The 114,099-nt window shown below is 59.2% G+C and carries 104 protein-coding genes, 1 tRNA gene, 5 pseudogenes and 2 riboswitches (2 of these 112 only partly in view); of the genes and pseudogenes, 57 read left to right on the top strand and 53 right to left on the bottom strand.

The features are described from left to right. A protein-coding gene (locus tag NL116_RS17950; RefSeq protein ID WP_494373353.1) for an FdhF/YdeP family oxidoreductase crosses the window boundary here: on the bottom strand, positions 1–1,391 show its 5' portion. 913 nt of this gene lie to the left of the window's left edge; 1,391 of the gene's 2,304 nt are visible here — the first part of the coding sequence; its start codon is at positions 1,389–1,391; its stop codon lies beyond the left edge, outside the window. 487 nt (positions 1,392–1,878) lie between these two features. Here NL116_RS17950 and NL116_RS17945 point away from each other — a divergent pair, with 487 nt between their 5' ends. Next, complete coding sequence (locus NL116_RS17945; RefSeq protein ID WP_494373352.1) at positions 1,879–2,085, top strand: hypothetical protein; 207 nt, start codon at positions 1,879–1,881, stop codon at positions 2,083–2,085. 134 nt (positions 2,086–2,219) lie between these two features. Here the strand turns inward: NL116_RS17945 and NL116_RS17940 are convergent, their stop codons facing one another. Then, entirely contained in the window at positions 2,220–2,585 is a 366-nt protein-coding gene (locus tag NL116_RS17940) for a response regulator (protein ID WP_494373351.1), read from the bottom strand. Positions 2,586–2,636: 51 nt separating this feature from the next. Next, on the bottom strand, positions 2,637–4,055 hold the full coding sequence (locus NL116_RS17935; protein WP_494378089.1) for an ATPase domain-containing protein: 1,419 nt from the start codon (positions 4,053–4,055) through the stop codon (positions 2,637–2,639). Between the two features lie 626 nt (positions 4,056–4,681). Between NL116_RS17935 and NL116_RS17930 the strand changes: the two genes are divergently transcribed. From NL116_RS17930 to benD, 8 genes and pseudogenes are all read left to right on the top strand, one after another. Further along, complete coding sequence (locus tag NL116_RS17930) at positions 4,682–5,116, top strand: LexA family protein (protein WP_494373350.1); 435 nt, start codon at positions 4,682–4,684, stop codon at positions 5,114–5,116. Further along, complete coding sequence (gene umuC, locus NL116_RS17925) at positions 5,103–6,383, top strand: translesion error-prone DNA polymerase V subunit UmuC (RefSeq protein ID WP_494378088.1); 1,281 nt, start codon at positions 5,103–5,105, stop codon at positions 6,381–6,383. Before NL116_RS17930 ends, umuC begins: the two co-directional genes overlap by 14 nt. Before the next feature lie 102 nt (positions 6,384–6,485). Next, positions 6,486–6,878, top strand: a complete 393-nt coding sequence (locus tag NL116_RS17920) for a VOC family protein (RefSeq protein ID WP_494373349.1) — start codon at positions 6,486–6,488, stop codon at positions 6,876–6,878. A 239-nt stretch (positions 6,879–7,117) separates the two neighbouring features. Continuing rightward, complete coding sequence (locus NL116_RS17915; RefSeq protein ID WP_494373348.1) at positions 7,118–7,939, top strand: ABC transporter substrate-binding protein; 822 nt, start codon at positions 7,118–7,120, stop codon at positions 7,937–7,939. Continuing rightward, positions 7,936–8,781 (top strand): amino acid ABC transporter permease, encoded by an 846-nt coding sequence (locus tag NL116_RS17910; protein WP_494373347.1) that lies wholly within the window; start codon positions 7,936–7,938, stop codon positions 8,779–8,781. Before NL116_RS17915 ends, NL116_RS17910 begins: the two co-directional genes overlap by 4 nt. Positions 8,782–8,815: 34 nt before the next feature. Continuing rightward, the gene (locus NL116_RS17905) at positions 8,816–10,198 is read left to right on the top strand and encodes an LLM class flavin-dependent oxidoreductase (protein ID WP_494373346.1); all 1,383 of its coding nucleotides are present in this window, start codon (positions 8,816–8,818) and stop codon (positions 10,196–10,198) included. A gap of 19 nt (positions 10,199–10,217) precedes the next feature. After that, positions 10,218–10,304 (top strand): annotated as a pseudogene (locus NL116_RS17900) (hypothetical protein); the annotation flags it as partial. A gap of 2 nt (positions 10,305–10,306) precedes the next feature. Continuing rightward, a pseudogene (gene benD / locus NL116_RS17895) lies at positions 10,307–10,446 on the top strand (1,6-dihydroxycyclohexa-2,4-diene-1-carboxylate dehydrogenase); the annotation flags it as partial. Positions 10,447–10,452: 6 nt separating this feature from the next. Here benD and NL116_RS17890 read toward each other — a convergent pair. Next, positions 10,453–10,815: an NUDIX hydrolase gene (locus NL116_RS17890; RefSeq protein ID WP_494373345.1), complete on the bottom strand. Its 363-nt coding sequence runs from the start codon at positions 10,813–10,815 to the stop codon at positions 10,453–10,455. Positions 10,816–11,025: 210 nt separating this feature from the next. On the opposite strand from NL116_RS17890, the gene NL116_RS17885 reads away from it, so the two are divergent. Both NL116_RS17885 and NL116_RS17880 read left to right on the top strand, forming a co-directional pair. Further along, on the top strand, positions 11,026–11,223 hold the full coding sequence (locus tag NL116_RS17885) for an SPOR domain-containing protein (RefSeq protein WP_494373344.1): 198 nt from the start codon (positions 11,026–11,028) through the stop codon (positions 11,221–11,223). 117 nt (positions 11,224–11,340) lie between these two features. Then, on the top strand, positions 11,341–11,688 hold the full coding sequence (locus NL116_RS17880) for a hypothetical protein (protein ID WP_494373343.1): 348 nt from the start codon (positions 11,341–11,343) through the stop codon (positions 11,686–11,688). Positions 11,689–11,693: 5 nt separating this feature from the next. Here the strand turns inward: NL116_RS17880 and NL116_RS17875 are convergent. Continuing rightward, positions 11,694–11,935 (bottom strand): annotated as a pseudogene (locus tag NL116_RS17875) (osmotically-inducible lipoprotein OsmE); the annotation flags it as partial. 67 nt (positions 11,936–12,002) lie between these two features. After that, positions 12,003–12,242: a hypothetical protein gene (locus NL116_RS17870; RefSeq protein WP_494373342.1), complete on the bottom strand. Its 240-nt coding sequence runs from the start codon at positions 12,240–12,242 to the stop codon at positions 12,003–12,005. A gap of 179 nt (positions 12,243–12,421) precedes the next feature. Between NL116_RS17870 and NL116_RS17865 the strand changes: the two genes are divergently transcribed. Further along, positions 12,422–12,640 (top strand): hypothetical protein, encoded by a 219-nt coding sequence (locus NL116_RS17865; RefSeq protein ID WP_494373341.1) that lies wholly within the window; start codon positions 12,422–12,424, stop codon positions 12,638–12,640. 72 nt (positions 12,641–12,712) lie between these two features. Then, a complete protein-coding gene (locus NL116_RS17860) occupies positions 12,713–13,048 on the top strand; it encodes a hypothetical protein (RefSeq protein ID WP_123431916.1) in 336 nt (111 codons plus the stop codon). An 18-nt stretch (positions 13,049–13,066) separates the two neighbouring features. Here the strand turns inward: NL116_RS17860 and NL116_RS17855 are convergent, their stop codons facing one another. The 3 genes from NL116_RS17855 to NL116_RS17845 all read right to left on the bottom strand — a co-directional run bounded on the left by NL116_RS17855 (position 13,067) and on the right by NL116_RS17845 (position 14,009). Continuing rightward, on the bottom strand, positions 13,067–13,300 hold the full coding sequence (locus NL116_RS17855) for a DUF6555 family protein (protein WP_494373340.1): 234 nt from the start codon (positions 13,298–13,300) through the stop codon (positions 13,067–13,069). 117 nt (positions 13,301–13,417) lie between these two features. Further along, the gene (locus tag NL116_RS17850) at positions 13,418–13,618 is read right to left on the bottom strand and encodes a hypothetical protein (protein ID WP_494373339.1); all 201 of its coding nucleotides are present in this window, start codon (positions 13,616–13,618) and stop codon (positions 13,418–13,420) included. Between the two features lie 124 nt (positions 13,619–13,742). Next, positions 13,743–14,009, bottom strand: a complete 267-nt coding sequence (locus tag NL116_RS17845) for a FecR/PupR family sigma factor regulator (protein WP_494373338.1) — start codon at positions 14,007–14,009, stop codon at positions 13,743–13,745. 187 nt (positions 14,010–14,196) lie between these two features. On the opposite strand from NL116_RS17845, the gene NL116_RS17840 reads away from it, so the two are divergent. Next, positions 14,197–15,387 (top strand): MFS transporter, encoded by a 1,191-nt coding sequence (locus NL116_RS17840; RefSeq protein ID WP_494373337.1) that lies wholly within the window; start codon positions 14,197–14,199, stop codon positions 15,385–15,387. 35 nt (positions 15,388–15,422) lie between these two features. Here NL116_RS17840 and NL116_RS17835 read toward each other — a convergent pair whose 3' ends face one another. Genes NL116_RS17835 through NL116_RS17825 form a run of 3 tightly spaced genes read right to left on the bottom strand, consistent with a single transcriptional unit; the run spans position 15,423 to position 16,799 of the window. Next, a complete protein-coding gene (locus NL116_RS17835) occupies positions 15,423–15,878 on the bottom strand; it encodes a DUF6691 family protein (protein WP_494373336.1) in 456 nt (151 codons plus the stop codon). A gap of 2 nt (positions 15,879–15,880) precedes the next feature. Next, positions 15,881–16,321: a YeeE/YedE family protein gene (locus NL116_RS17830; protein ID WP_494373335.1), complete on the bottom strand. Its 441-nt coding sequence runs from the start codon at positions 16,319–16,321 to the stop codon at positions 15,881–15,883. A gap of 40 nt (positions 16,322–16,361) precedes the next feature. After that, entirely contained in the window at positions 16,362–16,799 is a 438-nt protein-coding gene (locus NL116_RS17825) for a hypothetical protein (protein WP_494373334.1), read from the bottom strand. A 977-nt stretch (positions 16,800–17,776) separates the two neighbouring features. Here NL116_RS17825 and NL116_RS17820 point away from each other — a divergent pair. Further along, a pseudogene (locus tag NL116_RS17820) lies at positions 17,777–18,249 on the top strand (LysR substrate-binding domain-containing protein); the annotation flags it as partial. Between the two features lie 195 nt (positions 18,250–18,444). Here NL116_RS17820 and NL116_RS17815 read toward each other — a convergent pair. Further along, positions 18,445–18,765 (bottom strand): annotated as a pseudogene (locus NL116_RS17815) (phage infection protein); the annotation flags it as partial. Positions 18,766–19,107: 342 nt separating this feature from the next. Here NL116_RS17815 and NL116_RS17810 point away from each other — a divergent pair. After that, entirely contained in the window at positions 19,108–19,602 is a 495-nt protein-coding gene (locus tag NL116_RS17810) for a cupin domain-containing protein (protein WP_494373333.1), read from the top strand. A gap of 410 nt (positions 19,603–20,012) precedes the next feature. On the opposite strand, the gene NL116_RS17805 is transcribed toward NL116_RS17810, so the two are convergent. Next, positions 20,013–20,100 (bottom strand) — tRNA-Ser (locus NL116_RS17805). A 123-nt stretch (positions 20,101–20,223) separates the two neighbouring features. On the opposite strand from NL116_RS17805, the gene NL116_RS17800 reads away from it, so the two are divergent. Then, positions 20,224–20,895, top strand: coding sequence for a Bax inhibitor-1/YccA family protein (locus NL116_RS17800; RefSeq protein WP_494373332.1), 672 nt, complete (start codon positions 20,224–20,226; stop codon positions 20,893–20,895). Positions 20,896–20,954: 59 nt separating this feature from the next. Here NL116_RS17800 and NL116_RS17795 read toward each other — a convergent pair whose 3' ends face one another. Together NL116_RS17795 and NL116_RS17790 are read right to left on the bottom strand one after the other, a co-directional pair. After that, the gene (locus NL116_RS17795) at positions 20,955–21,284 is read right to left on the bottom strand and encodes a YceK/YidQ family lipoprotein (RefSeq protein ID WP_494373331.1); all 330 of its coding nucleotides are present in this window, start codon (positions 21,282–21,284) and stop codon (positions 20,955–20,957) included. 57 nt (positions 21,285–21,341) lie between these two features. Beyond that, a complete protein-coding gene (locus NL116_RS17790) occupies positions 21,342–21,779 on the bottom strand; it encodes an Lrp/AsnC family transcriptional regulator (RefSeq protein WP_494373330.1) in 438 nt (145 codons plus the stop codon). 135 nt (positions 21,780–21,914) lie between these two features. Between NL116_RS17790 and NL116_RS17785 the strand changes: the two genes are divergently transcribed. Next, positions 21,915–22,808: a DMT family transporter gene (locus NL116_RS17785; protein ID WP_494373329.1), complete on the top strand. Its 894-nt coding sequence runs from the start codon at positions 21,915–21,917 to the stop codon at positions 22,806–22,808. A 3-nt stretch (positions 22,809–22,811) separates the two neighbouring features. On the opposite strand, the gene NL116_RS17780 is transcribed toward NL116_RS17785, so the two are convergent. Beyond that, complete coding sequence (locus NL116_RS17780) at positions 22,812–23,855, bottom strand: FUSC family protein (RefSeq protein ID WP_494373328.1); 1,044 nt, start codon at positions 23,853–23,855, stop codon at positions 22,812–22,814. A 41-nt stretch (positions 23,856–23,896) separates the two neighbouring features. Continuing rightward, the gene (locus tag NL116_RS17775; protein ID WP_494373327.1) at positions 23,897–25,522 is read right to left on the bottom strand and encodes an NADP-dependent glyceraldehyde-3-phosphate dehydrogenase; all 1,626 of its coding nucleotides are present in this window, start codon (positions 25,520–25,522) and stop codon (positions 23,897–23,899) included. Between the two features lie 267 nt (positions 25,523–25,789). On the opposite strand from NL116_RS17775, the gene NL116_RS17770 reads away from it, so the two are divergent. From NL116_RS17770 to NL116_RS17760, 3 genes are all read left to right on the top strand, one after another. Further along, on the top strand, positions 25,790–26,173 hold the full coding sequence (locus NL116_RS17770; protein ID WP_494373326.1) for a c-type cytochrome: 384 nt from the start codon (positions 25,790–25,792) through the stop codon (positions 26,171–26,173). Between the two features lie 19 nt (positions 26,174–26,192). Continuing rightward, complete coding sequence (locus NL116_RS17765; protein WP_494373325.1) at positions 26,193–27,587, top strand: D-arabinono-1,4-lactone oxidase; 1,395 nt, start codon at positions 26,193–26,195, stop codon at positions 27,585–27,587. 74 nt (positions 27,588–27,661) lie between these two features. After that, the gene (locus tag NL116_RS17760) at positions 27,662–28,870 is read left to right on the top strand and encodes a DSD1 family PLP-dependent enzyme (protein WP_494378087.1); all 1,209 of its coding nucleotides are present in this window, start codon (positions 27,662–27,664) and stop codon (positions 28,868–28,870) included. Between the two features lie 115 nt (positions 28,871–28,985). On the opposite strand, the gene NL116_RS17755 is transcribed toward NL116_RS17760, so the two are convergent. Beyond that, complete coding sequence (locus NL116_RS17755; RefSeq protein ID WP_494373324.1) at positions 28,986–29,930, bottom strand: SphA family protein; 945 nt, start codon at positions 29,928–29,930, stop codon at positions 28,986–28,988. Positions 29,931–30,138: 208 nt separating this feature from the next. On the opposite strand from NL116_RS17755, the gene NL116_RS17750 reads away from it, so the two are divergent. From NL116_RS17750 to NL116_RS17700, 11 genes are all read left to right on the top strand, one after another. Further along, the gene (locus NL116_RS17750) at positions 30,139–31,200 is read left to right on the top strand and encodes an AraC family transcriptional regulator (protein WP_494373323.1); all 1,062 of its coding nucleotides are present in this window, start codon (positions 30,139–30,141) and stop codon (positions 31,198–31,200) included. 84 nt (positions 31,201–31,284) lie between these two features. Beyond that, entirely contained in the window at positions 31,285–32,172 is an 888-nt protein-coding gene (locus NL116_RS17745) for a Dyp-type peroxidase (protein ID WP_494373322.1), read from the top strand. Between the two features lie 16 nt (positions 32,173–32,188). After that, positions 32,189–33,157 carry a Gfo/Idh/MocA family protein gene (locus tag NL116_RS17740; RefSeq protein ID WP_494373321.1) on the top strand — a complete coding sequence of 323 codons (969 nt, stop codon included), beginning with the start codon at positions 32,189–32,191 and terminating at the stop codon, positions 33,155–33,157. Positions 33,158–33,300: 143 nt separating this feature from the next. Next, complete coding sequence (locus tag NL116_RS17735) at positions 33,301–34,053, top strand: GntR family transcriptional regulator (protein ID WP_494373320.1); 753 nt, start codon at positions 33,301–33,303, stop codon at positions 34,051–34,053. After that, positions 34,050–35,795 carry a fumarate reductase/succinate dehydrogenase flavoprotein subunit gene (locus tag NL116_RS17730; protein WP_494373319.1) on the top strand — a complete coding sequence of 582 codons (1,746 nt, stop codon included), beginning with the start codon at positions 34,050–34,052 and terminating at the stop codon, positions 35,793–35,795. Before NL116_RS17735 ends, NL116_RS17730 begins: the two co-directional genes overlap by 4 nt. A 25-nt stretch (positions 35,796–35,820) precedes the next feature. Then, positions 35,821–36,066, top strand: a complete 246-nt coding sequence (locus tag NL116_RS17725; RefSeq protein WP_007946457.1) for a 4Fe-4S dicluster domain-containing protein — start codon at positions 35,821–35,823, stop codon at positions 36,064–36,066. Between the two features lie 233 nt (positions 36,067–36,299). After that, positions 36,300–37,703, top strand: a complete 1,404-nt coding sequence (locus tag NL116_RS17720; RefSeq protein WP_494373318.1) for an ABC transporter substrate-binding protein — start codon at positions 36,300–36,302, stop codon at positions 37,701–37,703. A 137-nt stretch (positions 37,704–37,840) separates the two neighbouring features. After that, positions 37,841–38,623: an ABC transporter permease gene (locus NL116_RS17715; RefSeq protein WP_494373317.1), complete on the top strand. Its 783-nt coding sequence runs from the start codon at positions 37,841–37,843 to the stop codon at positions 38,621–38,623. Continuing rightward, complete coding sequence (locus NL116_RS17710; RefSeq protein ID WP_494373316.1) at positions 38,623–39,471, top strand: ABC transporter ATP-binding protein; 849 nt, start codon at positions 38,623–38,625, stop codon at positions 39,469–39,471. The genes NL116_RS17715 and NL116_RS17710 overlap by 1 nt, the downstream gene beginning before the upstream one ends. Then, positions 39,468–40,430 carry a HEAT repeat domain-containing protein gene (locus tag NL116_RS17705; RefSeq protein ID WP_494373315.1) on the top strand — a complete coding sequence of 321 codons (963 nt, stop codon included), beginning with the start codon at positions 39,468–39,470 and terminating at the stop codon, positions 40,428–40,430. The genes NL116_RS17710 and NL116_RS17705 overlap by 4 nt, the downstream gene beginning before the upstream one ends. Continuing rightward, positions 40,427–40,720: a DUF971 domain-containing protein gene (locus NL116_RS17700; protein ID WP_494373314.1), complete on the top strand. Its 294-nt coding sequence runs from the start codon at positions 40,427–40,429 to the stop codon at positions 40,718–40,720. The genes NL116_RS17705 and NL116_RS17700 overlap by 4 nt, the downstream gene beginning before the upstream one ends. Before the next feature lie 200 nt (positions 40,721–40,920). On the opposite strand, the gene NL116_RS17695 is transcribed toward NL116_RS17700, so the two are convergent. Then, positions 40,921–41,658, bottom strand: coding sequence for a TorF family putative porin (locus NL116_RS17695; protein ID WP_494373313.1), 738 nt, complete (start codon positions 41,656–41,658; stop codon positions 40,921–40,923). Between the two features lie 109 nt (positions 41,659–41,767). Continuing rightward, on the bottom strand, positions 41,768–43,510 hold the full coding sequence (locus tag NL116_RS17690; RefSeq protein ID WP_494373312.1) for an amidohydrolase: 1,743 nt from the start codon (positions 43,508–43,510) through the stop codon (positions 41,768–41,770). A gap of 103 nt (positions 43,511–43,613) precedes the next feature. On the opposite strand from NL116_RS17690, the gene NL116_RS17685 reads away from it, so the two are divergent. Genes NL116_RS17685 through NL116_RS17665 form a run of 5 tightly spaced genes read left to right on the top strand, consistent with a single transcriptional unit; the run spans position 43,614 to position 50,301 of the window. Continuing rightward, on the top strand, positions 43,614–44,531 hold the full coding sequence (locus NL116_RS17685) for a LysR family transcriptional regulator (RefSeq protein ID WP_494373311.1): 918 nt from the start codon (positions 43,614–43,616) through the stop codon (positions 44,529–44,531). Between the two features lie 38 nt (positions 44,532–44,569). Beyond that, positions 44,570–45,187 (top strand): transcriptional repressor LexA, encoded by a 618-nt coding sequence (lexA, locus tag NL116_RS17680; protein WP_494373310.1) that lies wholly within the window; start codon positions 44,570–44,572, stop codon positions 45,185–45,187. Beyond that, positions 45,187–45,804, top strand: a complete 618-nt coding sequence (gene imuA / locus NL116_RS17675) for a translesion DNA synthesis-associated protein ImuA (protein WP_494373309.1) — start codon at positions 45,187–45,189, stop codon at positions 45,802–45,804. Before lexA ends, imuA begins: the two co-directional genes overlap by 1 nt. A 7-nt stretch (positions 45,805–45,811) precedes the next feature. Further along, on the top strand, positions 45,812–47,227 hold the full coding sequence (locus NL116_RS17670; protein ID WP_494373308.1) for a Y-family DNA polymerase: 1,416 nt from the start codon (positions 45,812–45,814) through the stop codon (positions 47,225–47,227). Beyond that, on the top strand, positions 47,203–50,301 hold the full coding sequence (locus NL116_RS17665) for an error-prone DNA polymerase (RefSeq protein WP_494373307.1): 3,099 nt from the start codon (positions 47,203–47,205) through the stop codon (positions 50,299–50,301). The genes NL116_RS17670 and NL116_RS17665 overlap by 25 nt, the downstream gene beginning before the upstream one ends. Before the next feature lie 68 nt (positions 50,302–50,369). Here the strand turns inward: NL116_RS17665 and NL116_RS17660 are convergent, their stop codons facing one another. From NL116_RS17660 to NL116_RS17630, 7 genes are all read right to left on the bottom strand, one after another. Continuing rightward, the gene (locus tag NL116_RS17660; RefSeq protein WP_494373306.1) at positions 50,370–51,032 is read right to left on the bottom strand and encodes a flavin reductase family protein; all 663 of its coding nucleotides are present in this window, start codon (positions 51,030–51,032) and stop codon (positions 50,370–50,372) included. 11 nt (positions 51,033–51,043) lie between these two features. Next, on the bottom strand, positions 51,044–52,531 hold the full coding sequence (locus tag NL116_RS17655; protein ID WP_494373305.1) for an amidohydrolase family protein: 1,488 nt from the start codon (positions 52,529–52,531) through the stop codon (positions 51,044–51,046). Then, a complete protein-coding gene (locus NL116_RS17650) occupies positions 52,528–53,724 on the bottom strand; it encodes an amidohydrolase family protein (RefSeq protein WP_494373304.1) in 1,197 nt (398 codons plus the stop codon). The genes NL116_RS17655 and NL116_RS17650 overlap by 4 nt, the downstream gene beginning before the upstream one ends. 159 nt (positions 53,725–53,883) lie before the next feature. Then, the gene (locus NL116_RS17645) at positions 53,884–54,936 is read right to left on the bottom strand and encodes an extracellular solute-binding protein (RefSeq protein WP_494373303.1); all 1,053 of its coding nucleotides are present in this window, start codon (positions 54,934–54,936) and stop codon (positions 53,884–53,886) included. Between the two features lie 17 nt (positions 54,937–54,953). Beyond that, positions 54,954–55,742 carry an ABC transporter permease gene (locus tag NL116_RS17640; RefSeq protein WP_461958577.1) on the bottom strand — a complete coding sequence of 263 codons (789 nt, stop codon included), beginning with the start codon at positions 55,740–55,742 and terminating at the stop codon, positions 54,954–54,956. After that, positions 55,739–56,656, bottom strand: a complete 918-nt coding sequence (locus NL116_RS17635) for an ABC transporter permease (RefSeq protein WP_494373302.1) — start codon at positions 56,654–56,656, stop codon at positions 55,739–55,741. The genes NL116_RS17640 and NL116_RS17635 overlap by 4 nt, the downstream gene beginning before the upstream one ends. 1 nt (position 56,657) lies before the next feature. Beyond that, positions 56,658–57,743, bottom strand: a complete 1,086-nt coding sequence (locus tag NL116_RS17630) for an ABC transporter ATP-binding protein (protein WP_494373301.1) — start codon at positions 57,741–57,743, stop codon at positions 56,658–56,660. Positions 57,744–57,884: 141 nt separating this feature from the next. On the opposite strand from NL116_RS17630, the gene NL116_RS17625 reads away from it, so the two are divergent. The 3 genes from NL116_RS17625 (at position 57,885) to NL116_RS17615 (ending at position 63,580) form a co-directional block, all read left to right on the top strand. Beyond that, positions 57,885–58,574, top strand: coding sequence for a GntR family transcriptional regulator (locus NL116_RS17625; protein ID WP_494373300.1), 690 nt, complete (start codon positions 57,885–57,887; stop codon positions 58,572–58,574). Positions 58,575–58,777: 203 nt separating this feature from the next. Continuing rightward, on the top strand, positions 58,778–60,889 hold the full coding sequence (locus NL116_RS17620; protein WP_494373299.1) for a hybrid sensor histidine kinase/response regulator: 2,112 nt from the start codon (positions 58,778–58,780) through the stop codon (positions 60,887–60,889). 54 nt (positions 60,890–60,943) lie between these two features. Next, a complete protein-coding gene (locus tag NL116_RS17615; protein ID WP_494373298.1) occupies positions 60,944–63,580 on the top strand; it encodes an excinuclease ABC subunit UvrA in 2,637 nt (878 codons plus the stop codon). An 86-nt stretch (positions 63,581–63,666) separates the two neighbouring features. On the opposite strand, the gene NL116_RS17610 is transcribed toward NL116_RS17615, so the two are convergent. The 7 genes from NL116_RS17610 to NL116_RS17580 all read right to left on the bottom strand — a co-directional run bounded on the left by NL116_RS17610 (position 63,667) and on the right by NL116_RS17580 (position 69,848). Next, on the bottom strand, positions 63,667–65,610 hold the full coding sequence (locus tag NL116_RS17610) for a response regulator (protein ID WP_494373297.1): 1,944 nt from the start codon (positions 65,608–65,610) through the stop codon (positions 63,667–63,669). Beyond that, positions 65,600–66,475 carry a sensor histidine kinase gene (locus tag NL116_RS17605; protein WP_494373296.1) on the bottom strand — a complete coding sequence of 292 codons (876 nt, stop codon included), beginning with the start codon at positions 66,473–66,475 and terminating at the stop codon, positions 65,600–65,602. Before NL116_RS17605 ends, NL116_RS17610 begins: the two co-directional genes overlap by 11 nt. Next, entirely contained in the window at positions 66,468–67,478 is a 1,011-nt protein-coding gene (locus tag NL116_RS17600; RefSeq protein ID WP_494378086.1) for an ATP-binding protein, read from the bottom strand. Before NL116_RS17600 ends, NL116_RS17605 begins: the two co-directional genes overlap by 8 nt. Beyond that, entirely contained in the window at positions 67,475–67,879 is a 405-nt protein-coding gene (locus tag NL116_RS17595) for an anti-sigma regulatory factor (protein WP_494373295.1), read from the bottom strand. The genes NL116_RS17600 and NL116_RS17595 overlap by 4 nt, the downstream gene beginning before the upstream one ends. Then, on the bottom strand, positions 67,876–68,238 hold the full coding sequence (locus NL116_RS17590) for an STAS domain-containing protein (RefSeq protein WP_494373294.1): 363 nt from the start codon (positions 68,236–68,238) through the stop codon (positions 67,876–67,878). The genes NL116_RS17595 and NL116_RS17590 overlap by 4 nt, the downstream gene beginning before the upstream one ends. Positions 68,239–68,242: 4 nt before the next feature. Continuing rightward, positions 68,243–69,094, bottom strand: a complete 852-nt coding sequence (locus tag NL116_RS17585; protein ID WP_494373293.1) for an STAS domain-containing protein — start codon at positions 69,092–69,094, stop codon at positions 68,243–68,245. Positions 69,095–69,326: 232 nt separating this feature from the next. Beyond that, positions 69,327–69,848 carry a DUF4142 domain-containing protein gene (locus NL116_RS17580; protein ID WP_494373292.1) on the bottom strand — a complete coding sequence of 174 codons (522 nt, stop codon included), beginning with the start codon at positions 69,846–69,848 and terminating at the stop codon, positions 69,327–69,329. 218 nt (positions 69,849–70,066) lie between these two features. Here NL116_RS17580 and NL116_RS17575 point away from each other — a divergent pair, with 218 nt between their 5' ends. Both NL116_RS17575 and NL116_RS17570 read left to right on the top strand, forming a co-directional pair. After that, the gene (locus NL116_RS17575) at positions 70,067–70,309 is read left to right on the top strand and encodes a DUF465 domain-containing protein (protein ID WP_494373291.1); all 243 of its coding nucleotides are present in this window, start codon (positions 70,067–70,069) and stop codon (positions 70,307–70,309) included. 108 nt (positions 70,310–70,417) lie between these two features. Next, positions 70,418–70,582, top strand: a complete 165-nt coding sequence (locus NL116_RS17570; RefSeq protein ID WP_494373290.1) for a hypothetical protein — start codon at positions 70,418–70,420, stop codon at positions 70,580–70,582. 54 nt (positions 70,583–70,636) lie between these two features. On the opposite strand, the gene NL116_RS17565 is transcribed toward NL116_RS17570, so the two are convergent. The 3 genes from NL116_RS17565 to NL116_RS17555 all read right to left on the bottom strand — a co-directional run bounded on the left by NL116_RS17565 (position 70,637) and on the right by NL116_RS17555 (position 73,833). After that, entirely contained in the window at positions 70,637–71,719 is a 1,083-nt protein-coding gene (locus tag NL116_RS17565) for an SMP-30/gluconolactonase/LRE family protein (RefSeq protein WP_494378085.1), read from the bottom strand. A gap of 5 nt (positions 71,720–71,724) precedes the next feature. Next, positions 71,725–72,870: a sterol desaturase/SRPBCC family protein gene (locus NL116_RS17560; protein WP_494373289.1), complete on the bottom strand. Its 1,146-nt coding sequence runs from the start codon at positions 72,868–72,870 to the stop codon at positions 71,725–71,727. Positions 72,871–72,969: 99 nt separating this feature from the next. After that, a complete protein-coding gene (locus NL116_RS17555; protein WP_494373288.1) occupies positions 72,970–73,833 on the bottom strand; it encodes a LysR family transcriptional regulator in 864 nt (287 codons plus the stop codon). A gap of 131 nt (positions 73,834–73,964) precedes the next feature. Between NL116_RS17555 and NL116_RS17550 the strand changes: the two genes are divergently transcribed. Next, complete coding sequence (locus tag NL116_RS17550; protein WP_494373287.1) at positions 73,965–76,595, top strand: MGH1-like glycoside hydrolase domain-containing protein; 2,631 nt, start codon at positions 73,965–73,967, stop codon at positions 76,593–76,595. Positions 76,596–76,676: 81 nt separating this feature from the next. Here NL116_RS17550 and NL116_RS17545 read toward each other — a convergent pair whose 3' ends face one another. The 3 genes from NL116_RS17545 to NL116_RS17535 form a co-directional block, all read right to left on the bottom strand. Continuing rightward, a complete protein-coding gene (locus tag NL116_RS17545) occupies positions 76,677–78,524 on the bottom strand; it encodes an amidohydrolase (RefSeq protein WP_494378084.1) in 1,848 nt (615 codons plus the stop codon). 290 nt (positions 78,525–78,814) lie between these two features. Then, entirely contained in the window at positions 78,815–79,129 is a 315-nt protein-coding gene (locus NL116_RS17540; RefSeq protein WP_494373286.1) for an SCP2 sterol-binding domain-containing protein, read from the bottom strand. Between the two features lie 64 nt (positions 79,130–79,193). Further along, positions 79,194–79,904 (bottom strand): histidine phosphatase family protein, encoded by a 711-nt coding sequence (locus NL116_RS17535; protein WP_494373285.1) that lies wholly within the window; start codon positions 79,902–79,904, stop codon positions 79,194–79,196. 204 nt (positions 79,905–80,108) lie between these two features. Between NL116_RS17535 and sohB the strand changes: the two genes are divergently transcribed. Together sohB and NL116_RS17525 are read left to right on the top strand one after the other, a co-directional pair. Further along, positions 80,109–81,131, top strand: coding sequence for a protease SohB (gene sohB, locus NL116_RS17530; protein WP_494373284.1), 1,023 nt, complete (start codon positions 80,109–80,111; stop codon positions 81,129–81,131). A gap of 184 nt (positions 81,132–81,315) precedes the next feature. Next, entirely contained in the window at positions 81,316–85,035 is a 3,720-nt protein-coding gene (locus tag NL116_RS17525; protein WP_494373283.1) for a dermonecrotic toxin domain-containing protein, read from the top strand. A gap of 53 nt (positions 85,036–85,088) precedes the next feature. On the opposite strand, the gene NL116_RS17520 is transcribed toward NL116_RS17525, so the two are convergent. Then, on the bottom strand, positions 85,089–85,583 hold the full coding sequence (locus NL116_RS17520) for a DUF934 domain-containing protein (protein ID WP_494373282.1): 495 nt from the start codon (positions 85,581–85,583) through the stop codon (positions 85,089–85,091). Beyond that, positions 85,567–87,225 (bottom strand): nitrite/sulfite reductase, encoded by a 1,659-nt coding sequence (locus NL116_RS17515; protein WP_494373281.1) that lies wholly within the window; start codon positions 87,223–87,225, stop codon positions 85,567–85,569. The genes NL116_RS17520 and NL116_RS17515 overlap by 17 nt, the downstream gene beginning before the upstream one ends. 519 nt (positions 87,226–87,744) lie before the next feature. Here NL116_RS17515 and NL116_RS17510 point away from each other — a divergent pair. Beyond that, a complete protein-coding gene (locus NL116_RS17510) occupies positions 87,745–88,818 on the top strand; it encodes an ABC transporter substrate-binding protein (protein ID WP_494373280.1) in 1,074 nt (357 codons plus the stop codon). On the opposite strand, the gene NL116_RS17505 is transcribed toward NL116_RS17510, so the two are convergent. Together NL116_RS17505 and metH are read right to left on the bottom strand one after the other, a co-directional pair. Then, complete coding sequence (locus NL116_RS17505; protein ID WP_483842412.1) at positions 88,815–89,033, bottom strand: DUF2970 domain-containing protein; 219 nt, start codon at positions 89,031–89,033, stop codon at positions 88,815–88,817. The two genes, NL116_RS17510 and NL116_RS17505, sit on opposite strands and share 4 nt — an antisense overlap. Before the next feature lie 95 nt (positions 89,034–89,128). After that, positions 89,129–92,839 carry a methionine synthase gene (gene metH, locus NL116_RS17500; protein ID WP_494373279.1) on the bottom strand — a complete coding sequence of 1,237 codons (3,711 nt, stop codon included), beginning with the start codon at positions 92,837–92,839 and terminating at the stop codon, positions 89,129–89,131. Between the two features lie 155 nt (positions 92,840–92,994). Here metH and NL116_RS17495 point away from each other — a divergent pair, with 155 nt between their 5' ends. Together NL116_RS17495 and nfuA are read left to right on the top strand one after the other, a co-directional pair. After that, positions 92,995–95,292: a fatty acid cis/trans isomerase gene (locus NL116_RS17495; protein ID WP_494373278.1), complete on the top strand. Its 2,298-nt coding sequence runs from the start codon at positions 92,995–92,997 to the stop codon at positions 95,290–95,292. 98 nt (positions 95,293–95,390) lie between these two features. Beyond that, positions 95,391–95,975: a Fe-S biogenesis protein NfuA gene (gene nfuA / locus NL116_RS17490; protein ID WP_007946504.1), complete on the top strand. Its 585-nt coding sequence runs from the start codon at positions 95,391–95,393 to the stop codon at positions 95,973–95,975. 75 nt (positions 95,976–96,050) lie between these two features. Here the strand turns inward: nfuA and cobM are convergent, their stop codons facing one another. From cobM to NL116_RS17470, 4 genes are all read right to left on the bottom strand, one after another. Then, on the bottom strand, positions 96,051–96,797 hold the full coding sequence (gene cobM / locus NL116_RS17485) for a precorrin-4 C(11)-methyltransferase (RefSeq protein WP_494373277.1): 747 nt from the start codon (positions 96,795–96,797) through the stop codon (positions 96,051–96,053). 80 nt (positions 96,798–96,877) lie between these two features. Beyond that, positions 96,878–97,291 carry a cobalamin biosynthesis protein gene (locus NL116_RS17480; protein WP_494373276.1) on the bottom strand — a complete coding sequence of 138 codons (414 nt, stop codon included), beginning with the start codon at positions 97,289–97,291 and terminating at the stop codon, positions 96,878–96,880. Beyond that, on the bottom strand, positions 97,288–97,995 hold the full coding sequence (locus tag NL116_RS17475; protein ID WP_494373275.1) for a CbtA family protein: 708 nt from the start codon (positions 97,993–97,995) through the stop codon (positions 97,288–97,290). Before NL116_RS17475 ends, NL116_RS17480 begins: the two co-directional genes overlap by 4 nt. Positions 97,996–98,006: 11 nt before the next feature. Beyond that, a complete protein-coding gene (locus NL116_RS17470) occupies positions 98,007–98,198 on the bottom strand; it encodes a CbtB domain-containing protein (RefSeq protein ID WP_494373274.1) in 192 nt (63 codons plus the stop codon). Positions 98,199–98,317: 119 nt separating this feature from the next. After that, a riboswitch (cobalamin riboswitch) is annotated at positions 98,318–98,545 on the bottom strand. Between the two features lie 193 nt (positions 98,546–98,738). Beyond that, positions 98,739–98,950, top strand: a riboswitch (cobalamin riboswitch). Positions 98,951–99,050: 100 nt separating this feature from the next. On the opposite strand from NL116_RS17470, the gene cobW reads away from it, so the two are divergent. From cobW to NL116_RS17450, 4 genes are all read left to right on the top strand, one after another. Then, the gene (gene cobW, locus NL116_RS17465) at positions 99,051–100,112 is read left to right on the top strand and encodes a cobalamin biosynthesis protein CobW (protein WP_494373273.1); all 1,062 of its coding nucleotides are present in this window, start codon (positions 99,051–99,053) and stop codon (positions 100,110–100,112) included. 3 nt (positions 100,113–100,115) lie between these two features. After that, positions 100,116–103,973 (top strand): cobaltochelatase subunit CobN, encoded by a 3,858-nt coding sequence (gene cobN / locus NL116_RS17460; RefSeq protein WP_494373272.1) that lies wholly within the window; start codon positions 100,116–100,118, stop codon positions 103,971–103,973. Positions 103,974–104,034: 61 nt separating this feature from the next. After that, positions 104,035–105,033, top strand: a complete 999-nt coding sequence (locus tag NL116_RS17455) for a magnesium chelatase ATPase subunit I (RefSeq protein ID WP_494373271.1) — start codon at positions 104,035–104,037, stop codon at positions 105,031–105,033. A gap of 119 nt (positions 105,034–105,152) precedes the next feature. Then, the gene (locus NL116_RS17450; RefSeq protein ID WP_494378083.1) at positions 105,153–105,698 is read left to right on the top strand and encodes a vWA domain-containing protein; all 546 of its coding nucleotides are present in this window, start codon (positions 105,153–105,155) and stop codon (positions 105,696–105,698) included. Positions 105,699–105,748: 50 nt separating this feature from the next. On the opposite strand, the gene NL116_RS17445 is transcribed toward NL116_RS17450, so the two are convergent. Continuing rightward, complete coding sequence (locus NL116_RS17445) at positions 105,749–106,972, bottom strand: NADH:flavin oxidoreductase/NADH oxidase family protein (protein ID WP_494373270.1); 1,224 nt, start codon at positions 106,970–106,972, stop codon at positions 105,749–105,751. Between the two features lie 77 nt (positions 106,973–107,049). Between NL116_RS17445 and NL116_RS17440 the strand changes: the two genes are divergently transcribed. Next, positions 107,050–107,460, top strand: coding sequence for a MerR family transcriptional regulator (locus NL116_RS17440; RefSeq protein ID WP_494373269.1), 411 nt, complete (start codon positions 107,050–107,052; stop codon positions 107,458–107,460). Here the strand turns inward: NL116_RS17440 and NL116_RS17435 are convergent. Beyond that, the gene (locus NL116_RS17435; RefSeq protein WP_494373268.1) at positions 107,451–107,708 is read right to left on the bottom strand and encodes a DUF2790 domain-containing protein; all 258 of its coding nucleotides are present in this window, start codon (positions 107,706–107,708) and stop codon (positions 107,451–107,453) included. The two genes, NL116_RS17440 and NL116_RS17435, sit on opposite strands and share 10 nt — an antisense overlap. 63 nt (positions 107,709–107,771) lie before the next feature. Further along, complete coding sequence (locus tag NL116_RS17430) at positions 107,772–109,310, bottom strand: MFS transporter (RefSeq protein ID WP_494378082.1); 1,539 nt, start codon at positions 109,308–109,310, stop codon at positions 107,772–107,774. Between the two features lie 110 nt (positions 109,311–109,420). Here NL116_RS17430 and NL116_RS17425 point away from each other — a divergent pair, with 110 nt between their 5' ends. Both NL116_RS17425 and NL116_RS17420 read left to right on the top strand, forming a co-directional pair. Beyond that, on the top strand, positions 109,421–110,287 hold the full coding sequence (locus tag NL116_RS17425; RefSeq protein WP_494373267.1) for a LysR family transcriptional regulator: 867 nt from the start codon (positions 109,421–109,423) through the stop codon (positions 110,285–110,287). A gap of 257 nt (positions 110,288–110,544) precedes the next feature. Then, a complete protein-coding gene (locus tag NL116_RS17420) occupies positions 110,545–112,104 on the top strand; it encodes a TerC family protein (RefSeq protein ID WP_494373266.1) in 1,560 nt (519 codons plus the stop codon). A gap of 131 nt (positions 112,105–112,235) precedes the next feature. Here the strand turns inward: NL116_RS17420 and NL116_RS17415 are convergent, their stop codons facing one another. After that, positions 112,236–112,679 carry a thioredoxin family protein gene (locus NL116_RS17415; protein ID WP_494373265.1) on the bottom strand — a complete coding sequence of 148 codons (444 nt, stop codon included), beginning with the start codon at positions 112,677–112,679 and terminating at the stop codon, positions 112,236–112,238. A 344-nt stretch (positions 112,680–113,023) separates the two neighbouring features. On the opposite strand from NL116_RS17415, the gene NL116_RS17410 reads away from it, so the two are divergent. Together NL116_RS17410 and NL116_RS17405 are read left to right on the top strand one after the other, a co-directional pair. Continuing rightward, entirely contained in the window at positions 113,024–113,872 is an 849-nt protein-coding gene (locus NL116_RS17410) for a transporter substrate-binding protein (protein ID WP_494373264.1), read from the top strand. 51 nt (positions 113,873–113,923) lie between these two features. Continuing rightward, positions 113,924–114,099 carry the start of an amino acid ABC transporter permease gene (locus tag NL116_RS17405; RefSeq protein WP_008015908.1) on the top strand. Its footprint extends 487 nt past the window's final position, so the window shows 176 of its 663 coding nt (coding positions 1–176); its start codon is at positions 113,924–113,926; its stop codon lies off the right edge, out of view.

Raw genomic sequence — 114,099 nt, 5'->3', positions numbered from 1 at the left:
CCAATGAAACCGCGTACCCGACCGGCCAGAATGCCTTCACAGGCGTCGACAGTGCACAGCCCCTTTTGCGACGGCACCTTGAAGCCGAACTGCTGCTCGATCAGCTCGACCGGGACTTTCTTCGGGTCTTCGGTAATCCCCACGGTGCGCTGGCCCTGGACGTTGGAATGGCCACGAACCGGGCAAATCCCGGCGCCCGGTTTGCCAAAATTACCGCGCATCAGCAACAGGTTCACCAGCATCTGGACGTTCTGCACGCCGTGCCGATGCTGGGTCAGGCCCATGCCGTAAATAATCATCACCCGTTGGCTCCGGGCGTACACCGACGCGGCCGCTTCGAGTGCGCCACGGGTCAACCCGGATTGGCGCTCGATGTGTTGCCAATGACATCCGCGCACCATCGTGGCGAAGGGGTCGAAACCCTCGGTGTGCTGCGCAATAAAGTCATAGTCGAGGATGGCGGCACGACCTTCACGTCGCGCTTGATCGTCCATTTCCAGCAAGACTTTGGCGAGGCCGAGCAGGGCGGCCGAATCACCGCCGATGGCGACCTGATGGTATTGGGTGCTGATGACCGTCGATTCCGGCGTGAGCATCTCGGTCGGCGACTGCGGATTGACGAACCGCTCCAACCCTCGCTCGCGTAAAGGGTTGAAGGTGATGATCGGCACGTTGCGTTTGCGCACGTCCTGCAACTGATGAAGCATTCGCGGCGCATTGCTGCCGACGTTCTGGCCAAAGAAAAACAGGCAATCGGTGTGGTCGAAATCCTCTAGCGTGACCGTCCCGACCGGCACGCCGATGCTTTCCTGTAAGCCCACGGAGGTGCTTTCGTGGCACATGTTCGAACTGTCCGGCAGGTTATTGGTGCCATAGGCCCGGGCGAATAATTGGTACATGAACGAGGTTTCCAGCGAAGCACGCCCCGAGGCATAAAACACCACGCTGTCCGGCTCCAGCGCCTGCAATTGCTCGCCAATTGCGCGGTACGCCGCGACCCAGGTCGTTTCCAGATAGCGATCACTGGCCGGGTCGTAACGCAAGGGATGGGTCAGGCGACCGTGCTGTTCCAGCTCATAATCCGGCCATTGGCGCAATTCACTGAGGGTGTGCTCGGCGAAGAAGGCCGGGCTGGTCTTCCTCGACGTCAATTCCCAGGCCGTGGCCTTAGCGCCGTTTTCGCAAAACTCCAGCGCATGGGGATGGCCGGGCTTGGCCCAGGCACAGCTGACACAGGCAAAACCATCCGGCTTATTTTGTTTCAACAGTGCACCCGGAGCCTTGGCAAATGCCTGCTCGCGCCACAGGATTTTCATCACTGACTTGGCGGAACCCCAGCCGCCGCTGGCATGGGTATATGGGTGAAAATGGGTTTTCGGATGAATCAGCATCGACGGCTCCGACAGGCTTATCGTGAAGTTATAAAGCTGAGACGAATGGGCGGGATGAAAGGTTCGAGTGGATGGTTGGATGGTGGATGCTCATCTGGCCGCTACCGCTCAACCATTATTCAGGCAGTGATCAGTTCTTTTGGCGTGCCCGCGAAGAGGGCTCACTTGAGTTGGGATGATTACTTGTTAAGACAGTCAACTGATGAGAGTTATCGCCGCTACCATTGATGAGCGGTTGTGAAGTTACGCGGGCAAAGGCGTTGGCCGCGTTGCATGACAGCACCGCGAATGTTGCCGTAGCGACGACGTTCGTAGCTACATATCGAGGTAACATGAAAACCTGCCATTATTTCAAAAAGGGTATCTGGGCTGCGGCAGACAAGCAGTGATGGTTTGATCAGGCACTAAGCGCATGGAGTGGTTTGCCCAGAACGTACTTTGGCGAACAGAACGAACAATCGACACCACTTACGTGTAGGTACAAGTGATGGGAAACGATTACAAAGATGAGCTCGTCAAGGCGACAGAAACCGTGCGGACTGCTATGGATGAGATATTGCGATTGGTTCGCAAGGGTAAAGCGTTTGGCCCTGAATGGGATGCGGCCTCGGACAAACATGACGAGGCTGTACGTAACTGGCGTGCGTTAATCAATAAGCCGCCATTGATAAACCAGAGCAAACAGCTGGATTGATTCTGAGCCTTGCTTCTATGCGAGCGAATCCATCCGCACGCTGTAGCATCGATATAAATAAAGCGGATTGGCCAGCGCTCGATGCATTGAGCCGTATTGCACGTAGTTGTTAGTTGTTGGTTATTGGTTATTGGTTATTGGTTATCAGCCAAGAGGCTCCTGACTCGTGCAATGATTAAATCAATGTTGAACGGTTTCTCCATCACCGCATTGAATAATTCAGGCCTTTGCTTGCCAATGTGTGCTTGCGCGCCGCTCATCAAGATAATCGGTAAGTGATTTATTGAGGATGAGGCGCGAATGGCCGTGGCGAACTCTAGCCCGTCCATGACCGGCATCATGAAATCGGTGATGATAAGGGCAGGTCGTTCTCTCTCCAGCACTTCAAGTCCTTTCTGGCCATTGCTGGCTTTAACGACCATGAACCCCTCGTCCTCAAGCGCAAAGGCGAGAATGTCAGCGATCAGATACTCGTCGTCGACGACCAGAATTGTGGTCATGGCAATTTAATCCAAATCAAGGACGCATCGTGTTGAGCCTGACAAAGCTGCCTAATTAGCGGCTGGCGGTTCATTTCTCGAAGCCTTTTTCAGATCAACAACTTGATCACGAATAACGACCTCATATCGTGAAGGATCGTAATGGCTATCTCGTACTTTGAGGATAGAAAGTGTCCTGCTTAATTCACCGCGATTCTCAAAAAAGCGCATGAGTATCAGGTTGTCGACGATGCTGGACAGGTCAGAATTTGGCGAACTAACCTCGGAGCCGAAAAGATCACGCATCTCCCAAGATGCAAATACTGTAACCCCTCGTGATCTCAACTCGTTCATGAGGGCGCTGTAAAAGTCGGTTATACGTGCAGGATTCGTCGATATTCGCGTCATGCCGCTCAGGCTGTCGATAAATAAGCGCTTGATGCCCTTTTCTTCGACGATACTGAGCAGTCTCGCGCCAAGTCCATCCAGTAAACCCTCAGTGGTCGGTTGCCAGACAATGCTCAACGCGCCGCTTTCTTCCATGCCCTTGATATCGATCCCTAGCGAGAGACCTTTCAGGCGCAATCGCTGTGGGCTTTCGTAAAAACCAAAATGCAGGCCTGGAGCCTCAACCGACGACTCGGATAAAAATTTTAGGCCTAACGTCGTTTTACCTATTCCGGATGGGCCAATAACTAAGGACACGCTGGAACTGTACAACCCGCCACCTAATATGCCGTCCAATGAAGTAATGCCGCTGGCGATGCGCGTCATGTTGGCGCTGTCCGGAGAAGACGGATGGCTGTAGAGACTTTCCAAACGAGGGTAAACCAACAAACCGTGGTCGGTAATTTCGCATTCATGAACCCCCGTCAGCGCTCCACTGCCACGGGTTTTACGCAAATGAATACGACGTACTGAGCGAGAGCCATAAAGCTCCTCACCCATTTCAATGACCCCATCAACCATCGTGTGTTCGGGGCTGCCATCGTCGAGCCTGGAACTGGTGAGAAAAAGAACCGTGCAACCAGCGAAAGCCGCATGTCCTTGCAACTCAGAAATGAATTTCTTGGTGTCGATACTCGAGTCGGCCTTGGAGCGTGCGTTGAGCAAGCCATCTACGACCATCACTGTGGCTTTTTGACGGCTGATCTCACGTCTAAGTAGCTTAACCACCTCATCCAGGCCTTCATTTTCCAACGTGTCGAATGCGCTGACAAATTGAATTTCGGCCCCGACTCGTGAGGAATCGAAAAAGCTCATTGTTGAAAGAAACTGAAAAAGACGGTCGTGAGATTCGGCCAGAAGCGTTGCGACAAGAACCCGTCCCCCATTGCTCGCATGGTGGAACCCAAGCTGGTTGGCGAGGATCGTTTTGCCAGACCCGGGACGGCCTTGGATGATGTACGACGCACCTGCGACCAGCCCGCCCTTGAGTAGAGCATCCAGTCCCTCGATTCCGCTTTGGAGGCGTTTTAGCTTTTCCACAATGCGTTCCTGATCTGATACAGGCTGTTCAAGCCGAATACATGAATGCTAAAACCATTTCTGAAATAGAGCTATCCACACCAGAACCTGATTGAGCGAGATAAAGGCATTTTCGTCAGCGAACGGTTCGTTCCGAAATCACCGCGAACCTTAATCATCGACTTCAGACCATTCGTTTGAACCGAAAGTTTTCACTCCAAGGGGCTCCGGTTTTCTGGTGGCTGAGCGATCCTGGATGCATGTTGAATCTCATCCAGCGCAGACCATGGATTAACGCTTAAACGGAGTCGCCAGCAATCGCTCGCATGACAACCATACCTTTACAATAGTTGTACAATTATAAGATTATTGTATCGGTATTTTCATTCCTCGAAAGCCCCCTTCAAGCCAAATTTTTTGCTGGATCTCAAGAGCAAAAATGGGTGAGGGCCACCCCCTCTGAGCCTTTAGGCGTGCTGAAAAAATGGCCTCGATCTGGGCATGCATTCTGGGCATGCATTGCCATTTGCGCACCATCCTGATTTTTCTTCCAGAAAATCCTTTGGTCGCAATTTTCTTTCCCCAAGATTGACCGCAAGCGTGCTTCAACGTTAACTGTATGTATATACAGTTTGGTTAAGGCATTGCTCATGAGCGTCACCATCATCGGCCCGTTGGCAGCGGGGGGAGTCCAGCTCCCGTTTTACTCGTTCAAAGTCCCTGCGGGCTTCCCCTCACCGGCGGCTGATCATCTTGAGCAACACATCTCCATTGATGAGCTGCTGGACATCCGAGCACCTCATATTTACCTGGTGCGCATCGAAGGCCACAGCATGGAAGGGGCCGGAATCTTCGATGGTGATATGGCTGTAGTTGATCGATCAATCACCGCTGAACACGGTCACATCGTGATTGCGGCAGTGAACTGCGAGCCGGTGTGCAAGCGCCTGAACAAGCGAGGCTCCGACATCATCCTGTTGTCCGAGAATGCAGGTTATCCCCCGCGATATATCCTTGAAGGTGACGAACTGATCATCTGGGGTGTGGTGACATTCAGTGTGCGTGCTCATGATCCGAAAGCCTGATCCAGTCTTCGCCCTGATCGATTGCAACTCGTTCTATGCGAGCTGTGAGCGAGTCTTCCGTCCTGACCTGGCGAAGACCCCCATCGTTGTGCTCTCGAATAATGATGGTTGCGTGATCGCCCGCAGTGCGGACAGTAAGCCGTACGTAAAAATGGGCGAGCCGTACTTCCAGATCAAGCACAAACTGAAGCAGTACGGGATCGTCGCGTTCTCATCGAACTATGCGCTCTATGGTGACATGAGCGAGCGGGTGATGAGCGTGATCGAATCCATGGTTCCAGCCGTTGAGGTCTACAGCATCGATGAAGCCTTCGCAGATTTGGCGGGTGTACCAGGAGATCTCGAAGCGCTCGGGCGACGGATTCGAGCACAGGTTTATCGCAGCACAGGCATCCCGGTTGGTGTAGGTATTGCGGGCACCAAAACCCTGAGCAAACTCGCCAACCATGCTGCGAAGAAATGGCAGGCACAAAGTGGTGGCGTGGTTGATCTTCGCGATCAAACCAAATGCGATTGGGTGCTGAAAAAATGCTCGGTCTCCGATGTTTGGGGAGTAGGGAGGAAGATGACCTTGCATCTGGAGGGGATGGGCATTAGAACAGCCTGGGAACTCTCCAAAACCGACCCCTGGATGTTGCGCAAAAAGTTCAGCGTGGTGATTGAGAAAACTGCCCGTGAGCTGGCAGGCACACCATGCCTTGAGCTCGATGAACCTGATCCGCCGAAACAGGAGATTTGCTGTTCCCGAATGTTTGGCAAGCGCCTCACCGATAGCGCACCAATCAAAGAAGCTGTGGCCAGCTACATGCAGCGTGCGACTGAAAAGCTGCGAGCCCAACAGTCACTGTGTAAAAAGATTCGAGTCAGCATCCGCACCGGCATGTTCAATCCCGAAGAAGCAAAATACGCCAACGGTGTGCTGGTCGAATTGCCGTATCCAACTGACGACGTGCGATTGATGACTAAGGCTGCTGTAGACGCGGTTGATCAAGTGTTTCGACTTGGTTTCAAGTACAGCAAAGCGGAGGTCCTGCTACTCAGCCTTTGCCAGAAAGGTGAATACACCGATGACCTGTTCTCAACTTCCCAGCCGGTCGCCACTGAGAAAGTCATGAGCGTGCTGGATTCCATCAATGAGCGATGGGGTAGGGGAACACTGCGTTTGGCGAGTGTGCCGACCAATCCCGATTGGGGTATGCGCCGGGAGATGATGAGCCAGAGCTTCACCACGCGGGTTGATCAACTTTGGACTGTTTACTGCAGGTGAGGCAGGTTCGACGTTATTACCGGATTGGATTTAGCTTTGCTTCCGGTGTCGAACAGGGCATAGGGGGACGCTAAAAGTGATGCCCCTTTCGAGGACGAAATCATGCTCAGCTATTTGTTCATAGGGGCCAATGATGTCGAGGCTTCTGCACGATTCTACGGCGCTATCCTGTCGCCGCTAGGTTATGGAAAAGATCGATCGGAAGGCCAACACTGTTTCTCGCTTCCTGAGATCGCGGACAAGTCCAATGGGCCTGGCAGCATTCATATCGCCAAGCCTTTCAACGGTGAACTCGCTACGGCGGGTAACGGCATGATGCCGGCGCTACGGGCAAACTCAAGGGCGAAGGTAGATGAAGTTCACGCAGCCGGCCTTGCCAATGGCGGTACAGATGAAGGCAAGCCGGGTATCCGAGAGGCTTACACCGACGACTTCTATGTCGCCTATCTTCGCGATCCCGTGGGGAACAAAATCGCCGTTTTCTTTAAGGGGTGACGCGTGCCCTGATCAGGGCGACGAAGATGATACGTAGGTAACGATAGCGCGAGTTCGAAGGTTCACGTTATCGAATACGCAGACGCTATCGTCTCTAATGCTGGAGCCTTGAAAGGTGTGTTCGCCAGCCCTTGCCATATAGCCTGAAGCTAGCCTTTTATTCCATAAAACAAGTACAAACGTATTTTATAGTGCGTTTTAATCTATTCAGCATTTTGAATTGATTGGAGTATTTGTCTTTGAAAACTACGGCTCTTCTACCTTTTGGCTTGGCTTTGCTCGCAACCTGCTCAACGGCTTTCGCAGGCCCCATCCTGGATCGTGTGACGAAAAAAGGAGAGTTGACCGGTGTGCTGATGGAAAACTATCCCCCGTTCTCGTTCCTCAACGAGCAGAACCAACTGGACGGGTTTGACGTGGATGTCGCTAAGGCTGTTGCGCAGCGGCTTGGCGTGAAGCTCAAGTTGGAAACACCGTCTTGGGATGTGATCGCCGCTGGCCGCTGGAGTGGGCGTTATGACATCTGTGTCTGCTCGATGACTCCGAGCAAAGCCCGCGCCGAAGTGTTCGATTTCCCTGTCGAGTATTACCAGTCACCAGCGGTCATAGTGGTGAATGCCAAGGACAAAGAAATCACAGCGAGCAAGGACTTGTCTGGCAAAAAAGTGGGTGTGATCAGTGCGTCGACTTACGAAGCTTACTTGAACAAAAATCTTGTGATCGAGGGCGCCGAGGACAAGCCTTTGATTTATCCATTCGATAACGTTCAAGTCGCACCTTACGACAACGAAACGGTGGCCTTTCAGGATTTGGCACTGGGTACTGGCGTGCGTCTTGATGCCATGGTGACCAACTTCATCACTGCCCGCGACCGTATCGCTCAGGATCCTCGCTTCAAAATTGCCGGCGACGCGTTGTATGCCGAACCGAACGTGGTGGCGATTGAAAAGGGCGATCCACAATGGAATGCCAAAGTCACCGAAGTGGTCACTCAACTTAAAGCAGACGGTACGCTGAGCAAGATTTCGCGGAAGTGGATCGGCTCTGATATCAGCCAATGACAGCCCTCATCCCACCCCCAGCCAAGGTGACTGTCCCACCCGAAGCCGAATCGCGTCGATTGAGCCAGCTCTTTGGTTTTCGCACTCGATTGTATTTGACGTGGTCAGGGCTACTCGGGTTGTGCGTCATGTTTTTCATGAGCTTCGATCTGAAGTTCTCCATTATTCTGGAGAAGTGGCCAAATCTGGTCGGCCTGCATTTGGGGCCAAACGGCTTTCTGCAAGGCGCCGCGTTGACGTTGTTTCTATGCTTCTGTTCGATCTGGCTTTCATTGCTCCTGGGCTTTTTGACGGCGCTCGCGCGTCTGTCACGCAGCGCGGTAGCTTTCGGTATTGCCAGTTTCTACGCCTCTTTTTTTCGCGGAACTCCGCTACTGATTCAAATTTTGTTGATCTACCTTGGTTTACCGCAGTTGGGTGTCGTTCCTGGCGCCATTAGCGCCGGGATCATTGCGCTGTCGCTTAATTATGGTGCCTACCTCAGCGAGATTTTTCGCGCCGGCATCCTGGCGGTAGCACCTGGGCAGCGAGAAGCGGCGATGGCATTGGGTCTAAGGCCGAAGGCGACGTTTCTGCACATCGTCCTCCCGCAAGCCATGCGCACGATCATTCCCCCGGCTACCAGTCAGTTCATTTCAATGCTCAAGGACTCATCGCTGATTTCGGTCATGGGAGTATGGGAGGTCATGTTCCTGGCGCAATCCTATGGGCGGTCTTCCTATCGCTACATCGAAATGCTCACCACTGCAGCAGTCATCTATTGGTTGTTGTCCATCGGGCTTGAACTGATCCAGCACCGCCTTGAGCGCCACTACGGCAAAGGTTTCAAGAGACAGCGCTGATTCGTCCCGGTTACTCACTTTTTTAGGAACCACAATGTCCGATCCAAAACCTCTGTTGTTTGCGTTATACGAGCAAGCCAGTGTTGGCTGTGGCGGCGCACCAAGCCTCTGGACGCACCCGGCTGACGAGCGACTGACCATCAACTCGCTGGGCTACTGGTCGAACCTGGCACGCATCGCCGACCAGGCTCATCTCGACATGCTGTTTTTTGGTGATGTGCTGGGCTTCTACGATGTGTTTGGTGGCAATGCCGATGCGGCCGTGAAGTGGGCGGTGGAAGCACCGGCCAACGATCCGTTGATGATCATCCCGGCATTGGCGGCCGTGACGGAAAACCTGGCCTTTGGCGTCACCGTGACCACCAGTTACGAACATCCTTTCACCCATGCCCGGCGTTTCAGTACGCTGGATCACCTGACCAATGGCCGGGTCGGGTGGAACATCGTCACCTCCTATTTAACCAGTGCCGCTCGCAACTTCGGCCTGGAGCAGATGATCAAGCACGATGATCGCTATGAACGCGCAGATGAATTTCTCGATGTCGTTTACAAACTCTGGGAAGGCAGCTGGGCGAACGATGCTGTGGTGGCCGACAAGTCCAGCCAGGTCTATGCCAAGGGTGATCGCGTGCGACCGATCAATCATGTGGGTGAGCACTACCGGGTGGCCGGGCCGCACTTGACTTCTCCATCACCGCAACGCACACCGCTGCTGATCCAAGCCGGTTGGTCAGGTCGTGGTCGGGAGTTTGCGGCCAAGCACGCCGAACTGATTTTCATCGCCAAGTCCAATCCGCTGGAGATTCGCCAGGGATTGGAAGATATATGGACACAGGCCAAGGCTCGGGGTCGTCACGCTGAGGATGTAAAATCACTGACAGTGCTTCGGATAGTAACGGCCAAGACGGAGATCGAAGCCCAACTCAAATATGACGAACTGCAAAGCAACTATCACTTACAGGCGCAACTGGTGAGTTATGCCGGTGATACCGGTATCGACATCAGCCGCTACGCGGACGGCGACGCGTTGTCCACTCACACCGAAGGCATGACCTCCTATGTGATGCGTCCCGATGGCAGTGGCAAGCCCTTGACCGCCGGTGATGTTAAACAGCGCTTTGCCAACGTCACTCGGGGCAGTGATCTGATTTTGGTGGGAACGCCGCAGCAGGTGGCCGATCGTATCGAAGAGCATGCACGGATATCCGGCACAAGCGGCTATATGCTCAACCCGCTGATCAGCCCAGGTAGCCTTGAGGACTTCGTTGAGCTGGTGATCCCCGAATTGCAAAAGCGTGGCTTATATCGTACCCAACCCCAGAGCGGTACTTTCCGCTCGCGGTTACGGGCCGACGGTTCAAGCCATTTGCCAGCGTCGGCATATGGCGCCTCGTTTCGTTTCGATAACGATTTGTAGGGCTGATTACACTCGGTAGTCGATGTTCATCCTGCGCAACAAGGACGGTGTGCTCAACGCCTTCATCAACGCTTGCAGCCATCGCGGCGCCACGATGTGCCGGCACCTGAAGAAAAAATGTGGTATCAGCAGGTCGTCGCTAAGGAACACTGGATGAGCAGGCAGGCGTTATTCTGTACCTGGCCAGCGACGAAGCGTCGTACATCGCCTGCAGGATCATGCCGGTTGGTGGCGGCGAGCAGGGCTGAACACGCCTACAGGCGACGCCGAAACGCCTTGATGATCTGGCGCGTGGCGTCGCTGGTGCTCAGGTTGTCGACCGTTTCCAGTGGATGCCAAACGCAGTCGATGATTTCGTTTTGTGGCCGGGCCTGCTCAAGGTTGGGCGCCCATGCTTCGTAGACATGGTGGCGAGTGTCACCGGATTCCAGTTCCATGAGGTACAGCAGGCTGTCGGCGCCCAGACCGGTTTCTTCTTGAAGCTCACGCAAAGCGGCGCCCGCCGTGGTTTCACCAGGCTCGACTTTTCCGCCGGGCAAGTTCCAGCGACACCTGGGTTTGCGCACCAGGAGAACATGTCGGTCCAGTTCGCAAATGACCGTTGCACGTACTTTCATTGGTTACCTAACAATCGCTTGTCATAAAAACGAAATAAAAATGCAACATTCGGGCCGTGCACTCTATTTCAGGGTTTAGAGCGATGCTCTTGGTGAAAAGTGCAATTGAACGCTGGATTACTGACGCGACGTCTGGTCGGCACTTGGGTGAAGGTCGGGTGTAAGGTATTAAAGTCAATCGTCGGTACCACTACCTAACAGGAGGTGACCATGAGTGTTCCGATGCTGAATAAAATGCACATGAACGGTTATGACGTACTAAGCGTAAACAATGGCCCTTGGCGGGTTTGCACCCAAGGTGACCGGTTGGGGTCATTTAGCAGTAGGGAGGAAGCACTCGCCTATGCCGCAACGCTTCCCGCCTATAGGGCTAGGGCGGTTCGCCCGTCAGCGCAGAAGTCAGAATGACAGTACGCTTGGAGCCCCGGAATGCCGGGGCTTTTTTGTTGCAGCAGCGAACTGCCGAAGATGTTAAACGCAGCATTGGAGTGATAGGGTGGCCGTTTTCAACTCAAGGAAGACCCCATGTTGAAAGCGCGCTGGAGGTCTCTGGCCGTGTTGGCTGCAATTGTCTGGGCTTGCACGAGCCCGGGTTTGGCCTTGGCATTGGGCGACATTAAAACCAACCCGCAGGTCTGCGAATCGTTCCGTGTATTGGCCGGATCGATCATGCAGTCTCGTCAAAATGGCGAATCGAAAGCCAGTTTGCTTGCCATAAAGTCGGGCAATCCCGACCACGACAAGTTGGGGGCAATGCTGATCAACGAGGCATACACCCAACCCGTTCGCAATTCCCAGGAGCGGAAAAGCCAGGCGATCAATACCTTTGCTGATAAATGGCGGGATATCTGCAACAAGCCGGTTTCTGGTTAACCCACTCAGTCGCCATCACCACCACTGCTCGTACGTGAAGGTCCCCGGGCTTTCTCTTGAACATGGCTCCAAATTGGCGCAGGTCATGAAGCTTTCATGGTCGACCTTGCCGTTACCATCGAAACTGCTGTTGCAGGACTGATGCTGGCCCGCCAATTTGTAGTCCAAACAAGTGCCCGGTTGTACTGTGCGGTCGGTGATCGACAGATGGACCACCGATCCGCTCCACTTGATCCTTGTTCATCCCTCTCTAACTTGGCGACCACGGCTGGGTGCCGTAAAAGCGGTCCTCGTGAATATCGGAAGCGCTCCGGTTAGTGAGCTTTCGTCCGTCTGATCATCTTGGCTTTCACTTCCTCGGAATAACCCGCCAGGCGCGCTTCATCGCCCTGAAACAACTCGCATAACCTGCGCACGGCTTGCGCATCCGCCTCATTACCCGCTTGGCGTAATTGCTGCTCAATGCGCAGCAGTTCGACCGCCGACCATCTCAAATCTGATGCAACGCTTTGCAGGTCACGGCGAAGTTCGTTTTCATTTTCGTTAAGCCACATGACGACCTCCAACAATGTCTCGGTAGGAAAGAGTAGTTCCATTTAGAACGGCACAACGTTTGTTCGTCAGATTCGCGTGGGATAAGAGGTGCTTCCATCCGTCGGGAAGCTGGGGGCGAGTGACCTTCGCGGATGTCGTACGAAGGTCAATGAATTTCGTCAGGGCGAGGCCACCTCCTATGATCAATACCGATGACTTCAGATTTCATGCCCATGAGTTGATTGTTGACCTGGATGCCGCCACCACAGAGATGATGAAGCTGATTTCAGCGCACCAACTGAGCGGCCCAGAATGGGAGCGTGTCACGCAATGGCAGCATGAAGCCTATGAACGGTGGATGGCATATCTCAACGAAAGTACCTACCCAGAGCTTCCTGGAGACATTGCCCCACATTGAGTTGTATTCGATAGATGGATGTCTGGACGGCGAAGCGTTACATTTCGCGTTTTTACGAGATAAGGATGCGTCATGCGGATGTGGATTGGGGGAGTAACGCTGGCGATGCTGGCGGGTTGTTCGTTGCCGGCGTCGGTGGTGCCGGGCGAGCCAAACGTCAGCAAATACAGCAACAAGCCACCGAAAGAACTGGCGGCGTGCATTTTGCCAGCGTGGCAGAAAGAAATTCCGAAAACGACTCAGGTCGGCATTTCCAATGGCTATCGGCTGAATGCGCCGAGCATCATCACGGCGGATGAAATTCTCGATATCGTCAAATACAAGGACGGCAGTCGGGTTTCGCTGTATCAGGGGCCACCGTGGGCCAAGTCCGGCGCCATGCGCAAAGCTGTAAAGGATTGTCTTTAAAGAAGCGGACCGGCCTGTTCAACTGGGTAATTCTTCCCAACTGACGTCGATCAGGCCGCCCGCTTTCGCGTGGCTTTGAAGTGCCTCGTCGTTTTGTTGATCGAAATCGTGCCCATATAAAAGTCCCAGCCCTGAATGCAGGCAGGCGTAATACCATGCGTCTGCGTGACTCATGTGCGTGTCTGGCTGTACGAAAATGTGCCGGTCATCGTTGAAACGGTAGGTGATTTGAAAATAGCGAGTGCGAGTCATCCGATTCTCCAGGTGCTACCGCTACGACATTAATGGCGTAGTGCCAGTTCCTTTGGATTTCGGACTTCTTTATGCATGAGTAAAAGGCAGAATGTGAACTTGGTTATCGGACGCGGGTTACTGATGGTTGTTCCCGCCCGCGTTGCGTCGCTCACTGCCTGAAGGATTGCCGAGGTTGATTAATCGTCTTTCTACCAGAATGTTTTCGAGCGCCTGGCGCGAGATGGGGTCCAGTTGGTGTTCGCGCTCCTTGAGCTCCAGCAGGATCGGGCTCGACCAGGCTCGATAGGTTTTTTCGACAGCGTGAATGGACGGCATTTATCTCTCCTTGATCAGGGCCCCCCACCTGTGAGCGGTGGCGTTTGATTGCGTAGAGACCCTAGTTGAGGAAGGCGGTTTTTGCCAACGGATTGCACTGCAATGGTGCGACTGTTTCAGCCCATCACATTTTGCGCGCGTCGTTTGGCTGCGTCGATATATCAGTCAGCCGCTTTTTCGAAGTGTTTTGATGGTTTGGCAACTGGGCACTGAGGTTCCAGATTTCCAGCATTTTTGCGTATTCAAAGGCGTGGCGAGGATCCATCTGAATCCACTCTTTAAAGGCGGACAATTCTTTTTGCGTGCAGGTATTTTCCTGTAATCGCATACACCAATGAGCGGCTTGGCTGAGGATTGCTTCGTCCATGTCGCAAGAGCTGGATGGATTCATTGACTGCTACCTGTACGTCCTGAGTGCTCTCGAGGCCAATATCGAGGCGCTCGCGCTCGGCCACGTCACGAAGTGGAATGGGGGGATTTTCAAAAAAACTTTTTAATCGATGCGTATGCGCTATTAATTTAATGGACCTTTGATTTTCGAAGTCGCTCTTTAGTGCAGATGAGCAAAGGACGAAACGATGAGTAGCGAAAGACCAGGTACTAAAGCTGAGCCTATTCGTATCCCGCGCACTATCTGGACACTGGGCTTTGTCAGCCTGTTCATGGATCTATCCTCTGAGCTGGTACACAGCTTGCTCCCTGTATTTTTGGTGACGACATTGGGGGCGAGTGCATTGACTGTCGGCGTGATTGAGGGGATTGCAGAGTCGACTGCGATGCTGGTCAAGATATTCTCTGGCGCTATCAGCGACTTTATTGGGCGGCGCAAAGGGTTGCTGCTGCTTGGGTATGGTTTGGCCGCTTTGAGCAAACCTCTTTTTCCTCTTGCGCACTCGGTTGAAGTCGTCTTTATCGCACGTTTTCTGGATCGAATCGGCAAAGGCATTCGTGGTGCACCACGAGATGCCTTGGTTGCAGATGTGTCGCCAGCAGAAATCCGGGGCGCCTGTTTTGGGCTGCGACAGTCGATGGATACCGTGGGGGCTGTTCTTGGCCCCGCTCTGGCCATCCTGCTTATGTTATGGCTTGCAGATATCGAACTTGTGCTGTGGTTTGCAGTGATCCCCGCAACAATAGCGGTGGTGCTCATTGTCGCTGGAGTAAAAGAATCTACCCCTGCCTCCAGCACACATAAGTTCCGTTCCCCAATTCATTGGAGAATCCTTCACGACTTCTCCTCCGGGTATTGGTGGGTCGTCATTATTGGAGGGGTTTTTACACTTGCCCGTTTCAGCGAGGCGTTTCTGGTATTGCGGGCGCAGCAGACAGGGCTGTCGGTCACCTGGGTACCGCTGGTGATGGTGATCATGGCACTTTTTTATGCGTTGTCCGCTTACCCGGCCGGTTGGCTATCAGATCGTATCAGTCGCACGAAGTTGCTCTGTGTGGGCATGGGGTTGCTCGTTCTGGCGGATTTGGTACTTGCTCAGTCCAGTTCAGTGCTCACGATGATGTTGGGGGTCGCGTTGTGGGGGCTCCATATGGGATTTAGCCAAGGCATTCTTGCCTCACTGGTAGCTGATAAATCGCCGCGAGAACTCAAGGGAACCGCTTTCGGCATTTTTAATCTGGTCAGCGGTGTCTGTATGTTGATGGCCAGTGTTCTAGCAGGCGCGTTATGGCAAAGCATTGGATCGAACAGCACATTCCTCATGGGGGCCGCGATTGCCTTCACAGCGCTACTCTTGCTGTTACTCAAGAAACAATAACGCCTCAGGCGAACCGGGTCGGCGTCCCGCGAAAATCAGCTGGTTTTATTCTCAGGAATTGCAACCGGTGACGCTGGGCGTCTTTGTCGCTCAAGCCCTTCGAACAGCCCCATGCCAGCCAGCATGGCCATGACAAACACCACGCCCTTCAGAATGCCTGAGCCCATCAGTACCAACGCGGGGCCAGGACAAATCCCCGCCAATCCCCAACCGATTCCAAACAGCATGCTCCCGGTGACCAGACGCTTATCGATGTGTCGACCTGTGGGCAGATTAATCGGCAGGCCAAGCAGTGATCGCTTTCGCGTTCTTGACACCTGGAAGCTAACGGCTGCCACGGCAATGGCGCCCACCATGACGAAGGCTAGAGAGGGATCCCAAGCCCCGGCCACGTCCAGGAAACCGAGCACTTTGGCGGGGTTGGTCATGCCCGAAACCAGCAAGCCCAGACCGAATATGAGCCCCGCTATCCAGGCGAAGAAAAGAGCCATGGTCAGTTCACTCCCAAAAGGTGGCGAATGACAAAAACGGTGATAAACCCAACACTCATGAACACCCCTGTCGCCACCGCCGAGCGAGGTGACAAACGCGACAGCCCGCAGACACCATGTCCGCTGGTGCAGCCAGATCCATAGCGTGTGCCGATGCCGACTAATATCCCGGCGCCAATCAACAGCGGATAACCCGCATCGATCTGCAGCTCGGGCAGTGGCGCGATCAGTCGGTAAAGCAGCGGAGCCATGACCAGCCCCAGCCCCAGCACAAATGCCACTCGCCAGGTGACATCACCGGCCACCGGGCGCAACAGTCCGCCGATGATGCCGCTGATACCGGCGATGCGTCCGTTGAACAGTATCAACAGCGCCGCGCCTGTGCCGATCAAGAGACCGCCGAGCAATGCGCTCAGTGGTGTGAAATGACTCATATCGAGCATGACGATCTCCTCCTAGCCCTTGGTTCAGTCCTGGCAATCGTCACTGCTTCATCGGCATGCCCATCATTGACGACTGCTGATCCATCATTTTCATCATCATGCCCATCATTCCATGACCCATGCCGTCCTCGGAGCCAGACATCCCCTTTTTGGAGCCCATGTTCATGCACCCCCCAACATCATGCTGCTGACTCATCATGGCCATGCTTTCCTTCATCGTCTTCATGCTCTCCTGCATGGCTGCGTGTCGCTCGTCGGGGGTTTTAGCAGCGGCAGCTTTGTCGTGAGCCGCCTGCATTTTTTGCATTTGATCACTCATCGCTTTGGACATTGAGGGCTCGGACGGTGTGCTGGCAGTCGCTGCGCCGGCAGGTGCATTGGCAGATGCATCGGCAGGGTGATGCTCATCTTCTGCGTTTGCCATGAAGAGGCTGCTGGCCAAAAGAGCGGCGAGAAACCATTTCGATTGTGTTTGCATGATGGACTCCAAGTACTCAGAGATAAGCAGGAAGTACTGCACCGCGCCAAAACGACGCCATAAAACACAATGGCCACGGTGTGATCGCCTAGAGCGGCGCCTCCGTGGGAGGGGAGGTGATTGTCCGGGCGGGGTCAGGCAGCCACCCGAAAGTGAGTTGCAGGAGATCGCGGCAGTGATGACGGAACCCGTACATGACTTGCTCCTCGGACCTGTAAGCCCTCAGTTGTTCAAGCGTAAACATCTGGTCAAGCGCAGAGTTGACTTTAATCAAGCAAGCCGGCTTTAGGGCGCTTGTGCAGGCTGAGACTCGCTCCCTGAGCGGTAGTCGCAGAATTGTGGCTCGGGCGCGGGCGTCTCAGAGATAGCTTCGTGGCAACTGCACCTGCCACAGGCAGCAGCTTATCGAGGTTGCGGCAGCGCCGTTGTGTACTTGATCTGCTCCATGGCGGCGCTTCAGAGCACCTTATGCGTGGCACTCTTTTTTCACGTCACCAGACGCGTATTCATTTGTAATGGGCAACCTCAACAAAGAGCTAACGATCTAGCTCTTTTACAACATTGCCGAGTCTGTAGCGCTGCATCAGTGCAGTCATCCTGGCAGCGCGGCATCACCCTGTGCGGGCGGGCTATGAATTCGTACTTGAATCGTTGAGTCAACCCGTAGCGCCTGCATCGTGCAGTAATCCCTGTCATCCATGAAGAACCAAAGAAAAGCGTCTCGACTAACCGATGCGGTCTACCAGGTCGCAAGTGGCGCATGTTCAATTCCGGTCGGGTGCGTCATGTCGACGCGGCAATGGGCAAGCTGACAACGTTCTACGCACGAACCCTTTGATGGGCTGTTCGGGGATCGCGTGTCCATGCGGAACCTGCTTGCATGAAATAATTACGCGATCCCCATGAGAGGCTCGAAGCAATGTCACGCGCCATTCTCAACGATCTGCAAGCCTGAGCCGCGAAGGCAGCTAGACCCGCGCTATGACGCAGGGGTACGGCTTGGGGACAGTGGCCAAGGACATGATTGCCGTTCCTATCGGGCCGTCCTTGCGCATCGCGGTCGTGGGCTCACCCGAATATTTTAAACAGCGCCCAGTGCCGAAGATGCCGGGTGATCTGGGAGCACACAATTGCATCAATCTGCGCCTGTCCACCCATGGAAGCCTGACGCAATGGGATTTTGAAAAGGATGGTCACGAACTCAAAGCGCGCGTTGAAGGACAATGGACGTTCAACAGCAGCGTGCCCATTCTGCGTGCCGTGGTTGTGGGAGGTGAGTTGGCTTTCCTTCCGGAAGATATGGTTGCCAAGAAAATTACCGTGGGAAGCCTTCTGCGAGTGTTGGAAGAGTGGTGCGACCCTTTGCCGGCTACCCTCTCTATTACCCCAATCGCCGTGAACATTCATCAGCGTTTGCGTTGTAGTTGAAGCGTCGCTCTACAAGCGCTGAATTATGGACTATCAAGCCGTCTCAATTTTTACCCCTGTCTCACAAACCCGCGATTGAGCAGATGCTTTGGATCGATTGCAGTCGTGGACGAACGGCAGCGATGGGTCAAACGGGGGAAAGTCAGTGCAGTTACCCAGAAAAAGCCCGGCTGATCAGACCGGGCTTCTTGGGTATTGCGGTGACACGATTTGTTTATGCGGCGCGGCTTTCGATCAGCCGATCCGAGCCACCTTCAGCAACGCGTTTTTCGATCAGCCGATCCGAGCCGCCTTCAGCAACGCGTTTTTCGATCAGACGATCCGAGCCACCTTCGGCAACGCGTTTTTCGATCAGCCGATCCGAGCCACCTTCAGCAACGCGCTTTTCGATCAGGCGATCCGAGCCACCTTCAGCAACACGACTTTCAATCAGACGATCCGAGCCGCCTTCAGCGACAACCGGGTGAGTCGAGGTAGCGGCGAAAGCGTTAACTGCAAAAACCGAGAAAGCGATGCTGAGGATGGTTTGGCGTTTCATGATCGTGTGCTCCGGGGTGTTGTTGGGTTGGTATGGAGCAGATGTTACGCCGCGGATTTTTTAAGAGAACTTCATTGACGTGATGGTGACCATCGACGGCATTGATAGGGCGAGCGGCCTACCTCTGGTGAGCGTGATAACAGGGGCAGCCTTCGCAACCGGCATGTGACCGCGCATTGATTACATTGCGTATCAACTGTAATGCGCGACGACGCCATTCTCATTGCCTCCAGTGACAAATACAGTAAGCCGCACGCGACTCGCCACGGTTTTACCCACCGCATGTACTGGCGGCATAGGCGACGATCTCAATGTGTTTACTGCGTAAATAAGGTGCCTTTCATGATTCGGAACATTATGAACACTGCGGGTCTGGCTGCATTTCTTGTCGCCAGCGCAGCAATGCCGTTCGCCCAGGCACAACCATTGCCACTCGATAATGTCGGTGCCTTGCACAATGAAGACGTGGAGTGGCGCAGCTTTCCAGCGTTCCCGAAGGAAGTGAAGCTGGCTGTGTTGGCCGGCGACCCGAGTAAGCCAGCACCCTATGTGGTGAGAGTCAAAGTGCCGAATGGCACAAAATTAATGCCCCATACCCATCCTGAGGATCGTATCTACACCGTCATGTCTGGTGTTTTCTACATTGGCTTCGGTACCGTTTTCGATACGGCCAAGCTGGTGGCTTATGGGCCAGGCAGCGTAGTGATACTTCCGGCCAATACGCCACACTTTCACTGGGCTAAATCAGGCGAGTACATTTCACAGGTTTACGGAACGGGTCCGCTAGGCCTTGAGTATGTTGATAGCCATGATGATCCTCGTAAGGCTTCGAAGTAACTTCACCTTTAATAGCGTCTATGCATATCGTTCGGGTTAGGGTCTTTGGCGCCCTGGTGAAGTGTTCTTGCTGACAACCGCTTTGGCCGTTCTCTGTTGAAAAAGTAGCTCCCCTGTCTGGGCTGTGAACGGTCTGGGGTAACAACTCCGTGGGCGTAAGAAAATCCGGGTGATAATTGTGATCGTGTCTACTTATAAACGCGGACACCCCTGGCGCCTGAAGCTGGCGTTCGGAAGGTGTGTTCACCACCCCTTTTACAATTGACGTGGTCGGCGTGCGTTTGGGTCAGGAGGGTAGGGTTGCGGAATCAATAGGATAGATGCGGAAACGATCCAGAAAGGGAGGCGCGAAATTCGCAAACCCCAGAAACGACAAAGCCCTGAATAATCAGGGCTTTGTCGTATAAAGATGGCGGAGGCGATGGGATTCGAACTCATGGACCTGTTACAGTCGACGGTTTTCAAGACCGTTGCCTTAAACCACTCGGCCACACCTCCGTTTGCGTTGCGGGCGCCATAATACCTGAATGAAACACACTGTCAAACTCTCTGCGTAGCTTGTTACAGAGCGTCTGTTATGATCTTTGCGACTGAACGTTTCAAACCAACAGGAGTGTCGCCATGCGCGAACAGGATTACGCAGTTAATAACAGCGTGCAGGCTGAGCAGCTAGAGGTTAGCCGCGTCCTGCGCAACACTTACGGCTTACTCGCTCTCACCCTCGCATTCAGCGGCGTGATGGCGTTTGTCGCTCAGCAGATGCGGGTCGGTTATCCGAACGTGTTCGTGGTGCTGATCGGCTTCTATGGCCTTTTCTTCCTCACCAATAAACTCCGCGATTCGGCCTGGGGCCTGGTTTCCGCTTTTGCCTTGACCGGTTTCATGGGGTTCCTGCTCGGCCCGATCCTCAACCGTTACCTGGGGATGCAGGGCGGCGCTGAAGTGGTCAGTTCGGCGTTCGCGATGACGGCACTGGTGTTTGGTGGTCTGTCGGCTTACGTGCTGATTACCCGCAAAGACATGAGCTTCCTGGGTGGCTTCATCACCGCAGGCTTCTTCGTCCTGCTGGGTGCGACGCTGGCGAGCTTCTTCTTCCAGATCAGCGGCTTGCAACTGGCGATCAGCGCAGGTTTCGTGCTGTTCTCCTCGGGCTGCATTCTGTTCCAGACCAGCGCCATCATTCATGGCGGCGAGCGCAACTACATCATGGCGACCATTAGCCTGTATGTATCGATCTACAACCTGTTCATCAGCTTGTTGCAGCTGTTTGGCATCATGAGCCGCGACGACTAATCGCAGGCTTTGAGTAAAAAACCCGTTTAGGCGGGTTTTTTATTGCTTGAGATTCAGGGTTACTCAGAGATGACAATGTTGCCATCGGCCTGCTGACGGTAAATGGTGTAGGGCAGCAACAAAGTGTCGAGCGCGCCGGACATGACCACGTCAATCAGCACAATGGCTGGAGCGTCGGTGTGGGTTTGTGCATCCAGCCCTTTTTGCAGCGGTGCATTCAAACTGCAAAAATCATAAGTCACACCGCTGTAGATTCGCGGAATGGCGCCGCAATAGGATTTCTGATCCTTAAGACTTTTAGACGCCACTTCGTCACCACGCACGGCCGTTTGTATCGTGCCGCAGCCCGCCAGCATCAGCGCCGCCAGTAGCATCGCCTGAGTTTTCATGCCGCCAATCCTTCGCCGGAAAAACCTCAATCTACGCCATTGGCGAACAAACATCACTCACGCCATCGGCGGCAACCGGCGTTTGACCGGGGTCCTCTTCACGATCGCCGTGTTGGTTTCTGCGTGGGTATTGAGACGGTCGAGCAGGGTGTCCAGTTGTTCCATCGAACGCACGTGAAGGCGCGCGATGAAGCAGTCGTCACCCGTGACCTTGTCGCACTCGGTGAATTCGGGAATCGCCTGAATTTGCCGCTCCACTTCCTGCAACTGACCCGGCAATGGACGAATTCGCACAATGGCCTGGAGTTGATAGCCAAAGCATTTTGGGTCGATTTCCACCGTGTAGCCCTTGAGTACACCGCGCTCTTCAAGGCGACGCAGGCGCTCGGCGACACTGGGCGAAGACAAGCCGCTGAGGTGCGCCAGCGCCTTGAGCGAGCGCCGTGAGTCTTCCATCAAGGCGCTGATCAGCACTTGGTCGATATTGTCGGTCATGGCAAACCTCCTGTAAGGCGACTTATTGAAACGGCCTTGATAAAAAAGGCAGAAACCGAGTTTAGCCTGCTTTTTGCTCTGGAGAAGCCCTCGCGCGGATTGGCATACTTTGCGCTCAAACACAGGAGTCTGAAGATGGACACATCAATACGTCGCGGCTCATTCGAGATGAGCGCCGCCATGCTGATCTCCGGGACCATCGGCTGGTTTGTGCTGGTGTCGGGGCAACCGGTGCTGGACGTGGTGTTCTGGCGCTGCCTGTTCGGGGCCGGCACCTTGCTGCTGATTTGCGCGGCGTTCGGCTTCCTGCGCCCCGGCATTCTGACCCGTACCACCTTCCTGCTGGCGGTGCTCAGCGGGATGGCGATCGTCGGCAACTGGGTGCTGTTGTTCGCATCGTATTCGCGCGCCTCGATTGCCATTGGCACGGCGGTCTATAACGTGCAGCCGTTTATGCTGGTGGGCCTGGCCGCGTTGTTCCTCAACGAAAAGATCACCCTGCAGAAACTGTTCTGGCTGGGCCTTTCTTTTCTCGGGATGCTGGCGATTGTCAGCGCGCATGGAGGGCAGGGCGAGAGCGGCAGTGATTACCTGATGGGGATCGGGCTGGCGCTGGGTGCGGCCTTCCTTTACGCAATTGCCGCGCTGATCATCAAGCGCCTGACCGGTACGCCACCGCATTTGATTGCCCTGATCCAAGTCTGCACCGGGGTGCTGTTGCTCGCACCATTTGCACACTTTTCGGCGCTGCCGCAGGCACCGAGTGCGTGGGCCAGCCTGGTGACGCTTGGCATCGTCCATACGGGCGTGATGTACGTGCTGTTGTACGGCGCGATTCAGAAACTGCCGACGGCACTGACCGGAGCGTTGTCGTTCATCTACCCGATTGCAGCGATATTGGTGGACTGGTTTGCCTTTGGTCATCGCCTGGAACCACTGCAATGGCTAGGCGTCGCGGCGATTTTGCTGGCCGCCGCCGGTATGCAACAGGGGTGGGGGTTCAAATCGCGCAAACTGGCGGCACAGTAAGTGTCAGATGTTCCAGCGCGGCGCGGTCTTGGCCAATCGCTGGCGCATCTCACCTATATTGGCGGCAAACTGTCGGGTCAGCAGCCGATAACCGTCGAGCGGGCTGTAGACCGGTGCTTCGAGGCTTGAAGCGGGCGGCAGTTCTATGGGCCGGCTCAGCCGTTGCGACGTACCGGTTTTCAGCGCCCGCGCCATCCCGATCAATTGCACGCGGATTTGTCGATGCTCGGCAGTCATCGCCGATTGCAATTGCGCCATGGCGTTCGAGTCGCTGGGGTCCGGGCGAGTGTTGGCGAGGATTTCCAGGGTGCTGACGCACATGCGTAAATTGCGCTGAATGGCATCCAGTTCGGTCATGGAGATTTTCACTTCCTTGGACACCGATGGCATTAGCGAGCGCAATTGCACCATCACCGAATTCAGGCGCCCCATGAGTTTGAGGTGATCGTCATCGCTGACAGGCTGGCCATTGATGATGCGCCCGTAGATCGTCGCGCAATCGCGCAACGCATCGGCCAGGTTGTAGCGCCAGGAAAATACCGCGTAGAGCGGCAGCGCGAAAGAAAACGCCAGTGCCAGGGCGATGCCGATCAGGATGTCTACCCCGCGCCACAAGCCGTCCGTGACCGGGTTGTCACCGTGCCCTGCGACAATAAACACGGTGATCGCCGCCAGCAGCGCCGTGTAGCCACCCTTGCCGATGGCGTGATACGAGAAAAAACCGCACACCACCGACATGGCGAAATAAGTCAGCCACGGCATCCCGAGCCAGGCTTGTTGCACGACCAGCAGCAGACCGACGCCGGCCCCGATCAACGTGCCAATGGCCCGCTCGGCAGCTTTTTTGCCAATGTTGCCGTGGTGCTGCAAGCCGCCGATCACCACCAGCATCGTCACCGACGCCCATTCACCATGCGGTAAATGGATGCCGGTGGTCAGCAGGATCGTCGCCAGCAATCCCAGCGAAACCCGCACCGCATGAATCAGTCTGGCGTGGCGATAGCGCCGGTACGGGTCCAGCAACGGACGCAGCAGTCGGCGCAGCAACGGTGGCAGTCGATGGCTGAAGGTACTCAGGCTCGGTGTCCTCAGAAAATGTAATCGGTGGTCAGGAAACTCGAACTGCGTCCACTGATGATCTCGCTGATGAGGTCCTTGTTGGTTTCCTGGAACTTGGTGGCGACCAACGTACGGATCGAAAACACCCGCAACGCATCATGCACCGACAGCGTGCCTTCGGCCGAGTTCTTGCGGCCGTTGAACGGGAAGGTGTCCGGACCGCGCTGGCATTGGGCGTTGAGGTTGATGCGCCCGACCTGATTGGCGAATGTGTCCACCAGCCGGCCGACCGCCACCGGGTTGGTACCGAAAATACTCAACTGCTGGCCGAAGTCCGATTCCAGGACGTAATCGATCACCGTGTCCAGATGGCGGTACGGCACGATCGGGATGACCGGGCCGAACTGTTCTTCCTGATAAACGCGCATCTGCGTGGTCACCGGGTACAGCACCGCTGGGTAGAAGAACGAGGCGCGGGCCACGCCGCCGTTGGGGTTGACCACTTTGGCGCCCTTGCTTTCGGCATCGGCCACCAGCGAATGCAGGTAATCGACCTTGCCCGACTCTGGCAGTGGTGTCAGTGCCACGCCGCTGTCCCACGGCATGCCGGGTTTGAGGCTGGCGAGTTTGGCGTTGAATTTTTCGATGAACGCTTCGACCACGTCTTCGTGCACAAAGAGGATTTTCAGCGCGGTGCAGCGCTGGCCGTTGAACGACAGCGAGCCGGTCACCGCTTCGCTGACCGCGTTGTCCAGATCAACCTCCGGCAGGACGATGCCGGGGTTCTTCGCATCAAGGCCCAGCGCCGCACGCAAACGGTGAGGTTTTGGGTGGAGTTTCTTCAGGTCGCTGGCGGCTTTGTTGGTGCCGATAAACGCGAAGATGTCGATCTTGCCGCTGGCCATCAGCGCGCTGACAGTCTCGCGGCCGCTGCCGTAGATCACGTTGATCACCCCGGCCGGGAAGCTGTCGCGGAACGCTTCGAGCAGCGGGCGAATCAACAGCACGCCGAGTTTGGCCGGTTTGAACACCACGGTGTTGCCCATGATCAGCGCCGGAATCAACGTGGTGAAGGTTTCGTTCAACGGGTAGTTGTAAGGGCCCATGCACAGGGCCACGCCGAGCGGGACGCGACGAATCTGGCCGAGGGTGTCCTGTTCCAGTTCGAAGCGGCTGGAGCGGCGGTCGAGTTCCTTCAACGCATTGATGGTGTCGACGATGTAGTCGCAGGTGCGGTCGAACTCTTTTTCCGAGTCCTTGAGGTTCTTGCCGATCTCCCACATCAGCAACTTGACCACGGCCTCACGCTGTTGGCGCATGCGGCCGAGAAAGGCTTCGACGTGTTGAATGCGTTCGGCCACGCGCAGGGTCGGCCACAAGCCCTGGCCACGGTCATAGGCTCGGACGGCGGCGTCCAGCGCGGTCAAAGCCGTCTCGGCATCGAGCAGCGGTGTGCTGCCGAGGATCACTTGTTCGTCGCCATTCGCACCGGCCAGGTACACCGGGCTGCGGACCTGGGCGAGCGGCCCGTGCCAGGTTTTCAGTTCGCCATCGACCAGATAGTCGCGCTGCTCGGTCTGGCCGTCGAGGCGGTACTTTTCCGGGATGTCGGCGAGGCTTGGAAACAGGTTGTCGAGAATGTTGGCTGTGGTCATGTCGCTACCCCCTCTGGATTGGGTCATGCACTGATGAATCGTTTTAGCAGACCTCTGCCTCGCTTGTCATGACTCATCTCAGCGTTTTGTGCCGGTGGGTAATGGCGCGTGGATTTCACGGCGCATCGGTCATGGCCTCAGAAGCCCCCCTTGTTGGCCCCCAATGCCCTCAACCCGCCCACGCCGGGTGCCTTAGTGTGGAGTTCTCCTTGATCACAACAGTAAACGGTGCACCCGGCTGACCGGGCGCCCCATGAGAGGAACACCATGCGGGCACGCCGTTCCAGTGAAAAGCCTAGCCTTTGTTTTGCCTTGGTGGGGGTCGCGATGTTGCTCGCAGGGTGTGGCGAAGACCCGAAAAGCCCGGCGACGCACATTGACGCGGCCACCGCCAGGCCCGCCGACACCGAGCTGGCGCAGGTCTATGACAACAGTTGCAAGCTCTGCCACGCCAACCCGGCCGCCGGCGCGCCGCTGACCGGCGACAGCAAAGCCTGGGAGCCTCGGGTCCTGCAAGGCGCCGACACGCTGCTCGATCACGCGATCAACGGCTACAACGGCATGCCGCCGATGGGCCAGTGCGTGCAGTGTTCAGAGGAACAGTTCCTGGCGCTGATCAGCTTCATGTCCGGCCAGCACATCCCACAATAAGAACGACAGGGTGCGATTCATGACGATGGACTTAACACGGCGTCAGTTGTTGCAACGGGCGAGTGTCATTGGCGCCTTTACCGCGCTCGGCTCAACACCGGCGCTGGCCGAACTGCTGCGCGCGCCACGGCTGATCCCCTGGCGTAACTGGTCGGGGGGCCAGAGTTGCCTGCCGACGGCGCGGCTGGCACCGAAGAACCTCGATGAATTGACCGAGGTTGTGCGCCAGGCCACGGGCAAGATTCGCCCGGTGGGTTCGGCGCATTCCTTCAGCGCGCTGGTGCCCACCGACGGCACGTTGCTGTCCCTGAGTTATTTCACCGGGTTGCTCGATCACGACGCGAAAACCCTGCAAGCCGAGTTCGCTGCCGGCACACCGATGTCGCGCATGGGCCCACCGCTCAAGGACATTGGCCAGGCCCTGCAAAACATGGCTGACATTGATTACCAGACCCTCGCCGGCGCGATCTCCACCTCGACCCACGGCACCGGCAAGCACTTCCAGTCCTATTCCGCCCACGTCTGCGGCCTGCAATGGGTGACGGCCACGGGCGAGGTGCTGGACTGCGATAGCACACGTCATCCAGAGGTGTTCAGCGCGGCGCGGGTGTCCCTCGGTGCGCTTGGGGTGGCGACGAAAATCCGTCTGCAAAACCGCCCGGCGTATCGCTTGAGGGAGCGGCAGTGGATCGCCAAAACTGAAGAACTGCTGGAAGACCTCGACAAAAACACCCGGGAAAACCAGCACTGGGAAATGCTCGTGGTGACCCATTCCGACTACGCCTTGTCGATTGCCCTCAACGAAACCACCGACCCGGCGACACCACCGATTCCGGCGGATGAGGAGGGCGGCAATGAGTTCGTCACGCTGATCGAGAAGATCGACAAGTACGGCAGCGACTTCCCGGACCTGCGCCGCACGATGCTCAACAGCCTGCGCCACCTCGCCAGTTTTGATGACCGGGTGGGCGACTCGTTCGACATCTACGCCAACGTGCGCACGGTGCGTTTCAACGAAATGGAATATTCAGTGCCGGCCGAACACGGCCCGGCGTGCCTGCGCGAAATCCTCAAGCTGATTCAGGACAAAGACCTGCGCACCTGGTTTCCGATTGAATACCGCTACGTCAAAGCCGACGACATTCCCCTGAGCATGTTCGAAGGCCGCGACAGTTGCTCGATCTCTGTTCACCAGCATTATCAGATGGACCATCACAACTTTTTCGCGGCTATCGAGCCGATTTTCTGGAAGTACAACGGCCGGCCGCACTGGGGCAAATTGCACACGCTCAACGCAAAAAACCTGCAGCCGCTGTACCCGCGCTGGCAGGAATTTATCGAAGTCCGGGAGGCACTGGACCCCAGCGGCAAATTCCTCAATGCGCACTTGTCATCGATTCTGGGGGTGAGCTGATGGCGGTCAATCGACGCAATTTTCTGATGGGCGCTGCCGGCATGGGCGTGTTGCTGGCGGGTGTGGGGGCGTGGTTGCGGCCGGGTGACCGAGGCGCGCCGTACAGCGAATATTTTCATACGCTGAACAGCGAACTCAAGGAACACGGGCCGATGCGGCCGGTGATGCTGATCGATCTTGATCGGCTGGATCACAACATCGATGAGGTGATGTTGTCGGTAAAGCGGGGCGGCAAGCACCTGCGCCTGGTGGAGAAATCACTGCCGGCGCCGGGGCTGCTGGCCTACATCGCCAAGCGCGCGGGCACGCAACGGTTGATGTCGTTTCATCAGCCGTTTCTCAATCATGATGCGCTGCAGTTTCCCGAGTCCGACATTCTGTTGGGCAAGCCGCTGCCGGTGCGTTCGGCCGAGTTGTTTTATCAGTCGCACAAAGGGCCTTTCGATCCGTCGCAGCAATTGCAATGGTTGCTTGATACGCCTGAACGACTTCAACAATACCTCACGCTGGCGCAGGGGTTGGGCACGCGATTGCGGGTGAATATCGAACTGGATGTGGGGCTGCACCGCGGTGGTGTGAGTGATGCGGCTATGCTCGGGCCGATGTTGGCGCTGATCAGCAAAAATCCTCAGCACCTGGAGTTCGCCGGGTTCATGGGCTACGACCCGTTTGTGGGCATGGGCGTGCCAGGGATATTGGGCTCGCCCGAAGAACTGTTCGCCAACGTGATGGTGATTTACAACCGCTGCGTCGACTTCACCCGTCAGCAATATCCCGGACTGTGGCATGAAGGGCTGACCCTCAACACTGCTGGCAGCCCGAGTTATCGCATGCATGAGCATGAACGGCTCAGCAGTGAGGTTTCGGTGGGGACGGCGATGCTCAAGCCGACACATTACGATTTGCCGTCGCTGGTAGAGCATGTGCCTGCGGCTTTTATCGCCACGCCGGTGTTGAAAAGCACCGGGGCGGTGAACATTCCGGCGCTGGATGACAAGTCCCGGCTGTTCTCGTGGTGGGACACCAATCAGCGCGAAACGTTTTTCATTTATGGCGGTAACTGGATGGCGGAGTTTGAATCGCCATCGGGGTTGCAGAGTAACGGGGTGTATGGCCGCAGCTCGAATCAGGAAATGGTCAATGGTTCGGCGGCGGTGGGGCTTGGGGTTGAGGACCAGGTGTTTTTGCGGCCGACCCAGACGGAGTCAGTGTTGTTGCAGTTTGGGGATGTGCTGGCGGTTCGGGGTGGGCGGATCGTCGACTCTTGGCCGGTGTATTACTGAAGGTTTTCTGGTGTCTGGCCTATCGCCTTCGCGAGCAGGCTCCCACAGGGAATGCATTCCAAATGTGGGAGCGGCTGTGCGACGGTTCGACTTGCTCGCGAAGGCGGTCGTTCAGTCAAAACGCATAAGGAATACTGACCTTGGCCCAAAGCATTTCCCCTTCCGGCCGGTTCTCCACATCAAACTCCTTGGCCCAGCGAATTTCCGCACTGGCGTATTCAAGAAAGGTCCAGTGCAAAGCCGGACCGATCGCAAACACCTGGCCGCGTACGCCGTCATTCACATTCTCACCATTGAACTGCACGGTGTGGCCGAACTGTTTGTCGTCGGTGGTTTGCTTGAGGTAGTAGCCATTCAACCCGAGCATCAGGTTGTCGGTGATTTTGTAGCTGGCCGAATAATCGAAGTGGAAAATCTGCCCTGACTCGTAATCGGTGTCTTTGTTTTTGCCATTGAAGCTGTACGTCGTCTTCATCGACATCTCAGTATTTTCCGTTGGCAGCCAAGTGAAGGAGAACAACGGTTTGTAGGTGTAGAAGTTGTTGCTGGTGTTGGCCAGGCGATCGACGCTGTATTCGCCGGTCGGCACGGTGATTTCCAGGGCGGCACCGAGGGTCAGGTTAGGCCCCATGTCCCACAGAATGATCGGTGCGACGGTGGTGTCGCCCATGCCTTCGCGGGTGTCGTGCAAGCCGAACACCGCGACTTCCTGCTTGAGCCAGGGCTGCGCGATGTAGCCCGCCAACCGGCCGCCGAACACCCGCACCGGGCTGAGGTAATCCAGGCGCGGAATGACGGCCGTGGATTCGATATCGACGTCCGGCACCTTGCCGCCGAGCGAGCTGATGTTCAGCTTCGTCGACGTGTAGTGGTTGTAGTAGAGGTTGAACGCAACCATGTTGTCCGGAAGGCTGTCGGGCGACAGCGGCAACATGAAAAAACCGTCGGTGCCGGTGCCGATGTTGTCCACGCCAGCCTCGGTGGCCAGCGCCGAATGAGCGGCGCAGACGCCCGCCAGGCTGATGACCAGTAGGGGAAATCTCGTGCGGGTCGGGATCATGGGTGTACTCATTATTATTGTTAGCGGGCTGTCCTGCGTCCATACGAGGGCCGCAACATAGAAATAAGCTGTCCTTGCCGTGCAAGGCAGGGTATTGGCGGCCATTTAGGGGGACTTCTGCGGACAGCCTTTAAACCCTGTGCTAATTTCCTTCGACATAACCGGTAACAAAAATAAGAATGCAGTTCGCCCCGGAATGCACAGCCCCATGCAAATGAAAGTGACTGATCCCACCTTTGAACTGGCGCTGGTGTCGCCGTTTCTCCTGCAAACCCTCGCCGAAGTCGCCGAGCAAAATGGCATCAACCCTGACAGCCTGTGCCGAGGGCTGGGTTTTACCTTTGAAGATCTCCAGGACCCGGCGCAACGGATTTCCTATCGGCAGGCCGTGGCGATGATTCAGCGCGCACTCAAAGCCTTGCCCAATCAGGGCCTGGGCTTGTGGGTCGGGGCGCAGAATGTGCTCGGCACGCTGGGGTTGCTGGGTCATGTGTTGTCGCTGTGCAAGACCCTGCGTGATGCTTTTGAACTGGGCATTCGGCATCAGCACACCTCCGGCGGGATTGTCGTGTCGAGCGTGGAAGAGGCGGGGGGGCGGGTGTTTGTCGACGTTGAATGCCGCTTGCCGTTCGCCGATGTGCAACTGTTTGCGGTCGAGGAGTTTTTCGCCAGTCTGCTGGTGTATGGCCGGGCGTTGGTCGGGGCGGATTTCAAGCCGATGGCGGTGGAGTTCATGCACGCGGCGCCGGATTATCTCGGCGAATATTCGCGGGTGATGGGGCCGGACGTGCGCTTCGGATGCTTGCAGAATCGCATGGTGATCGCGGGGCATTGGCTCGATGTTCGCTTGCCCAATCACCATTCCCTGGCCTTGCGTCAGGCAGTCAAATTACTGGAGCTGGAAGCCGCGCAAGTGCACCAGAAAATGGACTTGATCCAGGCTGTGGAACGGGCGATTGCCCGGGACCTGGCCGAGGGCAGTCACATCGAGAAAATCGCCGGCGACTTGAACATGAGCAGCCGCACCTTGCGCCGCCGCCTCACCGAACACGCGCTGACCTTCGAAACCTTGCTGGAACAAGTGCGCCAGGCCCGCACCATGAGCCTGCTGGCCAACCCGGACATGTCTATCGAACGCATCACCGAAGAAGTTGGCTACAGCGACGTACGCAGCTTCCGCCGCGCCTTCAAACGCTGGACTGGCATGAGCCCTAGCGCATTCCGCAACGAAACCCCACACCTCGACCCCCTGACCCCCTGGAGCAACTGACGAGCAACGCGAGGCTGCTAAGGGACGGTGCACACAAATGGTCTTTCCCCGGTTAAACTCCGTGCTCTTTTTCAAGGAGTTCATATGAGCTATTACCAGCCGGGCATTCTCGCCACCCCCGTTCCGCCTCAAGCCCGTCATATGTTCTTCGCCCTTGAATCCGTCGAAGCCTTGCCTGTCGCGCTCGACAACTTGATGCAACTGGTGGACGGAAAATCGGCTGTCGTCGGTTTCGGGGAATCGCTGGTCAAGGCGTTACACGCAAAGGTCGATGGCCTGCGTGCCTTTCCGGCACTGACCGGTGTGGGCGTCGACAACCCGTCGACGCAACACGCACTCTGGTGCTGGTTGCATGGCGTCGACCGGGGTGAGTTGCTCAACCGCAGCCAAGCCATCGAAGCCGCGCTGGCACCGGCCCTGCGCCTGGTGCAGATGAACGAAACCTTCCGCCACATGACGGGCCACGATCTGACCGGCTACGAAGACGGCACCGAAAACCCGCACGACGACGCCGCTGTCGCCGCGGCCCTGTTGGGCGAAGGCGCTGACGGCTTGGTCGGTGGCAGCTTTGCCGCGATCCAGCAGTGGCAGCATGACCTCAAGGGCTTCCACGCGCTGCCGTCCCATGAAAAAGACAACATCATGGGCCGTCGATTGAGTGACAACGAAGAACTCGATGACGCCCCAGTCTCGGCCCACGTCAAGCGCACCGCCCAGGAAAGCTTCGCCCCCGAGGCGTTCGTGGTGCGCCGCTCGATGCCTTGGATCGAAGGGGATCGCGCCGGCCTGATGTTCCTCGCGTTCGGCTTTTCCCTCGACGCTTTCGAAGCGCAACTGCGGCGCATGAGTGGTCTGGAAGACGGCATCACTGACGGTCTGTACCGTATCAGCCGCCCGATCACCGGCGGCTACTACTGGTGCCCGCCGCTCAAGGACGGTCATCTGGACTTGCGCGCCTTGCGTATCGGCTAACCAACAGGACGTGAACATGGACGTGGTGCGGTGGGGCATGATTGGTTGTGGCAGCGTCGCTGAGCGCAAGAGCGGGCCGGCCTTTTACAAGGCGCCCGGTTCGGCATTGGTAGCGGTGATGGGGCGGCGTCTGGAGGCGGTGACGGATTACGCCACGCGCCATGGCATCGACCGGGTGTACACCGACGCGCAAGCGCTGATCAATGACCCCGAGGTGGACGCGGTGTACATCGCCACGCCACCCGACAGTCACCACGCCTACAGCCTGATGGTGGCCGCCGCCGGCAAACATTGCTGCGTCGAAAAACCGATGTCGCTGAATGCCGGGCAAAGCCGCGAAATGCACCAGGTCTTTGCTGACGCCGGATTGCACCTGTTCGTTTCCTACTACCGACGCTCGCTGCCGCGCTTCCAGCACGTGCGGCAGTGGCTGGAAGCGGGGCGGATCGGCGAGGTCCGGCACCTGACCTGGACCCTCACCAAAGCCCCGTCACCCGTCGATCTGGGCGGCGCGCACAACTGGCGCACGGACCCCGGCGTTGCCGGTGGCGGCTACTTCGTGGACCTCGCCAGCCACGGGTTTGATCTGTTCCAGTACCTGCTTGGCGACATCACTGAAGTGGCCGGTTTCACGGCGCGACAGGCCGGGTTGTATGCCGCCGAAGACGCGGTCAGTGCGACGTGGCGGTTTGCGTCCGGCGCGACGGGCATGGGTTGCTGGAACTTCGTGGCGGATCGTCGGGAGGATCGGGTCGAGGTGATTGGCAGCCAAGGGCGGATCAGCTTTTCGGTGTTCGACGAGCATCCCGTGCAGCTCCAGGCGGATGAACAGCTCAGCCTGCACATCGACCATCACGAGCACATCCAGTGGCACCACGTGCTGGGCATGAACGCGCACATTCGCGGTCAAGCGCAGCACCCGGCGGTGGCAGCGCAAGCCCTGAAAACCGACTGGGTGATGGACCAGATCCTCAAGCGCACCTGAGTTTCACAGCTCCCTCGCCACAAAAACTGCCTCGGCAGGTTCGTTTTGCGAGCCGCTCTAACCTTATGCTCAAACAGTATTTCTCAACCCCCGCACCTTCTCTCTAAGATCACGTCATAACTCGTTATAACAAGTGATCTTCCATGACTGATAACGTTCTATCCCTCAGCAGCGTCCCTCTGCACACCCAGTTACGCGACGTGCTACGCGCCCGCATCCTCGACGGTGAATACCCGCAAGACAGCCAGATGCCCTCCGAAAGCGAACTTGGCGCGCTGTTCAAAGTCAGCCGCATCACCGTGCGCCAAGCCTTGGGTGATCTTCAGAAAGAAGGGCTGATCTTCAAGATCCACGGCAAAGGCACCTTCGTCGCCAAACCCAAAACCTTCCAGAACGTGAGCACCCTGCAAGGCCTGGCCGAGTCCATGACCGGTCGCGGCTACGAGGTGATCAACCGACTGCGCAGCTTCAAATTCATCGCCGCCGACAAACTCGTCGCCGAACGCTTGCAGGTCGCCGAAGGGGAAACCGTGGCCCAGATCAAACGGGTGCGGCTGATCAATCGCGAGCCGATCTCGCTGGAAATCACCTACCTGCCCAAAAGCCTCGGCGAACGGCTGGAGAAGGCTGATCTGGTCACTCGCGACATCTTCCTGATTCTTGAAAACGACTGCGGCCTGGCCCTTGGCCACGCCGATCTGGCCATCGACGCGGTCCTGGCCGACAGCGACCTGACCCAGGCACTCAACGTCGAACCGGGTTCGCCAATCATGCGCATCGAGCGCCTGACCCACGACGCCAGCGGCCAGCCCGTGGACTTCGAACACCTTTACTACCGTGGCGATGCCTTCCAGTACCGCCTGCGGATCGACCGGCAAAAAGGGGCGCAGGCATGACGCACAGTTCAATAACCAGAAGCACGTTGGAGCAGGAATACGACATCGTCGTGATCGGCGGTGGCACGGCAGGGCCGATGGCGGCGATCAAGGCCAAGGAACGCAACCGCGATCTGCGCGTGTTGTTGATCGACAAGGCCAACGTCAAGCGCAGCGGCGCGATCAGCATGGGCATGGACGGCCTGAACAACGCGATCATTCCTGGCCATTCGACGCCGGAGCAGTACACCAAGGAAATCACCATCGCCAACGACGGCATCGTCAATCAGGCGGCGGTGTACGCCTACGCCACCCACAGTTTTGAAACCCTCTCGCAACTGGACCGCTGGGGCGTGAAGTTCGAGAAAGACGAAACCGGTGACTACGCGGTGAAAAAGGTCCATCACATGGGTGCCTACGTGCTGCCGATGCCGGAAGGGCACGACATCAAAAAGGTTCTGTATCGCCAATTGAAACGGGCTCGGGTCAGCATCACCAATCGCCTGGTGTGTACCCGATTGCTGACGGACGAAGAGGGCGCGGTCAACGGTGTGATGGGTTTCGACTGCCGCACCGCCGACTTCCATGTGATCAAGGCTAAAGCGGTGATTTTGTGCTGCGGCGCCGCGGGGCGCCTGGGATTGCCGTCCTCGGGTTACCTGATGGGCACCTACGAAAACCCGACCAATGCTGGCGACGGTTATGCCATGGCGTATCACGCCGGGGCTGAACTGGCGAACCTGGAATGCTTCCAGATCAACCCGCTGATCAAGGATTACAACGGCCCGGCCTGCGCCTACGTCACCGGACCCTTGGGCGGTTACACCGCCAACAATAAAGGCGAACGTTTCATCGAGTGCGACTACTGGAGCGGCCAGATGATGTGGGAGTTCCACCAGGAACTCGAAAGCGGCAACGGTCCGGTGTTCCTCAAACTTGACCACTTGGCCGAGGAAACCATCCAGAACATCGAAGAGATCCTGCACAGCAACGAACGTCCGAGTCGCGGCCAGTTTCACGCCAATCGCGGCAACGATTACCGCACGCAGATGGTTGAGATGCACATTTCCGAGATCGGTTTTTGCAGCGGACATTCGGCGTCCGGTGTGTGGGTCAACGAGCGAGCCGAGACGTCGGTCAAAGGTTTGTATTCGGCCGGTGACATGGCGGCGGTGCCACACAACTACATGCTAGGTGCGTTTACTTATGGCTGGTTTGCCGGCACCAACGCAGCGGATTTCGTCGCCGGACGCGAGTTCTCAGTCGTCGATGCCAAACAGATCGAAACGGAAAAACAGAGGGTCTACGCGCCACTTGACCGCGAACACGGCCTGCCGCCCGCGCAAGTCGAATACAAGCTGCGACGTTTCGTGAACGACTACCTGCAACCGCCGAAAGTGACCAGGAAGATGCAAATCGGCCTGCAACGCTTTAGCGATATCCAGCGTGATCTCGATCAAATCAAGGCCCATAACGCCCACGAACTGATGCGCGCCATGGAAGTCAGCATGATCCGCGACTGCGCCGAAATGGCCGCCCGCGCCTCCTTGTACCGCGCCGAAAGTCGCTGGGGGCTTTACCACTATCGGGTCGACCACCCGCAACGCAATGACGGCGACTGGTTCTGCCATTGCCACCTGAAAAAGGGTGACGACGGCCAGATGACCAGTTTCAAGAAAGCCGTCGAGCCTTACATCATCCCGCTCGATGCCGAAGAAATGCAGGCCTACGACCGGTTGCGCGTCGGTGCCTTTGCCGCCTGAGCATCATTAACAGAGAGACTGCCCGATGGCCTATCAACCCCAGGAAATCTTCTTCCGTTCCAACGCACCGGTCACGGTCGACGAGGATCTTTGCATCGCCCACAAAGGCTGCACCGTGTGCGTCGACGTCTGTCCGATGGACCTGCTGGCGATCAACCCGGCCACCCAAAAAGCCTACATGGCGTTTGATGAATGCTGGTACTGCATGCCCTGTGAAAAGGACTGCCCGACCGGGGCGGTGAAAGTTGAAATACCTTATTTGCTCCGTTGAAACACAGTCCCTGTAGGAGTGAGCCTGCTCGCGATAGCGATGATTCAGGCAATGAGATGTTGGATGTGCCACCGCTATCGCGAGCAGGCTCACTCCTACATCGGATCTTTGACAGCTCCAAAAAAGCCATCCGCAAACCCCGGACGCTGAATTGAAAACCACCCCTCGTTTCCCACCACGCCCTGATCGTGGCGGAGACGAACATCCAACAAATGATTCGAGGGGATATACCCATGTTGCGTGCAGCATTCGCCGGTCTGGTACTGGCCTCATTCACCCTGTCGGCCTCCGCCGAAACCATCCGCATTGCCATTGGCACCCAGGACACCACCATCAATTGCGCCGCCGGCGGATTGCTGATTCGTGAGCTCGGCCTGCTCGACAAATACCTGCCTCACGGCGGCCAATACAAAGACGCCAACTATGAAGTGGAGTGGAAAAACTTCACCAGTGGCGCACCGCTGACCAACGAGATGGTCGCCGGCAAACTCGACTTCGGCGCCATGGCCGATTTCCCCGGCGCGTTCAACGGCGTGGCGTTCGAAACCGCCGGCAAGCACAGCCTGTTCATCAGCGTGCTCTCGGGCAGCATCAAGGGCAGCGGCAACGGCATTGTGGTGCCGAGCGCTTCGGGTGTGCAGTCCTTGTCGGAGCTGAAGGGCAAAACCATTTCCGTGCCGTTCGCCTCGACCGCCCATGGCATGTTGCTGCGCGCCGTCGCCGCTCAGGGGTGGGATCCGCTCAAAGACGTCAACATCATCGCCCAGCCGCCAGAAGTCGCAGGCTCCGCGTTGCAAGCCGGAAAAATCGATGCCCACGCCGACTTCGTGCCGTTTGCTGAACTGTTCCCGAGCCGTGGTTTCGCGCGCAAGATTTACGACGGTGCCCAGGCCGGCGCACCGACCTTCCACGGCGCGTTGGTGGATCAGGCGTACGCGAAGAAGTACCCGGAGATCGTCGTCGCCTATCTGCGGGCGAGCATCGAGGCCAATCAGTTGCTGGCGGCAGAACCGGAGAAATACAGTGAACTGATTGCCAAGGTCACTGGCGTCGATGCCGAGGTCAATTATCTTTTCCATGGTCCGTTGGGCGTGCAAACCCGCGACCTGAGCTGGAAGCCGGAATACCGTCAAGCCGTGGGTACCGCCATCGATACGCTCAAATTATTGAAGAAGGCTGATCGTGGTCTCGATCTCACGACCTTTATCGACGATCAATACATCCGTGCTGCGTTCAAGGCTTCAAATCTGGATTACACCGCGCAACTGGCCAACTACGGACAAACGCCGTTGAAAGCGGTTGATGCATCGAATGGCCAGGCGATCACCGACTTCAGCCATGTCGCGGAAATCTGGGTGCGCGGCGAACCGAAAGTCCGACAGTACGCCTCGGCGCAAGCGGCCTTCACCGCGTTGGCCGGTTTGAAGTCGGAAGGCAAAAACATCCGTGCGGTGTACGCCCAAGCCAGCGACAGCGGGATCAAGTTACTGGCGGATCAGGCGTGGTTTGCCAGTGATGCAAAAGGACGCCTCAGCGCGTTCCTGCTCAAAGGCCAGGCTCAACAATTTGCCACGACTCAGGGCGGAAAAGTCTTCGACTTCAGCGAAGCCACCACCCAGGCCGTTGCCGCCCGCTAACCCAAACACACCGCATTTCCCCTGTGGGAGCGAGCTTGCTCGCGATAGCGTTGGAGCAGTCGACATCAATGTTGAATGTCAGTCCGCTATCGCGAGCAAGCTCGCTCCCACAGTGATCCCGGTTAAGAGGAAGAATTGTGTATCGATCCTATGCACGCTGGATCCCCAGAGCCGCTTCGCTGCTGCTCTGCCTGCTGTTCTGGCAACTCGCCGCCAGCCACCACTGGAACCTCGGCCTGATTACTTTCGCCAACGTCCCGACGCCAGTGGCTGTCATCCAGGCTGCGTTGGGCCTCGGTGATTCCGGCAAACTCGGCCAACACCTGAGCAGCAGCCTCAGCCGGGTCTTCGCCGGTTACCTCGCGGCGCTGATCATCGGCATCGCCCTCGGCTTGGCCATCGGCCGCTCGACATGGGCTGAAGACGTGCTGCTGCCGCCACTGGAAGTCCTGCGGCCAATCCCCGCCGTTGCCTGGATTCCGCTAGCGATCCTGATGTTCCCATCCTCGGAACTGTCGATGGTCTTCATCACCTTCACCGGCGCGCTGTTCCCGATTCTGCTCAATACCGTGCACGGCGTTGAAGGCGTCGACCCTCGCCTGATCGCCTCGGCCAAAAGCCTCGGGGCAGGGCGTCGGGCGGTTCTGCTGGAAGTGATCCTGCCAGGGGCGGCGCCAAGCATCATCACCGGCCTCGCCATCGGCATGGGCACCTCGTGGTTCTGCCTGGTGACGGCGGAAATGATCTCCGGCCAGTACGGCATCGGCTATTACACCTGGGAGTCCTACACCATCCAGAACTACGCCGACATCGTGGTCGGCATGTTGCTGATCGGTGTGCTCGGGATGGGCAGCAGCCTGCTGATCAAACGTCTCGGCGGGCTGTTCACGCCGTGGCACCGACCACGAGGAAAAGCCTGATGAGCGTGATGCAAACCCCGGAAGGGCGGATCGATATTCGCCAGTTGTCCATCGTCCTCGGAGAGGGTCCGCAGGCCTTCGAAGCCGTGCAAGGCCTGGACTGCCAGATTGAAGCGGGGCAGTTCGTGTGCATTCTCGGGCCGTCCGGTTGCGGCAAATCGACCTTGCTCGGTGCGCTGGCGGGGCATCTGCAACTGCGCGCCGGAACCGTGAAAGTCGATGGTGCGAATGTCTTGGGCCCGTCGCCGCAGCGCGGCATGGTGTTCCAGCACCACACGTTGTTCCCGTGGCGAACCGTTCGCGACAACGTTGCGTTCGGCCTGAAGATGCGCGGCATCGGCAAGGCTGAACGCCATACAGCCGCCGATGAAATCCTTGCCTTGGTGGGCCTCGAAGATTTTGCCGAGCGCTGGCCGGACCAGCTCTCCGGCGGCATGCAGCAACGGGTGGAAATCGCCCGGGTGCTGATCAACCGCCCGCGCCTGTTGCTGATGGACGAACCCTTCGGCGCCCTCGACGCACTGACCCGGTTGAACATGCAGGAACTGCTACTCGACATCTGGACGCGGATTCGCACCACCGTGGTGTTTGTCACCCATGACATCGACGAAGCGTTGTTCCTCGCGGATCGCCTGCTGGTCATGAGCTCGCGGCCCGGCCGGATCATCGAAGACCTGCGCCTCGACTTCTCAAGGCCCCGCACCACCGAACTGGTGACAAGCCATGAATTCTCTCGCCTGAAGCGCCATTGCCTCGAATTACTGCGTCACGAAGACGGTCGGCAGCTCCCGCGCCTGAACCCTCTCGGACTGCCCCCTGAAAACAAACTGCCGCGATTTGCCCTATGACCTCTCTATTCGATGTAACCGACAACGACGAAATCCTTGCCCTGCAACCGCGCCTGACTGATGACGACCCCGGCGTGCGCCGCATCGCGCTGATCGAGCTGGCCGACCTTGAAGAACCGGACGGCTTGTTGTGGCTGGTCAATCGACTGGCTGAAGATCCGAACGAAGCAGTCCGCGCCGAAGCCGCGCGTTTGCTCGAGGCCTGGGAGGAGCAAGCCGTGGTTGAAGCACTGTGCCAGGCGCTGACCGATCCCTCGTCGGCCGTGCAAGCGGCCGCCGCACAGAGCCTCAGTTTGCTCAAAAGCGAAGCCGCGGGTCGGGTGATTCTGCCGTGGGCCGGGCATGCCGAGGCCCGTGTGCGCATTGCCGCGTTCAGGGCGTTGCGTGAGTTGCGCTTTCCGGAGGCTGCCGCGGCCGCTTTAGCCGCGTTGAACGATGCAGACGCCAGCGTTCGTCGTGAGGCGGTGGGCGTTCTCGGCTGGCTCAAACACCTCGACGCGTTGCCGGCGTTGGCGAGATTGGCCAGCGCCGACCCGGACACCGAAGTCCGTCGCGCCGCCACCGGTGCCCTCGGTCTGGCGTCCGACGCTCATGTGCTACCCGCGCTGCGCCAAGCCTTGCAAGACGATGCCTGGCAAGTGCGCGAAGAAGCCGCGACTACGTTGGGCAAAGTCGGCCACATTGATGCAGGCAGCGCACTGGTCGCAGCCTTGAGCGACGACTATTGGCAAGTCCGCCTGCGCGCCACTCGCAGCCTCGGCCGCTTGCGTTACGTCCCGGCCCTGAACGGCCTGATTGAAACCCTCGGCCATCGCATCAGCAATCTGCGCAAGGAAGCCGCGCTGGCCCTCGGAGAATTGAACGATAAAGGCGCCATTGCCCCCTTGCAGGCCGCACAAGACGACGGTGACCCGGAAGTCCGCAAAGCCGTGCGCATTGCCTTGAGTCAGCTGCTGTGAACCCGGTGGCGGTGGGTAATTCCCAGAGTAAACAGCAGCTGCGATTGAACTGGCCGGATGGGCGTGAGCAACGGCTGGATCATGCTGAACTGAGGCGTCAGTGCCCGTGCTCGCAATGCCGGGCATTTCGGCTGCAAGGGCTGACGGTGAAGGTTGATCCGCGAATCCGTGTGGTCGAGTTGAATCCTCAAGGCTATGGCGTGCAACTGATCTTCAGCGATGGCCACGAACGCGGCATCTACCCGTGGCCCTACCTGGCACAACTCACCCCTGAAACTACAAATATCTAATGTGGGAGCGTGTGGGCCTGAAGGATTTGCTGACACCACGCCAATCAATGTGGGAGCGAGCCTGCTCGCGAAAGCGGCGGCTCAGTCAACATTGATGTTGAATGTTAAACCGCCTTCGCGAGCAAGCTCGCTCCCACAGTGGAATTGTGTGGTCAGAAGGATTTGCTGAAACCCTTGAATCAATGGGGGAGCTGTGTGGGTCAGAAAGACTTGCTGACACTCGCCACCACGGTGGCGCTGCACACGTCGTCGTAGCCCCAGTTGCTGGTGCATTGGCTTTTCGACAGGTCGGTGTCGATGTAGCTCAGGCCCAGCATCACCCCGGCCAGTTCGTGGGTCAGTTTGACTTCCCATTCGCGGTACGAGTCCTCGGCATGGCCGGAGCTCGAGTACAGGTGCGGGTCTTTGAAGTCCATGTTGCCGTAGCGCAGTTTCAGGCCAGTGTCATAAGGCAACTGGGTTTCGTAACCGACATAGCTGTACAGCGAGTTCTGCTTGCTATCGACTCCCGGTGCATCGTCGGAGTAATAAGCGCCGAGTTTCACCCCGTAGGCGCTGAGAATGCCGTAGACCTCGCTCTGGTTGAACTGGCTTTCTTTCGGGTACGTGTACTTGAGGTAACCGATGTCGAGGTTGACGTCCTCGGTCGCTTCCCAGAGCCAGCCGCCGTAGTAATCCACTTCCTGGCGGGTTTTCAGGTCGCCGCCGAAGTCGACGTTGGAACTCCAGGCACCCACGTATAAACCCGTGCTGTGCGCCAGGGTCACACCGGCTTGCACGGCGGGGTCATTGAGCGTTTGCGAAATGCCGCGGGTGCGGTAATCGCTCGCCAGGGTCAGGTCCACCAGTACGGAGAAGTCGTCGTTCAAGACGATGGCCTGGCTGCTCAACGGCAGCAGACTCAAGGAGCCAAGGGCGAACAGGGTGAAAGCTTTCATGAATGCAGTCCCGATATTGTGATTGTTATGGGCAGTTTTTCTGTGGCAAAGCTGCGCCAAACCCCAACGTCGAGCGTGGGATCGGGCAGCGGATTACAGCGGGTTTTTATTAGAGGGTCGGTGCGTAGACTTCGCGCCCGGCGAACCAGGTTTGCAGCACTTGGGTGTCGCTCAGGGCCTTGTTGTCGACGGTGAAGACGTCGCGGTCCAGCACGATAAAGTCAGCTTGCTTGCCTGGAGTCAGCGAGCCGATCTGCTTCTCCAGGCCGATGGTGCGCGCGGCATTCAGGGTATAGGCGTAGAACATCGTTTCGCGATCCACAGCTTCTTTGATGTTCAGCACGCCCAATGGCCCGACGCGAGTGATGGCCTGGGCCATGGCGTTCCACGGGTTGGGCGAAGACACCGGCCAGTCACTCGCCCCCGAGATGGTCGCACCCTGTTTGAGCAGCGAATGCGCCGGGTATTGATAGCGGAAGGCGAGGGCGCTGACGTAAGGCTTGATCATGTCCGTGGTGTAGTCGTCGGCCGAGGCCCACAGCAGTTGCATCGAGGCGATGACGTTCAGCGGTTTGAACCGCGCAAACTCTTTCGGATTGACGATTTGCAGGTGGGTGATCGAGTGCGTCACACCGCTCTGGCGATCCTTGCGCGCCTGTTCGATGCCGTTCAGCGCCTCACGCACCGCGCGGTCGCCGATGGCATGGATGTGCACCAGCCAGCCGCGCTGGTCGATGGCGCTGACCAGTTCGCCGAAATGCTTCGGATCGATCAGCAACTCGCCCTGTTTGTGCGAGTTGTTGTAAGGGTCGATCATCGCCGCGCTCTGAGCCGGGAATTCGATCACGCCGTCGGCGAAGATCTTGACCCCGGGCAGCGTCAGGTTGGGGATGCCCTGGAATTGCTGGCGAACCTTGTCCAGCGTGTCGAGATCGGCCGGTACGCTTTTTGAGTTGGCCACCAGCAGGGCGGCTACGTGGACCGTCATGCCACCGGTTTCGGCCAGCGCTTTATAGGCCGGCAGCACGCCGACGGTTTTCTCCGTGGGCTTGAGCGCGAACAGCGCTTCGCCGGGTGCGGCATTGGCGGCGGGGTCCATCCATGCGGTGATGCCGAAGCTGTTGTTATAGCGCACGGCCGATTGGGCGGCCTTGAGCATGTCGGCGGAGCTCGGCACAGGTATTTTCGAGGACACCCGGTCCCAACCGGCGTCCACCAGGAAACCGTTGGGGGTGCCATCGGCACGTTTGCCGAGGGTGTCCGCTTCGGCGGCAGGCAATGACTTGAGCAATGCGGCATCAATCCCGGCGCGCTTGAGCATGAAATCGTTGGCCCAGGCTGTGTGGTGGTCGCTGCCGGTGAATACGACGGGCACGTTGGCCCATTCACCGTGGCTGAATTTTTTGCCCAGGTCTTCGGCCTTGGCCCAGTACACCGAACTCATGCCGGCGATGGTCAGCACATCGCCGTGTTTGGCCTTGCCGTCGTCACGCCAGGCGCGCAGGCGTTTTTCCAGTTCGTCGAGCTCGACCACCTCGTCTTCCATGTTGGCCGAGACCATTTCCAGGCCGCCGAAAATCGCGTGGGAATGGGTGTCGATCAGGCCCGGCATCAAGGTTTTACCGCCGAGGTCGACCACTTTGGTGTCGGGCGTGATCAAGGCTTTGATCTGCGCATCGCTGCCGACCTGCAGCACCTTGCCGTCCTGTACGGCCAGCGCCTGCACCTTCGGTTGGGCACGGTCGGCGGTGAAAATCTTGCCATTGATCAGCACCAGATCGGTGGCTGCCATGGCTTCCATCGAGGCAAAACTAACAGCGGCCATCAAGAGATTCGGGATGAATCTTTTCATTGAATGTTTCCTTGTTATTGCGTCTGATGGCCAGATTAGTGGCTGCTTGTGCGCAGCAGAACGCCTTCCTCACGAAAAACGTTTTTGCCGGAATGGAAAAAGTATGGACAAGCTGGGCGCATTGAAAATGTTCGTGGTCACGGCGCAACTGGGCAGTTTCAGCCGCGCCGCCGAGCAGTTGGGCAAGACCCCGTCGGCCCTGACCAAAGCGGTCAATCACCTGGAAGCGGAGCTCGGCGCCCGGTTGTTCGAGCGCAGCACCCGACGGATTCTGCTGACCGAATCCGGGCGGCTCTATCTGGAAACCGCACGCCAGGTGTTGCAGCGACTGGAGGAGGCCGGCGAAGAAATCGAGCAGTTGCAGCATGGTCTGCGCGGCAACCTGAAAATCACTGCTCCGCTGGCCTATGGGCAGGCATTTCTCGATCAAGTGTGTGGCGGTTTTCTCGAGCAATACCCGCAGATCAATCTGCAGGTGGACCTGTGCGATGAATTCGTCAATTTGCTGGAAAGCGGCTACGACCTGGCCCTGCGCGAAGGCCATGACGACTTGCCTGGGTTGATCGCCCGCGTCGTTGGCAGTAATCGTCTGGCGTTGTGCGGCAGCCCCGCCTATCTGGCGCGCAAGGCATTGCCGGTCACCCCGCACACCCTCGATGACCATGAATGGCTGCTGTATCGCCATCCGTTGCTCAGCCGCGAATTCTGGTGGGTCGTGCACGACGGCCAGCGTTTGAGCCTGCCGCAGCCGCAAAATCCACGGTTGCGCAGCGACAATTACGACCTGCTGCTGGCCAACGCGCTGGCCGGGCGCGGGTTGTTGCATACGCCGTTGTGGAGTGCCGCGCCGTACATTGCCGATGGCCGGTTGGTGCAGCTGATGGCCGACTACGACATCGATCCGGACAGCTTTGGTCCGCACATCCTCGCGGTGTACCCGAGCCATCGACGGGCGACCGCGAAGGTGCTGGCGTTTATCGATTACATCGCAGGGTTTCTGGCGTCCCGTGGTTTGAGCTGATTGGCGGTTCTTGCCAGGAAAACGCCAAAAGAGTACAAATGTACTCCATGACGACTTTAACTCCCCGCCGTACTGCCATCCTGACCTTTATCCGCGACCGGATCGCGGAGCACGGTCAGTCCCCGAGCCTCGCTGAAATCAGCGAGGCCTTTGGTTTTGCCTCCCGCAGCGTGGCGCGCAAGCACGTGCTGGCGCTGACCGAAGCCGGTTTCATCGAGGTCAACCCGCACCAGGCCCGTGGTATTCGTTTGCTCGGGCAACCGGCGCGGCCCGAGTTGCTGGACATACCCGTACTCGGCCGGGTCGCGGCGGGTGCGCCGATCGGCGCTGATGCCGAGGTGCACAGCCGGTTGCTGCTTGATCCGTCGATCTTCTCGCGGGTGCCGGATTACATGCTGCGGGTTCAGGGCGATTCGATGATCGGGGACGGCATCCTCGACGGCGATCTGGTGGGCGTGCGGCGCAACCCGGAAGCGCTCAATGGCCAGATCGTGGTGGCGCGACTGGACGGTGAAGTCACCATCAAGCGTTTCGAGCGGGCCGGCGACACGGTTCGCCTGTTGCCGCGCAACCCGGCGTATCAGCCGATCATCGTGCAGCCCGGTCAGGACCTCGCCATCGAAGGGGTGTTCTGCGGTCTGGTGAGGCAAGGGTGATGGGCGCCGTCGTTGCGCTGGATACGCTGTTCAATGGCGGTCAGGTCTGGAAGGGCCGGCCTGCGCCACCGGCCGTCAGCCCACAACCCACCGGGCATGCCGCACTGGATGCGGCGTTGCCCACCGGAGGCTGGCCGGAAGCGGCACTGACCGAAATCCTTCTGGCCGGGCAGGGCGTCGGCGAGTTGCAACTGGTGTGGCCGGCACTGGCGCGGTTGTCGGCGGCGGGCGAGCGCATCGTGCTGGTGGCGCCGCCTCACGTGCCATATCCCCAGGCGTGGCAAAACGCCGGGGTCGATCTGCGCCAATTGTCGATCATCCAGGCCAGCGAGCGCGATGCCTTGTGGGCCACGGAACAATGCCTGCGCTCGGGCAGTTGTGGCGCCGTGCTGTGCTGGCCGCACAACGCCGATGACCGGGCGTTGCGCCGCTTGCAGGTGGCGGCGGAAACCGGCTCGACCCTGGCGTTCGCCTACCGCTCGATCCATGAAGCCGTCAACCCTTCGCCCGCCGCCCTGCGCATCGCTATCGACGCCAGGCCTGCGCAATTGCGCGTGCTCAAGTGCCGGGGCGGGCTGGCGCGTTCGGCGCCGATTGCCTTCCCTGTGGGGCATTGAGGTTGCCATGCGCTGGGTGTGCATTCTTTTCCCGCAATTGGCGCTGGACGCGGTGCTGCGTCAGCGTCCCGATCCCGATGAGCCGCTGGCGCTGCTGACCGGCCCGGCGCAGCGCCGGGTTTTGCAAGCGGTCAACGCGTCGGCGCGGGCGCTGGGCTTGCGCCCGGGGCAGTCAATGACCGCCGCGCAGGCCTTGAGCAAAGGCTTTGCCACGGCCGAATACGACGCTGCCGAAATCGAACACTGGCAACAGTTTCTGGCCGCATGGGCCTATCGCTTCAGCTCTCAGGTCAGCGTGCATTACCCGCGTGCCGTGGTGTTTGAAATCGAATCCAGCCTGGGCTTGTTCGGGCCGTGGCCAACGTTCGAAGCGCGGTTGCGTGCCGAGCTCGGCGAACTGGGCTTTCGTCATCGGATTGTCGCCGCGCCCAACCCGGTGGCCGCGCGGGTGCTGGCCAACGTGTATGACGGGCTGGTGGTGCCGGACAACGAAGCCTTGCAATACCCTCTCGGGCAATTGCCCGTCGACCGCATCGGGTTGGAGTCCGGCGTTGCCACGGCGTTGTCGCGCATGGGCTTGCGCACCTTGAGCCAGGTGCAGGCGCTGCCACGACAGAGCCTTGCCCGGCGTTTCGAAGCCCAGGTGCTCAAGCATCTGGACGCGTTGACGGGGGCGCGCCAACTGGCCTTGGCGTTCTACCTGCCACCGGACCGTTTCGACGTGCGTATCGAACTCAATTTCGACGTGCAGTCGCATCAGGCGCTGCTGTTTCCGTTGCGTCGGTTGACCGGCGACCTGTCGGCCTTTCTCTGTGGTCGGGACAGCGGCGTGCAGCGATTCGACCTCCACCTGGAACACGCCGGCTTGCCGGACTCGGTGATCAAGGTCGGCCTGCTCAGCGCCGAACGCGATCCGGCGATGCTCTTCGAACTGGCCCGGGGACGACTGGAACAGGTTCAAGTCGAAGCCCCGGTGCGCGGTTTTCGGCTGTGTGCCGAAGACTTGCCGAGCTTCGTCCCGCAGTTTCAGGAGCTGTTCGACGACCGCCCGCAGCAATCCTTGCCCTGGGAGCAACTGCGCGAACGCTTGCGCGCACGGCTCGGCGATGACGCGGTGCATGGCTTGCGCTTCCAGGCCGATCATCGCCCTGAGTGCACGTGGCAGGCGCGGGTCGACAGTCAACTGTGCGCGGGGTTGCCGGGTGTGCAGCGTCCGGGCTGGTTGTTGACGGAGCCGCAGGCGATCCACGAAGGGTCGACGCGCATCCTCATGGGCCCGGAGCGCATCGAGTCCGGCTGGTGGGACGGCGCCGACGTGCGCCGCGATTATTACCTGGTCGAAACCCGTTCCGGCCAGCAGGGCTGGGCGTATCGGGCAGTGGGTGAGGGCGGCCCGCTGTGGCTGCAGGGCTGGTTCGCATGAGCATTGACTATGCCGAGTTGCACTGCCTGTCGAACTTCAGCTTCCAGCGCGGGGCCTCCAGCGCCCTTGAACTTTTTCAACGGGCGAAAAAGCACGGCTATCAGGCGCTGGCAATCACCGATGAATGCACCCTGGCCGGCATTGTCCGCGCCTGGCAGGCGGCCAAATCGGTGGAGCTGCCGCTGATCATCGGCAGCGAAATCCGCATTGAGAACGGCCCGAAACTGGTGCTGCTGGTGGAGAACCTTGAGGGTTACCAGACCCTGTGCCGATTGATTACCCAGGCACGACGCCGCACGCAGAAAGGCCAGTATCAAGTGCTGCGCGAAGACTTCAGCGAGCCGATGCCAGGGCTGTTGGTGTTGTGGGTGCCGGACGCTGTCGATGACTTCGAGCAGGGCCGCTGGCTGCAACAGACCTTCGCTGATCGGTTGTGGCTGAGCGTCCAGTTGCATTGCGGCCAGGACGATACCCGGCGCCTGGAAGCGCTGCTGACCCTGGCCCGGGCGTTGCGAATTCCAGCGGTGGCCAGCGGCGATGTGCACATGCACACCCGTGGCCGCCGGGCCTTGCAGGACACCATGACCGCGATCCGCCATCACCTGCCGGTGGCCGAAGCCGGGTTGCGCCTTCACCCCAATGGCGAGCGGCATGTGCGCAGCCTGGAGGTTTTGCAAGCGATCTACCCGCCAGCTTTGCTTGTTGAAACGCTGGCCATTGCCCGGCGGTGCACCTTCGACCTCGGGCAGTTGCGTTATCAGTACCCACGGGAGTTGGTGCCGCATGGCCAGACCGCCACGTCCTGGCTACGTCATTTGACGGATGAAGGCATTGCATGGCGCTGGCCGAAAGGTCCGAAAACGGCGGTGCTGAAGCAGATCGACAAGGAGCTGGAGCTCATCGCCGAACTGGGCTACGAGAGCTATTTCCTGACGGTGCACGACATTGTGCGGTTCGCCCGTGACCAGCACATTCTGTGTCAGGGCCGGGGCTCGGCGGCCAACTCGGCGGTGTGTTTTGCCTTGGGCATCACGGAAATCGACCCGGACCGCACCACGTTGCTGTTCGAGCGTTTTCTCTCCAGGGAGCGCAACGAGCCGCCGGACATTGACGTGGACTTCGAACACGAGCGTCGCGAAGAAGTCTTGCAGTACGTGTTCCAGCGTTATGGTCGAAAGCGCGCGGCATTGACGGCGGTGGTCAGCACTTATCACGCGGCCGGCGCGGTGCGTGACGTGGCCAAGGCATTGGGTTTGCCACCGGACCAGATCAATGCGCTGGCCGATTGCTGTGGGCACTGGAGTGATACCGCGCCGCCGGTGGAGCGCCTGCTGGAAGGTGGCTTCGACCCCGAAAGCCCGGTGCTGCGCCGGGTCTTGAGCCTGACGCAACAGCTGATCGGTTTTCCCCGACACTTGTCCCAGCACCCCGGTGGCTTCGTGATTTCCGAGCAGCCGCTGGACAGCCTGGTGCCGGTGGAAAACGCCGCCATGGCCGAGCGCACGATCATTCAATGGGACAAGGACGACCTCGACGCGGTCGGGTTGCTCAAAGTCGATATTCTGGCCTTGGGCATGCTCAGCGCCATCCGCCGTTGTCTCGATCTGCTAAGTCGCCACCGCAACCTTGACCTGAGCCTGGCGACGATTCCGTCTGAAGACTCGGCCACCTACGACATGATTGGCCGTGCCGACACCATCGGCGTGTTCCAGATCGAGTCCCGGGCACAGATGTCGATGCTGCCCCGGCTCAAGCCCCGCAAGTTCTATGACCTGGTGATTGAGGTGGCCATCGTCCGTCCGGGCCCGATTCAGGGGGGGATGGTGCACCCGTACCTGCGCCGTCGAAACAAGGAGGAGCCGGAAACCTATCCTTCCCCGGAACTGGAAGCGGTGCTCAAGCGCACCCTGGGTGTGCCGCTGTTTCAGGAACAAGTGATGCAGATCGCCATCGTCGCCGCCGACTACAGCCCCGGCGAGGCCGACCAGTTGCGGCGCTCCATGGCGGCCTGGAAGCGCCACGGCGGGCTGGAGCCGCACAAGGATCGACTGGCCGCCGGGATGAAGAAAAACGGCTACACGGCCGAGTTCGCCGCGCAGATCTTCGAGCAGATCAAAGGGTTCGGCAGCTACGGTTTCCCCGAGTCCCATGCTGCCAGTTTCGCCTTGCTGACCTACGCCAGTTGCTGGTTGAAATGCCACGAGCCGGCGGCGTTTGCCTGTGCGCTGATCAACAGTTGGCCGATGGGGTTCTACAGTCCGGACCAGATTCTCCAGGACGCGCGCCGGCATCACTTGCAGATTCGTCCGGTGGATGTGTGCGCCAGTGACTGGGATTGCAGCCTCGAACCGGTAACCGGTGCGCAACCGGCGATTCGCATGGGGTTGCGGATGATCAAGGGTTTTCGCGAAGACGATGCCCGGCGCATCGAAGCGGCCCGCGCGCGAGGCGAGTTTGTCGACATTGCCGACCTCGGCGAACGTGCGCGACTGGATGCCCGCGCCCAGGAGCAACTGGCCGACGCCGGTGCATTGCGGGGGCTGGCCGGTGACCGGCATCGGGCGCGCTGGGAGGTGGCGGGGGTGCAAAAACAACTCGGTTTGTTCGTCGGCCTGCCGCGCCAGGAAGAAGACGTCGTGTCATTGCCAAAACCCAGCGTCGGCGAAGACCTGCAAGCCGATTACGCCAGTGTCGGCACCACCCTCGGTCCGCATCCGCTGGCGTTGCTGCGCGGTGAATTGAGGGCACGGCGTTGTCGCAGTTCGCAAGAATTGATGACGGTCGAACACGGGCGGCCGGTCAGTGTCGCGGGGCTGGTGACGGGGCGGCAACGACCGAGTACCGCCAGTGGTGTGACCTTCGTGACGCTGGAAGACGAGTTCGGCAACGTCAATGTGGTGGTCTGGCGCGACCTGGCCGAGCGGCAACGCCAGGTGCTGGTGGGCTCGCAATTGCTCAAGGTCGATGGCCGCTGGGAACAGGTAGGCGAGGTTCGCCACCTGATTGCCGGACGCCTGAGCGACCTGAGCTCATTGCTCGACGGCATCAGCGTGCGCAGCCGGGATTTCCGCTGAATTGTGGCGAGGGAGCTTCTGTGGCGAGGGGGCAAGCCCCCTCGCCACAGGTTATGGATGAAGGCGGGTTACTTGGCTTCTGGCCAAAACCGTTCCCCGCCCCCCGGTGCGTCCGTCCACGCTTGCAACGAGCGGGTCGGCAAATCGAAATAATCACGCGTTCGTGCATAACCATGCCCGCCCATGCGCCCGATCGCGTCCAAACCCAGCTGATCGATGTACAGGGTTTTCGGGTCGATCAGTTCGTCGCGCACATGCGCCATCAGCACCTCGCCAAAGATAATCTCCCGCGATTGCCCGATGGACAGCGCCATCATCCGCCGACACTCCAACGCCACGGGCGCTTCGCCGATCCGCGGGCATTTGACCGTGGTGCCGGGAATTGCCGTGAGGCCCGCCGCCGTCAACTCATCGAAGCCGGGGGCGAAGGGCACGGCGCAGACGTTCATGGCTTCGACCAGCGCGTCGCTGACGATGTTGACGGTAAATTCCTGATTGAGCTGGATGTTGCGGGTGGTGTCCTTGGGGGTTTGATCGCCGTAGTTTTCCACGCCCAGCGCCAGAATCGGCGGGTCGGCGGACAAGGCATTGAAAAAGCTGAACGGCGCCGCGTTGATCCGGCCTTCGCCATCGATGGTGGTGACCAGCGCAATCGGGCGCGGGACCACGCTGCCGATCAGAATCTTGTACTTGTCCCGCGCACTCAGGGTGCTGAAGTCAAAGCTTTGCATAGGCAGATTCTCTAAAGAAGGGGATCAATGGTGCTCAATGGCGCCTGTGCGCTGTAGTCGTCGGCGTACGGGATGGCCGGCTTGAACAGGCCTTTCCAGTCCGGTCGGCCAAAGGCCCGGTCGCTGTGGCTGCGCATCAGCGTTTCGAATTGTCGTTGGGCCTGGCGTTGCTGCGCGGGGTAGTCGACGCCCTGCACCTGGCGGTCCTGCATCACGCAGCGGCCGTCGATGTAGCTGGCGATGCAGTCATCCCCGCGCCCGGCCAGCACCAGGTTTTTCAGCGGGTCGAACAACGGCCCCAAGTGCTGGCCGCGCAGGCTGAACACCGTGATGTCGGCCTTGGCCCCCGGCGTCAGACGGCCAAGATCATTGCGGCCCAAGGCCTTGGCGCCGCCGAGAGTGGCGGCGTTGTAAAAATCCAGCGTGCTGGTCAGCGAGTTGTCGCCCTCCATCAGGCGAGCGATGTTCAACCCTTGGCGCATGTTTTCCAGCAAGTCCGCCGGCCAGGTGTCAGTGCCCAGCGCGAAGTTGATGCCCTTGGCCCGATAACGCCCGAACGAGTTCAGCGCTTCGCCATCGCGGGCAAATACCACCGGGCAATGCACCAGGCTCGCGCCGCCGTCCACCACGCGTTGCAGGTCATCGTCGCCACGGGTGTAGATGCCATGGGGCAGCAGACTGCGCGGGGTCAGCAGGTCCAGTTGCTGCAACCAGCCCAGCGGTGACGTGCCGCGCAGTTGCTCGACCATCGCCACCTCGCCCAAGCCCTGACAACAATGCAAACGCATCGGTGCGCTCAGTTCGCGGCTCAGTGCGGCGGTGCGTTGCAGCAACGCCGGGGTGCAGGTCTGGATACGGTCGGGCAGCAGCGCGCCGCGAATCAAGCCGTCGTGCGCACCGTCGAAATCCTTGAAAAAACGTGTCGCGGCGTCGATCCCGGCCAGACCACGGGTTTCATCCCAGTGATGACCGAGGCTGCCATCGGCTCGCCAATAACTCATGCCGCTCATGTAGCAAGGCCCCAGGTACGTGCGCAGCCCCAGCTCGGCCGCCACGTCGACCACGGCAGAAAATTCGTCGTAGGTTTCGGCCCACTCGCGGTAATACATCGACGTGATCGGCATGGCGGTTGTGATGCCGTTGCGGATCAGTTGAGTGAAGGCATAACGGTATTTGAAAACCTCTTGCTCGGCGCTGTAACTCTCCCGCGGACCGGCCGCCAGATAGTCTTCTGACCACATCCGGCCCATGTCGCGTTCATCGCCGTTGTCAAGGGTCAGTACCGTGGAATCGAGATCGCCCAGCGCATCCAGATCGATGAAACCGGGGCCGATCAGCGCGTTGCCGTAGTCGATCCACTGATCCACCGGTCCCGTAAACGCACGCCCGACGAACACAATGCGCGAGCCCTCGAACACCACTTCCCCGTCACGCCACAGCACGTGTTGCGTACCGTCGAAACCGACCACGCAACTGGCTTTCAGGCCGATGCGTTTCACAAGCGGCTTTCCAACAGACGACCACCTGCAGCGATCAATTCACCCGCGCGATACACCTCACGCATCGGCCGCGAGACCACGGCTTCACCCAGGGTCTGCACCGGCATCAGCAAAAAGTCCGCCGGCCGGCCGATCTCGACGCCATAACCCTCACAGCCCAACGCACGGGCGCCATTCACTGTCGCGGCCGCAAATGCCGCCGCCAGTTCATCGTCCTTGTTCAAGTCGAACCGGAACGCTAACAGCATCGCTCGCTCCAGCATGTCGCCGTTGCCCATTGGCGACCACGCATCACGAATGCCGTCCGAACCCAGGCACACATTCACCCCGGCCTCGCGCAACGCCAGAAACGGCGGCACCGCACAATCGGCTGGCGCCGAACTCATCAGCGAAATGCCCAGCACTGCCAGGCGATCGGCCAGCGGTTTGACCTGACGCCAGGGCGCCATTCCAAGGCAGTACGCGTGGCTGATCATTACCCGGCCCTGACGCCCGAAGCGTTCGGTGTAGTCGGCGATCAATGCGATCTGCCACAGGCCCAGTTCACCTTTGTCGTGCAGGTGAATGTCGACGCCACGGTCAAACTCGCTGGCCAGTTTGAAGACGAAATCGAGCTGCGCAACCGGATCGTTATCGATGCCACAGGGATCGAGTCCACCCACGTTTTCCACGCCCAATGCCATGGCTTCGCGCATCAGTGCGGCGGTGCCGGGGCGGCTGATCAGGCCGGTTTGCGGGAACACCACCAGTTGCAGGTCGATCAGGTCACGGTAGGTTTCGCGCAGCTGTTGCATGGCTTCGACGTGACGCAGGCCGAATTCCGGGTCGATGTCGACGTGGCAGCGCAGGGTCAACGAACCACGGGCAATGCAGTTTTCCAACAGGGACCCGGCGCGTTGGGCGATGGGCGCTTCGACGTCCCGTAGCACCCGACGCTCGTTGGCGATGTAGTCCTTGAGCGTCGGGCCGGCGCTGTTCGGGCGCCAGGGTTGACCCCAGAGGGTTTTGTCGAGGTGGGCGTGGCTTTCGACCAGGGCTTCGGTGAGCAACTGGTGTTGGCCGTCGATGTCGGTGGCGGCCAGCGGGGCACTGGAGGCCGGGCGCCGGTCCTGGAACAGGCCGTTTTCGATCAGCAGGTCTTCGGCGGGGCCGCCGTGGGGGCGCACGTTGCGTAGCCAGCGGGGGTGGGTCATTTCATACCTCAAAATGTGTGGTGTCTGGGCGGGCCTCATCGCGGACAAGCCCGGCTCTCACAGGTTTTTTGATTGGCACACTATTGTTGTTCCAACAAAAATCCCCTGTGGGAGCCGAGCTTGCTCGCGATGGCCGCGACTCGGTCTCAAGCCAGGCAATCAGCCCTTGAGCTTCGACCAAACCCGGTCCTGCAGCTCCCGCGCCTTGTTGCTGCATTCCTTTTCAGGCCGCAAGCGCGAGGCGAACTCGTCGGGCATGTTGATCGCGTCCATGACCTTCCATTTGGCGTCGAGCAGTTTGTCGCTCTGGATGCCGTTGGCGTAGGCAATGGCATTGGACACGGCCGCGGCGTTTTCCGGTTTCATCATCCAGTCGATGAAAATCTTCGCGTTGCCGGGGTGCGGGGCGCTTTTCGGCACGGCGAAGTTGTCCTGGAACATCGCCAGGCCTTCTCGCGGATAGACGTATTTGATGGTGCTCTTCTGCAACGTGGCCCGAGCGGTCGAGCCGTTCCAGTTTTGCATCATGATCACTTCGCCCGAGGCCATGCGGTCGACGGTGTTGTCCGAGCTGTACATCTTCAGGAACGGTTTCTGTTTTTGCAGCAATTCGAGGATGCGCTTGGCGTCCTGCGGGTTTTCGCTGCACTCATCGACGTTCAGGTAATGGCTGGCGGCATTGATCACGCTGCTGGAGGTGTCGAGCGCGGCGAGTTGTCCTTGCAGTTCCTTGCGCGGTTCGAAGAACTCTTTCCATGAATCGTCGAGCTTGCCGCCGGGCACCCGCGCACTGTCATAGGAAAACCCGGTGGTGCCCCACAAGTACGGTGCCGAAAATTTGCGGCCGGGGTCGAAGCTCGGGTCGCGGAATGCCGGTTTTACATACTGGAAGTTCGGCAGGGCGGAGGCGTCGATTTCCAGCAGCAAATCCTGATTGATCAAGGTGCGCATGATCGACTGCGACGGCACGATCACGTCATACGCCGCGCCCCCGGCCTGCAACTTGGCGAGCAAGGTTTCGTTGCTGTCGTAGCCGTCCATGGTGACCTTGATCCCGGTCTCCTTTTCGAACTTGGCCAGCAGGTCGACCGGGTAATAATCAGTCCAGTTGTAGAAGAACAGTTCCTTGGGCTCGGCGGCCTGTGCGGTAAAAACGGTGAAGCAACTGAGGGCCAGACCGGCGACGCCGTAACGCATGGTGTTCAATTTCATGACAGAACGCTCCAGACTCATTGGTTTTTGCCGCGCTGTCCCAGCCAGAAGGCCAGCACCACCAGCACGATGGAAATCAGCAGCATCAGGGTCGAGATCGCATTGATCTCTGGCGTCACGCCGGCCTTGATCGCCGAGAAGATGTACACCGGCAAGGTCGTCGAACCCGGGCCGGCGACAAAGAAGGTCATGATGAAATCGTCGAGGCTGACCACGAACGCCAGCACCGACCCGGACAACACCGCCGGCCACAACAGCGGCAGCGTCACCCGGCGAAACACCTGCCACGGATTGGCGTACAAATCGTTCGCCGCCTCCAGCAAGCTTTTATCCAGGTCGTTCAACCGCGCGCGAATCGGCAGGTAAGCGAAGGGGATGCAGAAGCCGATGTGCGCGACGATCACTGTCAACAAACCGAGCTTGATCCCCAACGCCATGAACAACAGCAGCGTGGCCACGGCCGTGACGATTTCCGGCAGGATCAGCGGCAGGTTGATCCCGCCCTCGACCATTTTCTGGCCATAAAACGGCCGGTAAGTCGCCAGTGCCGCCAGTAAGGCAATGGCCGTGGCGCAGACCGTGGCGATGCTGGCGACGATGATTGAGTTCAGTGCGGCGGTCTGGATTGACGGGTTGGCGAGGATCCGTCCGTACCAGGCAAACGAGAACTCAGTCCACACCGTTGCCGAGCGGTTGGCGTTGAAGCTGTAGGCAATCAGCACGAAGATCGGCACGTACAAATAGGCCAGGATCAACAGGCTGACTTCGCGGGTCAGCGGCAGTTTTTTCAGGTGCAGGGCGATCATGCGGTGGCTCCCCGACGTAGAGTTTTGGCGGCGCTGCGGCTATAGAGGGCGTAACCCACCAGCGACAACAGCAGAATCCCCAGCAACAGGAAAGACAGCGAACTGCCCAGCGGCCAGTTGCGTGCGGTGCCGAACTGCTGCTGGATCAGGTTGCCGATCATCAACGTCTTGCCGCCGCCGAGAATCGCCGGGGTGATGAAGGCGCCGAGGCTTGGTACGAACACCAACAATGCGCCGGCGATCACGCCCGGCATCGACAACGGCAAGATGATCCGCTTCAGCGCGTGCCAGCGATTGGCGCCGAGGTCGTAGGCGGCTTCCACCAGGCGCCAGTCGAGTTTTTCCAGGGTCGAGTAGATCGGCAAAATCATGAACGGCAGGAAGCTGTAGACCAGCCCGACGCTGACCGCGAAGTCGTTGTAGAGCAGGGTGATGCCACCGGCCTGCGGGAACAGCGCATTGAGGCTTTGCGCGACCCAGCCGTGCTCGCGCAGGATGATCAGCCAGGCGTAGTTGCGGATCAGCAGGTTGGTCCAGAACGGGATGGTGATCAGCAACACCATCAGGTTGCGCCGACGCGGGGTCAGGCTCGACATCCACAACGCTACCGGAAACCCGAACAGGAAACACAGCACCGTGGTGCCGCCGGCCTGGAACACCGAGCGAATCAGCGCCTGGGCGTAGACCCAGTTAAGCTCCAGTTCGCCGTCGAAACCTTCCTGGAAAAACAGTTGCACGTAGCTTTGCAGTTGCCAGTTGGCCTGCCAGTCGACGCCGCCGTACACGTTGCGCGGCAACAGGCTGATGTAGCCCATGATGCCGAGCGGAATGGCGATCAGCGCCAGCAAGGTCAGAACCACCGGGCTGAGCAACAGCGCACGGTTGAGGGCGGGAGAAGTGCTGCTGACGCTCATCTCAGGCCTCCATCAGCAGGCAGGCATGGGGCGGCAGATTGACCGCGACACGATCGCCGACCGCCCGGCCACGGTTCAGGCCTTCGTTGTTTTCACGCAACGTGACCTTGATGTCGTTGTTCAAGCGGCACTGATAAAGGGTGGCGGTGCCGACGTACAACACCGCCTCGATCACGCCGCGAAGATGGTGCGGTTGTGTCGGGTCGACCAGTTGCGAACGCTCCGGGCGAAACGCCAATTGCACAGCGGCACCGTCAAAGCTCTGGGCCGGGCAGGGGATTTCCACCGGCATCCCGTTCGGCACAAAAAGTTTTTCGTTTTGCTGACCACGCTTGACGTGGCCGGGGAGGAAGTTGATGTCGCCAATGAACTGCGCGACAAACTGATGATTCGGGCGTTCGTAGATATCATTCGGCGTGCCGATTTGCAGGATCTTGCCGGCGGACATCACGGCGATCCGGTCAGACAATGTCAGGGCTTCTTCCTGATCGTGGGTGACGAAAATGAAGGTGATCCCGGCTTCCTTTTGCACGCGCTTGAGTTCGACCTGCATTTCCTTACGCAACTTGAGGTCCAGTGCCGACAGCGGTTCGTCCAGCAACAGCACTTTCGGTTTGGGCGCCAAGGCCCTGGCCAGTGCCACACGTTGCTGCTGGCCACCGGACAGTTCCGCCGGTTTGCGCCCCGCCAGGTGTTGCATTTGCACCAGGGCGAGCATCTCATCGACACGCTGGGCAATTTGCTTGCGATCAAGACCCTGCATCTCGAGGCCGAAGGCGATATTCTGCGCGACACTCATGTGCGGAAACAGCGCGTAACTCTGGAACACCGTGTTGACCCGGCGCTTGAACGGTGGCAAATCATTGACCGGTTCCCCCGCCAGACGAATCTCGCCATCGCTGACGTGTTCGAAGCCGGCGATGGTGCGCAGCAGGGTGGTTTTGCCGCAGCCGGAAGGGCCGAGCAGAGTGAAGAATTCGTTGTCGGCAATGTCGACGGAAACGTTGTCGAGGGCGGGAGCCAGCCCCGGATCGTCGGAATACCGCTTAGAGACGTTACGCACTTCGATAGCTATCGGTTGACCCATAATGGTGCAATCCTCAAATTATTGTATGCAATATCTGGATGCAATCTACAAATAACCGGATTAATCTGCTGGTGCAACCCCCTTTTTCAATGGCTGCTCATCGCCAAGGGGCCGGTTGTTTAGCGCTAAAGGAGTGTTGAGATGACCGAGAAGAAACTTGAAACCACGGTCGACCGCGTCTACCAAGGGGTTTACGAAGCGATCAGCAAGCGTTCATTGCGTCCGGGCATGAAGCTTGGCGAGGCGTCGCTGGCCGAGCTTTTTAATGTCAGCCGGACGTCGGTTCGTGCCGCGCTCAAGCAATTGGAAGCCGATGGCCTGGTGACTACCGAGCCCAATAAAGGTGCGTCGGTGTCGTTGCCCAGCGACGAAGAGATCCGTTCTTTGTTCGAAACCCGGCGCCTGATCGAGATTGGTATCGTCAGCGAACTGTGCCGTCGACGTGACACTTCCGTGACCCAGGACTTGCGCGATCACTTGTTACTGGAAGATCAAGCGCACCGCAGCGGCGACCATGAGCGGCTGATCCATTTGCTCGGCGAGTTCCATATCAAGCTCGCGCGAAGCCTCAATAACCCGGTGCTGCTGGACTGGTTTCGCAAGCTGATTTCCCGCGCCTCGCTGTACGCTGCCGCGCTGGATGACGACAGCCACGAGGCGTGCCGCGACGATGAACACTTGCGGTTGATCGAGTACATCGAAGCGGGCAACCAAAGCGCGGCGATTGAACTGACTTGCATGCATTTGAATGGCATCGAGAAAGCCATTCTTGACGTCGCCGCCACGCTGAAAACCGGCTATCACCCGCTCAAGCATTTGATTGAGGTGTGATTCACCCTCTGACACCGAGGTGATCACCTGTGCGAGCTTGCACGCTCCCGCAATGAGTCGGGGGGGCCGCAGTGGCCCCGAAGAATCAGCTAACCTCTATGAAACCATTGACGTCGGCGATGCTCGAAACAAACGGGCGACATCGTCTTCACACAATCGCGAGCCCTTGAGTCAGTTCATTTACGGGGACTAAGAGCCAGTCAATGCAGTTTCTAGAGCAAAGCCACGGGTGTGCTGGCTGGAACGGCGAAATGGCCGGGCGCATTCGTGCGTTCGACTGGAGCAAGACCGAACTGGGCAACCTCGACACCTGGCCTGCGAGCCTGTGCAGTACGGTGCAGCTAATGCTGGCCTCGCCACTGCCGATGGTGATGCTGTGGGGCCGCGCCGGGTACATGATCTACAACGATGCCTACTCCGAATTCGCCGGTGGCCGTCATCCGTATCTGCTGGGGGCTCCGGTGGAACTGGGCTGGCCGGAAGTCGCCGAATTCAATCGTAATGTGGTCGATACCTGCCTGGCGGGCAGCACCTTGTCCTATCGCAATAAAGAGCTGGTGTTGCTGCGCGACGGAGTTCCTGAAGACGTCTGGCTCGATCTCTATTACAGCCCCGTGGCCAATGATGAAGGCAAGCCGGCCGGGGTCATGGCCATGGTGGTCGACACCACCGAACACGTGATTTCCGAACGTCGCCGCCAGGCTGCCGAAGACGCTTATCGCGCCGACAACGAACGAGTGCGCCTCGCACTCAATGCCGGGGCCTTGCTCGGCTCGTTCGTCTGGGACATCAAGGCCAACAGGCTTTCCGGCGACGAACGTTTTGCCCGGACCTTCTCCTATCCCGCCGATCAGGACCTGGCCAACCTGCCGACAGATGTCGCCGAAGCCAAGGTCCACCCCGACGACCTCAGTTGGATGCAGGAACAGGTCAATCAGTCTGTAGAAACCGGCGAAGCATTCAATGCCGAGTATCGGGTCCTTCGCCCCGACGGCAGTTATCTATGGGTGCAGGCGAGCGGCTGTTGCGAGTTCAATGAACAGGGCGAACCGTTCCGCTTTCCCGGCGTATTGATCGACATCCACGAGCGCAAGTCCGCCGAAGAGTCCTTACTCAGGTTCACTCGCAACCTGGAGCAGCGCGTCGCCGATGAAGTGGAAGCGCGCCTGGCCGCTGAAGAACAACTGCGCCAATCGCAGAAACTCGAAGCCATCGGTGGCCTCACCGGTGGCGTGGCCCACGACTTCAATAACCTGTTGCAGGTGATCGCCGGCAACCTGCATTTGCTGGCGCGGCATGAGCCGGACAACCCCAATGTGCAGCGCCGGGTCAAAGCGTCGATTGCGGCGGTTGAACGTGGCGCCAAGTTATCTTCGCAATTGCTCGCGTTTGCCCGCCGTCAGCCACTGTCGCCCGCGGTGTGCAATCCGCGGCAGGTTTTCGAAGGCCTGACGGAGTTGTTGCAGCGAGCACTAGGGGAAACCCTGCAGATCCAGATGAGTGCGCCGAATGAACCCTGGCACATCTTCGTCGACCGCAATCAGCTGGAAAACGCCATTCTCAATCTGGCGATCAATGCCCGTGATGCGATGAAAGGCGAGGGCAGCATTGGCCTGAGTGCCGAGCACATCACCCTTGACCAAAAGTTTTGCGCCGGTAAGGGCATCATGGCCGGCGACTACGTGTGTGTCGCGGTGACGGACACGGGTATCGGCATGCCGCCGCAGGTGCTTGCGCAGGCCTTCGAACCTTTTTTCACCACCAAGGCCGATGGCCAGGGCACAGGGCTGGGGTTGAGTATGGTGTTCGGTTTCGTCAAGCAGAGCGGCGGGCACATCGAGATTTCAAGTACCGAAGGACAAGGCACTCGGGTGCGGTTGTACTTTCCGCGCAGCCTGCGAGCGGCCCCCAGCGAAACCGTGCAGCATGACGCGCAGCAGGGTGGGGGGCATGAAACCATTCTGGTGGTCGAAGACAATGAAGCGGTCCGCGCCTCCGCGGTTGAGTTGCTGTGCGAAGAAGGCTATCAGGTGCTGACGGCGGCCAATGGCGACCAGGCGATGCAGATGTTGCTGGAGGGCACGGCGGTGGAGCTGATTTTCACTGACGTGGTCATGCCCGGCCTGATCAAAAGCTCGGACCTGGCCGCTTGGGCTAAAGTGCAGACCCCTCCGGTGGCGGTGTTGTTCACCTCCGGGCATACCCGTGACATTATTTCGCGCAACCACCAACTCAGCCCCGACACGCATTTGCTGAGCAAACCCTACGGGCCTGAATCACTGACCCGCATGGTGCGCACGGTTCTTAACGGTTAACGCAGCCCAACTGTGGGAGCGGTGTTTATTCAGTTCATTCATTAAGGGTTTTCGATGACATCCAAGCGCAGCTCCAACCCTCCCTCCGGCATGGTCAGGGTGCGTGGCGCCCGGGAACACAACCTCAAGAACATCGATGTCGACATTCCGCGCGATGCGTTGGTGGTGTTCACGGGTGTCTCCGGTTCGGGCAAGTCTTCGCTGGCGTTCTCGACCCTGTACGCGGAAGCGCAGCGCCGCTATTTCGAATCCGTGGCGCCTTATGCGCGGCGGCTGATCGATCAGGTCGGCGTGCCGGATGTCGATTCCATCGAAGGCCTGCCGCCGGCCGTGGCCCTGCAACAACAACGGGGCACGCCGAGTACCCGGTCTTCAGTGGGCAGCGTGACGACCCTGTCTAGCCTGATCCGCATGCTCTACTCGCGGGCCGGCAGTTATCCGCCGGGGCAAGCGATGCTGTACGCCGAAGACTTCTCGCCCAATACCCCTCAAGGCGCATGCCCGGAATGTCAAGGGTTGGGCCGGGTTTACGACGTCACCGAAGCGCTGATGGTCCCCGACCCGAGCCTGACTATCCGCCAGCGTGCGGTCGCTTCCTGGCCCATGGCCTGGCAAGGGCAGAACCTGCGCGACATCCTCGTGACCATGGGTTACGACGTCGATATCCCGTGGCGCGATCTGCCGAAAAAACAGCGCGACTGGATTCTCTTTACCGAAGAGACTCCGACGGTGCCGGTGTACGCCGGGCTCACCCCGGAAGAAACCCGCGTCGCGCTCAAACGCAAAATGGAACCGAGTTATCAGGGCACGTTTACCGGCGCCCGACGTTACATCCTGCACACGTTCACCCATTCGCAAAGTGCACTGATGAAGAAACGCGTTTCGCAATTCATGCTCGGCAGCCCGTGCCCGTTGTGTGACGGCAAACGGCTCAAGCGCGAGGCGTTATCGGTGACGTTCGCGGGTTACGACATCGGCGAGTTATCGCAGATGCCGTTGCTGCAAGTGGCCGCCGTGCTGAGACCGGTGGCGGCGCACAGTTACCTGGAAGAAGCCGATGAGGCAGGCGAGGTGTTGAGCCATCGGCAAACCCGAGAAGCTCGTGAAGCGCGGGTTGCCCACGGTGCCAGTGGGCATGTCAATGCGCCGGACGTGCGTCATACGCGGAATCTGTCGGTGGAAAAACGCCTGGCCGCGCAACGCATCGCTCAGGATTTGCTGGAACGGGTCAGCACCCTGACGGACCTGGGCCTCGGTTACCTGGCACTGGAGCGCAGCACGCCGACGCTGTCCTCCGGCGAGTTGCAGCGCCTGCGGCTGGCGACTCAATTGGGCTCGCAACTGTTCGGCGTGATCTACGTGCTGGATGAACCTTCGGCCGGCCTGCATCCCGCGGACGGCGAGGCTTTGTTTGAAGCGCTGCAACGCCTGAAAGCCGCCGGTAATACGCTGTTTGTCGTTGAGCATGATCTGGAAACCATGCGTCGCGCGGACTGGTTGATCGACGTCGGCCCGGCGGCGGGCGAGAACGGCGGCCAGATTCTCTATAGCGGCCCGCCGCCAGGGTTGGCCACAGTGGCGAACTCCCAGACACGCGCCTATCTGTTTGCTGAACGGGTCGGCGAGCTCCGTGCCAGCCGCGCGGCGACGGATTGGTTGAAACTGGAGGGCATCACCCGAAATAACCTGAACAACCTCAGCGTCGAGTTTCCGCTGGGTTGTTTTACCGCGGTGACGGGTGTTTCCGGCTCGGGTAAATCGAGCCTGGTCAGTCAGGCTTTGCTGGAACTGGTCGGCGCGCATTTAGGTCGGGCCGCCGGCGACAACGAAACTGAGGCGTTGAGCCTTGAGGACGATGCACCCCAAGTCAGCGGCGGTCAGGTCACGGCGGGGCTGGAGTCGATCAAGCGTCTGGTTCAGGTCGATCAAAAACCCATCGGCCGTACGCCGCGCTCCAATCTGGCGACCTACACCGGGCTGTTCGACAACGTGCGCAAGTTGTACGCCGCCACACCTGAGGCACAGGCCGAAGGCTACGATGCCGGGCAGTTTTCCTTTAACGTCGCCAAGGGCCGCTGCGCGACCTGCGAAGGTGAAGGCTTTGTCAGTGTCGAGTTGTTGTTCATGCCCAGCGTCTACGCGCCATGTCCGACGTGTCACGGAGCCCGCTACAACCCAGAGACTCTGGCGATCACCTGGCAAGGGTTGAACATTGCCCAAGTGTTGCAGCTGACGGTGGATGAAGCGGTCGAGGTGTTCGTCGAGCAACCAGGGATTCGCCGTTCGCTGGAGGTGCTGCGGGACATAGGGTTGGGTTATTTGCGCCTGGGACAGCCGGCGACGGAGTTGTCGGGCGGTGAAGCTCAGCGGATCAAATTGGCGACCGAGCTGCAACGTAATCAGCGTGGGGCGACGTTGTATGTGCTTGATGAACCCACCACGGGATTGCATCCGCGAGATGTGGACCGGTTGCTGGAACAGTTGAATACGTTGGTAACGGCGGGGCATACGGTGATCGTGGTCGAGCATGAAATGCGCGTGGTGGCGCAGAGTGACTGGGTGATCGACATCGGACCGGGGGCGGGGGATCAGGGCGGGAAAATCGTCGTGGCCGGCACGCCGCAGACAGTGGCTAAGAGCAAGAAGAGCCGGACTGCACCGTTTTTGGCTCGGGTGCTTGGCAGGGCTTGATGGGTTGATTCTCTTCGCGAGCAGGCTAGCTCCCCCATTGAAAGGCGGTCAACTGCGGGAGCGAGCCTGCTCGCGAAGGCGGTCTGTCAGGCGTAACCGAGGGTGCGTCTGACCTTGTCCAGCAGTTCACTGATCTGGAACGGCTTGATCAACATCTCCATGCCGTCCCCGAGAAACACTTGCCGGTTGATCGCGTTTTCCGCATAACCGGTCATGAAGAGGATCGGCAATCCTTCACGCCAGCCCCGTGCGACATCCGCCAGCTCCCGGCCGTTCATACGCGGCAGACCAACGTCCGTCAGCATCAGATCAATCGAAGGGTCGTTCTGCAGGCGCTCGAGGGCGCCCTCGATATCGCCCACTTGCGTGCAGCGATAACCCGCATCCGCGAGCACCTCAGCGACGAACATGCGCACCGAAGGCATGTCCTCGACAATCAGGACATGTTCACCGGCTCCTTGCTGATCCACAGCATCCGAGACGACGGCAGTCGTGGTCGGGTCCGAACTGGCTGGCAGCATGATGGTCACTTCGGTGCCGCGTCGCGCCACGCTGCGAATGTGCGCGTCGCCCCCAGATTGTCGGGCGAACCCGTAAATGCTCGACAACCCCAACCCCGTGCCCTGACCCAGCGGCTTGGTGGTGAAAAACGGGTCGAATACCTTGTCGATCACACTGTGCTCGATACCCGTACCGTCATCACGCACCGACAGCGCAACGTAGGCGCCATCCGCCAGTTTCAGGTCGCCATGAGAATACGCCGCATACGTGCTGACCCAAATGTTCCCGCCTTGCGGCAGGGCATCGCGGGCATTGATCACGAGGTTGAGCACCGCGCTTTCCAGCTGGATCGGGTCGACCAGAGCAATCGCCGCTTTGGAGGTCAGCTCGAGTTTCAGCGCAATGTGTTCGCCGATGGTGCGCACCAGCAACTCTTCGAGAGAGCGAATGTGTTCGTTGATGTCCACTGGCCGCGTATCCAGCGGTTGCTGGCGGGCGAAGGCCAGCAGGCGATGGGTCAGCGCGGCGGCGCTCATGGCTGAGTTAAACGCTGCTTCGGCATAGAGCTGAACCTTGTCGGTGCGCGAATCGGCGACGCGTTTCTGGATCAGTTCCAGGCTGGTGATGATGCCGGTCAGCAGGTTGTTAAAATCGTGTGCAATGCCGCCGGTCAACTTACCCAGTGCGTCCATTTTCTGGACCTGAAGCAACTGGGCTTCGGTGCGCACGCGCTCGGCGATTTCACGTTCCAGTTGCGAAGTGGCATCGTCGAGTCGAGCCAGGTGCGAGCGTTCGCGATGGCGGTGTTCGGTGACATCTTCGACAAACACCAGGCTCAACCCCGGAGTGCGGTACGGCGAAATCTGCCACTCGGTTTCCCGTAACTCTCCCTCCACACGCATGTTCAATATGCCTTTCCAGCGCTCGCCAGCGAGCAGGCGCAGGCGCAGTTCTTTGAGCACCGCCTCCTGGTCCTCAGCGAAGCATTCACCCAGCGTATCCGGGCCGACATTGTCCTGAATCAGCTGGGCAAAGGCGTGGTTGCATTCGTGAACTTTGAAATCCGCGTCCAGCACCGCGATGGGCGCCGAGACGTTGACGAAAATCTCCCGAAACCGCGCCTCGCTTTCGCGCAGGGCGTGTTCGGTGTCGCGCACCCGCAGCAGGGTGCGCAGGGTGGCCAGCAATACGTCCGGGTCTACGGGATGGATCAGGTAGGCATCGGCCCCGGCGTTCAGGCCGGTGATGATGTCGCCGGTCTGAATCGAAGCGGCCGACACGTGAATCACCGGCAGAAGCGCGGTGGCGGCCTCGGAGCGCAGCTTGCGCACGATGTCGAAACCGCTCATGTCTGGCAGGTTAACGTCCAGAATCAGCGCGTCGATGGTTTCGCTGTCGATCAGCGCCAAGCCTTCGCCGCCGGTCCCGGCCTCCAGCACGACGTAGTTGTGGGACTCCAGGCGTCGGCGCAAGGCGTAGCGCGTCGCAACGTTGTCATCGACGATCAGCAAGCGAATGTCACGTTTCATCGACGGGCTCCATGGCGATGGCCAGCGGGATGATCACGAAGAAGGTCGAACCAACCCCCGGTGTACTTTTGACCCCGACTTCGCCGCCCAGTAATGCGGCGAAGCGTTTGCACAACGACAATCCCAGGCCTGTGCCGCGCAAACGCTTTTGCAGGGGGGAGTCGACTTGGGAGAAGTCTTCGAACAGTGCGCCATGCAGCTCGGCAGCGATGCCAATTCCGGTGTCGCTGACGGCAAAGCGCACATGGTTTTTCCCTTCCAGCCGAGCCGACACCCGCACCTCGCCGCGCGTGGTGAACTTCAGCGAATTGGAAATAAAGTTGCGCAGGATTTGCGCGAGTTTCTTGTCATCGGTAAACAAGCGCGGCAAACCCACCGGTTCCTCGAAAATCAGGTCAACGGCGCTGGCGTCGACAATCGGGCGAAACATGCCGCGCAGGGCGGCAAACAAGTCGAACATGTCGAACCAGGCCGGGGAAATGGTGATGCGCCCGGCCTCGATCTTCGCCAGATCGAGCAGATCGTCGACCATGTCGCTCAACTCCCGCGCGGCGGTGCTGACGAACGTGACCTGCTTGTGTTGCTCGGGGCTCAGAGGGCCATCGAGTTCATCGCTCAACAGGCTGGCGATGCTCAGGATCGAGCCCAGTGGGGTGCGAAATTCATGGCTCATGTACGACAGGAAACGGCTTTTAAGGTCCGAGGCCTGCCGCAGTTCCTCCGCCTGGTTGTCGAGCTCGGCGTACAGTGCGAGCACGCCTTGATTGGTTTCATCGAGTTCTTCACGCAGGGCGGCGGTTTCGCTCTGCAAGCGGGCGATCAGCGCTGACGGATCTTCCGGCGCGAGGGTGGGTGACTCAGCCATGAGCGGCCTCCAGGGCAACGACCAACACCGTCACATCGTCCCGGCCGCGACAGAAATCGCGGTGCAGGATGGCGGCTATCACGGCGGGATGCCGGTGCACCAGGCCGGGGTAGTCATGCAAATTCCATCGGGACTGCAAGCCGTCGCTGTACATGATCAGTAGATGTCCATTCACGTGAGCATAGTCAAAGGGTTGGGCTTTTCGATACTGGCCGCCAACGATGCCTGGATGGGACGCCAGGCCACGGGATTTGTCCGCCGCAATCAGGCTGGCACCGATGTTGCCGATGCCGGTGAAGGTTATCTTGTCGAGCTGTGCGTCGAACTGCGCAATGGCCAACGCTCCGCCACGGGTGCCGATCATGGCCTGGTGAATGTCTTCGAGCAGCAACACCGGCGAGGCAAATGGCGCGTGCGCGAAGGCTTTTTCACCGGCACGGCCGGCGCGTTCGGCTTCTTCGCCATGGCCCAGGCCATCAATCACCAAGGCGCTGAGGTTAGCCCCGTCCATCGCCAGATGCCAGACGTCGCCGCACGCGGGGTCGTTGGCGAGCGAGTGCTGGCTGACGCCCAATCGCAGGTCCACGACTGTGTGAGTGCGCGGATACAAACGGGCCAACAGCACGGCGCCCCTTGAGTCGGCGTACACGTCGAATACGTCGGTCTGACGCGATACAGCACCCAGGCCAATGCCTTGGGTACCTCCGGTGGAGAAACCATCCGTCAGGCAGGCGTGCAAATCGAAGCCTTGTGCGCGATCCACCGCCAGCATCTCGATTCCCTGACCGTTTTTGAACGGCAGGGTCCGCAGATGCAATTCGCCCCGCGCTGCATGCTTGAGCACGTTGCTCGCCAGTTCCGTGGCCACCAGCGCCACTCGCCCGGCATCGGTGGCGTCAAAGCCGATGTGTTCGGCGAGTTTTTGCGCGGTTCGTCGTGCATGACCGATCTGGCTGCTGTCTTCGATCAGCAGGACGTCGGTCAGGGTGCCTGCAATGTTCATGTCCATCGGGTGATCGTTATGCGAGTGCCCTGGCCGGGCGCGGTGTCCAGTTCGAACTCGTCTACCAGTCGTTTGGCCCCGGTCAGACCCAGGCCGAGGCCGCTGCCGGAGGTCCAGCCGTCGGTCATTGCCAGTTTGATGTCGGGAATGCCCGGGCCTTCGTCGCGGAAGGTCAGGCGCAGACCGACCCGCGAGTTTTCGTCGATGATTTGCCAGTCCATGTCACCACCGCCGCCGTAGACCATGGTGTTGCGCGCCAGCTCGCTGACGGCGGTGACCATTTTGGTCAGATCGATCAGGCGCATGCCGCACTCGGTAGCGAGCTTGCGCGCCAGCTGCCGGGCCAGGACCACATCCTGCTCGATGTTAATCGGATGAGTGCCGCTGCTGCGCGGGGTCATTGCTCGCGTACTCGTTCCTGAAGCAGTTTCATGCCGCGCTCGACGTTCAACGCTGTGCTGACGCCGGGCAGGGTCAGGCCCAGTTCGACGAGGGTGATCGCTACCGCGGGCTGCATGCCCACCAGCACGGTTTCGGCGTCCATGATTTTCGACAGACCGGAGATGGTCCCGATCATCCGGCCAATGAACGAATCGACCATGTCCAGCGCGGAAATGTCGATCAACACGCCACGCGCCGAGGTTCGGCTGATGCGCTCTGACAGGTCGTCCTGAAGGGTCAGGGCGAGCTGGTCATGCATGTCGACCTGGATGGTCACCAGCAAGAAGTTGCCCATCTGCAGAATAGGAATTCTATCCATGGGCTTATACCGTCTTGCTGACGGTAATTCCCAGGCGGGTCAGGGCGAGTTTCAGGGCATCGGCCAGGTTGGCCTTTGTCACCACGCCTTGCAAGTCCAGGCCCAGATGCACGATGGTCTGAGCGATCTGCGGACGCACGCCGCTGATGATGCAATCGGCACCCATCAGGCGAATGGCGGTCACGGTTTTTAGCAAATGTTGCGCCACCAGGGTATCGACGGTTGGCACGCCGGTGATGTCGATGATCGCAATTTCAGAGCCGGTGTCGACGATCCGTTGCAGCAGCGATTCCATCACGACCTGGGTGCGTTGCGAATCCAGGGTGCCGATCATCGGCAGGGCCAGAATGCCGTCCCACAGCTTGACCACCGGGGTGGAGAGTTCCAGCAGTTCCTCTTGCTGGCGCTTGATTACTGCTTCGCGGGATTTCTGGAAGGTGCGGATGGTGTGCATGCCCAGCGCGTCGAGTAATTCGGAGACTTCCCACAGTTGCTCGGCGAGCACGGCCGGGTTGTCTTTGTAATGGCTTTGCAGCAGACCGAACAATGGGCCTTTGAGCGAGAAGATGAAGCTGGCAGTCTGGTGCGAGTCCTGCCCGAGCAGGGCGCGGCTGTGGGAGAGTTTTTCGAGGAACTGACGCGCCTCGTCCCAACCCGGCGCGGCGACACTCAGCCCGTTGCCCTTTTCCAGCCCGTTGACCACCAGATGCAGAAACTCGGCGGTTTGTTGTTTGAGGTCTTGTTCTTTCAGGTTACGGGCAGCGCCATTGGCTTCCAGTCCCTTGATCCATTCGGCGAGCAGTTGCGCCTGATTGTTTTTCATAGCATCGAGTGTGCTGATTTGCAGTGCTGCCATGTACTTGCGCTCCTGAGTGAGTCTTTGCCGATTCCCTGTGAAAAACGACCGGCGTGAAGTCAGTGACCTTTGCCGAATGAAATAGTTGTTCGTTTTACGCAGGTTTTTTTCGATGCGGCGGTATGTGGCCCGCTAACTCTAGACGGCACTGCTTCAGGTGGCGATTTTTTGACTGGTTCCCGACTGTTCCATTGGCAAAAAAAAGACCGCATCGGCGGTCTTTTTCATTGAGTTACTTGTCGGGGTGGGCAGCCTGGAGTTTTTTCGCCATTTCCAGATGCTTTTCCAGAGCGGGCAGCATTTGTTGCGCGAAACCTTTCAACGCTGTGGCGCCTTTGACCTTGTCGTCGGTCACGTTATTGGCTTCTTTCTTGAACAACGCGATGGTGTCTTCGTGGGCTTTCACCTGGTTGTTGGCGTACGCCGCGTCGAAAGACTCATCGCGCATGTCGAGAATTTTTTCCTTGGCCTGCTTGACCAGCGTCGTCGTGTCCGGCACCTCGATGTCGTTCTTTTTCGCCAGGGCCGCCAGTTCATCGTTGGCCTTGGAATGATCGGTGATCATCATGTTGGCGAACGCCTTGACGTCGGCCGATGAGCTTTTTTCCAGCGCCAGGCGACTGGTTTCAACTTCGGCAATGCCGCCTGCGGCCGCTTTGTCGACGAAGTCATTGGAAGTGGCGGCGAAAGCCGTGCCCATGCTGCTGCTCAAGGCGACAGCCAGGGCGAGGTGGCGCAGGGTAAATCCGTCCATTGGTCATTCTCCACACTGGTTTGGGTTGGCGATCCGGCAGATCGTTACTCAGTGGAGGCTGGCGCCCGAACAAAGGTTTTATCGCATTTGCGACAGGACGACGAACGGACACCGCTGGTCTGACAGGTGGTCGACAGAACGCACAAACCAAGGCCATTCTGATAGTTGGTGAACGCAATTGATCGCGTTTGCTACCGATCATCAAACGGAGGTGTTCCATGCCGGTGAACCATGACCTGTATCAGGACTTGAAGGTTTCAAAGGAAGAGATCCAGCAAAGACGCACCAAGGATCCGTTATTGGATTCGCTGATCAACAAGTATTCCCAGGCGGACGCCGAGGTGGTGAAGGCCGAGACCGCGAAATCCGATGCGCCCAGTGATGACCAGTTGAAGAAGCTCAAGGAACATCGTTTATTGGTCAAGGACAAGATCGTCAAGCAATTGAAGGCATCGTCCTGACGCGTCGTACCGAGTGACCGACAATCGGTGACTGAGAAGTGGAACGGCGTTAAAACCGGCGCCTCTCATGTCATGAGTCATGGTTAACGACTCACTGAGAGGTGCCTTATGTCCAATCCCGGATTTCCGAGTGAACAACAGGGTGGTTTCGACCCTATCCCGACTCATCCCGAACCGTTGAGCCCTAACCACATCACCACCCATCCGGACGATGAGGATGACGACCCTGTGCGCGAGCACGACGAAACCGCCGACGACACAGATCCCGAATAACCCCACAAATCCCCTGTGGGAGCGAGCAAGCCCGCTCCCACATGTTGATCAGTGTTAGTTCTGGAGTGCGGTGGCGAGCGGCAAACGCGCCATGTTTTTCGCTTTCAACGAGCCGAAGTACAGCCAGTCGCCATACTCGCGCACGGTCGTGATCGGCGAATAATTGCCGCTGCTGCCGTCCTGCAGATTGGCAATCACCTTGCCGTCCAGATCCAGCCCGAGCGCAAAGGCCCGGTTCTCCACCGGTTTAGGCAACACCTTCAGCGCCCGGACAATCATCTTGCGAACAAAAGGGTGCGGCGCCGTGCGGTCGAGCAAGCCGTTGCGCGGTGAATAGAGCGCGACCCAGAATCGGTCGCGGCCGTTGAACGACAGGTTGTCCGGCAGCCCCGGCAAGTTGTCGATAAACAGGTCGTGCGTGCCGGCTTTCGGCCCGGTCAGCCAGAAGCGGCTGATGCGGTAGGCGCCGGTTTCGTTGACCAGCACAAAGGCGTCGTCCGGCCCCAGTGTCACGCCGTTGGCAAACTCGAGCTTGTCCAGCAACACCTCGGTCTTGCCGGTCTGGAAGTCATACCGCAGCAAACGACCATCGCCGCCATGCTCGATGATCGCCTCGCCGTCCTTGCCGTAGCCCCAACGGCTGGAAGCATCGCTGAAATAGGCAAAATGCCCGGCCTTGTCGATGGCCACGTCATCGGTAAAACCAAATGGCACGCTGCCCGCCGTGGTGCTCAAAGGAATCAACCGGCCTTGGGCATCCAGCGACAGCAGCCCTTTGACGCCGTCCGCGATCACCAGCAAACCATTGGGGTGACGCGCCAGGCCCAACGGTCTGCCACCGGTGTCGGCCAGCACTTTGGTTTGTTTGCCGTCGAGGCTGGTGCGGATCAACCGACCGTCATGCAGGCCGGTGATCAGCGTGTCGCTCTCCAGCAACAGCGCTTCCGGTCCCTCAATGTCTGACGGACCGACACGCTCCACGCCTTTGAGACGTTCATTGTCGGCGTAGACGCCGCTGGTGAGGGAGGGCGCCGGCGGCGGATTCCAGGCCACCGGGCGCACGTTGGTCGGGAACAACAACAGGAAGGCGCTCAGGGCAATCAATAGCAGTAACAGCAGATGCCGGAACTTGATCATTCTTCTCACGCATGGGCTCCGGCGGGTGTCAGTTGTATTTGCGCCATCTCGCGCAAGGCCAGCATTGACTCGGCGGATTCACGCTCTATGCGCCGTTTGAGCACCAGCTGATTGGCGATGCGCATCGCTACCCCCGCGAATTGGTACTCCAGCGTGCGGATAAATTGCGTGCCTTCGCCCTCGGCCGCGCATTCGTACGTCACCACCAGTGACAGCCCGTGATCGCCCCGCGCCTGGGCACTCCAACGGCGTCCCGGCAGGTATTCGTTGACCTCCCACCGCAAGTGCCCGTCGCGCCCGCCGGCCCGGATGTCTTCTTCGAACCGCGAGCCGGCGTGCAGCGGCCCGGCCTGGCCGTCGACCTTGAGGGAAGACGGATGCCACTCCGGCCAACGGGTGACGGTGCTGGCGTAGGCGAGCACTTCAATCGGGTTTCCAGCAATAACGATCTGATGCTGCATGCGGGTCATGGGCGTTCTCGTCAAGGGCAAGGGGTCATGATCCGGTTCCCAGTACAGGGTGCCGAACAGGTAATCCATCAGCGGAAACACGATGTTGAAGTTACGCTCCTGCATCAGCTCGCGTCGGTGATGCAGCTCATGCAGGTGACGCATCTGGCGAATCCATGGCAAACGCGTGACCGGGTTGCCGGGCGGCAGGTGTTCACAGGCGTGAAACACTTCGTAGGTCAGGTAGCCGAGGACCAGACAGCCGCCAAACAAACCGGCAACGTTGCTATCGAAGCGACTCAGCAGCCACCACAGGGGCAGGGTAATGACCACGGTATGGACCACGATCAACCAGGCTGGAAACAGAATTACCCGCCAGTCCCGGGCGCTGTCGTAGGTCATGTGGCCGGGGGCAAAAAAGCTGTGATGGTCGCCTGCATGGCGGGCGTAGAACATCCGCGCGAAGCTTTTTTTGTGATGCCCCAGCTCTCGATGCACCTTGTACACGCCGAAGTTGAAGAACAGCAGTGTGATTGGCACTGCCAGCCATTCCAGCGGCGTGACCTGATGCACGGTGCTCCAGAATCCACTGATGGCCAGTAACCCGAAAACCAGCACAAATGCCCCGTGCAGCCAGGGGTTGTACCGGGGGTGTATAGCGGCACGATAGCGGCTGCGGAAGTCTTGGGTGGTCTGCCTCACTGCGTTCACCTCTGCTTATTGTTATCCCCAGCAGATTAGCTGATGTCCCTGCAAAGGCTGGCGCAACTTAAAGGACACAAGCGCCATGATCCGGTGTGCTCAGGTCAACGGATTCCAGCGCTGCGACCAGTCTTCATCGGACTGGATCAGTTCACGCAGCAAATCGAAGGCCCGTTGCAGGGTCGCCGAGTCGCGATCACGCGAATACACCAGGTAGGTCGGGTAACTGAACTCCGGGGCCTTGGGCACGGCCTCCAGTACACCGCTTTCCAGGTAACTGCGAACCACGCGCGTACGGAAATAGCCGCTGCCGCCATTCTCCAGGATGTACTGCAAACCCAGTGGGCCGAGGTTGAAGCTCAGCGGGGCTTTGGCTTTTTCCGGCAGGGCGGCATCGTGTTGGCGCCGGAAGTCCGAGCCCCAGTCGATGTACACGTACGGATCGGGTTTGCTGGCCAGGCGTACCTGCACCAGTTTTTCTTCCAGCACCTGCTCGACTTGCAGGCGCGGCCAGTACTCCGGCTGATAGACCAGTGCGGCATCGAGTACGCCCAGTTCCAGTTGCCGCAAGAGGTTTTCGCCGTCACGGATTTCCATGCGCAAGGCGTGGCTGGGAATCTTCTCGCGCAATTCACCGGCCCAACTGAGCATCAACGGGTTGCACAGGCTGACCTCGCCACCGATGTGCAGCACATCACGGTAACCCTCGGGCAATGGCAAGTCCCGACGCGCCGCTTCCCAGGTTTCGACCAGTTGATTGGCATACACCACAAACGCCTCGCCATTGGGCGTCAGGCGAGCGCCGGCGCGGTTGCGCACGAACAGCGTGCTGCCCAGCTGGCTTTCAAGCTTCTGCACGCGCGCGGTGATGGCGGTCTGGGTAACGTGGAGCTTTTCAGCTGCGGCAGCGAGGCTGCCGTGGCGGACGATTTCCAGGAAGGTGCGGGCGAGGTCGATGTCCATGGGATGGCCGGTGCGGGAAGTGCAGGCATTGTAGGAGTACTCCCACCCGGTGGCGAGGTGTCATGGTTTTCACAGTGCGGGTGGGGCGTGCGCACTACACTGCAAACGTCTCCAGCCCAACGGCCCGACCCATGACGGCAAAGCACGCAGCAAACATCCTCGACACGATTGAAGGTCAGCGTCTGGCGGGCAGCGATGCCGAGGCCTGGCGCGAGTGGGGGCCGTACCTGAGCGAGCGCCAATGGGGCACGGTGCGCGAGGACTACAGTGCCGACGGCGATGCCTGGCGCTATTTTCCTCACGAACACGCTCGCAGCCGCGCCTATCGGTGGGGCGAGGATGGGCTTGCCGGGTTCAGTGACAAGGCTCAGCACTGGTGTATTGGGCTGGGCTTATGGAATGAGCGTGACCCGATTCTCAAAGAGCGCCTGTTTGGCTTGAACAACGCTGAAGGCAATCACGGCGAAGACGTCAAGGAACTGTATTTCTACGTCGATGGTGTGCCCAGTCATGCCTACATGCGCATGCTCTACAAATACCCGCAGGCCGAATTCCCCTATGAGGACCTGGTGGTCGAAAACGCCCGCCGTGGCCTGGCCGATACGGAGTATGAAATCCTCGACACCGGCGTGTTTGAAGACAACCGTTATTTCGACGTGACGGTGGAGTACGCCAAACAGGCGATAGATGACGTGTTCATGCGTGTCACCGTGCATAACCGATCCGATCAGCCTGCTCGGCTTCACGTGTTGCCGCAGGTGTGGGCGCGCAACACCTGGAATTGGGCAGCGGACGTGCAACAACCGAGCCTCACGCTGAGCGGCGATGAGGTCCTGGCCGGGCATCCGCAACTCGCCGATCGGCGAGCCAGCGCCTGGGGCGAAGAGGAATGCCAATGGCTGTTCTGCAACAACGAGAGCAACTTCCCCAAACTGGAGGGCGTGGCGGCGAATGGTCCATTCAAGGATGGCATCAACGACTTCATCGTCAATGGCCACGACGATGCCATTCGACGTGACACGGGAACGCGGGTGGCCGCGCATTTCACCCTGACGTTCGCGGCAGACCAAAGCCGATGTGTCTATCTGCGTTTCGCCCCGAGCGGCGCGGCGCGGGTCAACGCCAACACTGTGTTCGAGCGGCGTCGCGCTGAGGCCGATGAGTTTTACGCGGCCCTGCAATCCGGCATCGGTGATCCGGATGCACGAAATGTTCAGCGTCAGGCGTTGGCGGGATTGCTCTGGTCGAAACAGCTGTATTACTTCGACGTCAATCAGTGGCTCGACGGCGATCCGGCGCAGCCGCCGCCACCCGTCGGGCGTTCGCACATTCGCAACAGGCATTGGCGACACCTGTCGAATTTCGACATCGTTTCCATGCCCGACACGTGGGAATACCCCTGGTACGCCTCGTGGGATGTGGGCTTTCAGGCGGTGGCTTTCGCGCTGATCGACCCTGGCTTTGCCAAGCATCAATTGTTGCTGCTGGTCAAAGACCGCTTCATGCATCCCAATGGCCAGTTACCCGCCTACGAATGGCGTTTCGACGACGCCAACCCGCCGGTGCATGCCTGGGCCTGTTGGCGGGTGTATCAGCAGGACAAGGCGCTGACGGGCGTTGGCGACATGGACTTCCTTGAACGGATCTTCCACAAACTGCTGCTGAATTTTTCCTGGTGGGTCAATCGCAAGGATGCGGAAGGTCGCAACCTGTTCCAGGGCGGATTTCTGGGGCTGGACAACATCGCACTGTTCGACCGTTCGGCGCTGTTGCCGCCCGGTTATCAACTGGATCAGGCCGACGGCACGGCGTGGGTCGCCGCTTATGCGCTGGACCTGATGCGCATCGCACTTGAACTGGCCAAGCGCAACAGTGTTTACGTCGACATTGCGGTGAAATTTTTTGAGCATTTTCTCTACATCGCCGGGGCAATCAATCGGGTCGACTCCGAGGCCGAAGGGTTGTGGGACGAGCAGGATCAGTTTTTTTATGACGTATTGCACCGACCTGACGGAGTGAGCGAACCGCTGCGTTTGCGCTCGATTGTCGGCCTGATGCCGTTGTTTGCCGTGCAGGTGCTGGAGCAACACGAACATGAAGGATTGCCCGGATTAGGCGAACGTTTACTGGGTTTCATGCGTCACCGACCGGACCTCGCCAGCCTCGTTTCACGCTGGACCGAACCGGGCGAGGGCAACCGTATGCTCCTGGCGTTGTTGCGTGGCGAGCGCACCAAGGATCTGCTGAGGCGCATGCTCGATGAAAGTGAGTTTCTCTCCCCGTTCGGGGTTCGTTCATTGTCCAAGGCCTTTGCCGAACAGCCCTTTGGATTGCTGATCAACGGTGACCAACTGTGTGCTCATTACGAGCCGGCAGAATCAGAGTCCCGGCTGTATGGCGGCAATTCCAACTGGCGCGGGCCGGTGTGGATGCCGATCAACTACATGCTGATCGAATCCTTGCGCGAGTTTCATCGCTATTACGATCAGGACTTTTCGGTGGAATACCCTACGGGGTCGGGGTTCCTGGCGTCACTGGAAGAGGTCGCCGACCGCTTGAGCCAACGACTGACCGGGCTGGTGCTTCGCGATGAGGCGGGCAATCGGCCGTCAATGGCGGCGTATCCGCAATTGCAGGCCGATCCCTCCAGTCGCGATCTGGTGTTGTTCCATGAGTATTTTCATGGGGAAAACGGACGCGGACTGGGGGCGAGCCATCAGACAGGGTGGAGCGCGCTGATCGCGTTGTTATTACAGTCATGAGTTCCCGCCAAACACAGAACTAATGTGGGAGCGAGCAAGCCCGCTCCCACATTGGGATGTCTGTGTCTGCGGGACTGTTGTTCAAAACGCAAAACACGAACAGCCAAACGCCCCCCAAAATCCCTGAAAGTCACTGACCGGGGCTGACGACATTCGGGCCCGTTCATGGTTGTGTGCATGCACCGAGCAGGCGCCTGCACATTGATGAACCTGCGCGGTCATTGGCGTGAGATGTTTCCAGTGCCCCGGTACGTTGGTGACCGGCGACCATTCAGGCACCACAGGGATCGGCGGTGGCCCTAGCTTTTCGAACTCGTGAGTGCCGTGGACAATCTTGCCATCGACAATGGTCAGCACCGACTCGATCCATTTGATCGCTTCATCCTCGATGTGAAAGTAGTCCGCCGACAGCGCAATCAAGTCAGCCAGTTGTCCGACTTTGATCATGCCTTTCTTGCCTTGCTCGGAGGAAAACCAGGCACTGCCATGGGTGAACAGCTCCAGCGCCGTGTCGCGACTCAGGCCTTGCGGGTACAGCGAAAGGCCACCCACGGTGCGGCCGCTGACCAGCCAATACATCGAGGTCCAGGGGTTGTAGCTGGAAACGCGGGTAGCATCGGTGCCGGCGCCGACCGCAAGGCCCTCGGCGAGCATGCGTGCGATGGGCGGGGTGTGCTCCGCCGCTTTGGCACCGTAACGGTCGACGAAATATTCGCCCTGAAACGCCATCCGGTCCTGGATTGCAATGCCGCCGCCCAAGGCTTTTACCCGTTCGATGTTCTGTGGCGTAATCGTTTCGGCGTGGTCGAAAAACCACGGCAGACCGTTGAATGGAATATCACGATTGACCCTCTCGAACACGTCGAGCATGCGGCTGATGGATTCGTTGTACGTCGCATGCAAACGGAACGGCCAGCGTTGTTCCACCAAGTGGCGTACGACTGGTTCCAGTTCCTGCTCCATGGTTTGCGGCAGGTCCGGGCGCGGCTCAAGGAAGTCTTCGAAATCCGCCGCCGAAAACACCAGCATTTCCCCGGCACCGTTGTGCCGCAGGAAATCGTCGCCCTGGCCGTACTGTGAAGTGCGGGTCCAGTTTTTGAAATCGGTCAGTTCCTCCTTGGGTTTTTGGGTAAACAGGTTGTAGGCGATGCGCACCGTCAGTTGCTGGTCTTTGGCCAGTTGCTGGATGACCTGATAGTCATCCGGGTAGTTCTGATAACCGCCGCCGGCATCGATGGCACTGGTGATGCCCAGGCGATTGAGTTCACGCATGAACTGGCGGGTCGAGTTGACTTGGTACTCCAGCGGCAACTTGGGCCCTTTGGCCAGGGTCGAGTAGAGAATCATCGCGTTGGGCCGGGCGATCAGCATGCCGGTCGGGTCGCCATTGGCGTCGCGCTGGATTTCACCGCCCGGCGGGTTCGGTGTGTCGCGGGTATAACCGACCACCTTCAGGGCGGCGCGGTTGAGCAGAGCACGGTCGTAAAGGTGCAGGACAAACACCGGGGTGTCCGGGGCGGCCTTGTTCAATTCATCAATCGTTGGCAGGCGCTTCTCGGCAAACTGGAACTCGTTCCAGCCACCGACCACCCGCACCCATTGCGGCGTGGGCGTGCGATCGGCCTGATCCTTAAGCATGCGCAAGGCGTCGACCAGTGACGGCACGCCTTCCCAGCGCAGTTCGAGGTTGTAATTGAGGCCACCACGGATCAGATGCAGGTGTGAGTCATTGAGGCCCGGAATCACCGTGCGACCGTGCAGGTCGATGATGTGCGTACCGGGGCCTTGCAGGGCCATGGCCTGGGCGTCGCTGCCGACCACCAAAAAGCGTCCGTCCTTGATCGCGACGGCGCTGGCCTGGGGTTTTTTGCGGTCGACGGTGTGCAGGCGTCCGTTGTACAGGATGAGATCGGCTGGGGCGTCGGGCATGATTTTACTCCCTGCGAATAGCGGGCTGATCCAGGCGCCGACAGTACCTGCCGACAGGCCTTGCAGTACGCGTCGGCGGTTAAAACCGTGAAAGTCGTCAGATGGGCTCATGGCCGTGCTCCGCGCGATGGGTGGGCAAGCAGCCGATGTCTGACGCAGGCGCCCAGAAGGAATATAGACGCTGAATCCGCAGGGGGCCGTTTTCCTCGGTCGGAAAACGACGAATCCCGCCACAAGGGGCGGGATTCGTTGATAGCCAGACCAGCTCCCGAAGGCCGGGAGCCGCCGTCTTAGCTCGGGAACAGCTCGGACAGTTTCATCGCCAGCATCATGTCGCCTTCAGCGCGCAGTTTGCCGCCCATGAACGCTTGCATGCCGTCTGTCGAACCGTCAACGATGCCTTCCAGGGTTTCGCCGTCCATCACCAGGGTAACCTGGGCGTCAGGGTTTTCGCCTTCTTGCAACTCGCAGGTGCTGTTTTTGACGATCAGCGAGAAATTCTTGTTGTCGTCGATGCGGAAACCGAAGACCAGGTCCAGACCGGCAGCAGCGGCTGGGTTGAACTTGGCTTTCATTGCTTGTACGGCATCAGCTACGGAGGTCATGGTTCGATCCTTTCTTGGGTAATAAGAGCAGGCTGATTACAGCCAGGGTCACAATAATCCGGACTCAGCGAAACGTGATGAGGTCCGGGGCCTTCAACAGTTGCAGGTGTGCATGATTGTTGAAGGAAGCCAGTGCCACCTCGTTTCCACGGAACTTCAAGTGGTGGAGCGAGGTGTTGACGATTTGCCAGTTCAGTTCGAATGCCTGCCGGGCAGGAATCTGTGTAATGAGATGGAGCAGCGCCGTGATAGTACCGCCGGAGGTAAACACGGCGATCTTCTGATGGTTGTCGGCGCTTTCAAGGATTCGCTGCAGGCCGCCTTGTACGCGTTCGACAAAGCCCAGCCAGCTTTCCAGCCCCGGCGTGTTATAGGAGCCGGTGAGCCAGCGTTCGATGATCAAGGCAAAGATGCGCTGAAACTCGGCGCGGTTTTGCGCGGCATTTCGCAGGATGTCCAGGGCTTCGGGTTCATCGTCCAGCATGGCTGGCAGCAACGCGCGGATCGCCGCGTCGGCGTCGAACTCATTGAAGGCGGGATCGATCTCCAGGGGCGGCACCGGCAGGCCCACGGCGGCATACTGTTCCATCGCGCTTTCGGCGGTGTGGCGCTGGCGGCGCAAGTCGCCCGAGAGGCAGCGATCGAAGCTGATACCCAGCTCGGCCAGGTGTTGGCCAAGGATTTCTGCCTGGCGAATACCGGTCGGCGACAAGACGTCATAGTCGTCTGCACCAAAGGAGGCCTGGCCATGTCGAATCAAATAGATACTGCCCACGTCCGCGTCATCCCGGTACGTTGAAGGTTTGGCGAGGTTATGAGGATGGCGGTGAGCTGTCAATGAAAAAACATACGCTTGTTTGAAATGGCTGTTACAGGGCTGTTGCCAGAGGTTTCACGGCTGGTCGTCGAGCTGGCGCATGGGTATGCTGATCACATCCAGCGCGTGTTTTAAGTCGCGCATCGTCATGAAGGAGTCAATGTGGAGTTTTTCACCGAGTACGCCAGCTTTCTGGCCAAGACCGTGACACTGGTGATCGCCATTCTGGTGGTCCTGGCCAGTTTTGCGGCATTGCGCAGCAAAGGTCGACGCAAGGCGGCCGGCCAGTTGCAAGTCAGCAAGCTCAATGATTTCTACAAAGGGCTGCGTGAGCGCCTGGAGCAAACCTTGCTCGACAAGGACCAACTCAAGGCCTTGCGCAAGTCCCAGGCTAAATCCGAGAAGAAGCAAAAGAAAACCCCCGAAGCCAGGCAGCGGGTATTCGTGCTGGATTTCGACGGCGACATCAAGGCGTCTGCCACCGAGAACCTGCGCCACGAGATCACCGCACTGTTGACGCTGGCCACGCCCAAGGATGAAGTCGTGCTACGTCTGGAAAGCGGCGGAGGCATGGTTCACAGCTACGGTCTGGCGTCCTCGCAACTGGCGCGGATTCGCAATGCCGGCGTGCCATTGACCATCTGCATCGATAAGGTCGCAGCCAGTGGCGGCTACATGATGGCGTGCATCGGCGAGAAGATCATCAGCGCACCGTTCGCGATCCTCGGCTCGATCGGCGTGGTGGCTCAGTTGCCTAACGTCAATCGCTTGCTGAAAAAACACGACATCGATTTCGAAGTGCTGACCGCCGGCGAATACAAACGCACTCTGACCGTGTTTGGCGAAAACACCGAGAAAGGTCGTGAAAAGTTCCAGGAAGACCTGGACATTACCCATCAGCTGTTCAAGAACTTCGTCGCGCGTTATCGCCCGCAACTGGCCATCGACGAAGTGGCCACCGGTGAGATCTGGCTCGGTATCGCCGCCCTCGACAAACAATTGGTGGACGAACTCAAGACCAGCGACGAATACCTCGCCGAACGGGCAAAAAAAGCCGAGCTCTTTCACCTGCACTACGCCGAGCGCAAAAGCCTGCAAGAGCGCATCGGTATGGCGGCCAGTGGTTCGGTCGATCGTGTTTTGCTGACTTGGTGGAGCCGGTTGACTCAGCAACGTTTCTGGTAATCGTCAGCGCCTATCGTCTTGTATAAACAACCGGGGCTCATGCCCCGGTTTTTTTTGCTTTGGCGCCGTCCACATTCTTTCCTGAATTGGCGAAATTTCCCAAGTCGGCCGTCGTCGCTGTCCTGCATCCGATTGAATAGCGTCCGGTTAGGGTGTTGTTCCAAATGTTCGCAATGGATTGCACATGACCGACCTGAATCAAGATACTGCCCCGGGCCCGACACGAATGCGCGACGAACTCGACGCAGCCGTGAACATCGCCTTGCCGCAAACCCCTGCTCAATTTGGCTCCCGCTTGATCAAGGAAAAGTGGGGGGCGGATACCGATCCGCAGACAGCCTTGCTGGTCACGCTCGATTACAACTACAAAGGCCATCCTGCACAGGGCGGTATTCAGCAGGGGCAAGTGGCGAGCTCGCAAGCGCTGTTGCAAGTGCTGCTTTCCAATTATCAAACGGTGGGTGACGGACGTTTTGCGGAAAGCGCCTTTGGCTTTTACACGCCGCCGGACGTCGGGCCGTCCGTTCAAATCGTGCAGAAAGTCGACGAGTTCGCTGACCACGGCAGTGGCAATCATGAGACCTATGAAGGCATTTATCGCCATACGTCCCCGCAAACCTATGGGCCGTCGACGCAGATCCCGATAAAACCCGCAGCCTTCAAGAAATGGGCATGGGAGCTGGATTTACAGCGTTTGTACAAAGCGTATCTCGATCAGGCCTGGCCGTCCGACGCGGCGATTATCGCGCCGCAATCCTATGTGTTGAGGACGTCGGTCAAAGCGGCATTTGTCATGACGGCCTGGCTGCAGCGGCATGAGCGACGCCTGACTGAGAACGGGCTGGAGCTTGCAATGCAGGCAGCAGGATTACCGGTGAATCAGGCATGGGAAACACTGTCGATCGAACCCTTGCAAGCACCGACCCGACTCCCTTCCACGGTGACGGCGAGCCGTTTAAAGCTGTATCGCTACACCTCGACCGATATCTGGGTTTTTCGTGCCACCGCGAAACCTGGGGTGTTGATGTACATCCCGGGCAACTCTTCCCCACTGCATGACTTCGCCGACGTGTCGCACTTGCACCAATGGGTGGTGAGCCAGAGCAACACCAGTGGCACAAAGCAGGCGCTGGCTTCGCATTTTACTGATGACGACCGACAGGACGGCACCTTCCATGCCGGTGTACTGACGGCGCTGGACGGCATGGGGGTTTACCCCCGAAAGCACTGGCTGACCAACAATGCCGGCTTCTTCAACAATGATGGTTATTGGGATCCCGCCGAGTACATCGGCTTCGATGATCAACCATCCGCGACCGATCCGTTTGCGCAGTTGGTTTTATCGATGAAACAGGCTGCCCGGGACAGTGCCAAAACGATCCGGGATGATGCGCAAGTCAATCGCGACAATTTGAGCGCAGTGGTCGAACCGGTCGTGCAATGGATAAACCGGTTCGGGCCGCTGGCCCTGTTTGTGCCGGGCGGAGAGGGGTTATTAGCGCTGGCCGGGCTCATCGATGCCGGTTACGGGCTGGAGGAGGCCGTTAACGGTGAAACCTCGAGCCAGGGCATAACCCGCACGGTATTTGGTTTGCTCAATGCATTGCCGCTGGCAGGTGCGGTGCGGGAAGTCCGTGTTGATGAAGTGATGGGCGAGAGTCGTGTTCACATTGTCGTAACACCGGTGGAGGGAAGTGTGGCAGCGCCTTCCGGTCTTTCACGGCTGGAACTGATTCGCGGCATCGGCCCCTCGGTGGTGTCATTCAGCGATGAAGTCCTGGCGCAGATCGGCAAGGTCAGCGCGGTAGACGACGACATGCTGCGGTTGATGCACACCGGTCGACCACCGACGCCTCTGCTGGCCGACACGATCAGTCGTTTCAAACTCGATCAGGAACTCGGAGGGGCCGGGAACTCCGAGTTGTTCAACAGCCGTTATGCCGCTTTACAGCAATCGACGCATGAATGGGTCCGACTGTTTCAGCGTCAGTATCCGGGGCTTCCAAAAACCGCGGTCGAGCAGATGCTCGACCGGTACGGCGTCGACATCAGCATGACACCTGATGCCGTGGAGGCCAGGCAAATCATCAAGCGCCTGGACAGCAAGGCCCGGCAATATCAGCAGCATATCCGTCTCAATCGCGCCTACGAAGGCTTTTACCTTCGCTCTATCGACAACCCCGAGACAGACACGCTGGCGCTGCATTCACTGGCGCATCTGCCAGGATGGCCCAAAGAGCTTCGAATTGACATTCTTGACCGTTCGCCTGCTGGCCGGGTGCTGGACCGCAGTGGTCCGCTTGATGCTGCTCATTGTCGAAGCATCATCAGGGTGGGGAATCGCTATCAGCGACAAGGCGTGCAATCGGACCTCTACGAAGCAATCTTCGCGATCCTGTCAGATGATGAGCGTTCGGCGTTACACCTGATTTCCGATGATCCTGCCAATGAATTACGGCTCAAGATTGGCGCTGTAGCGCTGCCTCGTTTACAAACGCTGCTTGGGCTGCAAAGGATGGACAGCGGGCTGATGTTTGAGACTCAGGGGTTGCGAGGCGGAGGTTATCCGTCGACGCCTCAAAGCGCAGTCATGACCCACCAGATGATGAGGTTACAACTTCAGGAGGTTTATCCCGACTTCACTGCTGCGCAGGCCGATGAGGCGCTGCAACGCGCGGGAAATGATACGCAGGCTTACATCGATGGGTTGAAGCAGCAATTACAGCAAGTCAACACCGACCTGAGCAGTTGGGTAGATCAGGTTGCCGATGATGTTCATGACATGATCCTTCCGTTTCTGGCAGTTGGCGATGTGGGGGCGCAGGGTTTGAGCCTGGCCCAAATTGCGACCTACAACGTCCGGCTTCTGATGGAGGAGATGGAGGGCGAGCGAGCACTCAGGACCGAGCTTGCGCAGGAACTGGTTGCCATATGGCAGAAACGGGGAACAGGACCGCGCGCCACGCTGGATATGAATTTCGAAAATTACCACCGATTGCCTGCGTTGAATGTGAGGTTCGACGACGTGACCGAGTTGTGGTTGAAGGGCTTCCACCTGACCGAGCAAGACAGTCTGAACGGCTTTCTCGAGAGCTTCCCCAACCTGGAGATTTTAAATCTGGACAATGTGGACTTGCGTCATTTCTTCGTGGCAGGTGACGCGGGTCGTTCCTTGCCTCCGGCGATTGGTCGATTGACACGCCTTCGTTCACTCAACCTGCAAGCAACACAGCTGGTATTCACTGACAGTGCCGCTTCACAGCTGCGTGACCTGACCCATCTGCAAACGCTGGACTTGAGCGACAACCCCTTGGGCGTGCCGCCGTTGGTGATGGGCATGAACGATCTGCGACAGCTCAACCTGAGGAATACTCAAATCACCCGGTGTCCGATCGGTATCAGGGAAGAGCCCTGCCTGACGTTGCTGGATTTGCGTGACAACCAGATCACACGGGTACCGCCAGCGGTCATTAAGCAGGCAGTCGAAGAAGATCGTGTGTTGCTATTGGGAAACCCGCTGACAGACGAAGACACGCTCCGCCGATTGGTCAGCCATCGAGAGGAAACAGGCATTAATCTATGGCTCGGCGCGCCCGGCGCCGGCTATGGTTCGCCGACGGTATGGCTGCGAGACTGCGACGCAGCTTTGCAACAGTCACGACAGGCCCTTTGGCAACGAGTGGCCGGCAAACCTTCCGGCACACGGTTTTTAGCTGTCATGGACAGGCTGAGTCTGACAGCCGATTTTCAAGTCAGTTACTTGTCGCTACAGACGAGCGTCTGGCGCTTGTTGGGGGAGGCGGATGCTTCGACAGAAATGTGGAATCGACTAAGTCGCAGCAGCGGGCGTTTTGATCATCCGATGGCGGCTTTCAGGGCACTGGAGGCGCGTGCCAATCTTTAACTTCAAGCAGGTGGGGAGCCTTGAACCCCACAAGGGGGTTCAAGGTTTGACCATCAGCGGCGACGGAACAGCGGCAGCGGTTCGTCGGTGGCGGCCTGGTACGTCACCGAAAAGTCCTTGAGACCTTCCAGGGCTTCGTACGGGTCTTTATCGGGGCGCACTGCAAACGCATCAAAACCGCAGCGATGCATGTAGAACAACTGATCGCGCAGCACATCGCCAATCGCTCGCAATTCGCCTTTGAAACCGTAACGGTCACGGAGCAGGCGGGCGTTGGAATAGTTACGGCCATCGGTGAACGCCGGGAAATTCAAGGCAATGACCTTGAATTGCGCTACGTCTTCACCGATTTCTTCGGCTTCTTCATCGGCATCCAGCCAGATACCCAGCCCACCGTCGCGGGCACTGAGCATACGGCTGTGCTCGCGCCACAACTTCAGCGGAACGATGTAGTCGTCGCAGTTGGAAATTTCGTCGATGTTGAAGTCCTTGGGCAGCAGGTGCCAGGTTTCGTCGACGACTTCGTTGTTCTTAATGATTCGCTGCATAGACGCGCTCCTTGAAGAGGTCGATGCCAATACGCTGGTAGGTGTCGATGAAACGCTCGTCTTCGGTACGTTGTTCGATGTACACGTCGATCAGTTTTTCGATCACGTCAGGCATGGCTTCCTGGGCAAAGGACGGGCCAAGGATTTTACCCAGGCTGGCGTCACGGCTGGCGCTGCCACCGAGGGATACCTGGTAGAACTCTTCGCCTTTCTTGTCCACCCCGAGGATGCCGATGTGGCCCACGTGGTGGTGACCGCAAGCGTTCATGCAACCGGAGATGTTCAGGTCCAGTTCACCGATGTCGAACAGGTAATCCAGGTCGTCGAAGCGACGCTGGATCGATTCGGCAATCGGGATCGACTTGGCGTTCGCCAGCGAGCAGAAGTCACCGCCAGGGCAGCAGATGATGTCAGTCAGCAGGCCAATGTTCGGCGTGGCGAAACCTTGCTCGCGCAACTCGCCCCACATCGCGAACAGTCGGGACTGTTCGACGTCGGCCAGGATGATGTTCTGTTCGTGCGAGGTGCGCAGTTGACCGAAGCTGTAACGGTCAGCCAGGTCGGCCACGGCGTCGAGCTGCTTGTCGGTGATGTCGCCCGGCGCTACACCGGTTGGCTTCAGGGACAGGGTCACGGCCACGTAGCCCGGCTTCTTGTGCGCCAGGGTATTGCGTGTGCGCCAGCGAGCGAAGCCCGGGTGCTGCTGGTCAAGTTCGGCCAGTTCGGCGGTCTGGTTGGCCAGTGCCTTGTAGTCGGGGTCGACGAAATGCTTGGCGACGCGATGCAGTTCGGCCTCGGTCAGTGTGGTCTGGCCACCGCGAAGGTGCTCCATTTCCGCATCGACCTTTTGTGCGAAGACTTCAGGCGTCAGTGCCTTGACCAGAATCTTGATCCGCGCCTTGTACTTGTTGTCGCGACGGCCATAGCGGTTGTAGACCCGCAGGATGGCGTCGAGGTAGCTCAACAGGTCTTGCCACGGCAGGAACCCATTGATGAACGCACCCACCACCGGCGTACGGCCCAGACCACCACCGACCAGCACACGGAAGCCCAGTTCGCCGGCAGCGTTGTGCACCGGCTCAAGGCCAATGTCATGAACTTCGATGGCGGCGCGGTCAGACGTCGAACCGTTGACCGCGATCTTGAACTTGCGCGGCAGGTAGGCGAATTCCGGGTGGAAGGTGGTCCACTGACGGACGATCTCGCACCATGGGCGCGGATCGATCAATTCATCGGCGGCGACACCGGCGAACTGGTCGGTGGTGACGTTACGCAGGCAGTTACCGCTGGTCTGGATCGCGTGCATCTGCACGGTCGCCAGTTCTGCCAGGATGTCCGGAATGTCTTCCACGGCCGGCCAGTTGAACTGCACGTTCTGCCGGGTACTGATGTGGGCATAGCCCTTGTCGTAGTCGCGGGCAATCTTGGCCATCATGCGAATCTGACGGGAAGTCAGTTGGCCGTAAGGCACCGCCACACGCAACATCGGCGCGAACCGCTGGATATAAAGCCCGTTTTGCAGGCGCAGAGGGCGGAATTCTTCTTCGCTCAGCTCGCCTGCCAGATAGCGTCGGGTCTGATCACGGAACTGCTTGACGCGGTCCTCGATGATCCGCTGATCGTATTCGTCGTATACGTACATATAGGTCCTGTTCTCAGGCTTGGGTCGCTCGGATGCAGCTGCGTTTTTTGCTTGCCGCAGTCCAAGAGCCTCTGCAATTCTGCGCGCACGGCCGCGCACTCCCTACGGAGCCGGGGCAAGATACCAGTTTGCAGTTATGCGCAAAAGTGATGTTTGAGTATATGTAAAGAACCAAAACGCCTAACAAGAACCGTTATGGCTAAACCCTTATTTGTGGTGCGGGCAATCGTCGTCTTTACTGTGGTCGAGTCTTTATGCAATCACCGATAAAACCGACAAGAGGCGATGCAATGAGCAACCCTACCAAAGCGACAAAACCTGATAGCACGGTCGATGCCTGGGCGATTCTGTTCCTGATCATTCTGGTCGTGGGCACTGCGGTATTTTGGGTCAGCCATCAATAACCGACCCCGTCCGGGCCCGGTTCCGACGATTGTCGGACAAAATCCGGAATAAACGCCGTTTTGCGGAAATTCAGTGGCTATAATGCGCGGCGAATTTCCGGGGGCTCGGACGTTAATGTTGAAGTTTTTTTACACCTTTCTGCTCATGCTTGGCGTGGCCTACGGTCCGGCTGCGCGTGCGGAATCGGTGCTGTTCCTGAGCCCCGGCACCCCTCAGGAAGCTTTCTGGGTCAGTTACGCGCAATTCATGCAGGCCGCCGCCAAAGATTTGGGCATTGACCTGAAAATCCTGTATGCCCAGCGCATGCCTGAACTCACGGTGGCGCAAGCCCGTCAGGCGCTCCAGGGGCGTGATCGTCCGGACTATCTGGTGTTCGTCAATGAACAGTATGTCGCCCCGCAGATACTGCGCCTGGCCCAGGGCAGCGGTGTAAAGCTATTTATGGTCAATGCGTCGCTGACGGCCAACCAGCAGAGCCTGCTGGGTGAGCGGCCCGACCAACTGGGCAGCCTGGTGCCCAACGACGAGGAGGGCGGTTACCTGATGCTCAAGGAACTGATCCGCCAGCACCCGCCGGCCGCGCCCGGCAAGACGATCGAACTATTGGCATTCTCCGGCCTGAAAATCACACCGTCTGCGCAATTGCGCGAGCAAGGAATGATGCGCGCCTTGGCCGAACATCCTGAAGTACGTTTGCGCCAATTGGTCTACAGCGGTTGGACCCGGGACCGCGCCTATGACCAGGCCAAACTGTTGTTTCGGCGTTATCCGCAGATCTCTCTGGTGTGGTCAGCCAACGACGAAATGGCATTTGGGGCGATGCAGGCATTTGAGGAGATCGGTGGAAAGCCGGGAAAAGACGCATTGTTCAGTGCCGTCAACAGCTCACCCGCCGCCTTGCAAGCGATGATCGATGGACGCCTCAGCGTGCTGCTGGGTGGTCACTTCACGTTGGGGGGCTGGGCATTGGTGGAGTTACATGACTATGACCAGGGCGTCGATATCGATCTGTACGGCGGCCGCCATCGGCTGATCCCGCTGTTGCAACTGATCGACAAGCCAAAAGCCAAACGCCTGCTGGCGTTGGGGACAACGCCGGACTATGGCGTGAACTTTCGTCAACTCTCAGCCAAGGGGCGGCCAACGTCCTATCGTTATCCCTTCAGCCTGCAAACCCTGATGCACTAAACGCCGGCCAGATGCAGAACCAGTTGCACGATGCCATACAAGGTCAAGGCAAACACTGCCGTGAACAAAATCCCAAGAATCACGAAATGACTCGGTTTGCCGTGGGTGAAGTCCCGCGCCCGGTTCTTCCCGCTCTGCACCCCGAATGCCGCAGCCATGACGCTTTGCAGCATTTGCCAGAAGGTCGGCGGCTTGTTGTCGACTGGATCGTCCATAAATCCCTCGTCACGTGTGTGTGAGCCGTAAGCATAGACCTACGGCTCCCACAGGGATTACTGCTAGCCACATTTATTGTGGCCAGTAAGCTGACCTAGTTGTCGTACCCGAGGTTAGGAGCGAGCCAGCGCTCGGTCACGCTCAGTTCCTGACCTTTGCGGGAGGTGTAGCTTTGCACCTGATCCTTGTCGATCTTGCCCACGGCAAAGTATTGCGCTTGCGGGTGAGCGAAATACCAACCGCTGACCGCCGCCGCCGGGAACATTGCGTAGTGCTCGGTAAGGAACACGCCGCTGCGGCCTGCCTTGAGCTCTTCAGCTTCCGGGTCCAGCAGCTTGAACAGCGTGGATTTCTCGGTGTGATCCGGGCATGCCGGGTACCCCGGAGCAGGGCGGATGCCGGTGTATTGCTCTTTGATCAGGGCCTCGTTGTCGAGCGTCTCGTCCTTGGCGTAACCCCAGTAGTCTTTACGGACCTGTTGGTGCAGCCATTCGGCGCAGGCTTCGGCCAGACGGTCGGCCAAGGCCTTGACCATGATCGAGTTGTAGTCGTCGCCGGCGTCCTGATAAGCCTTGGCCACTTCTTCAGCACCGATGCCGGCGGTGGTGATGAACCCGCCCACGTAGTCGGTGACTTCGCTGTCCTTCGGCGCAACGAAATCCGCCAAGGAGAAGTTCGGCTTGCCGTCGGTCTTGATGATCTGCTGGCGCAGGTGATGCAGCTTGGCAATCGGCTTGCCGTCATCGCCGTAGACTTCGATGTCATCGTCGCGCACCTGGTTGGCCGGCCAGAAGCCGAATACCGCGCGAGCACTGATCAGCTTCTCGTCGATCAGCTTGGCGAGCATTTCCTGGGCATCGGCGTACAGCGAAGTCGCGGCTTCACCGACCACTTCGTCAGTAAGAATGCGCGGGAACTTGCCAGCCAGGTCCCAGGAGATAAAGAACGGCGTCCAGTCGATGTACTCGGCCAGCACCTTGAGGTCGATGTTGTCCAGTACCCTGGAGCCGGTGAACGTCGGTTTGACCGGCGCGTAAGTGCTCCAGTCGAACTGCGGCTTCTTGGCGATGGCGGCCGGGTAACTCAGGCGCTCGGTGCGCGCGCTGCGGTTGGCGGTGCGTTCGCGAACGTCGATGTATTCCAGACGGGTCTTCTCGACAAACGCCGGCTTCAGTTCCTTGGACAGCAACTGCGTCGCCACGCCAACGGCACGGGAGGCGTCGGTGACGTAGATCACCGCGTCATTGCTGTACTTCGGTTCGATCTTTACCGCCGTGTGCGCTTTGGAGGTGGTTGCGCCACCAATCATCAGTGGCAAGTGGAAGTCCTGACGCTGCATCTCACGGGCAACGTGAACCATTTCATCCAGCGAAGGCGTGATCAGGCCGGACAAACCGATGATGTCGCACTTCTGCTCCTTGGCCACTTGCAGGATTTTTTCCGCCGGGACCATCACGCCGAGGTCGACGATGTCGTAGCCATTACAGCCCAACACCACGCCGACGATGTTCTTGCCGATGTCGTGCACGTCGCCTTTGACCGTTGCCATCAGGATCTTGCCCTTGGCTTCCGGTTTGTCGCCTTTCTCCAGTTCGATGAACGGGATCAAGTGGGCCACGGCCTGCTTCATCACGCGGGCGGATTTTACCACCTGCGGCAGGAACATTTTGCCGGCGCCGAACAGGTCGCCGACGATGTTCATGCCGGACATCAGCGGGCCTTCGATCACTTCGATCGGACGGGCGAACGACTGCCGGGATTCTTCGGTGTCTTCAACGATGTGCGTGGTGATGCCCTTGACCAGTGCATGCTCCAGACGCTTGTTGACCGGCCAGCCGCGCCACTCTTCGGTCTCGGCTTCCTTGACACTGCCGTCGCCCTTGTACTTGTCGGCGATGGCGAGGAGGGCGTCGGTGCCTTCCGGCGTGCGGTTGAGGATCACGTCTTCGACGGCATCGCGCAGCTCTTGCGGGATCTGGTCGTAGATCTCCAGCTGGCCAGCGTTGACAATACCCATGGTCAGGCCGTTGCGGATCGCATACAGCAGGAACACCGAGTGGATCGCCTCACGCACCGGATTGTTGCCGCGGAACGAGAACGACACGTTGGACACGCCGCCCGAGGTCAGCGCATACGGCAGTTCGTCGCGGATGTAGGCGCAGGCGTTGATGAAGTCCACAGCGTAGTTGTTGTGTTCTTCAATACCGGTGGCCACGGCGAAGATGTTCGGGTCGAAGATGATGTCTTCCGGCGGGAAGCCGACTTCGTTGACCAGAATGTCATAGGAGCGTTTGCAGATTTCTTTCTTGCGGGCTTCGGTGTCGGCCTGGCCGGCTTCGTCAAAGGCCATCACGACCACGGCGGCGCCGTAGCGCTTGCACAGTTTTGCGTGGTGAATGAACTGCTCGACGCCTTCCTTCATGCTGATCGAGTTGACGATGCCCTTGCCCTGAATGCATTTCAGGCCGGCTTCGATCACTTCCCATTTCGAGGAGTCGATCATGATCGGGACGCGGGAAATGTCCGGTTCGCCGGCAATCAGATTGAGGAAGGTCACCATGGCCTTCTTCGAATCGAGCATCCCTTCGTCCATGTTGATGTCGATCACCTGGGCGCCGGCTTCGACCTGCTGCAGGGCGACTTCCAGCGCTTCGGTGTAATTGTCTTCACGGATCAATCGAGCAAACTTGGCCGAACCGGTGATGTTAGTTCGTTCGCCGACGTTGACGAACAACGAGCTGCGATCAATGGTGAACGGTTCCAGGCCCGACAGGCGGCAGGCCTTGGGAATCTCAGGAATCTGACGTGGCGCGTAACCGGCCACGGCCTTGGCGATGGCTTCGATGTGGCCCGGGGTGGTGCCGCAGCAGCCGCCGACAATGTTCAGGAAACCGCTTTGAGCGAATTCCTCGATGACCTTGGCGGTGTCCACCGGCAGCTCGTCGTATTCACCGAACTCGTTCGGCAGACCGGCGTTCGGGTGCGCGGACACATGGGTGCCAGCCTTGTTCGACAGCTCTTCCAGGTACGGGCGCAGTTCGCTGGCACCGAGGGCGCAGTTCAGGCCGACCGAGATCGGTTTGGCGTGGGCCACGGAGTTCCAGAACGCTTCGGTGGTCTGGCCGGAGAGGGTGCGGCCGGAGGCGTCGGTGATGGTGCCGGAAATCATGATCGGCAACTCGATGCCCAGCTCTTCAAACACGCCTTGTACGGCGAAGATTGCTGCTTTGGCGTTCAGGGTGTCGAAGATGGTTTCGATCAGGATCAGGTCGGCGCCGCCTTCGATCAGGCCCTTGGTGGACTCGGTGTAGTTCTCCACCAACTCATCAAAGGTCACGTTGCGGTAGCCAGGGTTGTTCACGTCCGGGGACAGCGAGCAGGTGCGGCTGGTCGGGCCCAGTACGCCGGCAACGAAGCGCGGCTTGTCCGGGGTTTCCTGGGTCTTGGCGTCGGCGACCTTGCGGGCCAGGCGTGCGCCTTCTACGTTTAACTCATACGCCAGGCCCTGCATGCCGTAGTCGGCCAGGGAAATCTGGGTGGCGTTGAACGTATTGGTTTCCAGAATATCGGCGCCGGCATCCAGGTAGGCTTTCTCGATACCGCCAATCACATCCGGGCGAGTGAGTACCAACAGGTCGTTGTTGCCTTTGACATCGCTTGGCCAGTCAGCAAAGCGTTTGCCACGGTAATCCTGCTCTTCGAGCTTGTAGCTCTGGATCATCGTGCCCATGCCGCCATCGAGAATCAGGATGCGCTCTTTGAGGGCGTGCTTGAGAGCTTGAAGGCGAACGCTGCGATCGGACATTTGGACTACTCGGAAAGACCATGACGAAGGGGCGGGATCATAGCAAACCTGTGCGCTTTTAGAGCATGACCCGGTTTTGCATGAATATCGTTCATGTTGGCGTGGGTGTCTGACCGGTAGAATCGCCGCGATTTTTCATGATTGGGACCAGGGATATGTCGTATCGCGTCATCACCAGCATTTTCGTGCTGCTTTTAAGCTGGGACGCCGCTGCGCAAGGTCCGGCCATTTCCTCTGCGATTTCCTACAGCCGTGACATCCAACCGATCTTTACCGAACAGTGCGTCGCCTGCCATGCGTGCAACGATGCCCCCTGCCAGCTCAATCTGGGCAGTGGCGAAGGCGCGGCGCGTGGTGCCACGAAAGTCACGGTTTACGACGGCGACCGCAGTACCGCCGCAACCCCGACCCGGCTGTTTTACGACGCCTGGGGCAAGCACGCCTGGCAACAGAAGGGCTTCTATCCGGTACTCGACGCTCAAGGCAGTCAGGCTGCGTTGATGGCGCGGATGCTTGAGCTGGGCCATAAAACCCCGTTGCAACCCAATGCCAAATTGCCGGAAGACATTGTTCTCGGTCTGAATCGGGAAAACAGGTGCGCCATGCCGGCAGAGTTTGACGGCTACGCCAGTTCACATCCCAAAGAGGGCATGCCGCTGGCGGTCACGGGGCTGACCGATCAGCAATACCAGACACTGCAACGCTGGTTGGCGTCGGGCGCACCGCTCGATGAGCAAGCGCTGATGCCGAGCGCGAAAGAAGCGCTGGAGGTGGTGCAATGGGAAAACCTGCTCAACGCGCCAGGCTCCCGGCAAAGCCTGGTGGCGCGATGGTTGTTTGAGCACTGGTTTCTGGCTCACATCTATTTCAAGGACGGCGAGCCTGGGCACTTTTTCCAGTGGGTGCGCTCGCGCACGCCCACCGGCCAGCCGATTGACCTGATCAACACCCGTCGCCCGAACGACGACCCAGGCACTCAGGTGTATTACCGCCTGTGGCCGGTGCAGGGGGTGATTGTGCAGAAAACCCACATCACTTATCCGCTGAGTGCGGCGAAGATGGCGCGGGTCAAAAGCCTGTTCTATAGCGGCAACTGGCAGGTCAACGCCTTGCCAGGCTATGGGCCGGAGCGGCGGGCCAATCCGTTCGATACCTTCGAGGCGATCCCGGCGCAAGCGCGCTACCAGTTCATGCTGGATAACGCTGAATACTTCGTACGCACCTTTATTCGCGGCCCTGTCTGCCGTGGCCAGATTGCCACGGACGTGATCCGCGATAACTTCTGGGCGCTGTTCCAGGCCCCGGAACATGACCTCTATATCATCGACCCGAACTACCGCGGCCAGGCCACGCCGTTGCTGGCCATGCCGGGACAGAACGATGACGTCGGCAGCGTCTTGAACCTGTGGCATGACTACCGCGACAAACGTAACGAGTACGAAGCGCTGCGCCGGGACAGCTACGCCGACACACCGGCGCCCAGCTGGTCGACCTTGTGGGCCGGGAATGACAACGCGCTGCTGAGTATCTTCCGCCACTTCGACAGTGCGTCGGTGAACAAGGGCCTGATCGGCGATGTGCCGCAAACGATGTGGCTGTTCGACTTCCCGCTGCTGGAACGCACCTACTATCAGTTGGCGGTGAACTTCGATGTATTCGGCAACGTCTCTCACCAGGCACAGACCCGCCTGTACTTCGACCTGATCCGTAACGGCGCCGAGCAGAACTTCCTGCGCCTGATGCCGGCCGATTCCCGAGACGGTTACCTTGACGATTGGTACCAGAACGGCGGCAAGTTCAAGATGTGGCTGGACTACGAGGCCATCGACGACGACACGCCGACCGCGCTGAAACTCGACGAAAAAGACCCCAAACGTGATTTCGCCCAGCAGTTGCTGGCCCGTTACGGCGATCTGAACGCCATGCCCGATCCGATCAACCGCTGCGACGGCGCGTATTGCTCGCGGCCGAACATCGACCCGGACTTGCAGGATGCCGAACAGGCCCTGAGTCGCCTGACCTCGCGCCCGGCGGCGGGTTTGAAGGTCATCGACCAACTGCCGGAAGCGACGATGTTGCGCATCGAAACGACGAGCGGCAAACGCCAGGTCTACAGCCTGCTGCGCAACCGAGCGCACAGCAATGTGGCGTTCCTGCTGGGTGAGTCGTTACGATACCAACCGGGGCTCGACACGCTGACGATTTTCCCGGGCGTACTCAGCAGTTATCCGAATTTCATGTTCAACATCCCGGCCGACCAGGTGCCGGCCTTCGTTGATGCCATGGAAAACGCCAGGGACACGGGCAGTTTTGAGAAAATCGTCGAACGTTGGGGTATTCGGCGCAGTCATCCGCAATTCTGGTTCTATTTCCACGATCTGAGCCGCTACGTCCACGAGACCGACCCGGTGGAAGAAGGTGTGCTGGACATGAATCGCTACGAGAACCTCTAAGGCCCACCGTCCCAGTGTTTATTTCCCGACAAAAATACTAGGACTTTGTGCGGCGCGTTGATTGGCGTAAACTGCGCCCAAGCCTGCGAGGAGTTTCCATGACCGCTATAACCATTACCGACGCCGCCCACGATTACCTGGCTGACCTGCTCTCCAAGCAGAACACCCCGGGCATCGGCATCCGCGTCTTTATCACCCAGCCTGGCACCCAGTACGCCGAAACCTGCATTGCCTACTGCAAGCCGGGCGAAGAAAAACCAGAAGACACGGCGTTGGGGCTTAAAAGCTTCACCGCTTACATCGACTCGTTCAGCGAAGCGTTCCTGGACGACGCGGTAGTCGACTACGCCACCGACCGCATGGGCGGCCAGCTCACCATCAAGGCGCCAAACGCCAAAGTACCGATGGTCAACGCCGACAGCCCGGTCAACGAGCGCATCAACTATTACCTGCAAACCGAGATCAACCCGGGGCTGGCGAGCCACGGTGGTCAGGTCAGCCTGATCGATGTGGTCGAAGACGGCATCGCCGTGCTGAAGTTCGGTGGTGGTTGCCAGGGCTGCGGCCAGGCCGACGTGACCCTGAAGGAAGGCATTGAGCGCACGTTGCTCGAGCGCATTCCGGAGCTCAAGGGCGTACGTGACGTGACTGACCACACGCAGAAAGAAAACGCCTACTACTGAGTAAGGTGTTCACTGCGACTTAAAAAACGGCGCCCCGTGAGCGCCGTTTTTTTATGGGTGAAATTCACCGGGGCCCTATGGGCGATAGAGATGCGCATGCCCCGCACGATACAGCGACGACTCACTAAAGTGATCACTCCCCAACACCCGTCCCACCAGAATCAACGCCGTGCGGCGAAACCCCTTGGTTTCAACCTTCCCGGCAATATCCTCTATCGTCCCCACCACCCAATCCTGATCTGGCCACGTCGCCCGGTGAATCACCGCAATCGGGCAGTTCGCGCCGTAATGTGGCAGCAGTTCAGCGAGGATTTTCTCCAGATGATTCACACCTAAATGAATCGCCATGGTCGCCCCATGCTGCGCCAGGCTACCCAGTTCTTCACCCGCCGGCATGGCGGTCTTATCGGCGTAGCGGGTCAAAATCACGCTCTGTGAAATGTCCGGCAAGGTCAGTTCAGCCCCCAAAAGCGCTGCACACGCCGCCGTCGCCGTGACTCCTGGAATGATTTCAAACGGAATATCCAACTCGCGCAGGTAGCGAATCTGCTCGCCAATCGCGCCATACAGACTCGGATCACCCGAATGCACCCGCGCCACATCCTGCCCGTTGGCGTGGGCGTTTTTGATCAGTTCGATGATCTGTTCCAGGTGCAATTCGGCGCTATTGAACACCTGCTCGGCGTGATGGCCATCCAGCACGGCCGCGGGCACGAGGGAGCCGGCATAGATGATCACCGGGCAACTGCGAATCAACCGCTGGCCTTTGACTGTGATCAGTTCCGGGTCGCCGGGACCTGCGCCAATGAAGAAGACAGTCATGGTCGTTCCTGTGAAAAAAGGGGCTGGGCAACGCTTCAGATGAAGATTGCTCATGATCGAAAGCACGATTATCGGGGATTTTACGCAGCGCCGGCCAACGCCAGGGTCGCTTGCGCATATTTTTGTCGGGGAATCAGCAGCTTTGCCGGTGCCTGAGTCAGTTGTTCGGCGAGTGCCAGGGCGGCACTTTCCGCTATGCCGTAGCAGCCGGTGCGCTCGAACGCGATGTCGGAACGATGGCTGAGGCGGGTGTGATACCCGGCCAATTGTTCACTGCTGAAGAACATCAACGGCAGGCTGAGCTGTTCCGCGAGTTCGATCAGGCCAGGTTCGTCGCGCTTCAGGTCAATGCTGGCGAGTGCCTTTATCTCGTGAAGCCCGATCTGATGAGCCTGTAGCGCTTGATCAAGCAATGCCCGCAGCGTGCTGGCGGGGCAGCCTCGCTGGCAGCCCAGGCCGACCACTAACGTCGGCACTGTGCTGGCATCGGTCATGCGTGATATTGGTCGTCGCTTTTGCGGCGGAACAACCAGGCGCTGATCAGGCCCAGGGCCAGCCAGAACGCGACGTTGGTCAACTGCGAAGCGATTTTGAATTGAGTTTCCAAGGCGTGCGGCGCGAGCATCGAATGCACTTCCGGTTGTGGCGCGCCAATCACGTGCGGGACGGCCAGAATGGCAACACCCAGCACTTTCATCATCCAGTGACGGCTGAACACGATCAGGGCGATGCCGGCAGCGGTGGACGCGGCAGTACCGATCCACCAGATCTGCCGTTGCGCCAAATCCGCCGCCGCAGTGCCCGGCAGTTCCGGTGGCAGGCCCAGGGTCGGCGCCAGTACGAACGTCGCATAACCGGCCAGACCCCAGAGCAGCCCCTGAGAGGTTTTGGTCGGTGCGCGCAGGGTGTAGAGGCCCGCGAGCATCAGGGCAAAACCAACCGCCACCACCAGATTCCCGCCAGTGGTCGACAGCACGCGCTGCCAGCCATCTTGCGGTTCCCAGGCTTCCGCGTCGTGGGTGTGCGCGGCCATGGCGCCGTCGGCGTGTTCATGGGGTTGAACCGCTGTCGGCTCGGATTTCTCGTACGTTTCCGCCTGAAGAATCAGCGGTGCGACCCAGAAACTTTGCAGCAGGGTCAGCAGCAGGGCGGCCAGGAGCCCTGTAAACCCTGCGGTTTGCGCAATGCGCTTGATCATGTTGTCAGCTCTCAATGGCACGGGAACGCGGAGCTGTGACGGGTGTCGTGAGCGGCGTTGTGCACGGCTTCGATGTGCGAGAAACCGGCGAAATACACCAGGCACGCGCCCAGGATCGACGCGCAGAGGGCGGCGGTCAGGCGTTGAGTCAGGGTAGAAGTGGTGCTGGTGGTTGTGTGGCCGGTGCTACTGATAATCGACATGGCGCATCCCTCTGGTCTGTCAGCGGGTGAATAGGGCGCATGGAAACCCCTGCGAACCGGGCACGCAGACGTTTAAACAGCGCCCGCCCACCGCGGGTTTGTTGTTCAGTGGCCGTAACGGTCACTTTGTGTTGCGGGCCGGTCTCCGGGCTCACGAGGGGCGCTGGCTTTCGCCTTGACCTGCAAGCATCACCTTCCCATGCCGAACTGCTGGCACAGTGGATTTGATGCTTCGCTCGCTTACCGTTGCGGGGGCAGCACCGGACTGACATGGCTTTGAGTAAAGCACATGAATCACCGGTTTCCCGTTTCACCCTGTGAAGGGCACCCGTAACAAGATGCGTAGGAGAGCATGGGCGGGGGATTCGCGTCAATTGGCAAAGGTTCTCAACTTGGAACCGAGGTGGTTCCTTCACGAGCAAGCCCGCACACATTCGACCGCATGCCTCTGAAGGAACTCGGTCAAGTGTGGGAGCGGGCTTGCTCGCGAAGGGCGCGCCGCCAATGTCATGTGAACATTGACCCGCCCCAGCGCGATGCGTAGCCTTGCGCTTTCGAGGTTCTTCGGCGTTTGCCGAAGCTAAGAAGGGAACGCGGTCAATGCCGCGGCTGCCCCCGCAACTGTGAACGGTTCAGTTTCTGCCATGCCACTGCATGCGCCAGCCATGGCGCGAGCGGGAAGGCGCAGCAACCGCCAGTCAAACGACTGGCCAGCCGTCAGCCAGGAGACCTGCCTCGACACAGATTCTGACTTTCAACCGGGCGGGGTGATCCGGTGGCGAAATCTTCCGTGCAGCGTGTGCTGCGGCGGTTGTCGTCCCGTATGCCCGCCACCTTGCCAAAGGGCATCCGATGAAAACACTGGCCAAACTCCCCGTCACCATCGTTACCGGCTTCCTCGGCTCGGGCAAAACCACTTTGCTGCGGCACATGCTCGACAACGCACAGGGCCGTCGCATTGCAGTGATCGTCAACGAGTTCGGCGAGCTGGGCATCGACGGCGAAATCCTCAAGCAGTGCTCCATCGGCTGCACTGAAGAAGAAGCCAACGGTCGCGTCTACGAACTGGCCAACGGCTGCCTGTGCTGCACCGTCCAGGAAGAATTCTTTCCGGTGATGCGCGAATTGGTCGCCCGTCGCGGTGATCTCGACCACATTCTTATCGAAACCTCGGGCCTGGCCCTGCCCAAGCCGCTGGTACAGGCTTTCCAATGGCCAGAAATCCGCAGCGCCTGCACCGTCGATGCGGTGATCACCGTCGTCGACAGCCCGGCCGTGGCCGCCGGCACCTTCGCCGCGTTCCCGGATCAAGTGGATGCCCAGCGCAAACTCGACCCGAACCTGGACCACGAATCGCCGCTGCACGAACTGTTCGCCGACCAACTGGCCAGCGCCGACCTGGTGATCCTCAACAAGGCCGACCTGATCAGCCCTGAAAACCTGGCCCGCGTGCGCCTCGAAGTCGCCGAAGAACTGCCGCCAGCGGTGAAAGTCATCGAAGCCAGCAGCGGTCGCGTGCCACTGGACGTGTTGATCGGCCTTGGCGCCGGCTCCGAAGAACACATCGACAGCCGTCACAGCCATCACGATCATCACCATGACGGCGAAGACGATCACGACCACGATGCGTTCGACTCGATCTCCATCGAGCTGCCGCAAGCCGACGAAAGCCTGCTGATGGATGCGCTGACCCAACTGGTGGTCAAACACGGCATCCTGCGCGTCAAAGGTTTCGCCGCGATCCCGAACAAGCCGATGCGTTTGCTGATCCAGGGCGTGGGCACGCGTTTCGACAAACACTTCGATCGTCAGTGGGGCGCCGAGGAAGCGCGCACCACACGCCTGGTGCTGATCGGCCAGGAATTGGACGCTGTGCAACTCGAAGCGCAATTGCGCGCCGCGCTTAGCGTTTAAGCCATGCACCTGCTCAGGACCCAGCCCGGCGGCTTCGTGTCGGATGACAACATCGCCGACCTCGGACAAACCCCCGCCGAGCTGGTGATCCTGTGCAGCGGCGACTCCAGCCTGGCGCTGCTCGCCGAAGCCGCGCAGCAACTGCCCGACGATTACCCGAGCGTACGCCTGGCCAACCCGATGCAGGTGCAGAATCACGCCTCGGTCGATGTGTATGTCGACGAAGTACTGCGCCACGCCAAGGTGATTCTGATCTCGCTGCACGGCGGGATTGCCTATTGGCGTTATGGCGTCGAGCGTTTGGTGCAATTGTCCGAGCGGGGCGTGCAGCTGATTCTGGTGCCGGGCGATGATCGTCCGGATCCGGAACTCAGCGACCTCAGTACCGTCGAGGCCTGCGACCGTGATCGGCTCTGGCAGTTTTTGCGACAGGGCGGCATGGGCAATGCCCTGGATTTCTTCCGCTGCCTCGCCACTCGTTGGCTGGGTCGCGATTACGCCTGGGCCGAGCCGCAAGTGCTGCCGCGCACCGCGATTTATCACCCGCACAAAAGTCCCGCTGAGCTGAGCGATTGGCAAGCCGACTGGCAAGCCGATCAACCGGTGGCGGCGGTGCTGTTTTACCGCTCGCATTTGCAAGCGGCGAATACCGATTTCATTGATGTGTTCTGCCAGCGGTTGCAAGCCGCCGGGTTGAACCCTTTGCCAATAGCCGTGGCCAGTTTGAAAGAACCCGGCTGCCTGACGGTGGTCGAGGATTGGCTGGATGACGTCGAGGCGGGGGTGATTCTGAACACCACCGGTTTCGCCCAGTCCAGCCCCGAAGCCCCGCACCTGCGACCGTTTCGCCGCAACATTCCGGTGATCCAGGCGATTTGCGCTCAGGACAACGAGCCCGGGTGGCGTGCCAGCGAGCAGGGCCTTGGCCCGCGTGATCTGGCGATGCACATCGCGTTGCCGGAGCTGGACGGTCGGATTATCAGCCGCCCAATCAGTTTCAAGGATCTGGCGTGGCGCAGCGAGCGCAGTCAGTCGGACGTGGTGTGCTATCGACCGCAACCGGAACGCATGGATTTCGTCGCCGAACTGGCGCGGCGCTGGATCGATCTGGCGCGGGTGCCGAACAGCGAAAAACGCATCGCCCTGATCCTTGCCAACTACCCGACCCGCGATGGACGGATCGGCAATGGTGTCGGCCTCGACACGCCGGCCGCAGCGTTGAACATTCTGCGTGCGCTGCATCAGGAAGGTTATCCGTTGCCGGCCGAGTTGCCGGACAGCGGCACCGCATTGATCCGGCAATTGCTTGGCGGCGTCAGCAACGACCTCGATACCCTTGACCAGCGACCATGTCATCAAAGCCTCGCGCTCGACGACTACAACCGCCTGTTCGACGCCTTGCCCGAGGCCAATCGCCAGGCCGTGCTGGAACGCTGGGGCACACCCGAAAACGATCCGATGTACCGTGGCGAACGGATGATGATTGCGGGGCTGCGCTTCGGCCTGACCTTCGTCGGCATTCAACCGGCGCGCGGCTATCAGGTCGACCCGAGCGCGGTGTATCACGATCCGGATCTGGTGCCGCCTCACGGCTATCTGGCGTTCTACTTCTGGCTGCGCAACACCTACGGTGCCCACGGCGTGATTCACGTCGGCAAGCACGGCAACCTCGAATGGCTGCCAGGCAAAGGTGTCGGGTTGTCGGAAAACTGCTGGCCGGATGCATTGCTGGGGCCGCTGCCGAACATCTATCCATTTATCGTCAACGATCCGGGCGAGGGCGCTCAGGCCAAGCGTCGCACCCAAGCGGTGATCATCGATCACCTGATGCCGCCGCTGACCCGCGCTGAAACCTACGGTCCGCTGCGCAACCTCGAACTGCTGGCCGACGAATATTACGAAGCACAACTGCTCGATCCACGTCGTGCCCGGGAGTTGCAGCGCGACATCCTGCAACTGGTGCGCGATACGCACATTGATCGCGAACTGCAACTGGACGAAAAACTCGACAGTGATGCCGATGCGGCGATCTGGTTGCCACGCTTGGACACCTACCTGTGCGATTTGAAGGAGTCGCAAATTCGCGACGGCCTGCACATCTTCGGCGAATCACCGACCGGGCGGTTGCGCATTGACACCTTGCTGGCCTTGCTGCGGATTCCACGTGGCGATGGCCGTGGCGCGCAATCGAGCTTGCTGCGGGCGTTGGCGAAAGCGTTTGAGCTGGGGTTTGATCCGCTGGATTGTGGATTGGCCGAGCCTTGGGAAGGGCCGCGCCCCATTGAACTGCAAACCCTCACCGATGAAGCTTGGCGCACGGCAGGTGATACCCGTGAACGCCTCGAGTTGTTTGCCGCTCGACTCATCACCCAAACGCTGGATGCTGAACCCGATCCCTGTAGGAGTGAGCCTGCTCGCGATGCGGTTCACCCTCCACCATTGATGTCGATTGACCCACCGCTATCGCGAGCAGGCTCACTCGTACAAGAGGCGGTTTGGTCTGAAGTGGACGACATCCTCGACAGCCTGCGTGAAGTGGTCGCACCACGGCTCGACGCTTGCGGTCCCGCAGAAATGCGCGGCCTGCTTGACGCCTTGAATGGCCGCTTCGTCCCCGCCGGTCCGAGCGGCGCACCCAGTCGCGGCCGCCTGGACGTGCTGCCGACCGGGCGCAACTTCTATTCGGTGGATGTGCGCAACCTGCCCACCACCACCGCGTGGCGTATCGGCTTCCAGTCAGCCAACCTGATCCTCGAACGACACCTGCAAGACCACGGCGATCACCTGCGCCAGCTCGGCCTGTCCGTCTGGGGCACCGCGACCATGCGCACCGGCGGCGACGATATCGCTCAAGCCATGGCGCTGATGGGCGTGCGTCCGGTCTGGGCCACGGGCAGCCAGCGGGTCGACGATTTCGAAATTCTGCCGCTGAGCCTGCTCGACCGTCCACGCGTGGACGTGACCTTGCGTGTCTCCGGGTTCTTCCGCGATGCGTTCGCCAACCTGATCCGCCTGTTCGACGCCGCGGTGCAAGCGGTCGCGGCACTGGATGAACCCGACGACCTCAACCCCTTGGCCGCCAAAGTGCGCGCCGAGCGTGAAGCGTTGATGCAATCGGGCCTGGATGAGGACGCCGCGAACCGCCAGGCTGGTTGGCGAATCTTTGGTGCCAAGCCCGGTGCGTATGGCGCCGGCGTCCAGGGCGCCATCGACGGGCGCCTGTGGCAAAGCCGTGACGACCTGGCCGAGGTTTACCTGAATTGGGGCGGCTATGCTTACGGGGGTTCCGACGAAGGCACAGCGGCCCGCGAACAATTCGCCCAGCGCTTGAGCCAGGTGCAAGCGGTGCTGCAAAACCAGGATAACCGCGAACACGACTTGCTCGATTCCAACGATTACTACCAGTTCCAGGGTGGCATGCTTGCTGCCGTGGAAAGCCTCAGCGGTGAAACAGCGGCCAGTTACCACGGCGATCACAGTCAGCCGGATTTGCCCAAGATCCGTACCTTGAAGGAAGAGCTGAACCGGGTAATCCGCTCCCGAGCGGCAAATCCAAAGTGGATCGACGGGGTCAAGCGTCACGGCTACAAAGGCGCGTTTGAACTGGCGGCGACGGTTGATAATCTGTTTGCCTTCGACGCCACGACGCAACTGATTGACGATCACCAGTACGCGTTGCTGGCCGACGCTTATTTGCTTGATCCGGCGACGCGCGAGTTCGTTCGCGAGCACAATCCGCACGCCTTGCGCGACATGACCGAACGGATGCTGGAGGCGCAGCAGCGGGGGATGTGGAAGGAGCCGGGCGAGTACCGCGAGGCGCTGGAAAACCTGCTGCTGGATATAGAAGAAGACAGTTGATGCACCGCAAATCCCACAGGTACAAGGTTCACCTGCCACCGACCATGACCGAGTATTGAAGATGACCGACACCTCGCATTTCCCTTTATCCGCCGTGGTCGGCGCCGACGATTTGAAGCTCGCCCTGTACCTGACCGCCATCGATCCGAAAATCGGCGGCGTGCTGATCGAAGGCCCGCGCGGCATGGCCAAATCCACTTTGGCCCGGGGCCTCGCGGACCTCTTGGCCAGCGGGCAATTTGTCACCTTGCCCCTGGGAGCCACCGAAGAGCGACTGGTCGGCACGCTCGACCTCGACGCCGCACTAAGCGACGGCCGCGCGCAATTCTCTCCCGGTGTATTGGCCAAGGCGGACGGTGGCGTGCTCTACGTCGATGAAGTCAACCTGTTGCCCGATCACCTTGTCGACCTGTTGCTTGATGTCGCCGCCAGCGGCATCAACCTGATCGAACGCGACGGTATCTCCCATCGGCATTCGGCGAAGTTTGTGCTGATCGGCACCATGAACCCGGAAGAGGGCGAACTGCGTCCGCAACTGCTTGACCGCTTCGGCCTGAACGTCGCGCTCAGCGGTCACACAGCACCGGCTGAACGGGGCCAGATCATCCGTCGGCGGCTGGATTTCGACAGCGATCCGCAACACTTTTGCGCGCAATGGGAACACCAGCAGCAGTCGCTGCGCGAACAATGCGAGAAGGCCCGTAGCCTCCTGGCAAGCATTCCACTCGACGATCAAGCGTTGGCGCTGATTACCGAGCGTTGTTTTGCCGCCGGTGTCGACGGCTTGCGCGCTGACCTGGTGTGGTTGCGCGCCGCTCGCGCCCACGCCGCATGGCGCGGAGCAAACGCGATCGCCGAAACCGATATCGACGCCGTCGCCGAGTTCGCTTTGCGCCATCGTCGTCGTGAGCAATCACCGCCGGCACCGCAAAACAGTCAGGCGCCATCGCCGCAACATTCCGCCCCGAGCGAAGGCCAGGGTCAATGGGGTGAAATGCCCGCCCAGGCGCTGCCGGTTGGCGCCCGTCGTGAAGTGCCGAGCTGGCCAAAAAAGCCCTAGGCATTCGCCCTCGATCTGACGCGGGGGCGAATGCCAGACCCCGCTCAGGACGGCTGGACAACGGCAAACAGGGCAAACGCCATGCCGCACGCAGCGGCTCGATCAACTGGCCCGGCACCCTGCTCAATGGCCGGCCACGTCAGCGCAGCGATGTGTTGTTTCAGCTGCGCACTCGAAGCGCCCATGAGTTATGGCTGGTGATTGTCGATGCCTCGGCCTCGACGCGGCGTCATCGGGCATTAAGCGATGCCAAGGGTTTGCTCGCGCAGCTATTCGACGATGCCTACCGCCAGCGTGCGCGGCTAGCATTGTTGACGGCCAGCGGCAATGTGCCGAAATGGCAGGTGCAAGGCTTGAAAGCATCGTCTGGATTGCGCAACTGGCTCGATGGCTTGGGGGCGGGCGGTGGTACGCCGTTGTTGGCGGCGCTGGGTGAGGCGGGGCATTGGTTGACGACTCGACAGAAGCGCTTTCCGGCGGAGCAGCAGCGTGTGTTGCTGCTGACCGACGGGCGATTGAAGGAGTGGTCATTATTGCCAACGCTGGAATGCCCCGGCCTGCTGATTGATATCGAGCGCGGGCCAATCCGGTTGGGGCGGGCGAGACAGATGGCGGCGGAGTTACAAGCGGATTATCGGCACATTGATGAGCTGATTCCTGGCTGAATTATTGGTTTCGTACTCGCCCCATCGCGAGAAGGCGACTCGGTCTGTATTTATTGACCCATCGCCTGGCGGTACTGCCGCGTACGCCGGCCACTGTACAACCGGTCAAGAATCAACGCCCACACCGCCGACACCTGCGGGCGAGGCTTGCGTCCGCGACTCAATCGATGCAGCTGGAACTTCACCACCGCCATACTCGCCAGCGCGGCCAAAGGCTTGCGTTTCCACAGAATCGGCGGCAGTTGCGGATGGCTGTTGCGACCTTCGCGCCAGTGTTTGACCAATTGCGGTTCAACCGCCAGCGCCGTGCCGATACCGGCCATGGCAATGCCGCTGTCGAGCACCTGTTCGACGATGGCCAGGCGCCGAATGCCGCCCGTTACCATCACCGGCAAATTCGCCACGCTGGCGAGCTCGCCGGCCATTTCCAGAAAGTAGGCTTCGCGAGCCAAAGTGCGTCCATCACGGGCTTCGCCTTGCATGGCCGGGGCTTCGTAGCTGCCGCCGGAGAGTTCGAGCAGGTCGATGTGTTGCTCGTTGAGCCACAGAATCACTTGGCGGGCATCGTCGGCGTCAAAACCGCCCCTCTGGAAGTCAGCAGAGTTGAGTTTCACCGCCACGCAACACTGCGGCGAGACGGCGCGGCGAACGGCGCTGACCACTTCCAGCAGCAAACGCGCGCGATTCTCCAGTGTTCCGCCCCAACCGTCAGTGCGGCGATTGGTCAACGGCGAGAGGAATTGGCTGATCAGGTAACCGTGGGCCGCATGAATCTGCACACCGGTGAAACCGGCCTTTTCGGCGATGGCTGCGCTGGTGGCGAAGCGTGCGATCACTTCGGCGATATCGGCCTCGGACATCGGCTTAGGCTCGGCAAACATTTTCGAAAACGCCCCCAGGTCCAGCGCCACAGCCGACGGTGCCAAGGCTTGTTGACCAAGGTTGGCCATGGTCTGGCGGCCGGGATGATTGAGCTGCATCCAGAACTGCGCACCACCGGATCGGCCGATAGTCGCCCACTGACGAAAGCGTTCCAGATTGCGCTCATCCTCCAGCACCACGCCGCCGGGCCCGGTCATGGCGCGCCGGTCGATCATCACATTGCCGGTCAGCAACAGGCCCGCTTCGCCCTCGGCCCAAGACTGATACAGCTGAAACAATGCGCCTGACGGTGCTTGCCCGGTGTCCGCAAGATTTTCTTCCATGGCGGCTTTGGCAATACGATTGCCGACGGTCTGGCCGTTGGGCAGATTTAACGCATGGAAGGGCGACATGCTTGACTCCTCGTCAGTAAAGAGCAGAGGCTAAGCTTAAAGTTAACTTTAATGTCAAGCAGGCAAATGAGGCCGGAATGAAGATTGGTGAATTGGCGCAGTTGAGCGGGTTGAATGCATCGCGTATTCGCTTTTACGAGTCTCAGGGGTTGATTCGTCAGGTCGAGCGTTCGGCCAATGGCTACCGGCGCTATCCCGCGCAAGTCCTGCAAACATTGATGATCATTCAGTGCGCGCAGCAGGCCGGGTTCAGCCTCGAAGAGCTCAAGCAGTTGTTACCGGACACGGTGACGGGCGAGTTCAAGCACGAAGCGTTACTGGCGGGGTTGGTGCGCAAGGTCGAGCAGATCGAAGTCATGCAACTTCACCTGGCGCAGAGCAAGGCGAAGTTGCTGGGGGTGATTGAAGGCATCCAGGCACGGCCCGAAGGGATGGCCTGCGAAGCGAATGCCGAGCGAGTAATGGCATCGCTCAAGCATCAGTTCTGATCGATGCACGAATCACCGAATGCCTGATAGCGCAGGACGTGAGTGGCGCCCATTGTGTCGACGTAGGTCATCTCCCGTGGACCGATGCCGCAATAATCGCCGCTGGTGATGTTGACGACCTTGGCAATGTTCAGCGATTTCGAATAGCGGTAGTCCTCGACGTTCGAGGTGCTGGCGGTGGCGACAGACGCGGCGGATGCGGTGCCGCTCAGGGCAATCAGAAACAGCGCGGACAGGAAACTTTTCATGGCAGGGCTCTCGTGGTGGCTACTGAGCGATTTCAGTGGCAGTACGACGAGCCCCGCCAAGGTTTATTCCAGGCTCAGGGAAAATTTTTTGGGCGCCGGGACTGGATGGCGCATCAACGTACCCACCACCAGCGACCCCGCCAAGGCCAGCACACCGGCGACGCAGAGCAACAGACTGAAACCGCCGACAAAGGCCTGGCGCGCCAATGGTTCGACCAGCGGCCATGCTGTTTCCGGGAGTAGATTCAGTGCCGCTGTCATGTCGCCGGCCACCACCCTCGACGCGATGCCTTGGGTCTGGCTGAGCCATGCCGCGCCTTGTGTCGATAGAGCGCTGCGCAACAACAGCTCGGTATGGCTGGAGAGCAACGCTCCATAGACCCCGATGGCCAACACGATGGCGCTGAAACGCATGGTGGTGCTCATGCCAGAAGCCATGCCGGTGCGCTCGCGGGGCACGCAAGCCATGATGTTTTTTTGCGTGTCGCCATTGAGCAGCCCGGCACCGGCGCCCGATACGCCAATCGCCAGGGCGAAGGGCAGGTAACCGCCGCTGCTGACGGCCCAGGCACTGAGCAAGTTGCCGCAGCCGACCAAGGCTAATCCGCCCGCCATCAGCGCGGCAGGCGAAAATCGGCTGGCGAGTCGCGCGCCGATGCGTGGGAAAACCAGCATGGTCAACGCAAACGGCAACATTCCGAGTCCTGACGCGATGGCCGAAAAGCCAAGGCCGTTTTGCAGGTAGAACGGCAGCAAAGTCATCATCACTTGAGCGCAACCGGCGTAAGCGAACATGCCGAGTAGCGCCCCGATAAAGCGTGGGTGTTTGAACAGTTGCAGGTCGACCATCGGCCGCTGTTGCATTCGCTCGATCACCACGAACAACCCCAACAGCGCCGCGCCGCCGATGAGCCGGGCGTAGGTGATCGGGTTGCTCCAGCCAATGCGGTTGGCCTCGATCAAGCCCCAGATCAGGCACAGCAAACTCGCACTGAACGCCAGGCTGCCCCAGGGATCGAGGCGCGCGGACTGGGCGTCTCGGGATTCCGGCACGGCGCGCCAGACCATGAGCATCAAGAACAATCCCACCAGCAGGTTAAGGTAAAAAATCCAGCGCCAGCCGACGTATTCGGTGATCAGCCCGCCGACGGTCGGCGCGGCGGTCATCGCCACGCCCATGCACGCGCCCCAGAATGCCCAGGCCTTGGCCCGTTCGGCTTCATCGTGAAAGGTGTGGCCGATGGAAGCCAGGGCCGAGGTCAGCAACAGCGCTGCGCCCACGCCTTTGATCGCCCGGGCAATGTCGAGGAACAACGCGTTGGGCGCCGCTCCGCAACCGAGGGAGGCGAGGATGAAGATACCCAGGCCCCAGAGCAGGGTTTTCTGCCGGCCAAAGCGGTCGGCAATGCTTCCTGCCGGCAGCAGCAGGGCAGCGAACGCCAGCATGTAGGCGCTGACCACCCACTCGATGTCGGCAAAATTGGCGCCCAGGTCCCGTGCGATGGTCGGCAGGGTGACCGCGACGATGTTGGTGTCGAGCACGATCAGCGAGCAGACACCTGAGGCTGTGAGTAATGTAAGGCGCGGGCTCACCTTGGGTATGGCGGACATGGCGGCAACTCTTTACGGTGGAGGTCGGTGCAGCTTATCGTCGAGCACCGCTGGCTGTGTTAGGCGCGGATCGTCACTTCATTACCTTTGAGCTAACGCACATGGATATTCGCCATTTTCGCTACTTCCTGGCCGTCGCCCGGCAGCGCAATTTCACCCGCGCCGCCGAACAGCTGGGTATCGCACCGCCGACCCTGAGCCGGCAGATCCAGGACATGGAAAGCGAGCTGGGCACTCGATTGTTCCTGCGCCAGCAGCGAGACGTGAGACTGACCGAAGCGGGGACAGCGTTAGTCAGCGAGGCCGAGGCGACCGTGCGCCAATTCGAGTATGCGCAGCGCAATGCGCAAAGGGCGGGGCGTGGCGATATTGGTCATATCGAACTCGGTTACGTGGCCTCGGCGGTGTTTTCCGGTTTGCTGCAAAAACAGGTGCAAGCCTTCAGCCGCGAATGCCCCGACGTGAGCCTGAATGTGCGGGAGAGTCCCATGGCCACCTTGCCGGCGATGGTGCTCGATGGTCGATTCGACTTGGGCTACGTCCGTTCGCCGATGACGCTGCCCGAAGGACTGGAAGCCATTCGCCTCGACGAAGAAGGCTTTGTCCTGGCGCTGTCGACCGAGTCCTGGCTGTGCCGTCTGCCCGACATCGGCCCGGAGCATCTGCAGAACGAGACGTTCATCCTGCCGGAGCAAATCAGCGGCACGTTGCAAGTGGCCGTTGCCGGGGGATTCTCCCCGACATTAGGCGCGCAACCGGGCGGATTGGTGGCGGTGATTGCCTTGGTGTCGCTGGGACAGGGCGTAGCAGTGGTCCCCGAATCGGTGGTCGGGCATGTGGGGTTGCCCGGTGTGCTCTATCGGCCGATCAGCGGTTATAAAGCAACCTCCTGGTTGTCGTTGATCCATCGGCGATTCGAGAAGTCGGCAGCAGTGATGAGGTTTATCAAGCAGGTCAGGCATCGTTGACTACAGATCTTGAAATGATTTTGATTGTAGGAATTGGCGATTTCGCCTGTACGATTCGAGTCCTTTTGTCTTTCAGGACTTGCATGAACACCCTCTTGGAGCCTCCCGGTCATCCTTCCTCATCGCGCCAATGCGCGTGCTTGAAACATTCGGTCTTTCGACCTTCAAAACACCTAGTCATGGCAACCCCACGGCCTCTGCGCCGCGCTTTGCCGTGCCCGGCATTCTGAATTCACTGAAGAGATCGAGACGTTTTTATGGAATGGTTAGCTGACCCCACCGCCTGGCTGGGCTTGTTGACGTTGATTGTGCTGGAGCTGGTGCTTGGCATCGACAACCTGGTGTTTATCGCCATCCTTGCGGACAAACTGCCGCCCGAGCAGCGCGACCGTGCGCGAATCATCGGTTTGTCGCTGGCGCTGATCATGCGCCTGGGCCTGCTGGCGAGTATTTCGTGGCTGGTTACCTTGACGCAACCGCTGATCGAGGTGTTCGACAAGAGCTTCTCCGGCCGTGATTTGATCATGCTGTTCGGTGGTGTATTCCTGTTGTTCAAGGCCACCATGGAATTGCACGAGCGGCTTGAGGGGCATGTCGGCCAGCGCTCGGCCAACGCCGCGTACGCGATGTTCTGGCCGATCGTGGCGCAGATTGTGGTGCTCGATGCGGTGTTCTCCCTCGACGCGGTGATTACCGCGGTGGGCATGGTCGATGAACTGGCGGTGATGATGATCGCGGTGATCATTTCCATCGGCTTGATGATCGTCGCCAGCAAACCGCTGACCCGTTTCGTCAACGCGCACCCGACAGTGATCATGCTCTGTCTGGGCTTCTTGATGATGATTGGCTTCGCGTTGACGGCCGAAGGGTTGGGTTTCCACATTCCGAAAGGTTATCTGTATGCCGCCATCGGTTTCTCGATCCTGATCGAAGTGTTCAACCAGATCGCCCGCGCTCGCCGCAAAAAGTCTCTGCAGGGGCTGCGGCCCATGCGTGAACGCACGGCCCATGCAGTGTTGCGTTTGCTCGGCGGCCGCAGCATGGCGGTGGAGGAGGTCGGCGAGGAGGTTGCCGACCTGCTGGACAACGGCGAGGCATCGGGCGAAGCACTGTTCGACCGCCGCGAGCGGGTGATGATCAGCGGCGTGCTGCAACTGGCGGAACGGCCGATCCGCACGTTGATGACCGTACGTGCCGACGTTGATTACATCGACCTGGCCGATGACGCGCCTACCATTCGTACGCGGCTGATGCATTCGTCCTATTCGCGCTTGCCGTTGATCCGTGACGGCGCGGTGGACGAGCCGCTGGGCTTCGTGCACAAAAAGGAATTACTGAAAGAATATTTGGCCGGTAACGAACCGGATCTGGAGCAGTTGGCGCGCAAGACCGTCAACTTGCTGGACAGCTACTCGATCCTCAATGCACTGGAACAGATGCGCCAGGCCTCCACGCACATTGCGTTCGTGGTCAATGAATTCGGTGATTTTGTGGGTGTGTTGACGATGACCGACATTCTCGAATCGATTGCCGGCGAACTGCCCGACGCCAGTGAAATCGAAGGCCCGGACGTGGTGGAGGAGCAAGGCGGGTTTTTGGTCAACGGCGCGTTGAACCTGACACGGGTTCGACAGCGGACCGGATTTGTGGCTGAACCTACCGAGGACTATCAGACCCTGGCCGGGTTGGTCGTGAGCCTGCTGGATCGATTGCCGGTGATCGGCGACAGCCTGCAGTGGCAGAGCTGGCAAATGACAGTGGTGGCGGTTGAAGAGCGGCGGGTGACGCGGGTGTTGCTGGTGCGTGTCGGCCGCTAGATTTTTTCCGGGATTCAGGGCCTCTTCGCGAGCAGGCTCGCTCCTGCACGGGTCTTGTGAACACTGAAGAGCCAATGTGGGAGCGAGCCTGCTCGCGATAGCGTCCTGCCAAATGCCATCACTCCCAAGCCCTAACACCCGCTTCGATAATTCAACCGCTCAAAAGCCCTCGGCACCGTACACAACCCACGCAACGTCTGGCGCAACCACGCCAGATCGTGAGTCGGTTTATGCGGCACGTATCGCGGCCTGAGCCTGCCAACGTGGCTGGCGAAATCCTCCTCCAGCGTCTCCCGAGAGCCAATGCCCTTGAGCTTCTTCAGCAATCTCCCGTCCTTGAAGAACAACACGGTCGGCGTACCGGTAACGTTCGGGTGCCGCGGCGATTCACGGGTGCTCAATACATAAATGTTCGCGTGATGACGATAGCGCTGGGCAACTTCGCGAAAGATCGGTTCTGCCCATTCACAGGCCGGGCAATGCTCATTGGTGAAAAGCCAGATCACCGGACGCCAGGTTTTCAGCGCCTTGCGGTAGACCGGAGCCAGCGATGCCAAGTGGTTTGTCGAGCTCATTGAAAATCTCCTTTTCACAACGACCATCGAGGTCTGTCGACGTTAAAGGAGGGAGCGGGGCCGGGTCTACTGTCAGAAATTACAGGTGGAACGCTGCATCAATATCGGTCGTTCAACTTCAATTGTGGTGCAACTACCCGCACGCTGTAGCCAACGGTAGCGCTCCCCCTCACGTGCGTTTGGTAACAGCTCTTCCTGCGTTTTTCCCATCCCGTTGATTCAAATCGTTTTTCAATCTCCCCACCGTTCGCTCTACAACCTGTGGCACACTTTCTGCTGTCTATTCCGTTGTTACATACCTGTGTCCGGTATAGCGGAATAAACATCATCCTGGAGTGCTTGCCATGCATCGCCGACCTTACTTGTTGAAAGCGTGTGTTTTTCTTCTCGCGGCTACTGCTGCTGCCATGGGCGTGGTCCAGGCGGCGGACGGTAAGCTCGATAGCGTGCTGGCCCGCGGGAAATTGATTGTGGGCACGGGCAGTACCAATGCGCCGTGGCACTTCCAGGGAGCGGATGGCAAGTTGCAGGGGTTCGATATCGATATCGGGCGGATGATTGCGAAGGGGCTGTTCAACGATCCGACCAAGGTCGAGTTTGTGGTGCAGTCGTCCGATGCGCGGATTCCCAACTTGCTGACCGACAAGGTCGATATCAGCTGCCAGTTCATCACCGTGACCGCCAGTCGTGCGCAGCAGGTGGCGTTCACTCTGCCGTACTACCGTGAAGGCGTCGGCCTGCTATTGCCGGCCAACAGCAAGTACAAGGAAATCGAAGATCTCAAGGCTGCCAACGACAGTGTGACCGTAGCGGTCTTGCAGAACGTATACGCCGAAGAACTGGTGCATCAGGCACTGCCCAAGGCCAAGGTCGATCAATACGACAGCGTGGACCTGATGTATCAGGCCGTGAACTCCGGCCGTGCCGATGCTGCTGCCACCGATCAGTCGTCGGTGAAATACCTGATGGTGCAGAACCCTGGCCGCTACCGCAGCCCGACTTACGCCTGGAGCCCGCAAACCTACGCCTGTGCCGTTAAACGCGGCGATCAGGACTGGCTGAACTTCGTCAACACCACCCTGCATGAAGCCATGACCGGCGTTGAGTTTCCGACTTACGCGGCATCGTTCAAGCAGTGGTTTGGCGTAGACCTGCCGTCTCCTGCCATCGGTTTCCCTGTCGAATTCAAATGATCCCGTGAGAGTGGGGCGCTGCCATGCGCCCCGCTCAAGGTACTGCTGACCATGAACTATCAGTTGAACTTTGCCGCCGTGTGGCGCGATTTCGACACCTTGCTGGCGGGGCTCGGTTTGGGTCTTGAGCTGGCGCTGGTGTCGATCGCCATAGGTTGCGTGATCGGCCTGATGATGGCGTTTGCTTTGCTGTCGAAGCACCGCGCATTGCGGGTGCTGGCGTCGGT

Source organism: Pseudomonas sp. FBCC-B1667 (assembly GCF_059133255.1).
The sequence above is the reverse complement of the archived record's forward strand: the minus strand, read 5'-3'. Positions and strand labels throughout refer to the sequence as shown.

What these genes read in the sequence shown, in the direction of transcription:
- NL116_RS17600 (WP_494378086.1), bottom strand. Translation starts at nt 67,478, where the DNA reads ATGAACATTGCAGGCACCCTGACCGACGTCCTGCTGATCGAAGACAGC.
- NL116_RS17525 (WP_494373283.1), top strand. Translation starts at nt 81,316, where the DNA reads ATGACCGACCTGAATCAAGATACTGCCCCGGGCCCGACACGAATGCGC.
- cobM (WP_494373277.1), bottom strand. Translation starts at nt 96,797, where the DNA reads ATGACTGTCTTCTTCATTGGCGCAGGTCCCGGCGACCCGGAACTGATC.
- NL116_RS17810 (WP_494373333.1), top strand. Translation starts at nt 19,108, where the DNA reads ATGATTCGGAACATTATGAACACTGCGGGTCTGGCTGCATTTCTTGTC.
- NL116_RS17710 (WP_494373316.1), top strand. Translation starts at nt 38,623, where the DNA reads ATGAGCGTGATGCAAACCCCGGAAGGGCGGATCGATATTCGCCAGTTG.
- NL116_RS17415 (WP_494373265.1), bottom strand. Translation starts at nt 112,679, where the DNA reads ATGAGCTCGACAAACCACTTGGCATCGCTGGCTCCGGTCTACCGCAAG.
- NL116_RS17620 (WP_494373299.1), top strand. Translation starts at nt 58,778, where the DNA reads ATGCAGTTTCTAGAGCAAAGCCACGGGTGTGCTGGCTGGAACGGCGAA.
- NL116_RS17840 (WP_494373337.1), top strand. Translation starts at nt 14,197, where the DNA reads ATGAGTAGCGAAAGACCAGGTACTAAAGCTGAGCCTATTCGTATCCCG.
- NL116_RS17730 (WP_494373319.1), top strand. Translation starts at nt 34,050, where the DNA reads ATGACGCACAGTTCAATAACCAGAAGCACGTTGGAGCAGGAATACGAC.
- NL116_RS17670 (WP_494373308.1), top strand. Translation starts at nt 45,812, where the DNA reads ATGCGCTGGGTGTGCATTCTTTTCCCGCAATTGGCGCTGGACGCGGTG.
- NL116_RS17855 (WP_494373340.1), bottom strand. Translation starts at nt 13,300, where the DNA reads ATGACTCGCACTCGCTATTTTCAAATCACCTACCGTTTCAACGATGAC.
- nfuA (WP_007946504.1), top strand. Translation starts at nt 95,391, where the DNA reads ATGACCGCTATAACCATTACCGACGCCGCCCACGATTACCTGGCTGAC.
- NL116_RS17590 (WP_494373294.1), bottom strand. Translation starts at nt 68,238, where the DNA reads ATGGATAGAATTCCTATTCTGCAGATGGGCAACTTCTTGCTGGTGACC.
- NL116_RS17660 (WP_494373306.1), bottom strand. Translation starts at nt 51,032, where the DNA reads ATGCAAAGCTTTGACTTCAGCACCCTGAGTGCGCGGGACAAGTACAAG.
- NL116_RS17725 (WP_007946457.1), top strand. Translation starts at nt 35,821, where the DNA reads ATGGCCTATCAACCCCAGGAAATCTTCTTCCGTTCCAACGCACCGGTC.
- NL116_RS17505 (WP_483842412.1), bottom strand. Translation starts at nt 89,033, where the DNA reads ATGGACGATCCAGTCGACAACAAGCCGCCGACCTTCTGGCAAATGCTG.
- NL116_RS17795 (WP_494373331.1), bottom strand. Translation starts at nt 21,284, where the DNA reads ATGAAAACTCAGGCGATGCTACTGGCGGCGCTGATGCTGGCGGGCTGC.
- NL116_RS17445 (WP_494373270.1), bottom strand. Translation starts at nt 106,972, where the DNA reads ATGTCGCCCTTCCATGCGTTAAATCTGCCCAACGGCCAGACCGTCGGC.
- NL116_RS17545 (WP_494378084.1), bottom strand. Translation starts at nt 78,524, where the DNA reads ATGCCCGACGCCCCAGCCGATCTCATCCTGTACAACGGACGCCTGCAC.
- NL116_RS17605 (WP_494373296.1), bottom strand. Translation starts at nt 66,475, where the DNA reads ATGGCTGAGTCACCCACCCTCGCGCCGGAAGATCCGTCAGCGCTGATC.
- NL116_RS17695 (WP_494373313.1), bottom strand. Translation starts at nt 41,658, where the DNA reads ATGAAAGCTTTCACCCTGTTCGCCCTTGGCTCCTTGAGTCTGCTGCCG.
- NL116_RS17735 (WP_494373320.1), top strand. Translation starts at nt 33,301, where the DNA reads ATGACTGATAACGTTCTATCCCTCAGCAGCGTCCCTCTGCACACCCAG.
- NL116_RS17850 (WP_494373339.1), bottom strand. Translation starts at nt 13,618, where the DNA reads ATGCCGTCCATTCACGCTGTCGAAAAAACCTATCGAGCCTGGTCGAGC.
- NL116_RS17720 (WP_494373318.1), top strand. Translation starts at nt 36,300, where the DNA reads ATGTTGCGTGCAGCATTCGCCGGTCTGGTACTGGCCTCATTCACCCTG.
- NL116_RS17685 (WP_494373311.1), top strand. Translation starts at nt 43,614, where the DNA reads ATGGACAAGCTGGGCGCATTGAAAATGTTCGTGGTCACGGCGCAACTG.
- NL116_RS17880 (WP_494373343.1), top strand. Translation starts at nt 11,341, where the DNA reads ATGTTGAAAGCGCGCTGGAGGTCTCTGGCCGTGTTGGCTGCAATTGTC.
- NL116_RS17945 (WP_494373352.1), top strand. Translation starts at nt 1,879, where the DNA reads ATGGGAAACGATTACAAAGATGAGCTCGTCAAGGCGACAGAAACCGTG.
- NL116_RS17830 (WP_494373335.1), bottom strand. Translation starts at nt 16,321, where the DNA reads ATGCTCGATATGAGTCATTTCACACCACTGAGCGCATTGCTCGGCGGT.
- NL116_RS17755 (WP_494373324.1), bottom strand. Translation starts at nt 29,930, where the DNA reads ATGATCCCGACCCGCACGAGATTTCCCCTACTGGTCATCAGCCTGGCG.
- NL116_RS17785 (WP_494373329.1), top strand. Translation starts at nt 21,915, where the DNA reads ATGGACACATCAATACGTCGCGGCTCATTCGAGATGAGCGCCGCCATG.
- NL116_RS17890 (WP_494373345.1), bottom strand. Translation starts at nt 10,815, where the DNA reads ATGAAAGTACGTGCAACGGTCATTTGCGAACTGGACCGACATGTTCTC.
- NL116_RS17645 (WP_494373303.1), bottom strand. Translation starts at nt 54,936, where the DNA reads ATGAAATTGAACACCATGCGTTACGGCGTCGCCGGTCTGGCCCTCAGT.
- NL116_RS17705 (WP_494373315.1), top strand. Translation starts at nt 39,468, where the DNA reads ATGACCTCTCTATTCGATGTAACCGACAACGACGAAATCCTTGCCCTG.
- NL116_RS17845 (WP_494373338.1), bottom strand. Translation starts at nt 14,009, where the DNA reads ATGAATCCATCCAGCTCTTGCGACATGGACGAAGCAATCCTCAGCCAA.
- NL116_RS17640 (WP_461958577.1), bottom strand. Translation starts at nt 55,742, where the DNA reads ATGATCGCCCTGCACCTGAAAAAACTGCCGCTGACCCGCGAAGTCAGC.
- NL116_RS17475 (WP_494373275.1), bottom strand. Translation starts at nt 97,995, where the DNA reads ATGATCAAGCGCATTGCGCAAACCGCAGGGTTTACAGGGCTCCTGGCC.
- NL116_RS17585 (WP_494373293.1), bottom strand. Translation starts at nt 69,094, where the DNA reads ATGGCAGCACTGCAAATCAGCACACTCGATGCTATGAAAAACAATCAG.
- NL116_RS17765 (WP_494373325.1), top strand. Translation starts at nt 26,193, where the DNA reads ATGACGATGGACTTAACACGGCGTCAGTTGTTGCAACGGGCGAGTGTC.
- NL116_RS17575 (WP_494373291.1), top strand. Translation starts at nt 70,067, where the DNA reads ATGCCGGTGAACCATGACCTGTATCAGGACTTGAAGGTTTCAAAGGAA.
- NL116_RS17610 (WP_494373297.1), bottom strand. Translation starts at nt 65,610, where the DNA reads ATGAAACGTGACATTCGCTTGCTGATCGTCGATGACAACGTTGCGACG.
- NL116_RS17940 (WP_494373351.1), bottom strand. Translation starts at nt 2,585, where the DNA reads ATGACCACAATTCTGGTCGTCGACGACGAGTATCTGATCGCTGACATT.
- NL116_RS17750 (WP_494373323.1), top strand. Translation starts at nt 30,139, where the DNA reads ATGCAAATGAAAGTGACTGATCCCACCTTTGAACTGGCGCTGGTGTCG.
- NL116_RS17410 (WP_494373264.1), top strand. Translation starts at nt 113,024, where the DNA reads ATGCATCGCCGACCTTACTTGTTGAAAGCGTGTGTTTTTCTTCTCGCG.
- NL116_RS17435 (WP_494373268.1), bottom strand. Translation starts at nt 107,708, where the DNA reads ATGAAAAGTTTCCTGTCCGCGCTGTTTCTGATTGCCCTGAGCGGCACC.
- NL116_RS17790 (WP_494373330.1), bottom strand. Translation starts at nt 21,779, where the DNA reads ATGACCGACAATATCGACCAAGTGCTGATCAGCGCCTTGATGGAAGAC.
- NL116_RS17885 (WP_494373344.1), top strand. Translation starts at nt 11,026, where the DNA reads ATGAGTGTTCCGATGCTGAATAAAATGCACATGAACGGTTATGACGTA.
- NL116_RS17440 (WP_494373269.1), top strand. Translation starts at nt 107,050, where the DNA reads ATGAAGATTGGTGAATTGGCGCAGTTGAGCGGGTTGAATGCATCGCGT.
- lexA (WP_494373310.1), top strand. Translation starts at nt 44,570, where the DNA reads ATGTACTCCATGACGACTTTAACTCCCCGCCGTACTGCCATCCTGACC.
- metH (WP_494373279.1), bottom strand. Translation starts at nt 92,839, where the DNA reads ATGTCCGATCGCAGCGTTCGCCTTCAAGCTCTCAAGCACGCCCTCAAA.
- NL116_RS17740 (WP_494373321.1), top strand. Translation starts at nt 32,189, where the DNA reads ATGGACGTGGTGCGGTGGGGCATGATTGGTTGTGGCAGCGTCGCTGAG.
- NL116_RS17455 (WP_494373271.1), top strand. Translation starts at nt 104,035, where the DNA reads ATGACCGACACCTCGCATTTCCCTTTATCCGCCGTGGTCGGCGCCGAC.
- imuA (WP_494373309.1), top strand. Translation starts at nt 45,187, where the DNA reads ATGGGCGCCGTCGTTGCGCTGGATACGCTGTTCAATGGCGGTCAGGTC.
- cobW (WP_494373273.1), top strand. Translation starts at nt 99,051, where the DNA reads ATGAAAACACTGGCCAAACTCCCCGTCACCATCGTTACCGGCTTCCTC.
- NL116_RS17745 (WP_494373322.1), top strand. Translation starts at nt 31,285, where the DNA reads ATGAGCTATTACCAGCCGGGCATTCTCGCCACCCCCGTTCCGCCTCAA.
- NL116_RS17905 (WP_494373346.1), top strand. Translation starts at nt 8,816, where the DNA reads ATGTCCGATCCAAAACCTCTGTTGTTTGCGTTATACGAGCAAGCCAGT.
- NL116_RS17870 (WP_494373342.1), bottom strand. Translation starts at nt 12,242, where the DNA reads ATGTGGCTTAACGAAAATGAAAACGAACTTCGCCGTGACCTGCAAAGC.
- NL116_RS17495 (WP_494373278.1), top strand. Translation starts at nt 92,995, where the DNA reads ATGTCGTATCGCGTCATCACCAGCATTTTCGTGCTGCTTTTAAGCTGG.
- NL116_RS17865 (WP_494373341.1), top strand. Translation starts at nt 12,422, where the DNA reads ATGATCAATACCGATGACTTCAGATTTCATGCCCATGAGTTGATTGTT.
- NL116_RS17515 (WP_494373281.1), bottom strand. Translation starts at nt 87,225, where the DNA reads ATGTACGTATACGACGAATACGATCAGCGGATCATCGAGGACCGCGTC.
- cobN (WP_494373272.1), top strand. Translation starts at nt 100,116, where the DNA reads ATGCACCTGCTCAGGACCCAGCCCGGCGGCTTCGTGTCGGATGACAAC.
- NL116_RS17615 (WP_494373298.1), top strand. Translation starts at nt 60,944, where the DNA reads ATGACATCCAAGCGCAGCTCCAACCCTCCCTCCGGCATGGTCAGGGTG.
- NL116_RS17425 (WP_494373267.1), top strand. Translation starts at nt 109,421, where the DNA reads ATGGATATTCGCCATTTTCGCTACTTCCTGGCCGTCGCCCGGCAGCGC.
- NL116_RS17800 (WP_494373332.1), top strand. Translation starts at nt 20,224, where the DNA reads ATGCGCGAACAGGATTACGCAGTTAATAACAGCGTGCAGGCTGAGCAG.
- NL116_RS17775 (WP_494373327.1), bottom strand. Translation starts at nt 25,522, where the DNA reads ATGACCACAGCCAACATTCTCGACAACCTGTTTCCAAGCCTCGCCGAC.
- NL116_RS17570 (WP_494373290.1), top strand. Translation starts at nt 70,418, where the DNA reads ATGTCCAATCCCGGATTTCCGAGTGAACAACAGGGTGGTTTCGACCCT.
- NL116_RS17565 (WP_494378085.1), bottom strand. Translation starts at nt 71,719, where the DNA reads ATGATCAAGTTCCGGCATCTGCTGTTACTGCTATTGATTGCCCTGAGC.
- NL116_RS17470 (WP_494373274.1), bottom strand. Translation starts at nt 98,198, where the DNA reads ATGTCGATTATCAGTAGCACCGGCCACACAACCACCAGCACCACTTCT.
- NL116_RS17835 (WP_494373336.1), bottom strand. Translation starts at nt 15,878, where the DNA reads ATGGCTCTTTTCTTCGCCTGGATAGCGGGGCTCATATTCGGTCTGGGC.
- NL116_RS17650 (WP_494373304.1), bottom strand. Translation starts at nt 53,724, where the DNA reads ATGACCCACCCCCGCTGGCTACGCAACGTGCGCCCCCACGGCGGCCCC.
- NL116_RS17595 (WP_494373295.1), bottom strand. Translation starts at nt 67,879, where the DNA reads ATGACCCCGCGCAGCAGCGGCACTCATCCGATTAACATCGAGCAGGAT.
- NL116_RS17630 (WP_494373301.1), bottom strand. Translation starts at nt 57,743, where the DNA reads ATGGGTCAACCGATAGCTATCGAAGTGCGTAACGTCTCTAAGCGGTAT.
- NL116_RS17540 (WP_494373286.1), bottom strand. Translation starts at nt 79,129, where the DNA reads ATGACCTCCGTAGCTGATGCCGTACAAGCAATGAAAGCCAAGTTCAAC.
- NL116_RS17480 (WP_494373276.1), bottom strand. Translation starts at nt 97,291, where the DNA reads ATGACCGATGCCAGCACAGTGCCGACGTTAGTGGTCGGCCTGGGCTGC.
- NL116_RS17550 (WP_494373287.1), top strand. Translation starts at nt 73,965, where the DNA reads ATGACGGCAAAGCACGCAGCAAACATCCTCGACACGATTGAAGGTCAG.
- NL116_RS17635 (WP_494373302.1), bottom strand. Translation starts at nt 56,656, where the DNA reads ATGAGCGTCAGCAGCACTTCTCCCGCCCTCAACCGTGCGCTGTTGCTC.
- NL116_RS17555 (WP_494373288.1), bottom strand. Translation starts at nt 73,833, where the DNA reads ATGGACATCGACCTCGCCCGCACCTTCCTGGAAATCGTCCGCCACGGC.
- NL116_RS17910 (WP_494373347.1), top strand. Translation starts at nt 7,936, where the DNA reads ATGACAGCCCTCATCCCACCCCCAGCCAAGGTGACTGTCCCACCCGAA.
- NL116_RS17420 (WP_494373266.1), top strand. Translation starts at nt 110,545, where the DNA reads ATGGAATGGTTAGCTGACCCCACCGCCTGGCTGGGCTTGTTGACGTTG.
- NL116_RS17770 (WP_494373326.1), top strand. Translation starts at nt 25,790, where the DNA reads ATGCGGGCACGCCGTTCCAGTGAAAAGCCTAGCCTTTGTTTTGCCTTG.
- NL116_RS17625 (WP_494373300.1), top strand. Translation starts at nt 57,885, where the DNA reads ATGACCGAGAAGAAACTTGAAACCACGGTCGACCGCGTCTACCAAGGG.
- NL116_RS17920 (WP_494373349.1), top strand. Translation starts at nt 6,486, where the DNA reads ATGCTCAGCTATTTGTTCATAGGGGCCAATGATGTCGAGGCTTCTGCA.
- NL116_RS17930 (WP_494373350.1), top strand. Translation starts at nt 4,682, where the DNA reads ATGAGCGTCACCATCATCGGCCCGTTGGCAGCGGGGGGAGTCCAGCTC.
- NL116_RS17690 (WP_494373312.1), bottom strand. Translation starts at nt 43,510, where the DNA reads ATGAAAAGATTCATCCCGAATCTCTTGATGGCCGCTGTTAGTTTTGCC.
- NL116_RS17825 (WP_494373334.1), bottom strand. Translation starts at nt 16,799, where the DNA reads ATGCAAACACAATCGAAATGGTTTCTCGCCGCTCTTTTGGCCAGCAGC.
- NL116_RS17580 (WP_494373292.1), bottom strand. Translation starts at nt 69,848, where the DNA reads ATGGACGGATTTACCCTGCGCCACCTCGCCCTGGCTGTCGCCTTGAGC.
- NL116_RS17860 (WP_123431916.1), top strand. Translation starts at nt 12,713, where the DNA reads ATGCGGATGTGGATTGGGGGAGTAACGCTGGCGATGCTGGCGGGTTGT.
- NL116_RS17510 (WP_494373280.1), top strand. Translation starts at nt 87,745, where the DNA reads ATGTTGAAGTTTTTTTACACCTTTCTGCTCATGCTTGGCGTGGCCTAC.
- NL116_RS17520 (WP_494373282.1), bottom strand. Translation starts at nt 85,583, where the DNA reads ATGCAGCGAATCATTAAGAACAACGAAGTCGTCGACGAAACCTGGCAC.